Origin of the sequence: Rhodococcus sp. T7, from assembly GCF_009872365.1 — a bacterium.
Lineage (GTDB): Bacteria > Actinomycetota > Actinomycetes > Mycobacteriales > Mycobacteriaceae > Rhodococcus_F.
In genome coordinates, this window is sequence record NZ_WXYH01000344.1 from 1 (window position 1) to 115343 (window position 115343).

101 protein-coding genes and 6 pseudogenes (1 of these 107 running past the window's edge) are annotated in these 115343 nt (G+C 65.2%); 50 read left to right on the plus strand and 57 right to left on the minus strand.

Annotated features, from left to right (window positions below):
• Window positions 1-120 precede the first annotated feature (120 nt).
• From MLGJGCBP_RS32530 to MLGJGCBP_RS32580, 11 genes are all read right to left on the minus strand, one after another.
• Window positions 121-1311 carry a CaiB/BaiF CoA transferase family protein gene (locus MLGJGCBP_RS32530; protein ID WP_160100805.1) on the minus strand — a complete coding sequence of 397 codons (1191 nt, stop codon included), beginning with the start codon at window positions 1309-1311 and terminating at the stop codon, window positions 121-123.
• Window positions 1312-2283 (minus strand): EamA family transporter, encoded by a 972-nt coding sequence (locus MLGJGCBP_RS32535; protein WP_160100807.1) that lies wholly within the window; start codon window positions 2281-2283, stop codon window positions 1312-1314. It lies immediately after the preceding gene.
• A gap of 5 nt (window positions 2284-2288) precedes the next feature.
• Entirely contained in the window at window positions 2289-3074 is a 786-nt protein-coding gene (locus MLGJGCBP_RS32540) for an enoyl-CoA hydratase-related protein (protein ID WP_072937270.1), read from the minus strand.
• Between the two features lie 116 nt (window positions 3075-3190).
• A complete protein-coding gene (gene menB / locus MLGJGCBP_RS32545; RefSeq protein WP_160100809.1) occupies window positions 3191-4048 on the minus strand; it encodes a 1,4-dihydroxy-2-naphthoyl-CoA synthase in 858 nt (285 codons plus the stop codon).
• A gap of 103 nt (window positions 4049-4151) precedes the next feature.
• Window positions 4152-4910, minus strand: a complete 759-nt coding sequence (locus MLGJGCBP_RS32550; RefSeq protein ID WP_087560821.1) for an SDR family NAD(P)-dependent oxidoreductase — start codon at window positions 4908-4910, stop codon at window positions 4152-4154.
• A 38-nt stretch (window positions 4911-4948) separates the two neighbouring features.
• Window positions 4949-5872 carry a hydroxymethylglutaryl-CoA lyase gene (locus tag MLGJGCBP_RS32555; RefSeq protein ID WP_160100811.1) on the minus strand — a complete coding sequence of 308 codons (924 nt, stop codon included), beginning with the start codon at window positions 5870-5872 and terminating at the stop codon, window positions 4949-4951.
• Between the two features lie 19 nt (window positions 5873-5891).
• Complete coding sequence (locus MLGJGCBP_RS32560; RefSeq protein WP_160100813.1) at window positions 5892-7130, minus strand: acetyl-CoA hydrolase/transferase family protein; 1239 nt, start codon at window positions 7128-7130, stop codon at window positions 5892-5894.
• Window positions 7130-8323: a thiolase family protein gene (locus MLGJGCBP_RS32565; RefSeq protein ID WP_160100815.1), complete on the minus strand. Its 1194-nt coding sequence runs from the start codon at window positions 8321-8323 to the stop codon at window positions 7130-7132. Before MLGJGCBP_RS32565 ends, MLGJGCBP_RS32560 begins: the two co-directional genes overlap by 1 nt.
• On the minus strand, window positions 8323-9072 hold the full coding sequence (locus MLGJGCBP_RS32570; RefSeq protein ID WP_160100817.1) for an SDR family NAD(P)-dependent oxidoreductase: 750 nt from the start codon (window positions 9070-9072) through the stop codon (window positions 8323-8325). The genes MLGJGCBP_RS32565 and MLGJGCBP_RS32570 overlap by 1 nt, the downstream gene beginning before the upstream one ends.
• Complete coding sequence (locus MLGJGCBP_RS32575) at window positions 9072-10238, minus strand: acyl-CoA dehydrogenase family protein (RefSeq protein ID WP_160100819.1); 1167 nt, start codon at window positions 10236-10238, stop codon at window positions 9072-9074. Before MLGJGCBP_RS32575 ends, MLGJGCBP_RS32570 begins: the two co-directional genes overlap by 1 nt.
• Before the next feature lie 72 nt (window positions 10239-10310).
• The gene (locus tag MLGJGCBP_RS32580; protein WP_160100821.1) at window positions 10311-11390 is read right to left on the minus strand and encodes an acyl-CoA dehydrogenase family protein; all 1080 of its coding nucleotides are present in this window, start codon (window positions 11388-11390) and stop codon (window positions 10311-10313) included.
• 117 nt (window positions 11391-11507) lie between these two features.
• On the opposite strand from MLGJGCBP_RS32580, the gene MLGJGCBP_RS32585 reads away from it, so the two are divergent.
• On the plus strand, window positions 11508-12269 hold the full coding sequence (locus MLGJGCBP_RS32585; RefSeq protein WP_201453253.1) for a FadR/GntR family transcriptional regulator: 762 nt from the start codon (window positions 11508-11510) through the stop codon (window positions 12267-12269).
• Window positions 12270-12333: 64 nt separating this feature from the next.
• On the opposite strand, the gene MLGJGCBP_RS32590 is transcribed toward MLGJGCBP_RS32585, so the two are convergent.
• Both MLGJGCBP_RS32590 and MLGJGCBP_RS32595 read right to left on the minus strand, forming a co-directional pair.
• Window positions 12334-14289: an AMP-binding protein gene (locus tag MLGJGCBP_RS32590; protein ID WP_160100825.1), complete on the minus strand. Its 1956-nt coding sequence runs from the start codon at window positions 14287-14289 to the stop codon at window positions 12334-12336.
• A 2-nt stretch (window positions 14290-14291) separates the two neighbouring features.
• The gene (locus MLGJGCBP_RS32595) at window positions 14292-15467 is read right to left on the minus strand and encodes an acyl-CoA dehydrogenase family protein (protein WP_160100827.1); all 1176 of its coding nucleotides are present in this window, start codon (window positions 15465-15467) and stop codon (window positions 14292-14294) included.
• 62 nt (window positions 15468-15529) lie between these two features.
• Between MLGJGCBP_RS32595 and MLGJGCBP_RS32600 the strand changes: the two genes are divergently transcribed.
• The gene (locus MLGJGCBP_RS32600; RefSeq protein ID WP_160100829.1) at window positions 15530-15982 is read left to right on the plus strand and encodes an FAS1-like dehydratase domain-containing protein; all 453 of its coding nucleotides are present in this window, start codon (window positions 15530-15532) and stop codon (window positions 15980-15982) included.
• Entirely contained in the window at window positions 15979-16395 is a 417-nt protein-coding gene (locus MLGJGCBP_RS32605; protein ID WP_160100831.1) for a MaoC family dehydratase, read from the plus strand. The genes MLGJGCBP_RS32600 and MLGJGCBP_RS32605 overlap by 4 nt, the downstream gene beginning before the upstream one ends.
• Window positions 16396-16459: 64 nt before the next feature.
• On the opposite strand, the gene MLGJGCBP_RS32610 is transcribed toward MLGJGCBP_RS32605, so the two are convergent.
• Together MLGJGCBP_RS32610 and MLGJGCBP_RS32615 are read right to left on the minus strand one after the other, a co-directional pair.
• Entirely contained in the window at window positions 16460-18142 is a 1683-nt protein-coding gene (locus MLGJGCBP_RS32610) for an AMP-binding protein (RefSeq protein ID WP_160100833.1), read from the minus strand.
• A gap of 108 nt (window positions 18143-18250) precedes the next feature.
• Window positions 18251-19030, minus strand: a complete 780-nt coding sequence (locus tag MLGJGCBP_RS32615) for an enoyl-CoA hydratase/isomerase family protein (protein ID WP_087560736.1) — start codon at window positions 19028-19030, stop codon at window positions 18251-18253.
• Between the two features lie 252 nt (window positions 19031-19282).
• Here MLGJGCBP_RS32615 and MLGJGCBP_RS32620 point away from each other — a divergent pair, with 252 nt between their 5' ends.
• The gene (locus MLGJGCBP_RS32620) at window positions 19283-20407 is read left to right on the plus strand and encodes a helix-turn-helix transcriptional regulator (RefSeq protein WP_160100835.1); all 1125 of its coding nucleotides are present in this window, start codon (window positions 19283-19285) and stop codon (window positions 20405-20407) included.
• Complete coding sequence (locus tag MLGJGCBP_RS32625) at window positions 20400-21371, plus strand: helix-turn-helix transcriptional regulator (RefSeq protein ID WP_236581494.1); 972 nt, start codon at window positions 20400-20402, stop codon at window positions 21369-21371. Before MLGJGCBP_RS32620 ends, MLGJGCBP_RS32625 begins: the two co-directional genes overlap by 8 nt.
• A 19-nt stretch (window positions 21372-21390) precedes the next feature.
• Here MLGJGCBP_RS32625 and MLGJGCBP_RS32630 read toward each other — a convergent pair whose 3' ends face one another.
• On the minus strand, window positions 21391-21711 hold the full coding sequence (locus MLGJGCBP_RS32630; RefSeq protein WP_160100839.1) for a 2Fe-2S iron-sulfur cluster-binding protein: 321 nt from the start codon (window positions 21709-21711) through the stop codon (window positions 21391-21393).
• A 338-nt stretch (window positions 21712-22049) separates the two neighbouring features.
• Between MLGJGCBP_RS32630 and MLGJGCBP_RS32635 the strand changes: the two genes are divergently transcribed.
• From MLGJGCBP_RS32635 to MLGJGCBP_RS32655, 5 genes are all read left to right on the plus strand, one after another.
• Window positions 22050-23372, plus strand: a complete 1323-nt coding sequence (locus MLGJGCBP_RS32635) for a cytochrome P450 (protein WP_087560732.1) — start codon at window positions 22050-22052, stop codon at window positions 23370-23372.
• A gap of 4 nt (window positions 23373-23376) precedes the next feature.
• The gene (locus tag MLGJGCBP_RS32640) at window positions 23377-24606 is read left to right on the plus strand and encodes an NAD(P)/FAD-dependent oxidoreductase (RefSeq protein WP_160100841.1); all 1230 of its coding nucleotides are present in this window, start codon (window positions 23377-23379) and stop codon (window positions 24604-24606) included.
• 59 nt (window positions 24607-24665) lie between these two features.
• Entirely contained in the window at window positions 24666-25772 is a 1107-nt protein-coding gene (locus tag MLGJGCBP_RS32645) for an NAD(P)-dependent alcohol dehydrogenase (protein WP_160100843.1), read from the plus strand.
• Between the two features lie 40 nt (window positions 25773-25812).
• Window positions 25813-27249, plus strand: a complete 1437-nt coding sequence (locus MLGJGCBP_RS32650; protein WP_160100845.1) for an aldehyde dehydrogenase — start codon at window positions 25813-25815, stop codon at window positions 27247-27249.
• 71 nt (window positions 27250-27320) lie between these two features.
• A complete protein-coding gene (locus MLGJGCBP_RS32655) occupies window positions 27321-27575 on the plus strand; it encodes a hypothetical protein (protein WP_087560820.1) in 255 nt (84 codons plus the stop codon).
• Window positions 27576-27641: 66 nt separating this feature from the next.
• Here the strand turns inward: MLGJGCBP_RS32655 and MLGJGCBP_RS32660 are convergent.
• Window positions 27642-27863, minus strand: a pseudogene (locus MLGJGCBP_RS32660) (AMP-binding enzyme); the annotation flags it as partial.
• A 21-nt stretch (window positions 27864-27884) separates the two neighbouring features.
• Here MLGJGCBP_RS32660 and MLGJGCBP_RS32665 point away from each other — a divergent pair.
• The 3 genes and pseudogenes from MLGJGCBP_RS32665 to MLGJGCBP_RS32675 all read left to right on the plus strand — a co-directional run.
• Window positions 27885-28108: pseudogene (locus MLGJGCBP_RS32665) on the plus strand (2Fe-2S iron-sulfur cluster-binding protein); the annotation flags it as partial.
• A gap of 879 nt (window positions 28109-28987) precedes the next feature.
• Window positions 28988-29218 carry a hypothetical protein gene (locus tag MLGJGCBP_RS32670; RefSeq protein WP_160100847.1) on the plus strand — a complete coding sequence of 77 codons (231 nt, stop codon included), beginning with the start codon at window positions 28988-28990 and terminating at the stop codon, window positions 29216-29218.
• Between the two features lie 128 nt (window positions 29219-29346).
• Window positions 29347-29939, plus strand: a pseudogene (locus tag MLGJGCBP_RS32675) (PAS and ANTAR domain-containing protein).
• A gap of 282 nt (window positions 29940-30221) precedes the next feature.
• On the opposite strand, the gene MLGJGCBP_RS32680 reads toward MLGJGCBP_RS32675, so the two are convergent.
• The 4 genes from MLGJGCBP_RS32680 to MLGJGCBP_RS32695 form a co-directional block, all read right to left on the minus strand.
• Window positions 30222-31355, minus strand: coding sequence for an alpha/beta hydrolase family protein (locus tag MLGJGCBP_RS32680; RefSeq protein ID WP_160100849.1), 1134 nt, complete (start codon window positions 31353-31355; stop codon window positions 30222-30224).
• Window positions 31352-32941 (minus strand): bifunctional 3-(3-hydroxy-phenyl)propionate/3-hydroxycinnamic acid hydroxylase MhpA, encoded by a 1590-nt coding sequence (gene mhpA / locus MLGJGCBP_RS32685; protein WP_160100851.1) that lies wholly within the window; start codon window positions 32939-32941, stop codon window positions 31352-31354. Before mhpA ends, MLGJGCBP_RS32680 begins: the two co-directional genes overlap by 4 nt.
• A gap of 94 nt (window positions 32942-33035) precedes the next feature.
• The gene (locus tag MLGJGCBP_RS32690; RefSeq protein WP_160100853.1) at window positions 33036-33962 is read right to left on the minus strand and encodes a VOC family protein; all 927 of its coding nucleotides are present in this window, start codon (window positions 33960-33962) and stop codon (window positions 33036-33038) included.
• A gap of 12 nt (window positions 33963-33974) precedes the next feature.
• Window positions 33975-34856, minus strand: a complete 882-nt coding sequence (locus tag MLGJGCBP_RS32695) for a fumarylacetoacetate hydrolase family protein (RefSeq protein ID WP_160100855.1) — start codon at window positions 34854-34856, stop codon at window positions 33975-33977.
• Between the two features lie 263 nt (window positions 34857-35119).
• Between MLGJGCBP_RS32695 and MLGJGCBP_RS32700 the strand changes: the two genes are divergently transcribed.
• The 5 genes from MLGJGCBP_RS32700 to MLGJGCBP_RS32720 all read left to right on the plus strand — a co-directional run bounded on the left by MLGJGCBP_RS32700 (window position 35120) and on the right by MLGJGCBP_RS32720 (window position 39486).
• Window positions 35120-36031: a LysR family transcriptional regulator gene (locus tag MLGJGCBP_RS32700; protein WP_160100857.1), complete on the plus strand. Its 912-nt coding sequence runs from the start codon at window positions 35120-35122 to the stop codon at window positions 36029-36031.
• 470 nt (window positions 36032-36501) lie between these two features.
• Window positions 36502-37455, plus strand: coding sequence for a VOC family protein (locus tag MLGJGCBP_RS32705; RefSeq protein ID WP_160100859.1), 954 nt, complete (start codon window positions 36502-36504; stop codon window positions 37453-37455).
• Between the two features lie 263 nt (window positions 37456-37718).
• Window positions 37719-38963: an acyl-CoA dehydrogenase family protein gene (locus tag MLGJGCBP_RS32710; protein ID WP_160100861.1), complete on the plus strand. Its 1245-nt coding sequence runs from the start codon at window positions 37719-37721 to the stop codon at window positions 38961-38963.
• A gap of 53 nt (window positions 38964-39016) precedes the next feature.
• Window positions 39017-39307, plus strand: coding sequence for an IclR family transcriptional regulator domain-containing protein (locus MLGJGCBP_RS54400; protein ID WP_160100863.1), 291 nt, complete (start codon window positions 39017-39019; stop codon window positions 39305-39307).
• A complete protein-coding gene (locus tag MLGJGCBP_RS32720; protein WP_160100865.1) occupies window positions 39304-39486 on the plus strand; it encodes a hypothetical protein in 183 nt (60 codons plus the stop codon). The genes MLGJGCBP_RS54400 and MLGJGCBP_RS32720 overlap by 4 nt, the downstream gene beginning before the upstream one ends.
• Window positions 39487-39548: 62 nt before the next feature.
• Here the strand turns inward: MLGJGCBP_RS32720 and MLGJGCBP_RS32725 are convergent, their stop codons facing one another.
• The 11 genes from MLGJGCBP_RS32725 to MLGJGCBP_RS32775 all read right to left on the minus strand — a co-directional run bounded on the left by MLGJGCBP_RS32725 (window position 39549) and on the right by MLGJGCBP_RS32775 (window position 51426).
• Window positions 39549-40766, minus strand: coding sequence for an acetyl-CoA C-acetyltransferase (locus tag MLGJGCBP_RS32725; RefSeq protein WP_160100867.1), 1218 nt, complete (start codon window positions 40764-40766; stop codon window positions 39549-39551).
• Entirely contained in the window at window positions 40766-41602 is an 837-nt protein-coding gene (locus tag MLGJGCBP_RS32730; RefSeq protein WP_160100869.1) for an enoyl-CoA hydratase-related protein, read from the minus strand. The genes MLGJGCBP_RS32725 and MLGJGCBP_RS32730 overlap by 1 nt, the downstream gene beginning before the upstream one ends.
• A 23-nt stretch (window positions 41603-41625) precedes the next feature.
• Window positions 41626-42489 carry a cyclase family protein gene (locus MLGJGCBP_RS32735; RefSeq protein ID WP_087560947.1) on the minus strand — a complete coding sequence of 288 codons (864 nt, stop codon included), beginning with the start codon at window positions 42487-42489 and terminating at the stop codon, window positions 41626-41628.
• A complete protein-coding gene (locus tag MLGJGCBP_RS32740; RefSeq protein WP_160100871.1) occupies window positions 42486-44486 on the minus strand; it encodes a 3-hydroxyacyl-CoA dehydrogenase NAD-binding domain-containing protein in 2001 nt (666 codons plus the stop codon). Before MLGJGCBP_RS32740 ends, MLGJGCBP_RS32735 begins: the two co-directional genes overlap by 4 nt.
• Window positions 44483-45127 carry a 3-oxoacid CoA-transferase subunit B gene (locus MLGJGCBP_RS32745; RefSeq protein ID WP_087560945.1) on the minus strand — a complete coding sequence of 215 codons (645 nt, stop codon included), beginning with the start codon at window positions 45125-45127 and terminating at the stop codon, window positions 44483-44485. Before MLGJGCBP_RS32745 ends, MLGJGCBP_RS32740 begins: the two co-directional genes overlap by 4 nt.
• 1 nt (window position 45128) lies before the next feature.
• A complete protein-coding gene (locus MLGJGCBP_RS32750) occupies window positions 45129-45803 on the minus strand; it encodes a 3-oxoacid CoA-transferase subunit A (RefSeq protein WP_160100873.1) in 675 nt (224 codons plus the stop codon).
• 70 nt (window positions 45804-45873) lie between these two features.
• Window positions 45874-46656, minus strand: coding sequence for an SDR family oxidoreductase (locus tag MLGJGCBP_RS32755; RefSeq protein ID WP_236581495.1), 783 nt, complete (start codon window positions 46654-46656; stop codon window positions 45874-45876).
• Window positions 46657-46703: 47 nt separating this feature from the next.
• The gene (gene ribA, locus MLGJGCBP_RS32760) at window positions 46704-47969 is read right to left on the minus strand and encodes a GTP cyclohydrolase II (protein WP_160100875.1); all 1266 of its coding nucleotides are present in this window, start codon (window positions 47967-47969) and stop codon (window positions 46704-46706) included.
• 109 nt (window positions 47970-48078) lie between these two features.
• The gene (locus MLGJGCBP_RS32765; protein WP_160100877.1) at window positions 48079-49365 is read right to left on the minus strand and encodes an MFS transporter; all 1287 of its coding nucleotides are present in this window, start codon (window positions 49363-49365) and stop codon (window positions 48079-48081) included.
• A 40-nt stretch (window positions 49366-49405) separates the two neighbouring features.
• Entirely contained in the window at window positions 49406-50302 is an 897-nt protein-coding gene (locus MLGJGCBP_RS32770) for an acyl-CoA dehydrogenase family protein (protein WP_087560940.1), read from the minus strand.
• Complete coding sequence (locus MLGJGCBP_RS32775) at window positions 50299-51426, minus strand: acyl-CoA dehydrogenase family protein (protein ID WP_087560939.1); 1128 nt, start codon at window positions 51424-51426, stop codon at window positions 50299-50301. The genes MLGJGCBP_RS32770 and MLGJGCBP_RS32775 overlap by 4 nt, the downstream gene beginning before the upstream one ends.
• 141 nt (window positions 51427-51567) lie before the next feature.
• Between MLGJGCBP_RS32775 and MLGJGCBP_RS32780 the strand changes: the two genes are divergently transcribed.
• Both MLGJGCBP_RS32780 and MLGJGCBP_RS32785 read left to right on the plus strand, forming a co-directional pair.
• Window positions 51568-52191, plus strand: a complete 624-nt coding sequence (locus tag MLGJGCBP_RS32780) for a TetR/AcrR family transcriptional regulator (protein WP_160100879.1) — start codon at window positions 51568-51570, stop codon at window positions 52189-52191.
• A 28-nt stretch (window positions 52192-52219) separates the two neighbouring features.
• Window positions 52220-53782, plus strand: a complete 1563-nt coding sequence (locus tag MLGJGCBP_RS32785; RefSeq protein WP_160100881.1) for a class I adenylate-forming enzyme family protein — start codon at window positions 52220-52222, stop codon at window positions 53780-53782.
• Window positions 53783-53866: 84 nt separating this feature from the next.
• On the opposite strand, the gene MLGJGCBP_RS32790 is transcribed toward MLGJGCBP_RS32785, so the two are convergent.
• The 12 genes from MLGJGCBP_RS32790 to MLGJGCBP_RS32845 all read right to left on the minus strand — a co-directional run bounded on the left by MLGJGCBP_RS32790 (window position 53867) and on the right by MLGJGCBP_RS32845 (window position 67351).
• A complete protein-coding gene (locus MLGJGCBP_RS32790) occupies window positions 53867-55333 on the minus strand; it encodes a carboxyltransferase (RefSeq protein WP_160100883.1) in 1467 nt (488 codons plus the stop codon).
• Complete coding sequence (locus MLGJGCBP_RS32795; RefSeq protein ID WP_087560935.1) at window positions 55330-56694, minus strand: acetyl-CoA carboxylase biotin carboxylase subunit; 1365 nt, start codon at window positions 56692-56694, stop codon at window positions 55330-55332. The genes MLGJGCBP_RS32790 and MLGJGCBP_RS32795 overlap by 4 nt, the downstream gene beginning before the upstream one ends.
• A gap of 3 nt (window positions 56695-56697) precedes the next feature.
• Window positions 56698-57234, minus strand: a complete 537-nt coding sequence (gene accB, locus MLGJGCBP_RS32800) for an acetyl-CoA carboxylase biotin carboxyl carrier protein (RefSeq protein ID WP_160100885.1) — start codon at window positions 57232-57234, stop codon at window positions 56698-56700.
• A 73-nt stretch (window positions 57235-57307) separates the two neighbouring features.
• The gene (locus MLGJGCBP_RS32805; protein ID WP_087560933.1) at window positions 57308-57799 is read right to left on the minus strand and encodes a flavin reductase family protein; all 492 of its coding nucleotides are present in this window, start codon (window positions 57797-57799) and stop codon (window positions 57308-57310) included.
• Window positions 57800-57895: 96 nt separating this feature from the next.
• Entirely contained in the window at window positions 57896-58831 is a 936-nt protein-coding gene (locus MLGJGCBP_RS32810) for a cyclase family protein (RefSeq protein ID WP_087560999.1), read from the minus strand.
• Between the two features lie 108 nt (window positions 58832-58939).
• Window positions 58940-59905 (minus strand): SDR family NAD(P)-dependent oxidoreductase, encoded by a 966-nt coding sequence (locus tag MLGJGCBP_RS32815; RefSeq protein WP_160100887.1) that lies wholly within the window; start codon window positions 59903-59905, stop codon window positions 58940-58942.
• A complete protein-coding gene (locus tag MLGJGCBP_RS32820) occupies window positions 59898-60299 on the minus strand; it encodes a nuclear transport factor 2 family protein (protein ID WP_087560931.1) in 402 nt (133 codons plus the stop codon). The genes MLGJGCBP_RS32815 and MLGJGCBP_RS32820 overlap by 8 nt, the downstream gene beginning before the upstream one ends.
• A 43-nt stretch (window positions 60300-60342) precedes the next feature.
• The gene (locus tag MLGJGCBP_RS32825; RefSeq protein ID WP_160100889.1) at window positions 60343-61398 is read right to left on the minus strand and encodes an LLM class flavin-dependent oxidoreductase; all 1056 of its coding nucleotides are present in this window, start codon (window positions 61396-61398) and stop codon (window positions 60343-60345) included.
• Window positions 61399-61610: 212 nt separating this feature from the next.
• On the minus strand, window positions 61611-64286 hold the full coding sequence (locus tag MLGJGCBP_RS32830; RefSeq protein WP_160100891.1) for a helix-turn-helix transcriptional regulator: 2676 nt from the start codon (window positions 64284-64286) through the stop codon (window positions 61611-61613).
• A 43-nt stretch (window positions 64287-64329) separates the two neighbouring features.
• Window positions 64330-64791, minus strand: coding sequence for a flavodoxin domain-containing protein (locus MLGJGCBP_RS32835; protein ID WP_160100893.1), 462 nt, complete (start codon window positions 64789-64791; stop codon window positions 64330-64332).
• A complete protein-coding gene (locus MLGJGCBP_RS32840; protein WP_160100895.1) occupies window positions 64788-66143 on the minus strand; it encodes an FAD-dependent oxidoreductase in 1356 nt (451 codons plus the stop codon). Before MLGJGCBP_RS32840 ends, MLGJGCBP_RS32835 begins: the two co-directional genes overlap by 4 nt.
• On the minus strand, window positions 66140-67351 hold the full coding sequence (locus MLGJGCBP_RS32845; protein ID WP_087560926.1) for a cytochrome P450: 1212 nt from the start codon (window positions 67349-67351) through the stop codon (window positions 66140-66142). Before MLGJGCBP_RS32845 ends, MLGJGCBP_RS32840 begins: the two co-directional genes overlap by 4 nt.
• 291 nt (window positions 67352-67642) lie before the next feature.
• Here MLGJGCBP_RS32845 and MLGJGCBP_RS32850 point away from each other — a divergent pair, with 291 nt between their 5' ends.
• Complete coding sequence (locus tag MLGJGCBP_RS32850; protein ID WP_087560925.1) at window positions 67643-68389, plus strand: SDR family oxidoreductase; 747 nt, start codon at window positions 67643-67645, stop codon at window positions 68387-68389.
• Between the two features lie 141 nt (window positions 68390-68530).
• On the opposite strand, the gene MLGJGCBP_RS32855 is transcribed toward MLGJGCBP_RS32850, so the two are convergent.
• The 4 genes from MLGJGCBP_RS32855 to MLGJGCBP_RS32870 form a co-directional block, all read right to left on the minus strand.
• Entirely contained in the window at window positions 68531-69451 is a 921-nt protein-coding gene (locus MLGJGCBP_RS32855) for an acyl-CoA dehydrogenase family protein (protein ID WP_160100897.1), read from the minus strand.
• A complete protein-coding gene (locus MLGJGCBP_RS32860; RefSeq protein ID WP_160100899.1) occupies window positions 69448-70587 on the minus strand; it encodes an acyl-CoA dehydrogenase family protein in 1140 nt (379 codons plus the stop codon). Before MLGJGCBP_RS32860 ends, MLGJGCBP_RS32855 begins: the two co-directional genes overlap by 4 nt.
• Window positions 70588-70655: 68 nt before the next feature.
• Window positions 70656-72122, minus strand: a complete 1467-nt coding sequence (locus tag MLGJGCBP_RS32865) for a carboxyltransferase (RefSeq protein WP_087560922.1) — start codon at window positions 72120-72122, stop codon at window positions 70656-70658.
• 43 nt (window positions 72123-72165) lie between these two features.
• Window positions 72166-72651 (minus strand): acetyl-CoA carboxylase biotin carboxyl carrier protein, encoded by a 486-nt coding sequence (locus MLGJGCBP_RS32870; RefSeq protein WP_160100901.1) that lies wholly within the window; start codon window positions 72649-72651, stop codon window positions 72166-72168.
• Window positions 72652-72938: 287 nt separating this feature from the next.
• On the opposite strand from MLGJGCBP_RS32870, the pseudogene MLGJGCBP_RS52160 reads away from it, so the two are divergent.
• The 4 genes and pseudogenes from MLGJGCBP_RS52160 to MLGJGCBP_RS32890 all read left to right on the plus strand — a co-directional run bounded on the left by MLGJGCBP_RS52160 (window position 72939) and on the right by MLGJGCBP_RS32890 (window position 80575).
• A pseudogene (locus MLGJGCBP_RS52160) lies at window positions 72939-76269 on the plus strand (protein kinase domain-containing protein).
• Window positions 76270-76680: 411 nt separating this feature from the next.
• Window positions 76681-77850, plus strand: coding sequence for a sugar ABC transporter substrate-binding protein (locus MLGJGCBP_RS32880; protein ID WP_160100903.1), 1170 nt, complete (start codon window positions 76681-76683; stop codon window positions 77848-77850).
• A gap of 74 nt (window positions 77851-77924) precedes the next feature.
• On the plus strand, window positions 77925-79532 hold the full coding sequence (locus MLGJGCBP_RS32885) for a sugar ABC transporter ATP-binding protein (protein WP_160100905.1): 1608 nt from the start codon (window positions 77925-77927) through the stop codon (window positions 79530-79532).
• Window positions 79533-79654: 122 nt separating this feature from the next.
• Entirely contained in the window at window positions 79655-80575 is a 921-nt protein-coding gene (locus tag MLGJGCBP_RS32890; RefSeq protein ID WP_160100907.1) for an ABC transporter permease, read from the plus strand.
• A gap of 146 nt (window positions 80576-80721) precedes the next feature.
• On the opposite strand, the gene MLGJGCBP_RS32895 is transcribed toward MLGJGCBP_RS32890, so the two are convergent.
• Window positions 80722-83388, minus strand: a complete 2667-nt coding sequence (locus MLGJGCBP_RS32895) for a helix-turn-helix transcriptional regulator (RefSeq protein ID WP_160100909.1) — start codon at window positions 83386-83388, stop codon at window positions 80722-80724.
• 630 nt (window positions 83389-84018) lie between these two features.
• On the opposite strand from MLGJGCBP_RS32895, the gene MLGJGCBP_RS32900 reads away from it, so the two are divergent.
• The 6 genes and pseudogenes from MLGJGCBP_RS32900 to MLGJGCBP_RS32920 form a co-directional block, all read left to right on the plus strand.
• The gene (locus MLGJGCBP_RS32900; RefSeq protein ID WP_268960788.1) at window positions 84019-84942 is read left to right on the plus strand and encodes an SDR family NAD(P)-dependent oxidoreductase; all 924 of its coding nucleotides are present in this window, start codon (window positions 84019-84021) and stop codon (window positions 84940-84942) included.
• A gap of 142 nt (window positions 84943-85084) precedes the next feature.
• A pseudogene (locus MLGJGCBP_RS32905) lies at window positions 85085-85632 on the plus strand (flavin reductase family protein).
• A complete protein-coding gene (locus tag MLGJGCBP_RS32910) occupies window positions 85629-86141 on the plus strand; it encodes a hypothetical protein (protein ID WP_160100913.1) in 513 nt (170 codons plus the stop codon). The pseudogene MLGJGCBP_RS32905 and the gene MLGJGCBP_RS32910 overlap by 4 nt, the downstream one beginning before the upstream one ends.
• A gap of 89 nt (window positions 86142-86230) precedes the next feature.
• Entirely contained in the window at window positions 86231-87010 is a 780-nt protein-coding gene (locus MLGJGCBP_RS52165; RefSeq protein WP_236581504.1) for a hypothetical protein, read from the plus strand.
• The gene (locus tag MLGJGCBP_RS52170) at window positions 86896-87321 is read left to right on the plus strand and encodes a tyrosine-type recombinase/integrase (protein ID WP_236581496.1); all 426 of its coding nucleotides are present in this window, start codon (window positions 86896-86898) and stop codon (window positions 87319-87321) included. The genes MLGJGCBP_RS52165 and MLGJGCBP_RS52170 overlap by 115 nt, the downstream gene beginning before the upstream one ends.
• A gap of 60 nt (window positions 87322-87381) precedes the next feature.
• Window positions 87382-88014: pseudogene (locus tag MLGJGCBP_RS32920) on the plus strand (IS630 family transposase); the annotation flags it as partial.
• 70 nt (window positions 88015-88084) lie between these two features.
• Here MLGJGCBP_RS32920 and MLGJGCBP_RS32925 read toward each other — a convergent pair.
• From MLGJGCBP_RS32925 to MLGJGCBP_RS32940, 4 genes are all read right to left on the minus strand, one after another.
• Window positions 88085-88420 (minus strand): hypothetical protein, encoded by a 336-nt coding sequence (locus tag MLGJGCBP_RS32925; protein ID WP_160100915.1) that lies wholly within the window; start codon window positions 88418-88420, stop codon window positions 88085-88087.
• Complete coding sequence (locus MLGJGCBP_RS32930) at window positions 88417-88677, minus strand: hypothetical protein (protein ID WP_160100916.1); 261 nt, start codon at window positions 88675-88677, stop codon at window positions 88417-88419. Before MLGJGCBP_RS32930 ends, MLGJGCBP_RS32925 begins: the two co-directional genes overlap by 4 nt.
• A 61-nt stretch (window positions 88678-88738) precedes the next feature.
• On the minus strand, window positions 88739-88948 hold the full coding sequence (locus MLGJGCBP_RS32935) for a hypothetical protein (RefSeq protein ID WP_160100917.1): 210 nt from the start codon (window positions 88946-88948) through the stop codon (window positions 88739-88741).
• A gap of 361 nt (window positions 88949-89309) precedes the next feature.
• Window positions 89310-90233: a LysR family transcriptional regulator gene (locus tag MLGJGCBP_RS32940; protein ID WP_160100918.1), complete on the minus strand. Its 924-nt coding sequence runs from the start codon at window positions 90231-90233 to the stop codon at window positions 89310-89312.
• A gap of 110 nt (window positions 90234-90343) precedes the next feature.
• On the opposite strand from MLGJGCBP_RS32940, the gene MLGJGCBP_RS32945 reads away from it, so the two are divergent.
• Window positions 90344-92122, plus strand: coding sequence for an acyclic terpene utilization AtuA family protein (locus MLGJGCBP_RS32945; RefSeq protein WP_160100919.1), 1779 nt, complete (start codon window positions 90344-90346; stop codon window positions 92120-92122).
• 1 nt (window position 92123) lies between these two features.
• Here MLGJGCBP_RS32945 and MLGJGCBP_RS32950 read toward each other — a convergent pair whose 3' ends face one another.
• Window positions 92124-93119 (minus strand): IclR family transcriptional regulator, encoded by a 996-nt coding sequence (locus MLGJGCBP_RS32950; protein ID WP_201453259.1) that lies wholly within the window; start codon window positions 93117-93119, stop codon window positions 92124-92126.
• 35 nt (window positions 93120-93154) lie between these two features.
• Here MLGJGCBP_RS32950 and MLGJGCBP_RS32955 point away from each other — a divergent pair, with 35 nt between their 5' ends.
• The 7 genes from MLGJGCBP_RS32955 (at window position 93155) to MLGJGCBP_RS32985 (ending at window position 100008) form a co-directional block, all read left to right on the plus strand.
• On the plus strand, window positions 93155-94864 hold the full coding sequence (locus MLGJGCBP_RS32955; protein ID WP_160100921.1) for a thiamine pyrophosphate-binding protein: 1710 nt from the start codon (window positions 93155-93157) through the stop codon (window positions 94862-94864).
• Between the two features lie 272 nt (window positions 94865-95136).
• A complete protein-coding gene (locus MLGJGCBP_RS32960; RefSeq protein WP_201453260.1) occupies window positions 95137-95931 on the plus strand; it encodes an ABC transporter ATP-binding protein in 795 nt (264 codons plus the stop codon).
• The gene (locus tag MLGJGCBP_RS32965; RefSeq protein WP_160100923.1) at window positions 95928-96764 is read left to right on the plus strand and encodes an ABC transporter ATP-binding protein; all 837 of its coding nucleotides are present in this window, start codon (window positions 95928-95930) and stop codon (window positions 96762-96764) included. The genes MLGJGCBP_RS32960 and MLGJGCBP_RS32965 overlap by 4 nt, the downstream gene beginning before the upstream one ends.
• Window positions 96751-97638, plus strand: a complete 888-nt coding sequence (locus tag MLGJGCBP_RS32970) for a branched-chain amino acid ABC transporter permease (protein ID WP_160100924.1) — start codon at window positions 96751-96753, stop codon at window positions 97636-97638. The genes MLGJGCBP_RS32965 and MLGJGCBP_RS32970 overlap by 14 nt, the downstream gene beginning before the upstream one ends.
• Window positions 97631-98341 carry a branched-chain amino acid ABC transporter permease gene (locus tag MLGJGCBP_RS53285; protein WP_160100925.1) on the plus strand — a complete coding sequence of 237 codons (711 nt, stop codon included), beginning with the start codon at window positions 97631-97633 and terminating at the stop codon, window positions 98339-98341. The genes MLGJGCBP_RS32970 and MLGJGCBP_RS53285 overlap by 8 nt, the downstream gene beginning before the upstream one ends.
• Complete coding sequence (locus MLGJGCBP_RS53290) at window positions 98280-98762, plus strand: branched-chain amino acid ABC transporter permease (RefSeq protein ID WP_160100926.1); 483 nt, start codon at window positions 98280-98282, stop codon at window positions 98760-98762. The genes MLGJGCBP_RS53285 and MLGJGCBP_RS53290 overlap by 62 nt, the downstream gene beginning before the upstream one ends.
• Before the next feature lie 13 nt (window positions 98763-98775).
• Window positions 98776-100008: an ABC transporter substrate-binding protein gene (locus tag MLGJGCBP_RS32985; protein ID WP_160100927.1), complete on the plus strand. Its 1233-nt coding sequence runs from the start codon at window positions 98776-98778 to the stop codon at window positions 100006-100008.
• Between the two features lie 408 nt (window positions 100009-100416).
• Here MLGJGCBP_RS32985 and MLGJGCBP_RS32990 read toward each other — a convergent pair whose 3' ends face one another.
• From MLGJGCBP_RS32990 to MLGJGCBP_RS33000, 3 genes are all read right to left on the minus strand, one after another.
• Window positions 100417-101190 carry an SDR family NAD(P)-dependent oxidoreductase gene (locus MLGJGCBP_RS32990; protein WP_160100928.1) on the minus strand — a complete coding sequence of 258 codons (774 nt, stop codon included), beginning with the start codon at window positions 101188-101190 and terminating at the stop codon, window positions 100417-100419.
• Entirely contained in the window at window positions 101190-102140 is a 951-nt protein-coding gene (locus tag MLGJGCBP_RS32995) for a zinc-dependent alcohol dehydrogenase (RefSeq protein ID WP_160100929.1), read from the minus strand. Before MLGJGCBP_RS32995 ends, MLGJGCBP_RS32990 begins: the two co-directional genes overlap by 1 nt.
• Before the next feature lie 510 nt (window positions 102141-102650).
• Window positions 102651-103226, minus strand: a complete 576-nt coding sequence (locus MLGJGCBP_RS33000) for a TetR/AcrR family transcriptional regulator (RefSeq protein WP_160100930.1) — start codon at window positions 103224-103226, stop codon at window positions 102651-102653.
• Window positions 103227-103361: 135 nt separating this feature from the next.
• Between MLGJGCBP_RS33000 and MLGJGCBP_RS33005 the strand changes: the two genes are divergently transcribed.
• From MLGJGCBP_RS33005 to MLGJGCBP_RS33055, 11 genes are all read left to right on the plus strand, one after another.
• Window positions 103362-104261, plus strand: coding sequence for an oxygenase MpaB family protein (locus MLGJGCBP_RS33005; protein ID WP_160100931.1), 900 nt, complete (start codon window positions 103362-103364; stop codon window positions 104259-104261).
• A 37-nt stretch (window positions 104262-104298) separates the two neighbouring features.
• Window positions 104299-105738 (plus strand): aldehyde dehydrogenase, encoded by a 1440-nt coding sequence (locus MLGJGCBP_RS33010; RefSeq protein ID WP_160100932.1) that lies wholly within the window; start codon window positions 104299-104301, stop codon window positions 105736-105738.
• A gap of 230 nt (window positions 105739-105968) precedes the next feature.
• Window positions 105969-107144: a CaiB/BaiF CoA transferase family protein gene (locus MLGJGCBP_RS33015; RefSeq protein WP_236581498.1), complete on the plus strand. Its 1176-nt coding sequence runs from the start codon at window positions 105969-105971 to the stop codon at window positions 107142-107144.
• 147 nt (window positions 107145-107291) lie between these two features.
• Window positions 107292-108467 carry an acyl-CoA dehydrogenase family protein gene (locus MLGJGCBP_RS33020; protein WP_160100934.1) on the plus strand — a complete coding sequence of 392 codons (1176 nt, stop codon included), beginning with the start codon at window positions 107292-107294 and terminating at the stop codon, window positions 108465-108467.
• A complete protein-coding gene (locus tag MLGJGCBP_RS33025) occupies window positions 108467-109627 on the plus strand; it encodes a thiolase family protein (RefSeq protein ID WP_160100935.1) in 1161 nt (386 codons plus the stop codon). Before MLGJGCBP_RS33020 ends, MLGJGCBP_RS33025 begins: the two co-directional genes overlap by 1 nt.
• Window positions 109624-110040, plus strand: a complete 417-nt coding sequence (locus MLGJGCBP_RS33030) for a Zn-ribbon domain-containing OB-fold protein (protein WP_160100936.1) — start codon at window positions 109624-109626, stop codon at window positions 110038-110040. The genes MLGJGCBP_RS33025 and MLGJGCBP_RS33030 overlap by 4 nt, the downstream gene beginning before the upstream one ends.
• Window positions 110041-110193: 153 nt before the next feature.
• On the plus strand, window positions 110194-111717 hold the full coding sequence (locus MLGJGCBP_RS33035; RefSeq protein WP_160100937.1) for a long-chain-fatty-acid--CoA ligase: 1524 nt from the start codon (window positions 110194-110196) through the stop codon (window positions 111715-111717).
• A 97-nt stretch (window positions 111718-111814) separates the two neighbouring features.
• Complete coding sequence (locus tag MLGJGCBP_RS33040) at window positions 111815-113371, plus strand: acyl-CoA synthetase (protein ID WP_160100982.1); 1557 nt, start codon at window positions 111815-111817, stop codon at window positions 113369-113371.
• A 91-nt stretch (window positions 113372-113462) separates the two neighbouring features.
• Complete coding sequence (locus MLGJGCBP_RS33045; protein ID WP_160100938.1) at window positions 113463-114554, plus strand: NAD(P)-dependent alcohol dehydrogenase; 1092 nt, start codon at window positions 113463-113465, stop codon at window positions 114552-114554.
• Window positions 114555-114696: 142 nt separating this feature from the next.
• The gene (locus MLGJGCBP_RS33050) at window positions 114697-115224 is read left to right on the plus strand and encodes a winged helix-turn-helix domain-containing protein (RefSeq protein ID WP_201453261.1); all 528 of its coding nucleotides are present in this window, start codon (window positions 114697-114699) and stop codon (window positions 115222-115224) included.
• Between the two features lie 16 nt (window positions 115225-115240).
• Window positions 115241-115343, plus strand: partial view of a transposase gene (locus MLGJGCBP_RS33055; RefSeq protein ID WP_201453262.1) — the beginning only. The gene runs 431 nt beyond the window's last position; 103 of the gene's 534 nt are visible here — the first part of the coding sequence; the start codon lies at window positions 115241-115243; its stop codon lies off the right edge, out of view.

Sequence of the window (115343 nt, forward strand, 5' to 3'; positions counted from 1 at the left end):
GGCGATGCCGGGTTCCGGCCGGTCGAGCGTGAACGTTTCCCATGTCGTGGGCTCGGTCACGAGGTCACTCCTTCTCATTTCGGCGATCCCAGGTGGTCGCCGCAAGTTTTTTCGTGGTGGTCAGGTCTCCGCGACGGCCTCGCGTATGGCCCCCGAGGCCAGCCAGTCGGCGGCGTGGCCGGGGTCGATCTCCCAGTCGGTCAGGATCTCGGTGGTGTGTTCGCCCGGCAGCGGCGGACGGCGATCTACTGCGGCCGCGGTGCGGCTGAATCGCGGCGCCGGCGCGGGTTGGACGAGACCGTCGACGTCGACGAATGCCTTTCGTGCGACGTGGTGCAGGTGGGACGGCGCCTCGTCGACGTCGAGGACGGGCGATATGCAGGGTGTGAGTCCCTCTCCTGCCGCGAGCCAGTCTGCGAGCGTGCGGCCGCGCACGGCGTCCGCGAAGATCTTTTTCATCCGCGGCCACTGCGAGCGGTCGTTCTGCTCCGGGAGGTCGTCCGGGAGATCGAGCAGCGCAACGAGGTCGGCGTAGAAGTGCGGTTCCATCGCTCCGACGGCCAGCCACTTTCCGTCCGCGGTCTCGTAGGCGTCGTAGTACGGCGCGCCGCTGTCGACGATGTTGGTGCCGCGCTCGGGGTTCCACGTCCCGGTCTGTGCGAACCCGAAGAAGGGTGTCGCCAGGAGTGCGGCCCCCTCGACCATCGAGGCGTCGACCACCTGCCCGAGTCCCGACCGCTGCCGTTCGAACAGCGCCGACAGCAACCCGAACGCGAGGAGCATTCCCCCGCCACCGAAGTCGCCGATCAGACTGAGCGGCGGCGTGGGCGGCTGGCCCTGCCGTCCGATGAGCGACAGGGCACCACTGAGCGCGACGTAGTTGATGTCGTGGCCGACGTGCTGAGCGAGCGGTCCGTCCTGACCGAAACCGGTCATGCGTCCGTAGATCAGCCCGGGATTACGTGCGGCGCAGTCGTCCGGCCCGATGCCGAGTCGCTCGGCTACTCCGGGCCGGAATCCCTCGATCAAGATGTCGGCGTCCGCCACGAGCGAGAGCACCACCGTGGCGCCGTCCGGATGTTTGAGGTCGACTGCGAGTGAGCGGCGACCGCGATGCAGCAATTCGGTGCGGAAGTCGGCGTTCGGACCGACCAGCCCCGGATCTGCGGCGCGGTCCAGGCGAATCACGTCGGCGCCGAGGTCGGCGAGGAGCATGGCACAGAACGGGCCGGGCCCGATCGAGCCGATCTCGACCACCTTCAGGCCCGACAACGGCCCGGTGAACGAGCGTGTCTCGGTGTCCTGCACCATCTACTCGCCTCCCGTCCGTTTTTGGTCTGATAATAATACCTTGAAATCGTTCGGGGTGGAATCCCTCCGCCGGCGCGGCCCGGCTTGCGCACTGACGACCAGTACGACAGAGAGCAGCACGACCACTCCCCCGATGACGAGAACCGGTGTGACGGGCTCGGACAGAACGACCGATCCGAGAGCCACGGCCACCACCGGATTCACATACGTATGGGTGGCCACCAGCGGCAACGGTGCGTGATGCAGCAGCCACGCGTATGCGGTGAATCCGACGATCGAGCCGACGATCACGAGGTACCCGAACGCGCCCCACGCGCGGAGTCCGATCTCGCCGCGTAACCGCTCCCCTGTCGCAACCGACGCGAGCGTCATGGCGGCACCGGCCGCCAGAAGCTGATACGTCGCACTGACATACACGTCGCGGGGCAGCCAGATTCGGGGCTTGATCCACGACCCGAACGACCAGGACACACTGGACAACACGACGACCGCCACGCCGAGGAGCGGGAGTCCCGCGTGCTCACCACCGTGGGGCAGCACCAGGACCGCGAGGCCGATCAGCCCCACACCGACGCCGGCCAATTCGAGAACCCGTGGACGGTCGCCGGACAGCGTGCGGTAGATGCAGATCCACAGCGGCACCATGGCCACGAGGAGCGCCGTCACCCCGGAGGGCACGCCGTGCAGCTGGCCGACCGAGGTCAGGCCGTTTCCGCAGGCGAGCAGCAGCACACCCAGGAACGAAGCGCCTGCCATTTCCCGCCAGGTGAGGTGCAGCCGCCGCCAGCCACCGCGAAAGGCCAGGAAGGCGGCCATCAACAGGGCGGCAAGGAGGAAACGTGCACCCATCGAGCCGAGAGGAGGGGCCTCGTCGATCACCAGACGGATCGCGAGATAGATCGATCCCCAGATCACATAGACGAGGAAGAGGGCCAGCGTGATCGCACCCCTCCCGGCACGCCCCGACGTCATGGCGCTCAGGAGAATCGCGGAGCGCGCTTCTCGAGGAAGGCGGTGATGCCCTCCTTCGCCTCTCCGTTCTCGAACAGGTCCTGCTCCTGGGCGACCTCGAACCGGAAGCCCTCCTCGAGCGGGGTGTCGAACGACGCGTCGACCGTGCGGATGACGGCGCGCTGCGCGGGCAGCGACATCGTGCACAGCTCGGCCGCGAGCGCCTGCGCTGCGTCCGTGGCGGTGCCCGCGTCGACGAGCCGGTCGATCAGGCCGATCGCATGCGCCTCGGCGGCGAGGACCTGGCGGGCACTCAGCATGATGTCCAGGGCGCGGCCACGGCCCACGAGACGCGGAAGGCGCTGCGTGCCACCGGCTCCGGGGATGAGGCCGAGCTTGACCTCGGGCAGCCCGAACTTCGCGTCCGCCCCGCCGACCCGCAGGGTGCAGGCCATTGCCAGTTCGAGGCCGCCGCCGAGCGCGAGGCCGTCCACCGCGGCGATCGAGATGCGGTCCGCGGACGCGAGTCGGTCGAGCGCCCCACGGAGTCGATCCCCGTACGCGGTGAACGACTCCGCGTCCACGGACGACATGTGCTTGATGTCCGCGCCGGCCGCGAAGAAGCCCGGAATGTCGGAGCGGACGACGATCACCTTCACCGATCCGTCGGCGTCGGCTGCGTCGAGTGCCGCGTTCAGGCCGTCGATGATCGGCAGCCCGAGCGCGTTCGCCGGCCTGCGTTGCAGCGTGATCGTCATGACGCCGGCGTCGACGTCGCTCCACGCGACTGCGGGCGTTGCGGTTTCCGACATGCACACCATCCTTCTCGGTCCAGTCCCACGTGAGTGGCAATGTGCACGCGGGCACACCGTGCCACTCACCTGAGGTATTGCGCCAATCATACTAATTGTTGGACCGAAAGGGAAGATCAGGGCCGACGCGGGAACTTCTCGAACTCGGGGCGCCGCTTTGCCTTGTACGCCTCGCGCCCCTCCTTCGCCTCCTCGGTGGAGTAGAACAGCAGGTTCGCGTCGTGGGCGAGCTGCTGGATGCCGGCCATCCCGTCCTCGGCGGCGTTGAAGCTCGCCTTCATGAGCCGCAGCGCGAACGGCGACAGCTGGAGCATCTCGCGGCACCACTGCACGGTTTCCCGTTCCAGGTCGGCGAGCGGGACGACGGTGTTGACCAGCCCCATCTCCCGCGCCTGCTCTGCGTCGTACTGACGGCACAGGAACCAGATCTCCTTGGCCTTCTTCACCCCGACGAGTTCGGCGAGCAATCCCGCGCCGTAGCCACCGTCGAACGACCCGACCTTCGGGCCGACCTGACCGAACCGGGCGTTGTCCGCGGCGATGGACAGGTCGCAGACCAGGTGCAGAATGTGGCCGCCCCCGATCGCGTAGCCGGCGACCATGGCCACGACCGGCTTCGGCAGCCGCCGGATCTGGACCTGCAGGTCGGTGACATGGAAACGGCCGACACTGCCCGACTTCCCCGGTTCGGTGAGGTAGCCGGTATCCCCGCGCACCCGCTGATCGCCACCCGAACAGAACGCGTCGGGACCCTCACCCGTCAGCACGATGACGCCGACCGAGGAGTCCTCGCGGGCATCGACCAGGGCCTCGGAGATTTCCATCAGCGTCTGCGGACGGAACGCGTTGCGCACCTCCGGCCGGCAGATCGTGATCTTCGCGATCCCGTCGCCGCTGTGCTCGTATCGGATGTCCTCGAACTCACCTACTGTCGTCCAGGACACGAAATCCGTTGTATCACCGTTGTTCGTCATGAAGCGATCATAGGCACACCTGCAAACGATCGTTATCGGCCGAGCCCGCAAACGACGAAGGTGCGGCCCGGAGAACGGGCCGCACCTTCGCAATCGCCGTGGATCAGGACATCGTCAGGCCACCGCTGACGGACAGGGTCTGTCCGGTGACGAATTCTGCTGCATCGGAGGCGAAGTACGCCACCGCAGCACCGATGTCGGTTGCCTGGCCGAGCCGCTTCATCGGCACGGCGCGGGTCATGCCGCCGATCACCTTGTCGGCGTCCTGGCCGGAGCTGTCCGCGAACTTGCGCAGCGCCGGGGTGTCGGTCGGGCCGGGGCACACGGTGTTCGCGGTGACACCCTTGGTCGCGATTTCACGGGCGAGGGTCTTGGTGAAGGCGATGATGCCGCCCTTGGCACCCGAGTAGACGGCCTCGAGCGACGATCCGACGCGGCCGGCGTCCGAACCGATGTTGATGACCCGGCCGAAGCCGCGCTCGACCATGCCCGGGACGGTCGCCTGGATGACCCGCAGCTGGCCCTTGAAGTTGATGTCGAGGATCCGGTCCCAGAACGCCTCGTCGGTCTTCAGGAACGGCATGAAGTCGTCCCAGCCGGCGTTGTTGACGACGATCTCGACCGGGCCGAACTGCTCGGCGACCTGCTTCACCGCGGCCTGCACGGACGCGGTGTCGGTGACGTCGACGGGCACGGCGATCGCCTGGCCGCCGGCGTCGCGGATACCGGCGGCGGTCTCCTCGGCGACCTCCAGGTTGAGGTCGGCCACCGCGACGCGGAAGCCCGCTGCCCCGAGGGCGTCGGAGATGCCCTTGCCGATGCCCTGTGCACCGCCGGTTACGAATGCGACTCGATTACTCATGTTCTTCTCCGTGTTGTGGTGTTCGTGGTGGAAAGCGGTCAGCGCGGGCTCGCGGCCCATTCGATGGGGCCCGCGACGATCGAGTGACTGGTGAGCTTGCGGCCGAGCACCGTCTGGGCTTCGCGCGCGGCCTCGATGACCCGCGGAAGATCGAGACCGGTCTCGACGCCCATCTCGTGGAACATACTCACCAGATCCTCGGTGGCGATATTGCCCGTCGAGCCCGCCGGAACGGGGCAGCCGCCCAGCTCCCCGAAGCTCGATTCGAAGCTCGCGCAACCTGCTTCGAGTGCAGCGTACGCGTTGGCCAGGCCCTGACCACGCGTGTTGTGGAAGTGTGCGGTCACTTCGACGCCGGGCAGCCGGTCGAGCGCTGCGGCGAAGAATTCCGACGCGTACGCCGGGTTGCACATGCCCGTGGTGTCGCCGAATCCGATTTCGGTGGCGCCGGCCTCGGCGAACCGTTCGGCCAGGTCGAGCACGCGTCCCAGGTCGACCTTGCCCTCGAACGGGCAGCCGAACGACGTCGCGATCACCGCCGCGCAGTCGAGACCCTCGGCGACGATCCGCTTGGCCATGACGTCGTTGTCGGCCATCGTCTCGTCGACCGTGCGGTTGACGTTCTTCTTGTTATGGGTCTCCGACGCGCTGACGAAGATCGCGACCTCGTGGAACTTGTCGCGCACCTTCAGTGCGTTGTCCAGCCCCCTGCTGTTGGGGACGAGCACCATCAGCTTGGTGTCGTCGGGCACCTCGATGCGCGACAGAACCTCGACGCCGTCAGCCAACTGCGGGATCACATCGGGGCGTACGAAACTGGCGACCTCGATCCGGGTGAACCCCGCCCGTCCCAGAGCGTTGATCAACCGGACCTTGTCGTCGGTCGGGATGTGCTCCGGTTCGTTCTGGAAGCCGTCACGCGGTCCGACCTCCCGGATCTGGACCCGCTGCGGACGTGCCATGGCGTTGACTCCTTTCCCCTCACTCCGTTGCGGACGCAAGGTCGTACTCCTCGAGATCGAATTCCAGCCTTTCGCGGTGCTCGGGTGCCGCCACGGCGATCATGCGGCGCGCACGCTCCCCGAGGGAACATCCGCGCAATGCCGCGGCACCGTGTTCGGTGACCACGAAATCCACGTCGGCGCGGGCGGTGGTGACCGCGCCGTATTCCAAAGCAGTCTTGATCGTCGACTCCCCACGCGAATCCGCGCGCATCGCAATGATCGAGCGGCCCCCGGTCATCGCCGCGGCCCGGGAGAAATCCACCTGGCCCCCGACGGCACCGGCGTACGTCGTGTTGCGCAGTTCCGCGCCGACCTGCCCGGTCAGGTCCACCTCGATCGCCGAGTTGATCGACACGAACGATCGCAGCTGCGAGAGAACCTGCGGCGCATGGGTGTAGCTCGCCGGGCGGAAGGCCACCGGAAGGCCCGGCAGCCGGTCGTACAGTGCCGCCGTTCCGAGCGCGGCGCCCGTCACGTGCAACCCCGGGTCGATCTCCTTCCGCGCGCCGGTCAGCACGCCCCGGTCGATCAGGCGGAGCGCCGCGTCGGAGATCATGCCGGAATGCATCCCGAGGTCCTTGTGACCCTCGAGGGCGGTGAGGACGGCGGACGGCAGCGTCCCGACGCCGATCTGGATCGTGTCTCCGTCCGCCACGAGATCCGCGACGTTCCGCGCGATCGCCAGTTCCACCGCGGCGGGCTCACGGTCCGGCGCCTCGAGCAACGGGCGGTCGGTTTCCATCACCGCGGCGAACCGCGACAACGGAATTCGTGGTGCACCCAGTGTGACGGGCATGCGCCGGTTGATCTCCGCGATGAGAACCGGTGTGTGGTCGAGGGCGTCCGCGATGTAGTCGACACCGACCCCGAGCGAGCAGTTCCCGGCCGAGTCGGGCGGTGACACCTGCACGAACCCGACGTCACACGGCAGCCGCCGTTCGGCGAACAGCCGCGGCAGCGCCCCGTAGTGGCAGGGCACGACCTCGAGGCGCGCGAGGCGGCGGAGTTCGCCGAGGCCACCGTAGGAGACGATGGAGAGTTCGTCGGGCAACTCGCTCGTCAACCGCCGATTCCAGGTCAGCCCCACGAACGCCCGGAGCGGGCCGATCGACGACACCTGGTCGAGCAGGGCGTGGACGAGCGGGGTGGGTTCCGCGCTCGTCTGGCTCCACCAGATTCCGTCGCCGGGCCGGATGTGGGGCGTCAGGTCGATCATCAGCCGATCCGCTGGATCAGGGTCGCTGTTCCCAGGCCGCCGCCGCAGCACATGGTCACCAGACCGATTTCGGCGTCACGCCGCTCGAGTTCCGCGACGATGGTGGCGATGAGACGGGCACCGGTCGCGCCGACGGGGTGACCGAGCGCGATCGCACCGCCGTTGACGTTGACCCGGTCCATGTCGGGCTTCAGTTCCCGCTCCCAGGCCAGGACGACCGAGCTGAATGCCTCGTTGACCTCGAAGAGATCGATGTCGTTCATGCTCATTCCGTTGCGGTCGAGCAACTTCCGGGTGGCCGGGATCGGACCGGTCAGCATGATGATCGGGTCCACCCCGACGGTGGTCTGATCGAGGATCCGCGCCCGGGCCCGCAGTCCGTGCGCGTCGACGGCCTCGCGGGAGGCGAGCAGCACACCGGCCGCCCCGTCCGAGATCGGCGACGAACTGCCCGCCGTGATCCGGCCGTTCTCCCGGAATGCCGTCTTCAGCCCGGCCAGGCTGTCGAGGCTCGTTCCGGGGCGGATGGTCTGGTCGGTGGACCGGGTCTCACCGGCGAGGTCGAGGGGGATCATCTCGGCGTCGAAACGACCCGCCTCGATGGCCTCGGTCGCCAGACGATGGGAGCGGACGGCGAACTCGTCCATCTCCTGCCGGGTGATCTCCCACCGGTCCGCGATGAGTTCGGCGCTCTCGCCCTGGTTCACGAAGTCGTACCGGTCGCGCAGCGCTTCCGGCCACGGGTCGCCGTACAGTTCGGAGATCTTGGCCGGTGAGTTCATCGGCACGTGGCCCATGTGTTCGACACCGCCGGCCACGACGACGTCGTGGGTGCCGGAGCCGACCAGGGCGGCGCCCATCTCGACAGCCGTCTGGGCGGATCCGCAGCGGCGGTCCAGGACGACGGCCGGGACCTCCGGCGGGTAGCCGGCCTGCAACCAGGCGTTGCGGCCGATGTTGCGGGACTGCTCGCCGAACGGTGCGGTGCACCCGATCACGAGGTCCTCGACCGTCGCCGGAGCGAGCCCGCTGCGGCGGATCAGGTCCGTGTACACGGCGCCGAGCATGTCGTTGGGATGGGTGTCGCGGAACCAGCCGCGGTCGGGGTGCGACTTGCCCATCGGGGTGCGCGCTGCTTCCGCGATGATCACCTCGCGGGAGGAACGCTGGAAGGGGTTGCGCTTCTCGGCCATCAGATCACCGTCCCGCCGTCGACGGGCAGCACCTGGCCCGTGATGTACGCCGCGCCGTCGGAGGCGAAGAACACGAAGCTGGACGAAATCTCGTCCGGTTCCGCCCAGCGGCCCAACGGGATCCGCGCGAGCGTCTTGGCGGCGAGCTTCTCGTTGCTCCGGATGTTCTCCGTCATCTTGGTGGCGGCGAGCGGCGCGAGCGCGTTGACCGTCACCTGCTTCTTGGCGAGTTCACGTGCCAGCGACTTCGTGAGACCGATGATGCCCGCCTTCGCGGCACCGTAGTTGGCCTGCCCGATGGTGCCCACCAGGCCGGCCGCGGACGTCACGTTGATGATCCGCCCGCTGCCGTCGGTGGGCAGGTACGGGAGGACGGCCTTGCTGCAGACGAAACTGCCGACGAGGTGAATGTCGACGATGCGACGGAAATCGTCTTCTTCGAGGTTCGGGAACATGGCGGGCGCGATGGCGCCGGCGTTGTTGACCAGGATGTTGAGCGTGCCGCCGTTCAGTGCGGCAGCCTGCTCCGCGGCCGCGGCGGCCGCCTCGCCGTCGCGGACGTCGAGGGCCGCGGATTTCGCCGAACCGCCGGCCGCGGTGATCTCCGCGGCCACGGCCGCAGCGGCGTCACCGTCGACGTCGGTGACGAGCACGGCAGCACCTGCTCGCGCGTAGGCCTGCGCGACCGAGGCACCGATGCCGCTGCCGGCACCGGTCACGAGGGCGGATTTTCCGGTGAGTTCGAACATCAGTAGCTCCTGGGAAGGCCGAGGACGTGCTCGCCGAGGTAGTTGAGAACCATCTCCTGGCTGAGCGGGGCGATCTTGGTGAGGCGGGCTTCGCGGAAGTACCGGGCCACGTGGTACTCCTCCGAGTAGCCCATGCCGCCGTGGGTCTGCAGGGCGCGGTCCGCGGCCTGGAAGCCGGCGTCGGCGCAGAGATATTTGGCCATGTTGGCCTCGCGGGCGCAGGGCTTCCCGTTGTCGTAGAGCCACGTCGCCTTGCGGAGGACGAGTTCTGCGGCGTCGAGCCGGGCGAGTGAATCCGCGAGCGGGAACTGCAGACCCTGGTTCATGCCGATGGGACGGCCGAACACCTCACGTTCGTTGGCGTACTGGACGCCGCGGCGCAGGGCGGCCCGGCCGATGCCGAGGGCCTCCGAGGCGACGAGCATGCGCTCCGGGTTGAGGCCGTCGAGGATGTACCGGAAGCCCTTGCCCTCCTCGCCGACGCGATCCTCGACAGGGATCTCGAGGTTGTCGATGAACAACTCGTTCGACGTGACCGCGTTGCGCCCCATCTTCTTGATCGGGCGGATGTCGACCTTCGAGCGGTCCAGATCGGTGAGGAAGAGCGTCAGACCGTCCGTCTTCTTCTTCGCATCTTCGAACTTCGTGGTGCGAGTGAGAAGGAGAATCTTCTCCGACTCCATCGCCTTCGAGATCCAGACCTTGCGGCCGTTGACGATGTACTTGTCGCCCTCGCGTCGCGCGAACGTGGTGATCTTGGTGGTGTCGAGGCCGGCACCGGGCTCGGTGACACCGAAGCAGACGTGCAGGTCGCCGTTGACGATCCGCGGGAGCGTGCGCTGCTTGAGTTCCTCGGAGCCGTGCACGATCACCGGGTGCATCCCGAAGATCGACAGGTGCATCGAACTCGCGCCGTTCATGCCGGCGCCGGACGCGGCGACCTCCTCCAGCAGGATCGAGGCCTCGGTGATGCCCATACCGTGCCCGCCGTAGGCCTCCGGCGTGGTGATGCCCAGCCAGCCGCCCTTGGCGAACGCGTCGTAGAACTCGGTGGGGAATTCGTGCGCACCGTCCTTCTCCACCCAGTACTGCTCGTCGAACTTGCCCGCGAGCTCTCGCACCGCATCTCGGATCGTCGCCTGATCCTCGGTCAGATCAAAGTCCACAGCACGTCCCGTCGTCGTTGGTTCCGTTTGGACTTAAATTACTAAAGGACAGACCAAAAAGTCAACGGTCGATCATCCGGCGGCAGGCAGCAGGGGGAGATCGCGCGCCAGGCGCTCGTTCCACACGCTCGGTCCGCCGAACAGCTTCTCGTCGAGCTTGGCGCGCTTGTAGTACAGATGCAGGTCATGTTCCCAGGTGTAGCCGATCGCGCCGTGCATCACGAGAGCACTGTCGGCCGCCTGCACCGCATTGCGCGGCACCTGCGCCTTGGCGACCGCGGCATGGATCGCACGGTCGTCGAGGCCGAGATCCACCGACGCCGCGGCGTAGTAGGCGATCGAGCGTCCCGCCTCGACGGAGACGAGAATGCCTGCCGCAGCGTGCTTCACGGCTTGGAACGACCCGATCGGGACGCCGAACTGCTGACGCTGCTTGCTGTAATCCACCGCGAGTCGCAGCATGCGGTCCATCGCGCCGAGCGCGTCGGCAGCCACGAGCACGGCCGCCCGCAGCCCCGCCTCCTCGAGCGCGGTCGCCGCGTCGACGTCGAGGCGCTGTCCGGCAGCGTTGTCGAACCGGACGTCCGCCGCCGCGCGGGAGGGGTCGAGGAGACGCCGCGGTTCGACCGCAACGCCGGGGTCGTCGACGCGCACGAGATACAGAGCGGCCGTGCCGTCGGGGTCCGTGGCCGGGACGACCAGCAGTTTCGCCCGTTCGGCGCCGAGCACCGTCGCGACACGACCGGTCAGCGCGCCGGCCTCGCCGACGCGCACCGAGTCGGTGAGACCGAACGGACGGGTCGCATCGACGGCGACCGCGGCGAACCCGCCCCCGGCGAGCACGTCGGTGGCGACGTCGACGGGCAGCACGGGTGCCGCGAGAACCGACGCGGTCCAGGCGCTCGACGGAGCGGCGTACCGGGCCAGCGCCTCGGCGGTCAACGCCAGTTCGAGCAGACCACCGCCCTGACCACCGATCTTCTCGTCGAGACCGGCGGAGAACCAGCCCTCCTCGACGAACTTCTGCTCGAATTCGGCAGGATCTCCCGATTCACCCCACTTGCGGACATTCGCCGGAGCGGCGAACCGTCCGAGCCAGCCGTCGAGGGCTTCGGTGAACATTTCCTGCTCTTCTGACAGTTCCCAGCGCATACAACTGGTCCTCTCGATGAGACGAAGAATAGGCTGCAAGACGAGTGCAGCGAGAACCCAATGGTATATTAGGTCTGACCGTTAGACCAGAGAGGGCGGGGAGTCATGCCACCAGCCGTGCCGAACACCACCCGGAACGGACGTTCCTCCATTCAGTTGGCACCGATGGAGGTACCGAAGGCGTCGGACGTCCTTGCCAACGAACTGCGCGAACGCATTCTCAGCGGGGACTACGTCGAGGGCACACCGCTGCCCCCGGAGCGTGAACTCGTCGTCCAGACGAAGATGAGCCGCACCACGGTGCGCGAGGCCCTCCGCATCCTCGAGGTGCAGGGCCTCGTCCGCATCAAGGCGGGCCGGGCCGGTGGCGCCTTCGTTCAACGTCCGGGTGAGCAGTCCATGGCAGACACGGTGGCACTGCTCATCCGTGGCCGTCAGATCCGCCTCGCCGCACTGCTCGAGACCCGCGAGGCGATCGAACCGTTCTGCGCACAACTCGCCGCCCGCCATCGCACCGACGAGGATCTCGCCCGCCTGGACGCCGCCAACGAGGACATCGCCGGAGCAGGCGACAATCTCGACGACTTCCTTCAGGCGAACATCGACTGGCACGTCGCCGTCGCGAGCGCCAGCCACAACGAACTGTTGTCGGGTCTCATGATCTCGCTCTCGCGGGCCATCTACGCCGCAACCGAGAACGAGGGCTTCATCGACGACAAGGTCCGTGAGATCACCGTCAAGGCGCACCGCTCGGTGACCAGGGCAATTCGCGAGAAGGACTCCGAAGCCGCGGTACGACGCATGAGCAGGCACGTCCACTCGTACGCCGAGTCGATCAAGGACTTCGAGAAGCGCACCGACATTCCCCTCGACGAATAGCGTCTCAGTCTCCCGCTTCGACGGCGAAGGCCCCACACCGTGCGGTGTGGGGCCTTCGCCGTCCTCACGACGCTGCGTCGCTCGCCCCCGCGACCACTGCGCGGATCTCGTCGACGGCCTCCGGGTTCTCGGCTCCCGACAGGTCCCCGGGATCGATGTCGAGCGCGGCGGCCCGCACCGCTCGGCGCAGGATCTTCGCCGACCGGGTCTTCGGCAGGCGCGACACCCGGTGAACAGCGCTCGGCGCGAACGGTTTTCCGAGTTCCGCGGCAACGCTGGCGACGAGTTCGGCCGAGATGTCCGTCGTGTCGGCGTCTGCGCGGGGAACCCAGAACGCCCAGACCGCCTCGCCCTTCTTCGGGTCGGGGACACCGACCGCCGCCGCCTCGGACACTGCCGGGTGCGCGGTCAGTACGGCCTCGACCTCCGCCGGCGCGAGACGCTTTCCTGCCACGTTCATGACGTCGTCCGACCGGCCGCGGATGTACCACTGGCCGTCGTCGTCGACGAGGGCGTAGTCGCCGTGCCGCCACATGCCGGGGAACGTGGACCAATACGCCTCCAGGTAGCGTTCCTCGTCCTTCCACACCCCGCGCGTCATCGACGGCCACGGCTGCCTGCAGACGAGTTCGCCCTGTTCGCCGCGCAGGGAGCGTCCCGCGTCGTCGACGACGTCGACGTCCATACCCAGGGACGGACCGCCCAGCGAGCAGCTGCGGATCGGCTCAACCGGATACGGGGCGAGGAACGAGCCGCCGACCTCGGTGCCGCCGGAGAAGTTGATGATCGGCACCCGGTCGCCGAACACGTCCCGCGCGAGCCACTCGTACGAGTCCGGGTCCCACGGCTCGCCGGTGGACCCGATCGTGTGCACCGACGACAGGTCGTACCGTGCCGCGACGTCCGTGTCCCGTCCGCGCAGGGTACGGATCAGCGTCGGTGAGACACCGAGCATCGTCACCCGGTGACGCTGCGCGAGCTGCCACAACCTGTCGGTGTCCGGCACGTCGGGCGAACCTTCGTACAGCACGAGGGTTCCGCCGTTGGCGTGGGTACCGATGATCGACAGCGGGCCCATGATCCAGCCCATGTCGGTGATCCAGCAGAACACGCCGCCGGGCTTCAGGTCGAACGAGTACGCGACCTCGCTGGCCGTCTTCACGAGGAACCCGGCGTGCGTGTGGACCGCGCCCTTCGGCTTGCCGGTCGTACCGGACGTGTATGCCAGCGCGAACGGCTCACCCGCATCCATCGCCTCCACCGGGCCCGGATCACCGGCGTTGCCGAGGAGCTTGCCCCAGGAGATGTCGCGGTCGGTGGAATCGACCGGGACTCCGATGTTCTCGACCACGACGACCGACTGCACCGTCGGGCACGAGGCCAGCGCGTCGTCGAGGGCCGGTTTCATCGTGACGGACTTGCGTCGGCGGACCGTTCCGTCCGCGACGATCACCACCTTGGCGTCCGCGTCCTGGATGCGGGACGCGATCGCGCTCGGAGCGAACCCGGAGAACAACGGAACCAGCACCGCACCGAGCCGGGCGACGGCATATACCGACACGACCGCCTCGGGGATCATCGGCAGGTACAGGGCGACGGCGTCGCCCTTGCCGACGCCGAGTTCCCGCAGTCCGGCCGCAGCCCGCTCGACGTCCGCCGCAAGTTCGCGATACGAGAGGCTGCGGACCGTGCCGTCCTCGGCCTCGTGCGCGACGGCCGTCCGGTCCGCGACCGCGGGATCGGCGAGCCACCGCTCCAGACACGCGTCGACGACGTTGGACGTGCCCCCGACGAACCACTCCGGGTACTCGATTCCGCGTGAGGTGTCGAGCACCTCGCGGTACGGCGACCGGAACGGCAGCTCGAGGTCGCGGACCACGGCATCCCAGTACCACCGCACGTCGGCGACGGAGCGGGTGCGGAGTTCACCCAGGCCCGAGAGACCGTGGGCGCGGGCGAGCCGGGTGACGTTGGCGTTCTCGACATACTCGTCGGTGGGGCGCCAGGTGTAGTCGGACACGGTCAGCTCCTCGGCATTTCGAGCATGCGCTCGGCGACGATGTTGCGCTGGATGAAGGTGGAACCGCCGGCGATGGCGGTGCCGCGGGCCTGATATGCGAGCCGTTGCCACCGCGCAGTCTTCTGCTGCTCGTCGTCGAGGGCGAATTGCCCGCCCACCGGTTCGAGGGACAGCCGGAAGTCCGCGAGTTCCTCGACGAGGGGGCAGAAGAACAGCTTGCCGATGGACGTGACCGGCCCCGGTGGGCCGTCGTTGGCCGCGAGGGTGATGACGCGCTGACCGATGAGGTAGTGCACGAGGGCCCGGCCGTAGAGATCGGCCACCTTCTGCCGGATCACCGGGTCCTCGCCGAGCGGGCGACCCGCGTCGTCGGTCATCCCGGCGATGTCGGAGACGATGTCGTCGACGGCACGTTTGGTGTTGACGCGGCCCGTCGCGATCGCCACCCGCTCGTAGGCGAGCGTGCCCATCGCGACCTTCCAGCCGCCGTCGACCTCGCCGACGACGAGCTCGTCGGGGATGAACACGTCGTCGAGGAACACCTCGTTGAACTCCGCCTCGCCGAGCATGTGCGCGAGCGGCCGCACGGTGATTCCCTCGCTGTCCATCGGGACGAGGAAGTAGGTGATGCCCTTGTGCCGCGGACCGCCACCGGTGCGGGCGAGCAGGATGGCGTGGGCGGCGATGTGCGCGCGGCTGGTCCAGATCTTCTGCCCGTTGACCTTCCAGCCCCCGTCCACCTTGGTGGCCTTGGTGCGGAGGGAGGCGAGGTCGGACCCGGCATCCGGCTCCGAGAACAGCTGGCACCAGATCTCTTCACCGGTCAGGATCGGGCGAAGGAACCGTTCCTTCTGCGCGGGCGTCCCGAAGTCGATGATGGTGGGGCCGGCGAAATCCTCACCGATGGTATTGAGGCGCTCGGGTGCGCCCACCCGGTCCATCTCCTCGGTGAAGATGGCCTTGCGGATCGGGTCGGCCGCCTGGCCGCCGTACTCCTTCGGCCACGACATCCCGCCGTAGCCGGCGTCGAAGAGCAGCCGCTGCCACTGCTGCCAGAACGGCACCTTGTCGACCAGATCGACCGGTTCCGGCCACGGCAGCGTCGGGACCGCTTTTTCGGCCCACTCCCGGACTTCTGCGCGGAATGTGGCCTCGTCTGGGGAATCAGCGAGCTCCATTGCACCCTCCTCACGAATTTAGGCTCAATGATACTATAGGTCAGTCCAAAAAGGAGGCCTGGATGTCCGACCCACTTCCCGCCGGCGTCGTCGATCGCGTCGAATACGACGTCGAACGCGGCAAGATCCGCGAATTCACGCGCGCCACATTCACCACCGATCCCGTCCACACGGATCCGGCCGCCGCGCGCGACGCCGGCTTCCCCGATGCGCCGGCCACTCTCACGCACACGGTCGTCGCCGGACACCAGCGCGACCAGCGCGCATTCGTCGACTCGTTGGGCCTGGCCCTCGCGCGGGTAGTGGTCGGTTCGGTCACGTGGACGTATCTGCGACCGCTCACCGCCGGCGACCACGTGGTGGGCACCCGCCGCGTCGTGGCCGACGAGCAGCGAGAAGGCAAGCGCGGCGGGACGATGCGTGTCGTGACCCTCGAGACCGAGTACGTCGATGCCGACGGTGAAGCCGTGGTCCGGCTCGAGGAAGTCCTGATCGAACGAGGAGAGCAGCGATGAGAACACCGGCCAAGGTACGCGTCGGCGATTCCCCGGACCCCCGGGTGGTCGGCCCGGTCACCCAGACCGACATCGTGCGGTTCGCCGGGGCGGGAGGCGATTTCAACCCGCTGCACCACGACCCCGCATTCGTGGCCACGTCTGGTTTTCCGGGCGTCATCGCGATGGGCCAGATGCAGGCCGGAATCTTGGCCGGCTGGCTGTCCGACACGTTCGGTGTCGAGCATGTGCGCTCCTTCGGCGTCCGGTTCGTCGCTCCGGTCTTCCTCGGCGACACGCTGACCCTGGGCGGCACGGTGGTGTCGATCGACGAGACCGATGACGAGTCGCTCGCAACGCTCGATCTCGTCGCCTCCGGAGACAAGGGCCCGGTGGTCACCGGATCGGCGACGGTCGTGGTGGCCTCGACCTGATCACCCTTCTCGAACAATACGAAAGGGGGCGAAGCCGAACGGCTTCGCCCCCTTTCCCGTTCGATCAGCTCACGGCCTGCGCCCGTTCCCGGTCGGCCGCGATCTTCGCCGCGATCTGCTCACGCAGTACGTTCTTCTGGATTTTGCCCGTGGCTGTCGTCGGCAGCGCTTCGACGATCTCCAACCGCTCCGGAACCTTCTGGATCGCCACCCCCTGCTCGAGCAGGTAGGTCTTGATCTTCTCCAGGGTGATGTCGCCGTACCCGGGGGCGGCAACGAGGTACAGGCACACCGCCTCCCCGAGTCGCTCGTCCGGCATCGCGACCGCCGCGACAGCGCGGACCGCGGGATGCGCGGCGAGGAGGTCTTCGACCTGACGCACACTGATGTTCATGCCGCCGCGGATCACGATGTCCTTGGTCCGGCCGGTGACGCGCACGTAGCCGTCCTCATCCATCCGGCCGAGATCCCCGGAGAGGGAATAGCCGTCGGGAGTGAACAGCTTCGCCGTCTCCTCGGGGTTGTGGAGATATCCGAGCATGTGCATGGCGCCCTTGTACGCGATGTCGCCCTCTTCGCCGCGCGGAACCTCGTCGCCGAGTTCGTCGACGATCTTCACCGACTGCATCGGCAGTGGGCGGCCGTCCGAGGTGAGCGACCGTTCGGGCTCGTCGTCGACCGTGCACATGGTGGTCGTGACATTCTCCGAGCGGCCGTACAGGCTGAGTACCTGCAGGCCGGGGAACAGGTCGGCCGCCTTTGTGACGATGCTGGCGGGGATCGGGGCGCCGGCCGCCACCCACAACCGCATGCTGCCGATGTTGTGCACGGCGGGGTCGTAGGCGTCCATCAGCATCTGCAGGAACGTCGTGGCGCTCACCGCGATCGTGCAGCCGCGTTCCTTGATCTGTTCCATGCCGCGGGCCGGTTCCCACACCTCGATCAGATGCGACCCGGCCCCGTGCATGAGCGGCAGGATGATGCTGGTGACCAGGCCGGTGGTGTGGGTGATCGGCGAGGGTCCGAATTGCACGTCGTCGGGGGTGTAGGCGAACCCCTTGGCCAGCAGGCGAGATCCGCAGGCCATCGTGTTGAACGTGTGAATGCAGCCCTTGGGACGGGACGTGGTGCCGCTGCTGTAGACAATGACGAACGGCTCGTCCGGACCGACGCCGGGCCCGAGTTCGGCGATCGCCTCGTCGGGGCCGATGTCCGCGAACAGCGACTCGAACGACACCGCACGACCAGGCAACTCGCCGCTCCCGCGGACGACCACGACATCCTCGAGCGACTCGACGGCACCGAGGATGCTGGTGTACATCCCGGCGTAATCGAACTTCTTGAAGCTCTGCGGCGTAATCGCCAGCCGCACACCGGCGTTACCGAGGATGTACTCGACGTCGTCGCGGCGGTAGATCGGCATGATCGGCACCAGGACGGCACCCAGTCGCGACAACGCGACGGAAATGACCGCGAATTCGATCCAGTTCGGAACCTGCACCGACACGCGGTCGCCGGCGGCGATGCCGTGACGCCGAAGGCCCACCGCAAGACTCAGCGCCTTGTCACGCAACTGCCGGAAGGTGATGTCACCACTGGTGTCGTCGGTCAGGAAGACACGGTCGCCCCGCTCGGCGACCTGAACCTCGAGCAAGTCGAAGAAGGTGTCGCGGTGCCACTGCCCGGTGGCATAGAACTCTCGGATCTGTTCGTCCGAATAGCGATCGGTGACCGATGCGAACGCCATGGGAAGCCTTCCTCTGTGCGCAGATGTGGAGAGGGAAATAGAAACTCCGTGTTGGCCCTCACAATATAATGGTTAGACCGAAACTGCAACGAGTTCCCCGAACGGGGATCATCGCATGCTCCATACGGGAGAACGCTTTTCGCGAAACGCGGTGACACCCTCGACGATGTCCTCGGTGGTGAACGCGAGAGCGAGCTGGGACTGCAGTGCCGTGAGTGCATCCGGCAGCGACATGTCCCGGGTGTTGTTGATCGCCTCCTTGCCCAGACGCATGAGCAGCGGCGATTTGCCGGCGAGCCGCCGCGCCCACGCCCGGACCTCCGCCTCGAAGTCGTCGTCCGGGATCACCCGGTTCACGAGTCCCAGTTCGAGCGCCTCCGCGGCCGTGATGAGCTCGCCGTACATCATCAGCTCGTTGGCCTTCAGTCGCCCGACGTTCCGATAGATGAGGGCAGAGATCATGAACGGAAAGACACCGACGTTGATCTCCGGGCACCCGAACCGGACCGACTCCTTGGCGAGCACGAAATCGCACGCCAGCGCGAGACCGAACGCACCGGCCAGCACGTCGCCTCCTGCCGCACAGATCACCGGCTTCCCGAGACCGCCGATGAGCTGATACAGCCGCGGGAAGCGATCCAGACCGGCATATTTGACGATCGTGGGCGTCTCGCTCGCGAACGCCTTGAGGTCGCCGCCCGCCGAGAAGATCTTCTCGTGCGAGGACGCGAGCACGACCACCCGCACGTCGTCGTCCCCACGCGCACGTTCGAGTGCGGCGAGCAGCTCGTCGAGCACGTCGTCGGACAGCGCGTTGCGGGTTTCGGGGCGATCGAGAGTGAGGACGGCGATGTGCTCGTCGACGTCGTATCGCACGGGGTGCGCCATAATGCCGATCCTTTCGATTTTGGTCTTACCATTCGACCCTAGTACGACGACAGCATTCAGGACAAGAACCCGTTCGCATCTCTTTTCGCGGACTGCGTGACGTAATTGGACTGACCATATACATTAGAGTGAGGCCGCTGACGGTGCGCGAAAACGTCCCGAGCGACACCTCCTATACTGTGCGTTACGTCACAGGAATAGGCGACGGTGTCGTTGTCATCCGTGCGGCGGCCGCGGCGCGAGGAGTGGTGAGTGGTCATTTCGACGAGTTCGTTCGAGCTTGCCGAGCAGGCAGTCGCAGAGTTGCAGGAGCTTCTCGGAAGCGAACCGAACCTGATCCGGCTGGCAGACGGCGAGCCCGACCTGACGGTGATCCGTGCGTTCGCGGCCCGGAAACTGCGTGAAGGTGTCGCCTCCCCCGAGCACACCCTGCGTCTCGCCGAACTCGTGACGCGACTCGACGCCGCGAGCCGCGACGACATCGCCCGCCGACTGCGCGTGCACAGTGCCCAGTTCGAGGCATTGCAGCGGGTCGTACGTGCGCTCGACACCGGCTCGGACCGCATCGCCGAACTCGTGACACAGGAACTGTGCACGAGCCTGGGATACGGCAAGGCGATGTTCTCCGTGGTCCGCGGTTCCACCTGGTCTCCCGTCGCGCTGGCGGTCAACCCTGAACTGACGGGGGACTTCCACGAACTCGCCACGGCCATCGACGGACGCGAGATCTCGCTGCGCGACGCCCCCCGCGAAGCCGAACTCGTCCGGCGCCGCCGGCCCTACGCTGTGGACGCCGCCGACACCTACCGGCACACATACCGCCCACTCATCGATCTGTCGCGACCCGCCGGATACATCGCGGTTCCCATCGTCGTCGACGCCCGCGCGGTGGCGATGATCCACGTCGACCGTCAGAGCGACAGCCTGTCCGACACCGACGTCCACATCGTCGGAGTGCTGGCGGGCGCGTGCGCCTCGTCGAAAGAACGCGCCGACCTGCGTCGGCAGATCCATACCCGCAACGAGCACGTCGACGCCGAGATCCAGCGGCTCACGCAGGCACTGCGACACCTCGAGCAGCCCCTGACGATGCCGGAACTCGCCACGTTCGACCTCCCCCACGCCGGCGCGCAGAGTGGGGAGGACACGTCGCAGGCACCCGTCGTGCCGCGCGCGCACACCTTGACCGCTCGCGAGCGCGAGGTGCTCACGCTGATGGCAACGGGGGCGACCAACGCGGCCATCTCCCGTCGCCTGTGCATTTCCGACGGCACCGTCAAGTCCCATGTCCAGCGGATCTTCAAGAAACTCGGCGTCTCGACGCGGGCCGAGGTGGCGGCGCTGTGCGCCAACGCCAAGACGGTGTCCGGTGGCTGACGCGCCACACCCCGACGAGATCACCACGGACACCGAACTCGATCGCGCCATCGCGGACGTCCTGACCGAGATGAGGGTGGCCGACCCGTCACGATCGACCGAACTCGGGAGACGCCTCGTCGACCTCCTCGACCGCAGAAACGCCGCCGACGCGAATCGGACTGCCGACATCGGCACGGTCGCGGCGGGCATCGATCGCGCGGTCCGCGCATTGGACGACGCCTCCTCGAGCGCGGAACTGATGCGCCGCGCGTGCGAACGCGTCGCGGAATTGTGCTCTGCGAAAAGGGTTGTCCTGTCCCGCCTCGACGGAGACCGGATCATTCCCGTGACCTGGTTCAGCGCAGACCCCGGCACGATGCCGTCACCGCCGGCCGAATTCGACATCGTGGACGGTTCACCGGAGGCCGAGGCGCTCGCGACGAATACGGTCAGCGTCGGCCCCGACGTCCCCGTCGCACTGCAGGAACTGCTGGGCGTAAACGGTTTCACCACCGCTCCGGTCGTGGTCGGCGGCGCCGCCGCCGCGCTCGTGCACGTCAGCTCCCCCTTGGACGACACTCGCCGTCGCGCACTGGGGGTATTCGTCGAAGTTCTCGGCGGGTGCTTCGAGCGAGTCGGCCTGGAATCGCGACGTGAACGTCAGAACGCGCTTCTGCACGACAGCGCTCGGCGATGGGCCGGCGACACCGACGTCGACACGGCGCCTCCCCGCGGCGCGTCCGAACTCGCCCCGGCGCAGACCGACCCCGACGCCGCCGAGCAGCCCCTGCTCGACCCCCTGACCGACCGTGAAGCCGACGTCGTTCGATTGGTTCTCACCGGGGCATCGAACTCGGCTATCGCCGAGGAACTGGTCATCACGGTCGACACGGTGAAATCCCACGTGAAACGCATCCTCCGGAAAACCGGCGCCACCAACCGCGCCGAACTGATCGCGAGGTATCAGTCCGGCACCCGGTGACGCGCGGGTGGAAACCCCCTCAGGCGTCCGTGGACGGCACGGTCACGGTGACGGTGCCCACGTCAGGCGTGAGCACGAGCTGGCAGGCGAGACGCGAGCACGGCTGGACACCGTCGATGAACTCGAGGAGGTCCTGTTCCTCCAGCGTCGGCTCCCCGAACGCACCACCGGAATCGTCGTCCAGGTACACGTGGCAGGTGGCGCAGGAGCAGCTACCGCCGCACTCGGCGACGATGCCGGGGAGGTTGTTGCGAACCGACCCGTCCATCACGCTCTGGCCGGCGGGAACATCGACGGACGACGTCGAGCCGTCCGGGAGCTGGTACACGACGGTGGGCATGGCGATCTCCTTCAGGTTGACCGGTGAACATCTGCGCGGCCGTCATGCCGAAGCGAAAGGGTCCGGCCGCGTTCTCGGTACCGAAAATTGTGTCGCCGGTCACTGGCCGGGCACATCACCACTTCGGGTGATTACCCCCCTCCCGTGGGGTGAATCTTGCCCCGCCGACCGCGACATGCGCCGGGGTGACCCGCCACACATCCCCCGTTAGGTGGACAACTTTCGATCAATGGTGTGATGCCCCTCACTCCTGTGGCTGACAGGCTGGAGTCACTCCAGTCGGCGAGGGCGCCGCGACGTTCGGCGCCGCACCTCACTGAACCACGAAGGGGAATTTGATGAGCACCACAGAGCAGGTCACGGAACTTATTCCGGACGCCGTCGCCCGACAGATCGTTCTGCCCGAGGGACACCGGGACAACGACGCACTGTTCGACGCCTACCGTTGGCTGCGCGAGAACAATCCCCTCGGCCGTGCCGTGGTGGAGGGGTACGACCCCATCTGGCTGGTGAGCAAGCACGCCGACATCATGGAGATCGAGCGTCAGCCCGACATCTTCACCAGTGCCGGCGCCGAGGACAAGGGCTCCGTCAACCCGATCCTGGCGAACCAGGCCGGCGACGCGTTCACCAAGAGCATCAACAACGGCAGCCTCCGCATTCTCGAGACTCTCACCTACCTCGACCCGCCGGAGCACACCGCGATCAAGGACATCGCGCTGGACTGGTTCCGGCCCACCAACCTCGCCCAGTGGGAGGCGACCATCCGCGACCTCGCGAAGGCCTCCGTCGCCCGGCTACTGAAGACGGACGGCCGGATCGACTTCGTGAAGGACTTCGCCCTCAACTACCCCCTGCACGTCATCATGAGCTTGTTCGGGGTGCCGGAATCGGACGAGCCCCGCATGATGTCTCTGACTCAGGAGTTCTTCGGCACGGCCGACCCCGATGCCGCGCGCGACGACGTCGAACCCCTCACCCCGGACGCCGCCGCGAAGCAGTGGGTGGCCACGATTCAGGACTTCTACGCCTACTTCGAACGGCTGCTGCAGGACCGGCGGGCCAACCCCCGCGACGATCTCGCGACGATCATCTCGGTGGCACGCGACGAGAGCGGCGAGTACTACCCGAACGAGGTGGCCTACGGCTACTTCATCGCCATCGCGACCGCCGGTCACGACACCACCTCCAGCACCCTCGCCGGCGGCATGCTCGAACTCGGCCGCAACCCGGAACTCCTCGCGAAGGCCAAGGCCGATCTGGCGCTCGCCCCGCACATCGTCAACGAATCGCTGCGATGGGCCTCCCCGGTGAAGCACTTCATGCGTCAGGCGACGCAGGACTACACGCTGCGCGGCCGCGACATCAAGAAGGGCGACCGCTTCATGCTGCTGTACCAGTCGGGCAACCGCGACGCGGACGTCATCCCGGACCCCGACACCTTCGACATCACCCGCAGGCCCAACAAGCACATCGCCTTCGGCTATGGCCCGCACATGTGCATCGGCCAGCACCTGGCGAAGCTCGAACTGCGGATCATGTTCGAGGAACTGCTCCCCCACATCGAATCGCTCGAACTCGTCGACGACACGAAGATGATCCAGACCAATTTCGTCGGCGGGCTCAAGAACATGCCCGTCCAGATCGAGTTCACCCGGTAACACCATGGTCACGTCACATGCGTCACCCACCGTGGTGATCGTCGGGGCCGGGCATGCCGGCGGCACTCTCGCCGGCATGCTGCGGCAGCAGAAGTTCGACGGTCGCATCGTCCTGTGCGGGGACGAAACCCATCCGCCCTATCACCGCCCGCCGTTGTCGAAGAAGTACGCCGACGACGAGTTCGTACAGTGGCTCAAGCCGGAATCGTTCTACGCCGACAACCAGATCGACACGCTGCTCGGTGATCCGGTCACCCGCATCGACCGGGACGCGCGTACCGCGACGACGGCGTCCGGAACGGTGCTGGAGTACACGACACTCGTGCTCGCGACGGGTGCCGCTCCACGGACGCTCTCCCTCCCGGGAAGCGAGCTCGAGGGTGTGCTCAGCCTGCGCACCCTCGCCGACGCCACGACGCTCCGTGAGGCCGTGCACACAGGATCGGCGCTGGCGATCATCGGCGGTGGGTACGTGGGACTCGAGGTCGCGGCCTCGGCCCGCGCCCGCGGATGCGACGTCACGGTGATCGAACGGGAGGACCGGGTGCTGGCCCGGGTGGCGAGCCGGGAACTCTCGGCGGCGCTCACCGAATTCCACCGGAACCGCGGAACTCGCATCCTCACCGGGGCCGAGGTCCGCGGAATCACCGGCGCCGACGGCCGCGTGGCCGGGGTAGAACTCGGTGACGGAACCGAGATCGCCTGCGACCTCGTCCTGGTCGGGGTCGGTGCCATCCCCAACGACGCGCTGGCGCGCGAGTCCGGCCTCGAGTGCCTCGCCGGAATCGTGGTCGACGGGTCTGCCCACACGAGCGATCCGCATGTTCTCGCGATCGGGGACGTGACCTATCGACTGCACGACACGCTCGGGAAGATGGTGCGGCTGGAAAGCATTCCGAGTGCGGTCGAGCAGGCGAAGCAGGCGGCGGCAGTCATCATGGGAGCCCCCCTCCCACCGCACGAGGTGCCGTGGTTCTGGTCGGATCAGTTCGACCTGAAGATGAAGATGGCGGGGATGATCGGGCCGGACACGCAGGCGATCCTGCGCGGCGACGCCTCCGACACCTCGTTCGCACTGTTCCACCTCGACAGCGACGGGATACCGGTGGCCGTCGAGACCGTGAATGCCGCAGGCGAATTCATGGCCGGCAAGAAGTTCATCGGGAATCGCACCAAAGTCGACCGCACTGCCCTCGCCGATCCCGCGACGCCGTTGCGGGAAGCCGCTCTCTGAGCATTCGATCCACGCCGGTCCTTCCCGGACCGGCCCCCACAGACATGGAGTCATTGACGATGGAAGCACTCGCAGCAGTCGCGAGAGAACCCCACACCGAGTTCTCGCTCGAAACGATCACCATCGACGGACCGAAGGCCGGCGAGGTACTCGTCGAAATCGAAGCGGTCGGCATCTGCCACACCGACCTCGCCGCACGCGACGGCGCCCTCCCGACCGCGCTGCCCGCCGTCCTCGGCCACGAAGGCTGCGGCTTCGTCCGCGCAGTCGGCGACGGCGTCACGAAGGTCGCCGCCGGCGACCGCGTCGCCATCACGTTCAACAGTTGCGGAACCTGCCCCTCCTGCACCACCGGGGCACCGTCCTACTGTCACCAGTTCATGCACCTCGCCTACGACGGAGTCCGCGAAGACGGCACCGGTCCGCTGTCGACCACGGACGGCGAATCCCTGACCGGCCTGTTCTTCGGACAGTCCTCGTTCGCCACCTACAGCCTCGCGTTCGAACGCAACGTCGTGAAGGTTCCCGCCGACGTTCCCGCAGAACTCCTCGCACCGCTCGGCTGCGGCATCCAGACCGGCGCAGGCGCCGTCATGCGCTCCCTCGACTGCCGACCCGGATCCGCGATCCTCGTCGCCGGTGCCGGATCCGTCGGGCTGGCCGCCGTCATGGGCGCCGTCGTCCAGGGCTGCACCACGATCATCGCCGTCGAACCGCACCAGTCGCGGCGCGACCTCGCCCTCGAACTCGGCGCCACCCATGTCATCGACCCCGGGGCCGGGCCGCTCGCCGAGCAGGTCCGCGCGATCATCCCCGCCGGCGTCGACTACGCGATCGACACCTCCGGCATCCCGGCCGTCATCGAATCGCTCGTCGGCTCCATGACCTTCCACGGCAAGATCGGCCTCATCGGCGTGCCCGCCGACCCCGCAGCCTCGGTGCCGCTCAACATCATCAACTCCCTCGCCATGGGGCTGACGATCACCGGAATCATCGAGGGCGACAGCGTCCCCGACGAGTTCATCCCCGAACTCGTCGAGCTGTACAAGGCCGGGAAGTTCCCGCTCGACAAGCTCGTCACCACCTTCCCCTTCGCGAAGATCAACGACGCGATCGACGCCCAGCACCGCGGCGAAGTCCTCAAACCCGTGCTCCTGCAGGACTGACCACCCCCACTTTCCGAACCTTTCCGAGAAGGACACCCCGATGACGATCGACTACCCCGATCTCTACATCCGCGGCGGATGGACCCGGCCCGCCGGCACCGCGACGATCCCGGTCATCTCCCCCACCACCGAGCAGCGCATCGGCTCCGTGCCGGAGGGCACCGAAACCGACATCGACGACGCCGTCGACGCCGCCCGCGCCGCACTCACCCAGTGGGGGTCGTGGACTGCGGCCCAGCGCGCCGAGGTCCTGAACCGGTTCGCCGACGAACTCGAGTCCCGCGCCGAGGACACCTCCACCCGGGTCAGCAGCCAGAACGGCATGCCCATCACCCTCGCCCGGCAGTTCGAGGGCGGGTTCCCACCGGTCCTGCTGCGCTACTACGCCGACATGGCGGCGAACCAGGAAGACGAGATCCGGCCCGGCATGCTCGGCGGATCCACACTCGTCACCCGCTCCCCGATCGGCGTCGTCGGCGCCATCGTCCCGTGGAATGTGCCGCAGGCCATCACATTCCTCAAACTCGCCCCCGCCCTCGCCGCCGGTTGCACCGTCGTCCTCAAACCGTCCCCCGAAACCGTTCTCGACGCGTTCCTGATGGCCGAAGCCGCCATCGCCGCCGGACTCCCCGCCGGCGTGGTCAACATCGTCCCCGGTGGACGCGACCTCGGCGCGTATCTCGTGGCCCACCCCGGGATCGACAAGGTCTCCTTCACCGGCTCCACCGGTGCCGGACGCGCCATCGGCCGCACCTGCGGCGAACTGCTGCGCCCCGTCACCCTCGAACTCGGCGGCAAGTCCGCCGCCGTCGTCCTCGACGACGCCGACCTCGTCGCGAACATCGAGTCGTTCTACGCCGCCACCCTGCTCAACAACGGGCAGATCTGCTGGCTCGGCACCCGCGTCCTCGCGCCCCGCTCACGCTACGACGAGATCGTCGACACCATCACCGACCTCGCCAAGGGCCTGTCGGTCGGTGACCCGCTGTCCGACACCACCCAGATGGGACCGCTCGTGTCGTCCCGGCAGCGCGACCGCGTGGAGGGATACATCGAGAAGGGCCGCTCGGACGGCGGACGCGTCACCACGGGTGGTCGCAGGCCCGCCGACGCCGAACACGGATGGTTCGTCGAGCCCACCGTCTTCGCCGACGTCGAGACCGGCCACACGATCGCCCAGGAAGAAATCTTCGGACCCGTCCTGTCGGTCATCCCCTACACCGACGAGGCCGAAGCCATCACGATCGCCAACCACTCCGACTACGGACTCGGCGGCTCCGTCTGGACCGCGGACCCCGAACGCGGCGCACAATTCGCCCGCAACGTCGCCAGCGGAACGGTCGGGATCAACGGCTACTCGAACGACCCCACCGCCCCCTTCGGCGGCATCAAGAACAGCGGCCTCGGCCGCGAACTCGGACCCGAGGGCCTCGCGAGCTACCAGCAGCTCAAGAGCATCTACCTCGACGTTCGATGACCCCCTGGGTGCGGCCGTGCAACACCACGCACGGCCGCACCCACACCCAAACGAAAGAACGGAAGACGCCGGTGACCAACGAAGAACTCGCCATGCTCGAATTCGCGGTCAAATGGGCACCCTTCGGCGGCGGCGACGAACACATCCTGCCCGAATTCGGCGTGTTTCCGAACGTGTTCTACCGCCGCCTGCAACGTCTCCTCCGCCACCACCCCACCGTCAACGACAGCGTCCGGCTACGGCTCGACGAACTGTGCACGACGAAACTCACGCCCGCACGCCCCGGCAGGCGCAAGTCGCACGCGCGTGCGCGTGCGGTGCACTAGCCACACCACCCTCGACCGTCACCGCTCTGTGGGTTGAGCCGGCGCACTGGACGTCGACCACCACGGTCACAGACCGAGGAGTGTGATGCTCTCCTCGCGCATGTCGACCTTGCGGATCTTGCCGGTGACGGTCATCGGGAACTCGCCGTGATGTGGACGTAACGGGGAATCTTGTAGTGCGAGCTTGCCGGTCGCGAACCCGCGGACGGTGTCGGCGTCGAGCGGGGTGCGCCCGGGTTTCATCCGGATCCACGCACAGAGCTCTTCGCCGTAGCGGTCATCGGGCATCACCCACCGTGCCAAGACGGCGCATGGCCGGCGGATGCGACCCTGATCGACGTCATGGTCGACGCTGGGATCGACGCCCCCACTCCTGCCGCGAAGGCGAATGCGGATCCTGCGCCTGCACCCTCCTGGAGGGGACGGTCGATCCCGGGGTCATCGACGCCCTCGATCCCGACGACGTCGCCGACGGCTACATCCTCGGCTGCCAGGCGAAGCCGACCAGCCCGACACTGAGGGTCGAATTCTGACCCTCCGATCGCCGCGGAACAAACCTCTACCAAAACAATTCGATATCACGGCGTGCCCCGATGTGCTCGCGTTCGGTACGCGCCCGAGTGCTGCGCCGACTGCCCGTAGGAGGCAACTATGCCCACGCTCATGCTCCACGCCGTCATCGCATTGCTCCGCCTCCTTCACGGAGGCAGGTTGACGATCAGCTTCCGCGAGATGGTCCAGGAGATCGCGTACGTCCGGGCCCAGATGCGTTGGCTCCAGATGTGCACCTTCGAGTCGGCGCAACCGGGCCACACTGTGCCCTCGTCGCATCCGCCAACGGTGCCTGACCGAAGTGACGAGGAAGAGCGTGCGGGAGCAGCCTTTTAGAGCCGGGACTGTTCGTGGTGAGAGGCGTGGTCGGTGCCGTCGTAAGCGATCTCGACGTTGTTCGCCTCCGCCCAGTCGGCGACTCGACAAACTTACGCGCGGTCAGGTGCGGCGAGTAGTTGTCGCACACGATCGCCGGCTGAACGTCCGTCGGGTACAGGCTCCTGGCGCACCATGCGCGGAAGCGGCGCCCAATCGGAGGCGAAGGCGCGGCGGGTGCCCGCCGAGTGTGACGCCTCGAGCGCCCCGGCGAGGTGGGCCACCGTCTGTTCCGACAACTCGGGGCCGCGCCCCACCCACGGTCGGGACTCACTCCTGCCGGTACGCCGGCGGTCGGTCACCGACATCACCGGTGCCGCGCCGGTGTCAGTGGCGAGAGCGGGACTGTTCGTCGGTGTGCATCGCCAGGACGGCAGCGAACGCGGTGATCAGCAAACCCAGCAGGAGCAGCACATTCATCGTGTTCCCTCTCGTGACGTCAGCGTGCACCCGTCCGGCTGACTGGTCGTCGGTCGTCGGCGAACATGGCCTCGATCCTCGCTTTGATCTCCGCGGTGCTCATCGCGCCGCTGCGCCGCACCGGCGGCCGCGAGGTGATCGAAGACGCCGGAATCATCGAGGCTGTGCTCATGCGCGCCCTACCTTTCATCGTGTCCGCGGACCCGGCACACCAGGTTGGTGTGCACCACCGTCACAGTGATGTGATCCGCTTCACATTTTCTGCCTCCAATGTTGTACATCACTCACAGCGTTGACGCCAACTCTTCCCTGCCGCAGCACGGTTGACGCTCTCCGCGACTCCGGGCCGCGGCGTGGTCGCGGGCGGCACGGCCGCACAACCATGGCAACTTGTCGGTTATCGCGATGCGCTAGTAAATAGGGCGTGACTACTGATCAGGTGTTCGGTGGGGAACCGCAGCGGGTGGGCAGCTTCCGGTTCCTCCTCGACGGGCAGCGGTGGGAATGGTCCGATGCCGTCGCCCGGATGCACGGCTACCAACCCGGCGAAATCGTCCCCACCACCGCTTTGCTGCTCTCCCACAAGCATCCCGAGGACCACCCGCACGTCGCGCGGGTTCTGGACCGGATGATCAACGCGGCCGAGCCGTTCAGCAGCAAACACCGCATCGTCGACACCGCCGGCCAGGTCCACCAGGTCGTCGTCGTGGGTGACCGACTGTGCGACGACACCGGGGCCGTGATCGGGACGACCGGGTTCTACATCGACCTCACCGACTCCAACTGCGACGAGGTGAAGGAGTCCGTCGACGAGGCGGTCGCCGAACTCGAGCAGTCCCGGGCGATCATCGAGCAGGCCAAGGGTGCGCTGATGCTGATCTACGGCATCCCGCCGACCGGGCATTCGACATCCTCATCGGGCGCTCCCAAGAGACCAACACCCGGCTCCGCATCCTCGCGGAACTGCTCGTCGCCGGATTCGGCCAGTGCGACACCGGCGCGAGTCTGCGCACCTAGTTCGATCACCTGCTGCTCACCGCCCACGAGGGCGCCCGGCATCCGGCGTAGGTCCTAGTCCAGGGGCGGTCAGTCCCGAGGACCGAAACGCCGGGTCGAGCACACGTGCATCAGGCACCCTGTCGTGTCAGCCGCCATCAACGATGGGCGTCTGTGTAAGAGGCCGCACCGAGTTCAGCACACTTCGCGAACGGCCGCCGTGCTGTGACCGGGCAATAGGTGAACACACCCGACCCATCCACGACTCCATGGCCATCCGTCCAGAGCCACGCCCCTGCGATCTCAACGGTGCGTCGGCGTGTGTTGCCTCAGTTTGACGGTGAACCAGTCGCCGATAATTGCGTGCTTTTCGGCGGTGTGGTTGTAGATGCAGTGGTCCCCGTCAGGCCATTCGCGCCAGGTCTTGTCCACGCTGGCCGCAGCGTCGTACAGGGCTCGAGCGTTCTCGACCAAGAAGACCTGATCGGGTGTTCCGTGGAGTACGAGCAGCGGACAACGAAGCCGCTCGAGTTCGGTGGGGCCGATCGTCGCATCGTCCATGGCTCGCATCGCCTCATCCGGATCATCGATCCCATAGAGGGCTTGAAGTTTGGTTACGAAGCGTGGGTACCGCTCGGGAAGCTCCACCGGCCTGACGGTGCCGCCGTTGACGCAGCACGCCCCGATTCGCGGATCCGCCGCAGCGGTGGCCGCAGCAAGATAGCCACCCATGCTGTTGCCCCACATCCCGATTTGATCGGACACGCGAGGATCAGCCAGCAGATAGTCCACGACAAACGAGAACGCCGCGGCCGGATTCACGCCCATGTGCAGTTTTCCGAAAATCCGGGTTTCGCCCTGTCCGGGACCGTCGACGAGCAGGCAGGCAAGTCCACGGACGAGCAGTTGTTCGGCGCCTTTGGCATATTCCTCACGCCAGCCGTCGAAGCCACCGGTCACGATGACCACCGGCGGAGGTTCGATGACGTTGGGCGGCACGAGTAACCAGCCGGCCAGCGCGGAACCTTCGAAGGGGATCTGGACGTGCTCCCACCTCGGAGTTGCGAGGCGGCCCGCGGCGCCGAAGGTGTCGATCAGTTTCCGATACATTCGCCGCTTCTGCGTGTCCGTGTCGGCGAGCGGGACCTGCCCGGCTCGATAACACGCCGATGCAAACAGGTACCACTGATGCGCGGTGTGGGTATGCCCGTCGGTCAGTGCCCGCTTCGCGCGGTCGCGGTTGCGGTCACCGAGCTGCTCGGCGGCATCGGCCCACGGAACGCCCTGTTCGGCAAGTGAATGCAGCTCGACGGCATCGGGATAGTCCATGCCGTTGCCGAGCAGTCGTGGCAGTGGCATCGCCCGTTGGTGGGCGCGGGCTTCGGCCATCCATGGCTTCACCTCGTCCGCAGTATCGTCGGCGCGGGTGGAGGTCATGCCAGCGCTGCCTGAACGCGGGGCGGGACGAGCGAGCCGAGCTCGTCGATGAGGGTACCGACGGCAGCGAGATCGTCGGCGGCGCCGAAGATGTAGAAGTCCGGCCGGTAGAGCACTGCGGTCACGGCGTTGGCTGCGAAGTACTTTGTGTAGTAGCCGTCGATGTCGGTGGCCGCGGAGTTGATTGCGCTGTCGGCAACGGCGACGACACGCACGTTGAGCCTGTCGAGGGTCGCCTGCTGCTCTCCGCTGAATTCGGGAACGATGTGCCCGGAGATCAGTAGCGTCCAACCGGTACCGAGCAGGTCGTCGAAGCGCCCCTCCCGGCCGTCGAGTGCGATGCGCCCCTGGGGGGCAAGTTGCCCACGCAGACGAGTGTTTACGTCGGTTGTCGCGAGGATGCCGGATTCGAGGTGGGGGAAGGGCGGCGGCGGGGGGACCTGTCCGGTGCGGAAGGCTTCGTCGCGGGCTGCAGCGACACTCGGGTCGGTGGTGCACGAGATCTTGCCGGCTTCGATGGACATATTGATGATCGATGACACGTGTGGTGCCCGTTCGTCCCGGTAGCTTTCCAGGATCGCCGGATCGGAAAGTCCGCGCAACACGGTGTCGAGCTTCCATGCCAGGTTGTTGGCGTCCCGCACTCCGGAGCACATTCCCTGTCCCATGAACGGGGGCATGACGTGGGCTGCGTCGCCGATCAGTAGCAGGCGGGAATCCATCCAGGTATCGGCGAGTTTGGACTTGAAGGTGTAGACGGCGTGACGGACGAGTTCGGCGTTGTCGGGTGTGACGCCGTACTGCTTGACCAATGCCCAGGCGGTGGCGGGGTCGCTCATCTGCTCCGGTGTCTCGCCTGGCAGGAGGCAGAATTCGAACCTCCGATGCCTCTTGCCGAGCTGAAAGAGGCAGTGCGGGCGGGTGGGATCGCAGATCTGACCGTTGTCGAAGTCGAAGTGCAGTGGCATCGTCGGCCTCAGATCCAGGACGAGCCACGTTTCTTGGAACCCGAAATCGTGCTGGTCGGTGCCGATGATGTCCCTGACGAAACTGTTGGCGCCGTCCGCGCCGATGACGTACCGGGCGGACACGGTCCGTTCTTCGTCGGTCACGACCTTCTTGCCTACTGCGCTCCTGCCGACCCGGCGAAGGGTGATGTCGACATGATCGTTCTGCGGCTCGATGGCCACAGCCTCCCAGCCTTGGTGGATCTCCACCGTCGGCAGCTGGGAGACAGCGTCGTGAAGTGCGGTTTCGATGGTCGGTTGATAGACGATGTAGTCCGAGGGCCACCCCGAGATTCCGTCGAAGTCCCAGTCGAAGGACAGCAACAACTCGCCCGCGGCGTTGCGGAATTCGTACTTCGTCGCGCGGGCCGCATCCTCTTCGACGGCATCTGCTGCGCCGACAGACTGGAAGATCCGCATGATCTCGTGGTCGACGTGTCCTGCTCGTGCCTTGCCGAACAACTCGGGCCACCGTTCGAAGACAGCGACGCGGTGACCGGCCTTTCCGAGCAGTGCTGCCATGGTCTGACCGACCGGGCCGTACCCGATCTGTACGACGTCATACATGTCGTTGGACATCTGGTTCTCCAATAAGGAAGGGGTGCGAGGGATATGCACCATCCGCTGACTTCGCGGATGGGAAGGCGAAACGTAGTTCGTCCCACTCGGTTCGTCAGCGCGTGGACGAGTGAGCTCCGGTCATGAGGGCGGCGAGGTCGTCGGGTTCGAGGAACGACGGGGGCGGCGGCGGTCCCCAGGCGTAGAGGCCCTGCAGTCCGTGGAGCACCTCCGGGGACCAGAGTTCGTCCTCGGGGACAGTGTCCATGTCGGAGTAGTACTCGGAGAAGTTCCCGGCCGGGTCCTTGAGGTACCAGAAGAAGTTCGCACCCGCATAGTGACGGCCGAGTCCCCAGATGTGGCGTTCGGGGTTGTTTTCGAGCATGGTGTGGGCGCCGCGGCCGACGTCGTCGATGTCGTCGACCTGCCAGCTGGTGTGGTGCATGAAGTTCACCGGTGCGGCCATGACGAGGACGTTGTGGTGTTCGACGGAGCAGCGCAGGAACGCGGCCTTGTCCCCCATGTAGTCGCTGACCTTGAATCCGAGTCCGTCGGTGAAGAACGTCATGGTGGTCTCGAGGTCGGTGGACCCGATCACCGCGTGGCCGAGTTTGCGGGGGCGTACCGGGTCGGTGCGGGTGAGGAACGGGGCCCGCCCCCACCGGTCGATCCGGCCCGGACCGTTGTACGGGGTCGGCGACACCGCGGGCTCGATCACGATCCGGGGCCGCACCGCCACCCGCACCCGGGTGCCGGTGACTGGTTCGACGGCGCTGACGGAGGTGCCGTCGTGGCGGGTCGCCAGACCGAGCCTGGTCAGCCGCGCGGTGATGGCGGTGATGTCGTCGGGGTCGTCGGCGGCGACGGTCAGCTCGACCAGCCGCCGGGTGGGGGTGTGCACGATCTCGAGTTGTTCGCCGCCGTTACGGGTGGCGAACACCCCGCCCCCACGGTGTTCGAGGCCGAAGTCGGCGTAGTAGGCGATGGTGTCGTCGACGTTGGGGACGCCGATGGTGACCTTGCCGAGTCCGTGTAGTGCCATGGCGTGGTGTCCTTACCGCGCGTCGGGGTCGGCGACGAACTTCTGGTGCAGCTCGCCGATGCCGTCGATCCAGCTGTCGAGTGTCTCGCCGGCCTGCAGGAACCGTTGCGGTTCGCGGCCGACACCGACGCCGGCGGGGGTGCCGGTGAAGATCACATCCCCGGGGTAGAGGGTGACGGTGCGCGAGAGGGTGGCGACGAGCTTCGAGACGGGGAAGATCAGGTCGCGGGTGCGGCCCTTCTGCATTTGTTCGCCGTCGATGGTGCAGCCGAGTTCGAGGTCGTCGGGGTCGGCGAACTCGTCGGGGGTGACCAGCCACGGTCCTTGCGGGGAGAACCCGGCGAAGGATTTTCCGAGACCGAATTGCGGTGCAGGACCGCGTGTCTGGGTGATTCGTTCGGAGATGTCCTGTCCGGCGGTGAGCCCGGCGACGTGGGACCAGGCGTCGGCGGCGTCGATCTTGGCGGTTTCGCGGCCGATGACGGCGACGAGTTCGACCTCCCAGTCGACATTGCCGCCGGTGGGGATGATCACGTCTGTGTCGGGGCCGGTGAAGCTGGAGGCGTATTTGGTGAAGACCGGCGGCAGGTGGGTGGGGGATTCGAAGCCGGATTCGGCGGCGTGGGCGTGGTAGTTCAGGCCGACGGCGAACACCTGCCGGGGAGCCGGTGAGGGTGCGTGCAGGAGGGACCGGTCGACCGGGAAGCTGTCGTCGGCCAGATCCGAGAGGTCCTGGTCTGCGGCCCAGGCGGTGACGTCGTCCCAGGCTTCGTAGAGGGCCGCCAGGCTCGGGCCGAACCGGCCGCGGGAGGCGTGGGCGATGTCGACGGCCCGCTCGGCACCCTTCTCTCCGAGGACGAGGGCGGCACGGTGGTCGATATTGGCGATACGCATGAAACTGGTTCTCCTAGGACAGGTCTTGTAATTGCGAAGGCACCCGCTCGCGAGTTGGCCGCACGCGTGCACGTGTCAGCGCCCCTTGCTGCTTCTGGGCGTCAGTCGAGGTTTGGGGACCTCATCACCAGCCGGCTGGCGCCGGGTGTTGTGGATTCGAGCGCTGAACCAAACATAGAGCCATTGGAGGCGAAAATTAAGAAACGATTCCGTGGGCGATTGATAATGTGGGGTTAACAAAACGCGCGCGCGAAGGATCGGTTATGGATGTATCGACGGCAGCTCTGCGAGCGTTCTTGACGCTCGCCGAACAGAAGCATTTCGGCCGGGCAGCAGAGCAACTTCACGTGACCAGCCCAGCGCTCAGCCAGATGATTCGCAGGCTCGAGACGGAGTTGGGATTTCCGCTCTTCACCCGCACTACGCGTTCAGTGACCCTGACCGAGGCTGGGGAAGGCTTGATCCCCTACGCCAGCCAAGTGGTGGAGGCGGTCCTCAACCTGGAAAGGTGGCGGCGCACTCGGGTCCATCACGAGCGATTCACCCTGCAATTCGGCTTCACCGTCAACGGGGCCGGGGCACTCATGAGCGCCATCCTCACCCGCGCTCGCTCGGACCTACCGGAGGTCAAATTGACAACCCGCCAGGTGCATTGGCCCGATCTGCATCGGGTAATCCAGGACGGGACAGTTGATATCGCGATATTCCGTGGCCCCCGCGATTTTCCCGGATTGTCGGTGACCCCCGTCTTCGAGGAGGATTGGGTGGTTGCCGTGCCGACCGGCCACCCGCTCGCCGAGCTCTCGCAGGTCGATCTACGGCAAGTCCGCGGCGAACGCATCATCCGCCCAGACATCGGTCCGCTCGCAGGACCACGTCCAATGTGGTTGGGAGGCGAACAGCCCGACGGCTACATGCCACCCGCAGGGCCCTACGCGCAAAGCCTCGAAGAGGCACTCGATCATGTCGAAATGGGCGAGGGATTCCTCATCACCGGAGAGTCAGTTCCGGCCCTGTATCCACGGACCGGCGTCGTATACGTCCCTGCCACCGGACTTCCTCCGGGGTACATCGGGCTCGTATCGCGCCGGGACAGGCACAACCCACTCGTAACTGCCTTCGAACGCCTCGTGATCGAGGTTGCCAACGAAGTCCGCTCACATCGAGGTATATAACTCAGGAAGTCACTTCCGGTCGGATTGAGAATCCCGCAACATTGGCACACCGCGGACGTGTACGCATGCGGTCCAGCCTCGATGCTCGATCACCTCGAGGCGATGGCCGCCAACCAAACAATCGTGGAAGCACTCGACGAAGCCGGCGTTGCGACTGCGACATCTTGCCTCGAAGGCATGTGGAACATGCGAAACCCGAGTACTCGAAGGGTGCCCCTATCACCGCGACGCGGTGCTATCAGCCATCGAGCGCCAGGAGACCGCTCATCAACTTCGCATTTGTGCTATTCGACTTCACGCTCAGTCGATGACAGTGACCTGACGCACTGAATAGTGTCGTCAGTGACGCCAAACGCCCGGTATTCGCGTTCGGCTGCTCCCCGCCAATCAACGCGATACACCAGCCCGGGACAACTGCCCCCTGATCGAAACCAGCCCACATCCGGGTACCCCACCCCGAGGAGAACGCCATGGCCTACGTCGAAGGTTCCCACCACGTCACCCTCTCCGTCGGATCGGCGCAAGAAGACGTCGACTTCCACATCAAGACACTCGGCATGCGGTTCATCAAACGAACCGTCCTGTTCGACGGATCACTACCCGTCTACCACCTCTACTACTCCAACGCCAACGGCGGCCCCTCCAGCGTCGTGACCACCTTCCCCTGGGCAAAGCAGGGCCGCACCGGCAAGCCCGGCACCAACCAAGCCCGCGAAGTACTGCTCTCCGTCCCCTCCACCTCACTCGACTACTGGCACAAACGACTCACCGAACACAACATCGACGTCGAAAACACCCACGCCTTCGACCAACGCCGCCTCGCCTTCCACCACCCCTCCGGACTCGAATACGTCTTCGTCGGCAACGACAACGACGACCGCGAAGGACACCCCGGCAACGGAGTCCCCCCAGAACACGCCATCCACGGCATCCACGGCGTCGGCATCCACGCCACCACCCCCGAACGCATGATCGACTTCGCCACCGACACCTTCTACGCCCAGAACACCATCGTCGAAGACGGAGACCGCGCCACCTTCCAGGTCGGCAACCAAAAAATCGGCAACCACATCGAACTGATCGGCAACCGCACCGACGACCATGGCACCTGGAACTACGGCGCCGGCACCTACCACCACTTCGCCTGGAACCTCGACACCCTCAAAAACCAAGACGAAATCAAATTCGAAATCGAAGGCGCCGGATACACCGACATCTCCGAACTCAAAGACCGCAAATACTTCAAATCGGTCTACGTCCGCACCCCCGCCGGCGCACTGTTCGAACTCGCCGTCACCCACGACGACGGCGGCTGGGACTGCGACGAAAACCCCCAGGAACTCGGCACCCACTTCCAACTACCCAACCAATTCGAAGACCGCCGCGACGAAATCTTCAGCAACCTCGAACCCCTCGAGGACTAGCCTCGCGGATAAGCGAATTCCATGCGGGCCAGACGTTGAGGCCCGGACCGACCCGCGTAGCAGCTCTGCAGGATCAGGTTTCGACGGACACACTCCGACCCCATGAGGATGTGTCCGTCGATACCTGGACACGGATCCCGAACCGAGGAACCGAGCACCCGATTTCGACTCGCATCAGTGTTGACAATTCCTCAGCGGGTCAGAACCGTTCGGCAATCGACCCTGGCATCAACTCCGATCGACGCCCAACTAGGAAGATGACGATGACTACCACTACGACCGCGATGGCTGATCGCTCACTTGCTGCAGGCGACCCCAACGCCAACGACTTGATCGCCGCTGCAGTCGCTTTGCGTCCACGACTTGTCGATCGGCAAGCGGAGGTCGAGGAGCGAACCTACTTCGACGAGGAGATGCACGAAGAGTTCCGCCAGGCACGGTTATACGATATGTACGTGCCACGGCAGTATGGTGGACTCGAGGTCGATGTACCGACGTTCACCAAGGTCGTGATCGAGTTGGCTCGCGGCTGCATCAGTACATCCTGGTGCTTTGCGCTCTCGGCGAACCACGCCTTGCAGGTCGCCTCATGGTTCCCAAAGTCAGTGCAGGATGAAGTCTTTGGCAGCGGCGAGTTCAGATGCGCGTCGGTTGCGGCTCCCACTGTCACGGCCGAACGCGTGAGCGACGGGTGGCGTCTCAACGGAACTGTGGGGTATTGCTCGGGCATTCCCTACTCCACCTACTTTCTCGGCCAGGCCATGGTCCATGGATCCGACGGTGCTCCTCAGATGGCTATGTTCATTGCCCCCCGCAGCGCCTTCGAGATCTTGAACGATTGGGGTCGTACCCTCGGCCTCAAGGGCACCGGATCGCACAGCATCCGGTTCACCGACGCCGTAATTCCCCTGGACTATCTCCAGGAGAATAGCGACATGACCAATATGCCAGTCGAGGGCGGCACAGTAGGCGGCGCACTGCATCAGAACGGCATGTACTCCGGTCGTGGACTCGGTGTCTTTACCATGTCGCTCGCGGCATCAGTGGTTGGTGGCGCGTACAACGCTCTCGACGAGTACGAGCATCAAATGCGAATTCGCAAGACTGCGCTTCCCCCTATGGTCCCCCGCATCGAAGATGCGGACTACCAGCGGTGGTACGGTGCCGCGGCTACGAAGATCCTCACCGCCGAGGCCGCGCTCCTGCAGGCCGCGAAGATGCATATGGATTACAGCGAGGCTAATCACACCGGCGTTCGCCCGTACACGTTCGCCGACGACTTTTGTGTAACCGGTGTAGCGCGTGAAGCCATTCTTCAGGCCTGGGAGACCGTCGAGACTGACCTGTTCAGAACTGTCGGCTCGAGCGCCGCCGCGAACGGTGAACGCTTCGAACGAGTTTTTCGGGATCTGTCTCAGGCCGCTGGACACCGCAACCCCGCTCTGCGCGACTCCGGATATCGAGCAGTCGCACAGATGTTGCTGGGCATCGCCCCCTCCCAGCCCTAGGAGGTACGAAATCGCACCGGGCACAGATGCTAGCCGCCGCACGTGCACTGACCATGGAAAATCCGTACCTCGTGGAGACGGCGCGGCGGGTACCGCTCGCCCCTGAACATCCCTGCGCCGCTCCACGAAGTAACGCGACCAACGTCTCCGAGACCGAAACGGGAATCTACACGATTGCCGTGGCGGTGCGAGATGCCGAAAAGCACATAATGTGCGCACTCTCGGTCTCGGCCCCGCTCTCACGAGTTCGGCGCACCCCGGAGCAAGACCATGGAGCACCCGAAGCCCACTTCTTCAGCGCACTCAGACTCTGCGCCCACCAACTTTCAGAAGAGGTCTCGTGACGACTGTCGTTGCGCCGCTACTGGTCGACGATCTCCATCATGTGTGCGTGGAACGCGATTTCCCGGGTATGCGCATGAATTTGCGCGGCTCTGGTCAAGCCGGCCTGCACCTGACCGTCTGGCAAGTGGAAGGACTGCAGCAGAAGCTGGGTGCACGCGGTGACGGCGTGCAGGAATAACGTGACCATGTTGCCTCGTCTCGGGGTTATGTACTTGTTCGCAGCACCGCCGTGATCGGTGCTCAGGAGAGTCGTTCCACCACCATCGCCATTCCTTGCCCTCCCCCGACGCACATGGTCTCGAGGCCGAAAGTCTTGTCGCGGGCGGTCAGGTTGTTCAGCAGTGTCGCAGTGATCCGCACGCCGGTCATTCCGAACGGATGACCCAGTGCGATGGCACCGCCCGCGACGTTGAGCCTGTCCTCGTCGATCTTCAGGTCGCGTGCCGATGCGATCATCTGGACGGCGAATGCCTCGTTGATCTCGACGAGGTCGATGTCGTCGATGGTCAGGCCGGCTGTTGCCAGGGCGCGCCGTGAGGCTTCGACCGGTCCGAGGCCCATGATCTCCGGGGACAGGCCGGACACTCCGGTGGAGACGATCCGGGCCAACGGTGTCAGTCCGAGTTGCTTGGCTTTCGTGTCGGACATGATGACGGCCGCGGCGGCACCGTCGTTCAGTGGGCACGCGTTGCCGGCGGTGACGGTTCCATCGGGCCGGAAGACCGGCTTCAGCCCGCTGATCTTGTCGTAGGTCGTCCCGGGCCGAGGGCTGTCGTCGGCGTCGACGGTCGTCCCGTCAGGCAACGTCACCGGGGTGATCTCGCGCGCGAAATGACCTGTGGCGATGTGCTGCTCGGCGAGGTTCTGGCTCCGGACCGCCCAGCGGTCCTGTTCCTCGCGCGAGATTCCCGCGAGCTGGGCGACGTTCTCCGCAGTCTGCCCCATCGACATGTAGACGTCGGGCTGCAGGCCTTGGGCTCGCGGATCACTCCACGTTCGTCCACCTGCTGCGAGTTCGGTGGTGCGGCGTTCGGCATCTGCAAAGAAGGGGTTGTGCGTGTCCGGGAACGTATCCGGGCTCCCCTGCGCTGTGCGGGTAACCTGTTCGACTCCGGCAGAAATGAATACGTCGCCCTCGCCCGCTTTGATCGCGTGCAGGGCCATGCGGGTGGACTGTACCGACGAGGCGCAGTAGCGGTTGACCGTCGTTCCGGGGATGCTGTCGTATCCCAACTGGACGGCAACGCTGCGAGCAATGTTGAAGCCCTGCTCACCGCCGGGCAGTCCGCACCCCAGCACGAGGTCGTCGACGTCACGGGGGTCGAGTTCGGGGATCTGCGCCAACGCCGCGCCCACCATTTGAGCGGCGAGGTCGTCGCCGCGGATGCCGACGAGTGACCCCTTTCCGGCACGTCCGATCGGCGAGCGGGCGATGGCGACGATGACTGCCTCGGGCACTACTTCTTCACCATTTCCGTCGTATCGAAGTCGGCGTTGAATCGCTTGATCGCACCCTTCAGGCCGTCTTCCTTGATCCAGGACTGGAACTCGTGCACTTCGGGAGTCATGTGAAGCAGGGCGTCGGTCTCGGCTCCCATCCGCATGTAACTGAGCAGACCGGACGTCTCGGCGGCACGGTTCACCGCTTCCTTCTTGAGCTTGAGGAGTTCGAGCGGCGTGCGTGCAATGGAATGCGCTGTGCGACGCACGTGCTCGTCGAAATCCTCGGCCGGAACGGACTCCGCGGCCCATCCCCACTCGGCGGCTGTCTTGCCGCTGATGATGTGGCCGGCGTCGAAGCTCATCAGCTTGGCGCGCTTGGGTCCGACCAGATGCTCCCACAGCGGCGAGATGTAGCCGCCGCCGAGCGGCAGGGCGGGCGACGCCATGATCTTCGTGTCATCGGCGACGATCGTGATGTCGCAGAGGGACGCAAGCTGGGTTCCCCCCGCCGCGCAGACGCCGTGGACGGCCGCGATGACGGGCTGGGGCTGGCGCCAGATCTGGGTGAATCGTTCGACGTTCGACAGGAGACGGTCGCGGTCCTGGATGGCGGTGCGCTCGGCGGCGTAGCCGACCTCGGAGGAATCGGGCGCGATGTCGTAGCCCGAGCAGAAGGCGCGTCCGGCGCCGCGAAGCACGATTACCCGGGCATCGCTCTGCGCGAGTTCCTTCAACGTGGATTCGAGCATCTCGAGCAGCAGGTCGTCCATGGCGTTGAGGCGCTTGGGACGGTTGAGCGTCAGCCAGACGACGTGGCCGTCGTGTTCGACGAGAAGAGGAGCGTCGTTCATTTGAGTGATCCTTCGGAAGACGACTAAGCGACGAAAGCGAGTGGACGTATGGGCGAACCCGTGCCGCCTTTGATGCGGAGCGCCGACGCGACGAAGAAGAAATCGTCGATGCGGTCGGCGGCCAGCGCCTCGAGCGACAGGGACTCCATGATCGGAATGCCGGAATCGACGAGCATGTGCACGTGGACGTCCAGCGCGGGAGTGGTGAAGCTCGGCTTGTGCTCGAAGTTGACGGTGTCGCTGCCCACGGCCCGCACTCCGCGCTCGGACAGCCAACGTGCGCCCGAGATCGAGACGCCCGGCAACCCGGTGCCGATCCCCAGGTACTTGTCGCTGTCCGCCCAGTACTTCATCCATCCGGTGCGGAAGACGACGATCGAACCCTGTTCCGGCTGTCGGCGGTCGGCGAACCAGGCATCGAGTTCTTCTGCGCCGAATCCGTCCGCCGGTGTCAACTCGCGGCCGAAGAGACGTTCCCCGTCCACCAGATGGCCCTGGCCGATCAATGGCGGAAGCTCTTCCACCGATCCGATGGAAACACCGTCATAGGATCGCTGTTCGCCGTCGACTTCCCGACCGCCGAAGATGCATCCGTCCAACGAGATATGGCCGGGCGCGTCGACATGGGTGCCGACGTGCGCACCCATCGTGAGCATCTCCATCGCGGACGAGATGCCACCCGGGTAGGGATGCTCGCCGTGCTTCTTCACCAGCGCGTACGAAAACGGCGGATGCGCGGCGTGGTGGGTCATGCCGGTTTCGAGCAGAACGGCGAGGTCGTACGCACGGGTGCTGCCCTGGGGCCAATCGACCGTACCGTCCCACGTGCTGCCTCCCCAGTTCTGGGTGAGCGGTGTCGCCAGTGCGACATTGTCCTTCTGCGTCATCGGACGGCCTCCAGGATTTTCTCGATTGCTTCAGGTATTTCGCCGGCGGTTGCCGACTCGGCGATTGCGAACGACACCGGGCAGGAGCGGTACACCGATTCCAGGGCGGAAACCACCTCGGCCCGGTCTCTTTGTGCAAGAGCACGTATCGGTCCGCCGAGCCTGGCGGGGAAGGCAAAGCCTTCGGTGAGCGCCACGTCGATGTCGGAGGCGCGCTCGGCGATACCGGTCCCGACGAGGCCGGCTGCCGCGCACACCATCGACGCCAACACGCGGTCGCGGATCTCGTCGCCGGAAATGGTGCGCGTGGTGACACCCGCCTCGGCGCGCGCCTTCTCGATGATCGTGTCCACCCGGGGATCGACGACACCGCGCTTGGCGCCGTCGGGGTAGTCGTACCAACCGGCCCCGGTCTTCTTGCCCAACCTGCCTGCTTCGCAGAGTCTGTCTGCGATGTCGACGTATCGCTGTCGCGGGTCGCGAGTGCCGGCCAGGCGTTTGCGTCGCGCCCACGCGATATCGAGGCCCGACATGTCGGCCACCGCGAAGGGACCGATCGCGAAGCCCAATTCGACCAGTGCGGCGTCCACCTCGGCGGGTGATGCGCCGTCCTCGACGAGGAATTCGGCCTGCGTGCGGTAGTCGGCATACACGCGATTGGCGACGAAGCCGTCGCCGATTCCAGCGGGTATCGGGGTCTTACCCAACCGCGTGACGAGCGCCGACAACACTGCGAGCGTCCGCTCGTCGGTTGTCGCCGTCCGAATGATTTCCACCAGGGGGTTACGGTCCGGCGGGTTGAAGAAGTGCAGGCCGGCGAAACGCTGCGGCACGGTGAGAACCGATGCCATCTCGTTCAGGTCGAGGTAGGACGTGTTACTGACGATCACAGCGGTGTCAGGCAGGTGTGGTTCGATCTCGCGCAACAGCGACTTCTTGACGTCCATGTCCTCGAACACGGCATCGACCACCACGTCGGCACTGCCGAGGTCCGAGATGGAATCGGTGGCCGAGATCCCGGTGCGATCCGCCACACGATCGAGCGCGGCGCGATTGCTGTCGAATACGATCACCTCGTACCCGCGAGCGGCGAATGCGCCGGCGAGTGCGGCGCCCATGGTTCCGGCACCCGCGACGCCGATCGTCGTGATCTGCGGTGCCGGAGTGCGGGACCGCACCGCTTTGGCGGCCCGGCCCTTCGCGAAGAACAGGTACCGCAGGTTCGCGGCCTCATCCGTGACTCGGAATTCGTCGAACAGTGCACGTTCTCGTCGCAGGGCCTCCCTGCCGTCGAGAGACGTTCCGGCGCAGACCATGTCGACGGCGGCGAGCACGTTCGGTCGCGCACGACGGCTCACCGACGCACGCGCGTCCGCCACCGCGGTCTCGCTGGATTCCGGTGCCGGCCGGTCGACGAGGCGGTTCTTCACTCCGAGGGTGGCCGCACGCTCCACAGCCCGCGCGAGCAGTAGGTCGGCAGGAACGACCTCGTCGAGCAGTCCCAGTGAGAGGGCCTCATCGGCTTTGACGCGTCGCGCCGACGCGACCAGGTCGATGGCGGAGGGTACGCCCAGGAGCCGTGCCGTGCGGACCGTGCCACCCGCACCGGGCAGGATGCCGAGCGTGACCTCGGGAAAACCCACGACCGCCGTCGAATCGCCGATCCGGGCGTCGCAGCCCAGCGCGAGTTCCAGACCGCCGCCGAGCGCCAGACCGGTGAGCGCCGCGACCACGGGAATGTCGAGTTTCTCGATCCGGGCGATGACGTCCGGCAGTTGCGGAACCTGCATCGGACGATCGAACTCCGAGATGTCGGAGCCCGCGTAGAAGTGTGTGCCCGCCGAGGCGAGGACGACACCGGTCAGTCCGCGCTGTGTTGCCACGCTGTCGAGCGCATCGGCGAGCGCACTGCGCAACGCGGCGTTACCCATGTTGACGGGCGGGTTGTCGATGGTGAGCACGGCGACGCCGTTGGTCACCTCGGTTTCGACGATCACGATGCGCGCCCGTCGATCAGTTCGAGACCGGTGCGTTCGCGCAGCGACTCGAGGTCGCTTCCGTCGAATATCTCCAGCACACGCGCTCCGTCCGGGCCTGTCTCGAACAGTGCGATATCGGTGTAGACGCGCTCGACGCAGCCCGGCCCCGTGAGGGGGTAGGTGCAGTCACGCACGAGTTTGCACTCACCTGCGCGGGAGAACAGGTCCATGATGACGAACACCCGTCGCGCGCCGGCGGCGAGGTCCATCGCGCCGCCGACCCCGGGGATGACGGACGGATTGTCGGTGCGCCAGTTCGCGAGGTCACCCCGTGTCGACACCTGGTACGCACCCATCACGCAGACATCGAGATGTCCGCCGCGCATCATTCCGAAGGAGTCGGCGTGGTGGAAATACGAGGCACCGGCAGTTTCGGTGACATAGATCTTGCCGGCATTGATGAGATCCTGGTCCTCACTGCCCTCTTCGGCCGCGGGACCCATTCCCAGCATCCCGTTTTCGGTATGCAGGATGACCTCGCGGCCGTCGGGTATGAAGTCGGCTACGAGAGTGGGGATTCCGATGCCGAGGTTGACGTACGAACCGTCGGGGATGTCCTGCGCGACGCGGCACGCGATGTCCTTGCGAGACAGAACCATGTCAGTGTCCCTTCAGGGAGGAGTCGCAGATGATGCGGTCGACGAAAATTCCCGGGGTCACGATCGCTTCCGGGTCGAGGTCACCCACCGGAACCATTTCATCGACCTCGGCGACGGTCAGTGTCGCCGCAGTGGCCATGACCGGGCCGAAGTTGCGGCCCGTCTTGCGGTACACGAGATTGCCGAACCGGTCGGCGGCTCGCGCCTTCACCAGGGCGACGTCGGCGAACAGGGGTGTCTCGAATACGTAGCCTTTGCCGTCGATTTCGCGAACCTCTTTGCCCTCGGCCAGTTCGGTGCCGTATCCGGTGCGGGTGAAGAATCCGCCGATGCCCGCACCTGCTGCCCGGATACGTTCTGCGATCGTGCCCTGGGGCACCAGTTCGAGCTCGATCTCACCCGCGTTGTACAGCTCGTCGAAGATGGTCGAGCCGATCGCTTTGGGGAACGAACAGACCACCTTACGCACCCGCTTGGCGGCAAAGAGCTGGCCGATGGCCTCGCCCCCGGCGCCTGCGTTGTTGTTGATCACCGTCAGATCCGTGAGGCCGGCGTCGAGTAGCGCCTCGATCAACGTCACCGGCTGCCCGGGCGGCCCGAAGCCGCTGATCATGACCGTGGATCCGTCCTCGATGCCGGCTATCGCCTCTTCGGGAGTTCCGACCTGCTTGTTCATCTCACAACTTTCACTCGGTGGCCGCGAATGCTGCGGCGTCGTCGTTCCTCTGACAGTCGATCCGTTCCCGTCAGGCCGCGTTGACGCCGCCGTCGACGAAGAACGCGGATCCCACACAGAAGGACGCCGCATCGGAGAGCAGCCAGAGCGCCATCTCCGCGATCTCCTCCGGGCGGCCGAGACGGCCGATAGGCTGCGCGGCTTCGGCTTTCGCCTTCACTTCCGGATCGGCGAACGCTGCCTCCGCGAGCGGGGTCAGAGTCGATCCCGGCAGCACCGCGTTGACCCGGATGTTGTCGCCTGCGTAGTCGAGCGCGACCTGGCGGGTGAGACCGAGGACGCCGTGCTTGCTCGCTACGTAAGCGGGAAGATTGGGATACGCGATGGCCGCGGCAGTGGAGGCGGTGTTGACGATAGCGCCTCCGCCGGCCGCGAGCATCGCTGGGATCTCGTACTTCATGCAGTGGAACACGCCGCTCAGGTTGATGTCGACCACTGACGCCCACTTGTCGTAGTCGAAGTCGGCGAGCTTCCCGATCGGACCGATGATCCCTGCGTTGTTGAACGCGCCGTCGAGCTTTCCGTAGGCGTCGACAGCGCTCTGGACCATTGCCTGCACCTCGTTCTCAGAGGTGATGTCGGCTCGCACGAACTGCGCCTGCCCACCAGCGTCGAGGATCGCCGCGACTGTCGCCGCACCCCCGTCGCCATCGATGTCCACCGCCGTGACGGAGGCTCCTCGACCGGCGGCCAGCAACGCGGCCTCACGCCCCATTCCGCTGCCCGCGCCCGTTACGAGCAGGCTCCTGCCCGAGAGGTCCATGCGGGCGTATGCGGGTGGAACAGCGTTCATGGCGATTGCCTTTCATCTGATGTCGGAATTACTTGTGCGGTAGGTCTTCAGACCGATTTGCACTGCAGAAACTCGTGCGGTGTCTCCGGGAGGATGTGACCCATGCGCTCGCGCTTGGTCTGCAGATAGTGAACGTTGTGGGACCCCCAGTGCACTGGTGAGTCGTCCGGGCGCCGGACGGCGATTCCGAAGCGCTCGAGGGCTTCCACTTTCTGCGGGTTGTTGGTGATCAGGTCTGCGGACTCGATGCGGAAGTAGCGCAGGATCCGGGCTGCGAAGTCGTAGTCGCGAGCATCCACCGGAAGCCCGAGTTCGATGTTCGCGTCGACGGTGTCGACGCCTTTCTCCTGCAGCGCGTACGCGGCGAGCTTGTTGGCAATACCTATTCCGCGTCCTTCGTGGCCACGCAGGTACACGAGCACTCCTTCGCCGGACGCCGCGATCGCCCGGAGTCCGTCCTGGAGCTGTGGGCCGCAGTCGCATCGGCGCGAGCCGAACGCGTCGCCCGTGAGACATTCGCTGTGCACGCGAACCGTCACCGCGGCGGTGGGCGGCGTCTCGAGTCCGATGGCGAGCGCGACGTGCTCGACACCCGCCGCGCGATCGCGAAACACGTGCGCCGTGAAGGTGCCGTAATCGGTGTCGATGCGCGCACTGGACACGGGCGCGACCGCCGCTTCGGGCGAGGGCTCGATCGGCGAGTCGCGGCGGCTGCGATATGCGACCAGGTCCGCCACGGTGATGAACGGCAGATTCCATCGTGCCGCGAATTCGGTCAGTGCCGTTCCGGACATCGGGACGCCGTCGTCGCCGACGAGTTCCGTGATCACGGCGGTCGGCTCGGACTCGCCGGCGAGCGTCATGAGGTCGACACTCGCTTCGGTGTGCCCGCGGCGAACCAGAACGCCGCCGTCCTGCGCGATGAGCGGGAACATGTGGCCGGGCCGGGTCAGGCCGGACGGCGCGGTGCCGGGGTCTGCGATCGCACGGACCGTGGTGGCCCGGTCGGCCGCGGAGATGCCCGTTCCCGCGTCGACGGCGTCGACGGTGACCGTGAAGGGGGTCCCCATCCGGTCCTTGTTCGCCGCGACCATGAGCGGGAGTTCGAGTTGGCGGGCACGGCGTGCGGTCATCGGTGTGCACACGATGCCGCTGCCGTGGCGAAGGAAGAACGCCATCGCGTCGTCGGTCATCGCGGCGGCGCCCATCACCAGATCGCCTTCGTTCTCGCGGTCATGGTCATCCGCGACCACCACCATCCCGCCTCTCGCGAGTGTCGCAACAGCCGATTCGACCGAGTGTTCCGAATCCATGTCCTCCGCCTTTCTGCGAGGGTCGGCAGTCGCGCGTCGAGAACTAAACCACCAACCGGTCGTTTGAATTGTAGCCTGCATCACACCGCGAGACAACAGCTCGATCGGATCAGGCAGGCACTCGTTGCGATCGACGCACGGAGAGCACCGCGAGCGCACCCACGGCGCACACGCCCATGACGAACAGCGCAGGCGAGAGGGCGTTGCCGGTCCGTTCGACCAGCCACACGCACACCACGGGTGCGGTGCCCCCGGCGACCACCACGCCGATGTTCCAGCCCAGCGCGGTGCCCGTGTACCGGACCTCCGGGTCGAACAACTCCGGAATCATCGAATAGCCGGCCACCTGCAGAAACGACGAGTTGACCATGATCGCCATGAATGCGATGCCGGCGACGAGAAGGCTGCCCATGCCCATCAGTGCCATGGCACCGGCGGTGACCGCGAAGAACCCGGCCAGACCGATGAGCGCGAGACCCGACAATCCGATGCGGTCGCCGAGTCGTCCCGTCAGCAACATCAGGAACGCCGAGATCGCCACCACCACCGTGGTGATCCAGTAGACGCCGGTCTTGGGATAACCCAGCTCGGTGATCAGGTGGATGCTCAGGTACGTCAGACCGAAGTAGGCGGAACCGTTCACCGCGAGGCTGACCCCGGAGGATTGCAGCAGCGGCTTCCGCCAGCGCTTCAGCACGGCCGCCACCGGCGACGGTGCCGGACGGACGTTCTCGCCTGCGGGCTGATGGACAAGCGATCGGCGCAACGCGAGGCAGATTCCTGCCAGCGGCAGCGCCACGAGGAACGGGATCCGCCAACCCCAGGACGCCATCTGTTCGTCGGTGGTCAGGAACGACACCAGGCCCGCCACCGCGGATGCCAGTGCGAAGCCGAGTGTGGCACCGAACGGGTTCATGGCGCCGTAGCGGCCGCGACGACCTTCGGGTGCGGCTTCGGACACCAGCGTTGCGGCGCCGGCGACTTCGCCCCCTACCGAGAAGCCTTGCAGCAGGCGCAGACACACGAGGGCTACCGATGCGGCGGGTCCGATGGCGAGTGCCGTCGGCAGCGTTCCGATCGCCGCGCTGGAGAGGCCCATGCAGAGCAGTGTCGTCATCAGGGCGGCACGTCTGCTGACGCGATCACCCACGTATCCGAACACGATTCCGCCCAGTGGGCGCGCGGCATATGCCGCCGCGAACACCGACAGTGTCAACAGAAGCGAGCTGACCTCGTTGTCTGACGGGAAGAACAATGGGGCGACGATGACGGCCATGTAGCCGTACATGCTGAAGTCGTACCCCTCGATCATCGTGCCGACGCCACCCGCGAAGGCGGCGCGCCGGCCGTTGACCGCGGCGGCCGGTGCGGACGTCGCCGAAACTGTCTGATCCATGTCGGAGTCCTCGTGTGAAGGGAGCGTCCAGTGCCGGACGTCAGGAACGGTGGGATTCGGCGAGCCCGGCAACGAGGTCACGGAGTGTGAGCAGATGGCGCAGATAGAAGTGCAGCCCCATTTCCCAGGTGAACCCCATGCCGCCGTGTACCTGGATGGCACGCTCGGCCACGTCGACGGCCTGTTCGATCGCGTGCGCCGAGACCTCGAACGCTCGCGCCTGATCGGCAGCCGCCCACAGCGCAGAGGTGTCGGATTGTTCGGCGGCAATGTGTGCGTCGGCGAGAATGTGTTTGACCGCCTGGAACGACCCGATGGGCTTGCCGAACTGCTGGCGATCGCGGGTGTACTCGACGCTGATGGTGACGAGGGTGCGCGCGATGCCCGCGGCCTCCGCCGCCCAGAGCACAGCCAGCTCCCGTGCGGGAGCGTCGGTCGTCGTCGTGGTCCACGGGATCTCGGCGGCCCCGAGCGTCGGCGCGAAATTCACCACGGAAGACTCAGGGACCGGCACTACGGTTCCACCGTCGAACGAATCGAGAACACCGATGTCGGTACGCTGCCCGAACGGCACCGCACCCCAGCCGGCGGTCGTCTGCGGTGTCGGCACCGACAGCGTGACGGGTCCGTCGAACTCCCGGGCAGCGGCGCTGTGCCTGCGCGTCACGAGCGTAGGTACCAGCGGCAACGGCACACAGAATGCACCCCAGACCCGCACGACCTCGACGAGGTCGCGGAGCGAGAGTCCGTCCTCACCCGAGTCGTCGGCGATCTCCACCCAGCCGGCTCGGACCAGTGCGTCCCACGAGACAGGCGATTCCGTTTCGGCGAACGTGGCGATGTTGCGGCTTCCGACGTTCTTCTCCAGGATCTCGCGAAGCCCCTCGGCGGCAGCGGTTCCCATGTCGGTCGCTTCGGTCATGGATACGGTGGTCATCGCGGCAGCCCCAGAACTCGTTCACTGATGATGTTTCGTTGGATCTCGGACGTGCCCGAGAAGATCGATGCCGACCGGCTCTCGAGATACTGGTATCGCCAGTGCTCTCGGTGGGCAGCTGTGGCGTACCGCAGGCCGACGGCCGTGATCTCCTGCCACAGTTCGCTCCACAGGACCTTCAGAATCGACGTGGCACGCACGAACTCGGCCTCGTTGTCCTCGAGGTGCACGGCCTTGGAGATCTGCCAGCGCACCAGTTCGGTGCGCCGGTCGAGGTCGGCGAGAACGTCGGCACGACGCGGATCGTCGCCGCACATCGTGAGGAGCAGGTCCATGTCGGCCCGCATCTCCACGTAGCGACTGGCCGCCTCGACGCCGCCGCGCTCGTTCATCAAGGTCGTCATCGCGACCCGCCATCCGGAGCCTTCCTCGGCAATCAGCTCGTCGTCGGAGACGAAGACACGGTCGAAGTGCACCTCCGCGAAGTGCGTGCCGCCGGAGATCTGCTTGATGACGCCGATGTCGACACCGGGCTGATTCATGTCGAGCAGGAACATCGACAGGTTCTTGTGCCGGGGTGCGTCCGGGCTCGTCCGGGCGAGCATCAGGCACCGATCGGAGTAGGCGGCGAAACTGGTCCAGATCTTGCGGCCCGTGATCTCGTAGCCACCGTCGACCTTGTCCGCGCGGCAGCTGACGCCGGCGAGATCGGATCCGGCACCGGGTTCGGAGAACCCCTGGCACCACGTCTCCAGTCCCTGCAGGATCGGCGGCAGGAATCGTTCCCGCTGCTGTTCGGTGCCGTGGGCGATCAACGTGGGGGCGGTGAGGATCCTGCCGATGCGCGCCAGACCGTCAGGGGCCTGGGCCTGCGCGGCGAGCTCGCTGAACGCCACCTCCTCGGCGAGGCCGAGTCCTTGACCGCCGAACTCCTTGGGCAGCGACAGGCCCGAGTACCCCGCTTCGTACAGCTGGCGATCCCACTGGCGTCGGATGTCGATCGCTTCGTGCTCGTCCAGCGTCCCGCGATGCTCACGCCATCTGCGTGGCACGTTCTCCTGCAGCCAGGTCCCTGCCTCCTGCGCGAATGCGGAGCCAGAAGTGGTTGAAACCTTGTGCGTCACGTGTTGACACTCCGTTCTAGTCGGGGACTTAATCTCCCAAACGATTGTTAGATAAGCTAGAATCGATTCGACACTGTGTCAAGAGCCACATAAGATATCCACCAAACGTACGGTTGCATCAGCGCAGCTGAGGGGATTCCAGTGCCAAGAAGTTCGAGTTCGACCACCACGCCTCGCCCAGCAAAGGGCGAGCGCCGAAATCGCGATGCCGAAGTGATGGAGGCCGCGGTCCGCATCTTCTACGAGAAGGGTTACTCAGGCGCATCCCTTCAGGATGTGGCGAACGAGGTGGGTGTCCTCAAGGGCAGCCTGTACTACTACTTCGACTCCAAGGAAGATCTGCTTCTCCGCATCATGAAGGAGTCGCACATTCAGTCCGAGTTGATTTTCGACAGGGTGTCGGCCAAGGGCCTCGATCCGCTCGACGAACTGGACGAACTCCTCCAAGAGCTCATGCAGTGGTACTTGGACAACGTCGAGCGCGTCGCGATCTACTTCAACGAAGGACGGCGCCTGACAGGTGAGCGTCTGGAAGAGGTCGAGGCCGCCGGACGTCGCTTCGAACAGCATTTGTACAACCTGCTCAAGCGCGCCCAGAAGGGCGGCGCAATCCAAGATGTCGACCTCCGTCTGTCCATCCGTTTCATCCTCGGCGCCCTGAACAGTGTGCCGACCTGGCACAAGCCGAGCTCGCAACGGCGGCTCTCCGACAAGGCCATCACCCGGCAGTTCGCCCAGATGACCATCAAATCCATGAGCCCCTGACCGGGGCTCTCTCCCCCGAGAGACTCCCATGACCTGTATCACCATCGCCGAGTGCGTCGACGAACACGCCTCCCACCAGCCTGATCACGTCGCCCTCGTGGCACCCGACGGGCGCACTCGGAGCTATGCCGAATTGTCACAGACCGTACGCGCGCTCGCCCGATCGCTGTCGCGCCTCGGCGCCACCCACGGTGACCGGATCGCCGCGATCGTCGACGACGGTATCGAGTACGTCGAGCTGTACCTCGCGGCCGCTCGGCTCGGTGCCATCATGGTCCCGATCAACACGCGTCTCACGGTGGCCGAGGCGTCCGTCCTCGTCGACGACTGCACTCCGCGCATCGTGGTGTGGAGCGCAGATCACTCGCACATCGCCGGCTCACTGTCCGTCCAGAACGCGGCGTCGGTGGCGATCGGCCCGATTCCGGACGATGCTCCCACCGGCACCGTCGCATTCGATTCCCTCGTCCGCGACGGAAGCGCGCTGCCCGAGGTCACGACTCCGGTCGACGGCGACGATCCGTTCATCATCGGATACACCAGCGGCACCACCGGCAGACCGAAGGGTGCTGTCATGACGCACCGCAGTGTCGCCGCCATCGCCGAATCCAACAACCGCGCGTACCGGCTGCCCCAACGGAGCGTCTGCGCGCTCACCGGGTCGATGTCGTTCGTCGCGACGGTGCCTGCCCACGTTCTCACCCACCTCCGCTTCGGTGGAACCGTCGTCATCCTCGGGAAGTGGTCGGTCGCTCAACTCATCGACACCATCGAGCGCCACGGGGTCACGTTCACCTACATACCGTCGCCCCTGATCGAGGAGTTCGCCCGGGCCGCGGCGGCGTCGCGCCCCCGCATCGCCGGCCTCCGCTGCGTGCTGCACTCGGCGTCGAAAGCAGGCCCGGACAAGTTGCGCCTGCTGTACGACGTTCTGGGCGACACCTTGATCGAAGGCTTGGGCATGACCGAGAACTCCGGGGGCTTGATCACCGCCACGCGACCCGGGGACTTCGAACCCGTCGGCCCTGCGGCAGATCCGTTCGCATCCGTCGGCCGGGCCGTGGAGGGAACCGACGTGAAGGTCGTCGACAAGGCGGGCAGCGAACTACCCCGCGACGGTTCGTCCGTCGGCGAGATCGTCGTCCGGTCACCGTCAGTGATGCGCGACTACTGGAACATGCCCGATGCGTCCGCCGCTACCCTCGTCGACGGCTGGTATCACACCGGCGATCTCGGCAGCATGGACGCGGCTGGATTCGTGTACGTCAGCGACAGGCGCACCGATCTGATCGTGAGCGGCGGAATGAATGTCTACCCGTCGGAAGTGGAGACCGCCATTTCCGGCCACCCGGCGGTGGCCGAGTGCGCCGTCGTCGGCGCGCCACATCCGCGCTGGGGACAATCGGTAGTTGCCGTCGTCGCCCTCCGTGAGGGTGCAGCACTCACCCTCGAAGAACTGCAGGATTACTCGCGGCGCACCCTCGCGTCGTACAAGAAGCCCACCAGGCTCGTGATCGTCGGCGCCCTTCCCCGGACGACGAGTCTGAAGATCCGACGGAACGTGGTCCGCGATCTGGTGCTGTCCGGATAGTCCCACAACGGCCGCGCACTGGCTGACGACGAAGCCCCCGAGCGATTGCTCGGGGGCTTCGTCGTCGGTCCGATGTGTTGCTTCTCAGTGATTCTTGCAGGCGTCGACCGACCAACCGGGCTGAGCGATCGACAACGACGTGACATCGCTTGCACCGCGGGCGATGTCCTGGATGGTGCGGACGATCTCGTTCTCGCTCCGCCGCGGGTCGGTCCGGATCGGACCTGCGGCGAGCATCGCGTCGACTTCCTCGTCGGACGTCATGAAACGCATCAGCAACTCTTCGTCGCTGATACCCGGCGTGAACTTCGACCGGATCTCGCCGAGGCTGGGCTGCGGACGGACCCAGCCCTGGAACTCTTTGGCTCTCGACGAGTCGAGAATCTTGTCCATCACTGCCGGATCGACGTTGCGGATCAGTGGTCCGTAGTGACCCATCGCGTATCGGATGACCTCGTCCGGGATCAGCTTGTAGCGCTCCCCCGTCACCACGTTCAGGACTGCTTGGATGCCGACGAACTGGCTGAACGGGGTGGCCATGATCGGAGATGCGAGTTCCTGACGCACCCGGGGAATCTCCTCGAGCACGGCGGGGAACCTGTCGGCCATACCGTGCTGTTGCAGCTGACTGATCAGCGTTCCGGTCATACCACCAGGCAATTGGTGGTCGTAGATCCTCGGGTCGTATTCGGCCGGCACCGACGGCTCGAAGCCGGCATCACGCGCGGCCCACTCGAAGTTGGTCGCCACGGGTCCGAACGTCGACTTGTCGAGGCCGTGCGTGTGTCCCATCGACTCGACGATCGTGGTCATCGCCTCCGTCGATGGCAGCGACGGTCCGTTGGCCATCGGCCGGGATGCCGTGTGGAGGATCGTGAACCCTGCCTTGATGCCCTCGATGTAGTTCAGCGGTGCGAGACCGGTGGTGTTGTGGCAGTGCAACTCCAGGGGAATCGTGCCGGTGGCGGCGCGGATCGCCGGCAGCAGCGTCGCAGCCCGTTCGGGCTCGAGCACGCCGGCGGCGTCCTCGATGTAGATGCTCTGCACGCCTTCCCACGACGCCATTTCCTTGGCTCGCTGGGCGAAGAACTCGTCGTCGTGCGCGCCGGTCAGCCCGTACATGACGGCCGGAACGGCGACACCTCCGTTGTCGTGGATCACCTTCGCGAGCCGATACATGGTCGGCATGTCGTAGAGGCAGTCGTAGATCCAGAAGCTCGTCACGCCGTGCTTGATCAGCGTCTGGATCCACAGATCGATGATCGAATCGGGCGTGTGGTTGAATCCGATGACGCTGATGGTGCGCATGCCGCAGCGGACCACATTGTTCTTCAGTCCCTGGGTGAGAAAATCCGTTGCAGCCCAGGGGTCGTCCTTGAAGGTGCGCAGCAGCACCGTGAACATGCCGGGTCCGGTCAGATCCACCACGCGGTAGCCTGCGCGGTCGAGGTGTTCCAGGGCGTCCGCTGCGTGATGCGGGCGCATCTTCAAGCCCCACAGGCTCTGCTGTCCGTCTCGCAGTGTCTGGTCGACGAACTCGATCGTTGTCATGAGATCTGCTCCTCCCAGGTCGGCAGGAACTCGTTCTCCAGCCATTTGGTGGTGACGGGACTGTGTTGGAATGCCTTGTCCGCCATGAGGGCGGAGTGCAGCGCCACGGTGGTGGGTACTCCCTCGACGCGGAGCTTCCCGAGGGCGCGCCCCATCAAGTCGATCGCGTCCTCTCGGCTGTCCGCGTGGACGATCAGCTTTGCAATCATGGAGTCGTAGAACGGTGGAATCGTGGCACCGGAGAATGCATAGGTGTCGACGCGGATACCCTTGCCCTGCGGCGCGACCCAATGGTCGATACGCCCGGGACAGGGCAGGAAGTTGTTCCGTGCGTCCTCGGCGTTGATCCGGCACTCGATGGCGTGTCCGACGAGTGTCACATCGTCCTGACCGAAGGACAGCGGAAGGCCTCGAGCGACGCGGAGCTGCTCGCGAACGATGTCGACGCCGGTCACCATCTCGGTGACCGGGTGCTCGACCTGCACACGCGCGTTGACCTCGAGGAACACGAAGTCGTTGCGTTCGGTGTCGACGAGGAACTCCACGGTCCCTGCCCCGACGTATCCGAGGCCTTTTGCGAGATCCACGGCGGCATTGCGTACGCGCTCGAGCAGGTCCTGCGGAAGCCCGACGGCGGGGGCCTCCTCGACGAGCTTCTGGTAGCGACGCTGCGTGGAACAGTCTCGTTCGCCGAGGTGACAGACGTTGCCGTGAGTGTCGGCCATGATCTGCACCTCGACGTGGCGGGCGAACTCCACGTACCGTTCCAGGTAGATGGTGCCGTCGCCGAAAGCGCGCTCGGCCTCGTTGCTCGACCGCGAGAAGTGCTTTTGCACGTCGTCCCGGCTCCGGATCACCGTCATGCCGCGGCCACCGCCGCCGGCGGACGCCTTGAGCAGAAGTGGATAGTCGTTCAGTTCGTCGGCTGCAGCGAGGGCATCCTCGACGGTCAGCAGACCGGCGGTTCCCGATCCGGTGGGAATACCCAGTTCGTTCGCGGTATGTCGCGCGGTGAGCTTGTCACCCGATCTGCGCATGACCTCGGCCGGCGGGCCGATGAACGTCACGCCGCTCTCGGCGCACGCCTCGACGAGATCGGTTCGCTCCGAGAGGAAGCCGTACCCGGGGTGGATGGCATCGCAGTCCGCGGCGAGTGCCGCCGCGACGATGCGATCGACGGAAAGGTAGCTGTCGGACGCCGAACTCGGGCCGATGACCACGATCCGGTCGGCGAGCTGTGCGGCCAGAGAGTCCCGGTCGCAATCGGAGACCGCGAGAACGCTCTCGATCCCCTCGTCGAAGCATGCACGGACAATGCGTACCGCGATTTCGCCGCGGTTGGCGATCAGTACTCGGCGCACGACTCATGCACCCCGGGGAGCGATAGTGAACAGCGGGGTTCCGAACTCGACCTGAGTGGCGTTGTCCTGGTGAATCGCGACGATGGTGCCGGCAACCTCGGCGGTCACGTTGTTCATCAGTTTCATGACCTCGACGATGCACAGGGTATCGCCGGCGTTCACCTCGGAACCGATCTCGACGAACGGCGGCTGTCCTGGTTGCGGGGCCTTCCAGAAGACGCCGACGCTCGGGGCCGTCACCACGTGGCCGTCGACGTCCGGCGCGTTCGGCGTCGGTGCGGCCGCGGGTTGAGCAGGCACCGCGACCGGTGCGGGTGCCGGTTCGGGCGCAGGAGCAGAAGCCGGTACGGCGACCGGCACCGATACGGGTGCGGCTGCCCTGGCACCGTTGGCCGGTGCTGCTGCCGCTGCCGGCAACAGATCGGTGCCGTTGCGTCCGAGGGCGATGCGAACGTCCCCGACCGTCACCACTGCCTGATCCCACTCGGATCCTTGCAGTGCGAGGACGATCTCTCTGATCTCCTGATGAGTCAGGCTCATGTGTTTCTCCTGGTAACTATCCCGACCGACGGGAATGGGTGTTCGAAGTCGTGTACTTGTTTCGGCGATCGCGTCAGTTGAGGGCTGTCGCAAAGGCCCCGTAGGCGCCCTTGCAGAACACCAGGGGCGACACGTCCGGCGCAGCCTCGATGGCCTCGACCTTGCCGAGCACGATCATGTGATCGCCCGCCTCGTACTCGCGCCACAAGGTGCAGTCGATCCAGGCGACAGCCCCTCCGAGCCCTGGACCGCTCGCGCGCATCTCCCAATCGATTCCCTCGAAACGGTCGATCCCCTTGCGCGAGAAGTTGCGCGTGAGGTCTGCGTGATCTTCTGCAAGAACGTTGATGCAGAACTTGCCTACCGTCCGGATCGGCGGCCACGTGCTCGACGTGTGCGCGACGCTGAAGCCGACGAGTGCGGGGTCGAGCGAGATCGAAGTGAAGGAGTTGCAGGCCATACCGACGGGCGCTCCGTCAACGGTCGACGTCACCACCACGACACCGGTCGGAAGGTGACCGAGCACGCGCCGGAACTCGGCTGCGTCGATGATCGGCTGGTTCATGTGTTGGCCCCTTCGTGACGTGCAGTAGAGCTGCTATTCAAACGATTGGTTGGTAGATTCACTGTATGTGATTCCGACCTCACCCGTCAATGGGGGTCACGCGATCGCGACCGCGTTCGCCGGAGAGCTCACCGCTCCCTCCAAAGGCAGAGGTGCCGCGGTGAACAAGAAGTCCCAGCGTCCGCGTTCTGCGCAGTGGGATGCCAGGTCGTCGAAGTCCAGCAGTTCGGCCAGGACGAAACCGAGCGCGGGGATCAGTCGGCGATGCAGAGACCCGTCCTCACGATTGCCGGGCGCGCTTTCCACGGCCGGATTGTCGGTGCACACCGCCGCGAATCCGGAATCCCACAAGAATCGCGCCATCGGTTCGGCTGCGGACAGCCCGGAGAATCGGTCGCCGGCGGTCGACATGTCTCGCCCCGCCGCCTTGCGTGCGCGGTACTCCGCGGCCCAGCCGGTGCGCACACACAAGATGTCGCCCGCCTCGAACGTCACTCCCTGCGCCTGCGCAACCGCTTCGAGATCCGTCACCTGCAGGGTCGAGCCGGCGAACGAATCCCACTCGGTACCGGTCCGCTCGAAATGACCGGCAACGTCGAGCAGAACACCCCGGCCCACGATCCCGCGGCGCGACCAATGGTGCACGCTGAGCGCGCTCCATGCCTCACCGTCGTCGGTGATCCCGCTGAAGTATCCGTGCTCACGGGCACGGACATGCCCCAGGCCGTCCCACTGCGACGCCGACTGCGGATTGAACGAATCGATATTGTCCTCGAAGGTGTTCCGCCCGGCCTCGAAGACCTGGTGCTTCACGCTCGGGCGGTCGAACAATGGCGGCTCGAACGTCGACAACGGGAGGGACAGGCCGAACGTCCGCCCTGTCGACACCGACCGCGCACCGCGGGTCACGGACTCCTCGTCGAGCCGGTCGAGCGTTCCGAACTCCGCCGGCAACACCCCCCAGCTGTGCCGGACGCCGAGCGTTCCCAGTTCGGGAAGTTCGTCATAACGTGGTTCTTGCCGATCAGTCATTTCTGCGTTCATTTCTCTCGTGTCGAACCGTGACCGCGGAAACCAGAATCGGCCCGCCCGGACCGCAGAGCGGGCAGGACGGGCCGACGTGGGTGCAGTCGAGGATTTTCAGTGAACCTGTGCTGCGAACAGGGGTGGGATGACCGCCAGTTCGTCGCCGGTCGACTTCGGGTCGATGTAGTCGCCGAGCTCGCGGATCGTGTCGACGTTGTCGCGAAGATCTTCGGGCGTGTGGTTCGGATCGAACCAGCCCTCCCCCACGACGAACGCGACCCGCGCGACCTTTCCCGACGAGGTACTGAAGATCTCACCGTTCACCGTCGTCGACTCGTGTGCGAGCCACAGCACGGTGGGCGAGACCACCTCGGACGGCCCCATCGGGATCTTTCCGCTGCGGAGTTCTTCCTGCCAGTCCGCGGACTCCTGCTCCGCACCACTGAAGAACGCATCCCGGTTCATCCGCGTGATGGCCATCGGCGCAATGGCATTGACGCGGATTCCGAGCTCTTCACCCTCGAGCGCGAGGCTCTTGGTCAGGCCTGCGACCGCCAGCTTCGCGGTACCGTAGTGGCTCAGCTGCGGACACCCCGCGAATCCTGCATTCGACGTGGTGTTGACGATGACGCCCTTGCCCTGAGCACGGAACACGGGCCATGCGGCTCGGGACACGAAGTAGGCGCCGTCGACCGTGACCGACTGCATCCGATGCCACTGGTCGTCGGTGAGATCTCCGAACAATCCGTAGGAGATGATGCCGGCGTTGTTGACCAGGATGTCCACCCGTCCGAACGCCTCGGTCGCCGTGGCGATTACGGCGGCGGCACCTTCGGCGTCCGCGACACTGTGCGTGTCGGCGACCGCCGTTCCTCCGGCAGCGACGATCTCGTCGACGACCGTCTGCGCAACGCTGACATCGGTGCCGTCTCCGCCCGATTCGACACCGAGGTCGTTGATCACGACGCTAGCTCCGCGAGCAGCGAATTGCAGCGCGTGGTCGCGACCGAGGCCGCGACCGGCCCCGGTGACGACGACGACCTGACCGTCGAAGCGCATCTCCGTACGGCTGTCAGCCATAGTCGTGGTACTCCGTGATGACTCCGTTGTCGACCGTGAACCGGGTGCACAGATCGAGGCGCACCGTTTCACCGGTCTGGGCCCAGCCCGGCACGTCCGCGATCGCGGTTGCCACCCACGACTGCTCGACGAGGACGGTGTTGTCGTCCACGACGTGCAGTGCGCGACGGTTCTCGAAGTGCTTGTTCGGGAACGCTCCGGCGAAGGATGCGAGTAGATCGGCGAACGCCTGGGCGCTGTCGAGCTTGACGCCGCGGTTGTGGTGCTCGACCTCGAGGTCAGGGGCGCTGACTTCGAGGATGGCGGCGACGTCGCCGCTGTTGTAGGCCTCGATGAACTTCTCGACGACGGCAACCGCCGGCGACGTTCGGGCACTCGATGTCTGTGTGGTCATCGTGGACCTCCTCTCGTTTCGGATCTTCGATGTGGTCGTGCCGTCAGCCCAGCTTGGGAGCGACTTCTTCGGTGAGCAGCTGGAGCGAGTAGTTCCACGGCTTGACATCGTCGAGGTAGTCGTGGCCGTAGACGAGCGTGGTGCCCCAGCCGCCGGTCGCCTCGCAGACGGAGTTGAGCTTCTCGGCGACCGTGTCGGGCGAACCGACGATCCAGACCTTTTCGACGATGTCGTCGATGGTGACGTCGGCCATGTCCATGTCGGGGAGCATCGCCTGGAGCAGGCCGAACTGCTTGTACACGGGGACGAGGTATTCCATCCACGCCTTGCCGATGCCACCTTCGACGGCCAGCTTGCGGGCCTCGGCGTCGGTGTCGGCGACGATGATGTCACGCACGACGCGGAAGTTGTCGCGGTCGACCGTGATACCGGCCTCGTTGGCCGCCTTCTCGTAGGTGTTCCAGTGATTGGCGATGGCTGCTTCGCCGGCGTACACCGAGAGCGCGTTGTACCCGTTGCGGCCCGCGAACGACAGGGACGGCGAATTGGGGGACAATCCGGCGAGTCCGATCTCGACCTTGCCGCCGTACGGAGCGGTGCTCCGGTATTCGTGGTGCTCGTCGTTCTCCGGGTAGCCGGCGCTGTAGAACTCGCCGTCGAACTGGAACGGCTTGCTCTCCCAGACCTTGTTCATGATCTCGAGCGCCTCGGTGGTGCGCTTGTGGTTGGTCGACATGTCCTTGTAGCCGCGAAGCTTCGCGTCACTGGGGTAACCGCCCGAACCGATGCCGAGGATGTAGCGACCCTCGGTCACGTGCGTCATCCAGGCGACCTGAGTCGCCAGGGTGGCCGGGTTGTGGTACGGCAGCAGGTGCGCTCCGGGACACAGCTTGATGTCCTGCGTCTGGCGGGCCGACGCCGCGATGACGAGTTCGGGGCTGGTGATCGACTCCCACGACATGGTGGCGTGTTCACCGATCCAGTACTCGGTGAATCCGAGGCGGTCGCACTCGATGGCCTGGTCGACCGCAAAGTCGAAGACCTGTCGAGGGGTGCGCTCCGGGCGCATGAACGGGGTCTGGAACATCGCAAACTTCACGGGGTTTACCTTTCAGCGAATGGTCACGCTCTGTGTGTGATGGCCACCATACCACCAACCGGTCGTTAGACAAGGGGTCGGCGAAAATTTCTCGAATCGGTTGGTCGTCGGCAGCCGCGGTGTGAAAACGATTGGAGAGCAACGCGATAGAGGTCCACCGCGCAATGAAGCCACGACCCCGCACGGGAGCCGCAAAAATCCCCGGGCAGGAGTCAGTCGGTCTCTGTGTACTCCGAGACCACTCCCGGGAGTTCGTGCCGACCGTGAATGCCCAGCTTCACGTAGACGCCCTGGAGCCGGTTCTCGACGGTGCGGACCGATATGGACAGTTGGGTGGCGATGGCCTTGTTGGATCGACCGGACGCCGCGAGTAGTGCGGTTTCCTTCTCCGCCACAGTGAGTTTCGAGCTCCAGTCGGCACTGCTCAGCGACAGCGTGACCGGATTCTCACACTTTCCGGCCAGGACGTTGGCGCGCAGACGGCACGCGGTGGCGCGTCGTCGATCGCCGCGATTCTGCCAGATGGGCGCAGCATCCGCCGCCGCTTCCGCGGCGAGCAGTGTTGCACCCATCCGTTCGAAGCGCTCGCTCACCTCGCCCAGTTCTTCCGGGTCGACGGCGTCGAGAGCGTGGATGTGTGCCACCCGCGCCGACACGAGGTCGCCCTCGATGGCCCGTGACAGCGAAGTGCACAACTCCCGGGCACGACGCGGGGCGCCGGTGCGAGCGAGGCTGTGAGCCGCCGCGATCGCGCCGACCAGATCACCGATCCTGCACCCCTCGGCGACCGCCCGCTCGAAGTCGGCGTGCGCTCGACGAAGGTCACCGGACAAGGCGTTCACCCAGCCGGACGAGTGAATGGGATCGACCCCCATGAACCAGGTCGAGGGCAGACCGGAACTGTCCAGATCCGTCAGGTATTTCCTTCCCTCCTCCGGAGCCCCCGCCATGGCCTGCGCCATGGCCAGGTAGTAATCGCAGAACTGGGCGAACTGGGGACGTCCCAGTTGCCGGTAGATCGAGATCGCGGTCAACAGCAACCGGATTGCACGATGCGGGTTACCGCAGTCGGCCACCGTTTTTGCGCGTTGCCAGCAGAACAGCGCCTGCGCTTCGATGGCCTGTTGGTCCACGGCCGCCCGGTATTCGATTCGCCCGATCTCCTCGGCTCTGTCGAACCGCCCGGAGTGGGCATGTGCTTCCGCCTCGTAGAAGCGATGCATGCACGGGTACCAGTCCATCGGCTCGTCCAGCTCGAGCTGGACACGATGGCCGAGGGCAGCGGCGTCGAGTGCGTCGGCGATGCGTCCGGTGCGTGCGAGGCTGTACGCCCCGGGCATACATGCCCACACCAGGGCGGACCCGGTCGCTTCCGGTAACAGGCTCTCGGTGAGAGCAACTGCGCCGGCGGGGCCTTCCTTGCCGAGGATCAGCGCCGCACGGCGTGCGGCGATGTCGTTGACGTACGGGGTACCGGCCAGAGAACGCTCGGCCTCGTACGCAACGTCGAGCCCCTCCTCTACGGTGCCTGCGTAGATCGCACGGTGGTCCAACCTGGCGACCGCGACGCGGAACACCTCGTCCACAGTGCCCGCGGCGTCGGCGAGCGCCGACAGCAGGCGCGCCGATTCCCGCGTGTTGCCGCGGAGTCCCGCGAGTTGGGCACGGAGTATCCGGGCGTCGAAGTTCGCTTCCACGCTCAACACCGCCGACACCATGCGTTCGGCGAGCCCGAAGTCGTAGTGCCACCGCGCGATCTGCGCCGCCGCCAGCATCGTCCGCGGGTCCCCGCCACCACCGAGCAGACGCCATTCCGCGATTCGCATGAGTCGCTGGTCGGTCTGCGGGCCGCCGTGCTCGAGGGTGTCCGCCAGCCGACGCACCAGCTCCCGCGACCGCAGTAGCGGCAGGCTGCCGCGGAGCACCTCGCTATAGAGCGGGTGCGCCGTGCGCAACTGGAGGTCGGTGCCGCCCACCTCTGTGACCACCAGACCCTTCTGCTCGAGCTGATGTGCGCACTCCATGGTGCTCAGCCGTTCGATCTCGGGCAGGGCGAGCGGTTCCCCGAACGCCAGATATGCCAGCAAAGTGTGCTCGTCCGGGGTGAGGACACCGATGCGGCTGGTCACCAGCTCCACCAGCCGATCCGTTGCCTCGAACTCCCCCTGCAGCCGCCAGATGCCGTTGTCCTCGCGCAAGGTGCCGCGTTCGTACAGGCTGATCACCAGCTCGCGCAAGAACAGCATGTTGCCCTGCACCTTGCCCGTGAGGTACGCCATGGTGGCGTCGTCCACCGGGCCGCCGAGTGCGCGTCTGATCATCTCCTGGATGTGGCCGGTTTCCAGTCCCTCGACGTCGAGGCGGTCCACGAGTTCGTTCTTCCAGAGGCCCACCACGTGTTCGGGGGAGGTTTCCTTGGTGCGGTAGGTGGCCAGGATGGTCACCCGGTCGGTATCTGCCAGCTGGTAGAGCAACGTCGCGGACATGTCGTCCACCAAGTGGATGTCGTCGACGAGCAACACGAGCCGCGCCGGCAGGTACTGCTCGACCAGCGTGTTGGCACACCGGCTGAGCAGGTCGGCCCGGTCGTTGACCGCGCCACTCTTTCCCGCCCACGCCGAGGTGGGCAGGATCGGCGCGAACACCCCCAAGGGGATGCCCGAACTCGCAGTCGTGGCGCTGATGCGCACCGTCTGCACACCCTCCCGGACCAGCACGTCGAGTACCTCACCGGCAAGACGGCTCTTGCCCACGCCGGCCGGACCCGCAAGCAGCACACTGCGCTTCGCTCGAATACGAGCGCACACGTCCTCGACCTCCGCCGTCCGACCGATCAACGGCCACGGGTCGGTGATGGAACGGGGTGCACTCTTCGACGTCGTTGTCATTAAACCCACCCTTCGGGTGGACACAGCCTACTGTCGGTTCCGGTTACGACGCCACGGGTGCCGGCAACGCCGCGAGGACCTCTCGTACCCACTCCTCCGCAATCTCCTCCGGGTCGTCACCACTGGACGCATCGTGCCGGGCGGTCTCACCGACCTGCTCCGCACCCAGCGTGGTCAGGAGCGTGGCTGCGGTCTCACCCGCCTGGTTGAAGGTGGTGTAGTAACTGTCGCCGAGACCGAATACGGCGAAGCGAACACCGGTAAGGTCCGGCTTCGATTCGGTCAGCGCCTCGAAGAAGTCCGCCCCACCGCCGGCGAAGTCACCTTCACCGTGGGTCGCGGTCACGAGGACGACGAGGTCCGCTCCTCCAGTCAGTGCATCCGGCGTCGTGTCCGCGAGGTCGTGAACCTCGGAGTCGACGGTTCCCTCGAGTACCTGGGAGATCGCCGTCGCGCATGCCTCGGCGTTTCCCGTCTCGGTCCCGTACAGGATCAGTGCGTTCATTTCTCCTCCTTGTGTCCGACGGCGTCGGCTGTCGGGTTTTCAGCGTGTGTCGGCGTCATACGTTCGTCCGCGAAAGTTCTGGCGAGGTCGAGCATCGTGACGAAGTCGGACACTTTCGTGCGGCATCGGCCGTGTTCTGTGCGCGACGCTTCGACCGCGTCGATCCGCCGCCACCCGTCGAAATCGACGGTATCGGGGTGCAGGTCGGCCCCGAGCGCAGAAAGACCTTTCTTGGCCGGGATGATCGTGCCCCTCTCCACGTCCTCGACGATCCGGGCACACACCATCTTCGCGTCCAGGCGATTGGCCGGGATACCGCCGGTCGGTCCGCGGCGGAACCATCCGGAGCAGTACAAGCCGGAGTCCAGCAGGCCGCTGTCGAGGTCGGACACATCGGACTCGAGACGAGTTCTGTCGACCTCGTGGCGCAGTCCGTGCCCGAACCCGACGGCGGTCACGATGCTGTCGGTCTCGATTACTCTTTCCGTCTGCTGCGACTCGGTGTCCACGAGCCGCAGCAGGCGGCCGGCCGGGGTGGACTCGATGGATTCCGGCGTCCACCCGAAGTGGAAGCTCACGTGGACTCGTGGCGACGGTGGCGCAGTCCGCCCGGTCAAATCGAGTAGTGCCTCGATCTTTGCCCGAACCTTCTTGTCTTCGTGCCCGAACTCGTCGACCGCGTCGACATCGAAGACGGCGTCGTCGATGTCCGCGAGCTCACGGATCATCACGCTGTCGAACTTGGCGGCGGACGCCGCCGACCGTCCGACCACGTGGATGCGGGAGGGCTGTTTCTCGACCCGCCGCGGATCCAGATCGCTGCCGGCGAACGAATCACGGTGTTTGGCCAGGAGCCGGAGAACATCCACCGCCACGTTGCCGTTGCCGACGATCGTCGTCGTCTCTCCGAAATGTGGTGCGAAGAAGAGCTCGTCCGGGTGCGAGTTGAACCATCTCATGATCTGCCCGGCCCCGTAGACGCCGTCGCCGTCGACGCCGGGAAGGGGACGATCCGCACCGAGCCCAGCCGCGACGACCACGACGTCGAACGCATCCTGGAGCTGCTCGATCGAAAGATGCTTCCCCACTTCGACGTTGCCGACGAATTGCACGCCGCCGTCGGTGAACAGTCGGTCGAATTGCCGAGCGACCGCCTTGGTTCCCTGGTGGTCCGGAGAGACGCCGTACCGCAACAGTCCGTAGGGGACCGGGAGTCGTTCGAAGACGACGATCTGCGCCGCCGCCCATCGCTTGCGCAGCATCTGCGCGGTGTAACAGCCGGCCGGGCCGCTGCCCACAATGGCGATGGACGGTTCGAGCTCGCCGATCGCCCGGGATCGGAGTTCACTCATGCCAGTCGCTTACCTTCGGGAAAGACGATCGGCACGTGCAGCATGCCGGCGACCTGGCCCATCAGCCACTCGCATTCCTTGTTCGGGTCGAGCGAGAACTCCGGGATACGCTTCAGGAATTCTCCGATCGCCACCCGCGCCTCGACGCGGATCAGGTGCGCGCCCAGGCAACGGTGGATTCCATGCCCCAGCGACAGGTGCCGATTCGGCTCACGCTCGATCACGATGTTGTCGGGGGAGTCGAACATCGAACGATCTCGGTTGGCGACGGCGAACCAGAGCATGGCCGTCTGGCCCGGCTTCATCGTGACGTCGCCGACGGTGACCTCTTCGGTGACGAGGCGGCCGACCATCGCGGGAGCGTAGAAGCGCAGAAGCTCGTCGACTGCGCCCGGGATCTGTTCGGGATGGGCAATGAGACGGCGACGCAGCTCGATGTCCCACGCCAGGCGCCAGAAGACCGAGCTCAGGAAGCGTGCGGTGTTGTCGATGCCGCCGAGGAGCAGGATTGTGAAGAAGCCGATCAGGTCGTCTTCGGAGAGGCTTTCACCGTCAACCTTGGACATGATGACACGCGACATGATGTCGTTACCCGGGTTCTCGCGGCGCTCGGCGATCAGATCGCGGGCATGCTGCACCAGCTCGCCGAAGATCGCGGCGCCTTCCTCCGGGTTTTCCACGTGCGTGATGGCCCAGACCCACCGGCGGTAGGTGTCGCCGTCCTCGGGCGGAAGGCCGAGGAGAATGGCCGTCAACCGCGCAGGGATCTCGTCGGCAAGCCAGGTGGCTGCGTCGCCTTCACCGCTTTCGATGCGCTCATCGATCAGGTCGTTGGTGGTCTGACGCAACTGCTCGGTGAAGAGGTCGGTCGCCTCCGGGGAGAACGGCTTCGCCACGAGCTTGCGGTACTTCTTGTGGACGGGGTCGTCCTGTCCCGCCAGCATCAGCTCGAATTCACCGGTTTCGTAGCGCGGAAACGTGACGCCCTTGTTGGAGAAGGCCTTGGTGTTCTGAATGACGGCCTGGGCTTCCTTGTATCCGGCAACCACCCAGTGCCCGCCGTAGGCCTCGCTCCAGGCGATGGGGGTGCTCTCGGCTTCATCGCGCAACGCCTCGAAGAAGGCGTGCGGGGTGCCGTCCGGACCCAACGGCGTGTGGTAGTGGTCGGCGTTCGTGAACAGACTCGTCGAAGCGACTGTCGCAGTCATCGGTGCAATGTCTCCTGCCTATTGGACGGGTCACGATGTCGCCGAGCCGGCGGACGTCGCGGCGCTGTTGTCAGCAGGCGTGGCGGGTGTCCCCCACCGCTGCCTTCACTCCACTGTGATGGGCATCACCGCACAAATGCAGAGTAGTGACTACCCGACTTTCCCCACCGGCTCTACCCTTGCGGTCTTTGCCGTAGTGACCGAAGTTGTGTGGTGCATGCCACACGTCTCCCGGAAGGCCGGGCGTGGCAGCCGTCATCGCATTTCCTCGAACCAAGGAGCAAGATTTCTATGACCGGCAGACTCGAAGGCAAAGTCGCTCTTGTCAGCGGCGCAGCTCAGGGCATGGGAGCCGCCCACGCTCGTGCAGTGGTCCGCGAAGGCGGACAGGTCGTCATCGGCGACATCCTGGACGACCTCGGCAAGCTGCTCGCGGACGAACTCGGCGAGAACGCAGCCTTCGTCCACCTCGACGTCACCAGCGAGGACGACTGGGCGAATGCCGTCGCGACCGCGGTCAGCACGTTCGGGAAACTCAATGTGCTGGTCAACAACGCCGGCATCGTCAACTTCGGGTTCCTCGAGAACTACTCGGTGGAACAGTGGAACACCATCCTCAACGTCAACCTCACCGGGTCGTTCATCGGTATCAAGGCGGCCCGCGACGAACTCGTCCGGTCGGCCCCGGCCTCGATCATCAACATCTCGTCCACAGCAGGTCTCACCGGTAGCGCGGGCCAGCACGGTTACGCGGCGTCCAAGTTCGCGTTGCGTGGTCTGACCAAGTCTGTTGCCGCCGAACTCGGTGGAAAGAACGTGCGTGCCAACTCGGTGCACCCGGGCACGGTCAAGACGCCCTTGACCGAGGGAATGGATCTGTCCTCGCTCGCCGCCCCGATCCGGCGGATCGGCGAGGCCGACGAGGTCGCGAACCTGATCGTCTACTTGGCCTCGGACGAGTCGTCGTACTCGACCGGCGCGGAGTTCGTCGTCGACGGCGGACTCGTGAACTGCGCGGGCGCAGTCGTCGACGAGTAGGCGGGGCAGCACACGGCACAGCCACACAGCACGACGTCCGGACGGTCGACCGTCCGGACGTCGTGCTGTCCGTCGTTGCCGGACTGCGTGCATGCCGAAGTCGCCGCCGGGCAATTCCCGGCGGCGACGCGTGGTGCAGTCTCAGGAGTGGTTGCGCTCCAGACGGTCGATGATCCGGCGGACACTCAGCATCTTACGGAGCGGAAAGTGCAGTCCGACTTCCCATGTGAATCCGAGACCGCCGTGGACGTGTACCGCGATCTCCGCCGCATCGATGCACCGGTCTACCGCGAAGAGCGCCCCACGGAACGCGTTGGCCTCCTGCTGCGATCCCCAGATCAGCGCGGTGTCGGCAGCTTCCACGTCGACAGTCGCGGTGGCCAGGTTGTGCTTGACCGCCTGGAAGGACCCCACAGGTCGGCCGAACTGCTCGCGTTCGTTCACGAACGAGAGTGAGTCGGCGAGCAGGCGTTCCGCTCCCCCGAGCACTTCGGCCGCGAGAACGAGGGCCACCTCACGGGCCGCCTCCGCGGTGAACCTCGTGGCGGTGGGTGCGTGAATACCACGCCCGACCAGGTCCAGGCCGTCGACCTCACCGGCGGGTGCCCCGGTCACTTCACCCTCGATGTCACCCAGTGCCGTGGCCACGACGATGCCGTCGACTGCGCCGAACGGGACGAGCGCCCCGTCCCCCAGCGGCAGCGCGAAGGTGACCGGCCCATCGACCTCCCGCGCGGCGGCGGACAATCGCTTGGCCAGCAGGCTGGGCAGCAGGGGCTGCGGGATGCTTCCATACCCCCAGGCCTTCGCAATGGCGACCAGATCCCGTGTGCTCGCACAGGTGTCGTCCTCGACAATTCCCGCAAGGTCCCATCCCGCATCGGCGATCGCCGACCACGAGATGGGCGGCTCGGGTTCCTCCACATACGTGGCGATGGGGGCGTGAGAGGTGGCTCGTTTGACGAGGTCTCCGATTCCCTCGGCACCCATCAGTCCGTACTCGTTCGGAAGGGTCGTCATCGCGTACCCGGACGAGGGGTTCTTCTGTTCGACGGTGGTCACTTCGGAAGTCCTAACACTCGTTCCGCGAGGATGTTTCGTTGGATCTCACTGGATCCGCCGTAGATGGTCACGGCGCGCGATTCCAGGTACTGGTAGGACCAATGCTTCTGCTGAACCACCGGCGCATGCGCGACACCGAGCCGGGTCACGTCCTGCCACAGCTCGCTCCACATCAGCTTGAGCACGGCGCCCGCCCGTGCCAGAGCACGCTCGTCGCCGGCAGATTCCAGATCGGCGACCTTCATCAACTGCCAGTGGACCAATTCCGTGCGGATGTCCAGATCCCTGAGCCTGGAGGCGTATTCGGGATCGTCGCCCAACACGTCGAGGAGCGCGTTGACGTCGGATCGGATTTCGACGTAGCGCGCGGCGGTCTCGATGCCGCCACGCTCGTCACCGAGCACGCGCATCGCGACCTTCCAGCCCTCCCCGTCGTCGCCGACCCGGTCGGAATCGGGAACGAAGACGTTCTCGAACCGGGTCTCGGCGAAGTGCACCGCCCCGGAAATCTGCCTGATGTCGCTGATCGAGACGCCGGGCTGTTCCATGTCGACGAGGAACATGGACAGGTTGCGGTAGCGACCGGCGTCAGGCTGCGTCTGAGCGAGAACGAAGCAGCGGCGTGCATGCTGGGCGAACGAGGTCCACGTCTTGCTGCCGTTGAGGAGGTAACCGCCGTCGACCCGACGGGCCCTGGCCTGGATGTTCGCGAGATCCGAACCGGCCTGCGGCTCGGAGAAGCCCTGGCACCACACCTCCTGCCCGTTCATGATCGACGGTATGTACCGAGCCCGCTGCTGTTCGGTGCCGAGCGCAATGAGCATCGGCGTGACCAGGGACTTTCCGACACGTGCGAGCCCGTCCGGCGCCTGCGCCTTGCCCGCGAGAACGTGGAAGACGATCTCCTCGGCCAGCCCGAGGCCCCGGCCGCCGTACTCCGACGGGATGGACAGTCCGGAGTAACCGCCCTCCCACAGGGTGAAGTCCCACTGCCGGCGGAATTCGTCCATCTCGTGACTCGTCAGCGTGCCCCGGCTCTCCTTCCACCGGGCGGGCACCGCGGTACTCAGAAATTCCTCGGCCGCCGACGCGAACCGGTCGATGTCACGGACGGGGTCGAGTGTACTTGTCGTCATGTTTCCAACCATCTGATCTGCACGTTCGGACGTGGGTGTCGTGTGAATCGAATCCCTTGCAGCCGAAGTCATGTCGTCTTCCCGGCGGCACGCACGCTGAAATTCGGAGTCGAGACGGCGAACGAAGTGCTCGCAGCCGGAGTCTCGATGAGATCGACCAGGGACTCGACGATGTTGTTGCTGCTACGCCGACGATCGACCCGCAGCGGGCCCTTCGCGAGCATGGCGTCCACTTCTTCGTCGGACATCATGAATCGGATCAGCAGTTCCTCATCGGAGATGTCCGGCGCGAAACGGGCGCGGATCTCCTTCAACGACGGGTCGGGGCGCTCCCACGACTGCAACTGCTTGGTCCGCGGGTTGGACATGATCTTGTCCAGCACCTCGGGATCGATCGGGGAGGGCACCGGACCGTAGTGCCCCAGGACGTAATGAATGACCTCGTCGGACACCATGGAATAGGGCTTGCCGGTGACGATGTTGAGCACCGCCTGGACACCGACGAACTGGGAGAAGGGCGTGGCCATGATGGGGGAACCCAGTTGGACCCGCACCTGGGGAATCGCCTCCAGAACCTCCGGGAAGCGGTGGCCCATGCCGTGTCGCTCGAGCTGGTTGATCAGCGTGCCGGTCATGCCCCCGGGCAGTTGGTGCTCGTACATCCTGGGGTCGTACTCGGCGGGCACACCGGTGGCGCGGCCGGCCTCTCGTGCGACCTGCTCGAAGTGCTCGGCGACCGGCCCGAATGTCGAGGTGTCGAGGGAGTGCTTGCGGCCGAGATGCTCGACGATCGTGGCCATCGCTTCGGTGGACGGCAGCGACGGCCCGTTGGCCATCGGGCGCGAAGCAGTGTGCATCCGCGTGAAACCGCTCTCGATGCCGACGATGTAGTTGTGCTGGGCCATGTTCGTGGTGTTGTGGCAGTGCAACTCGAGGGGCATGTCACCGGTCGCCTGCCGAATGGCCGGGAGGAGCGTACGCGCACGTTCGGGCTTCAGGATTCCGGCAGCGTCCTCGACGTAGATGGACTCGACACCCTCCCACGACGCCATCTGGCGCGCGCGCTCGGCGAAGTAGGCGTCGTCGTGTACGTCGGTCAGCCCGTACATGATCGCCGGGACGGGTTGCCCGCCGGCGTCACGCACAACGTCGACCATGTGCTTCATCAGGTCCATGTCGTACAGGCAGTCGTAGAGCCAGAAGCTGGTGGATCCGTGCTTGATCAGCGTCTGGATCCACAGGTCCATGATTGCCTGCGGCGTCGGCGCGAAGCCGACGCAGCTCAGGGTACGGAGTCCCGAGCGGATTTCGTTGCCTTTCAGCCCTGCCACGAGGAAGTCCAGGGTCGCCCAGGGGTCGTCGCCGTATTCACGGAGCAGGACGGTGAACATGCCCGCGCCCGTGAGGTCGATGGTGCGGTAGCCGGCATCCTTCAGGTACGGCAGTGCGCCGGCGGCCTCGTAGGCACGCAACCGCATCCCCCAGAGGCTCTGCTGCCCATCTCGAAGGCTCTGCTCGACGAATTCGATGTTCACGTGGTTTCCTTGCCCTTCTTCGTTGGCGGTGGTGCGCTGCCTGCTACGACGCGATCGTGATCAGCGGGGTTCCGTACTCGACCGTGTCGCCGTCATCGGCGACAGCGGCCACCACGCCGTCGGCCTGCGCTTCGACGGGCATCGTCAGCGTCAGCACCGCGACGCTGCCGAGCACGTCGCCGGCCACCACCCGCCGGCCGACCTCGATCGAAGGGGAATCCGACTGGGACGCGTGCCGGAACACTCCGACGCTCGGGGAGGTGACGACATGTTCCGAACCGTCCACCGGGGGGACCACACCGGTAGGCGCAGCATCGGGAACCGGCACCGGGCGCTCCGGCGCGACTGCCGCGGGCACGGCGGGTGCCGGCTCGGCGTCCGATACGGGCGCTGCGGTCGGCGCCGCGAGTGCAGCACCACGTCGTGCCACAGCGATGTGGACATCGCCCACCACGACCTCCGCCTGATCGAACCCGGCATTCTGCAGGGCCGTCAAGATCAGCTTGATATCGGCCGAAGAGATATCCACAACACTCCCTCGTTTCTAACAACCGGTTGGTAAAAACAGATTAAGCGTGTTCCGCATCACGTGCAAGTGCCAACTTGACATGGAGACGTCACACACCCCGGTCCCGAGCGCCCGGACCGTCTCGCACAGAGCCGAATTGCTTCGGAGGGTGTGCCGACTCACCGCACCTCGAGAACGGCGTCAACACGTACGATGATCGAATCCTGCGGCGGGATGAACACGGTGAGCTACGCTGGGTGAGATCGAAGAAGAAGGCCCACCCACGCGGCCGATGTCTGCAAGGACCCATGACTGAGAATGACCCGCTCCAGACACAGCGTGATGTACCTGGCGGCGCGGATCTCGACCTCATCACAGAATTGCGCACGGCCGGATTCGACGACGCCACCGAGATCGGTCGCGGTGGCTTCGGCGTGGTCTACCGCTGCAGGGAAGCTGCCCTCGACCGTACGGTGGCGGTGAAGGTCCTCACCGCCGATCTGGACGAGGAGAACAAGGAACGTTTCTTCCGGGAACAACAGGCTATGGGACGCCTGACCGGTCACCCCAACATCGTCAATGTGCTGCAAGTCGGAGCTACCACGACTGGGCGTCCCTACCTTGTGATGCAGTATCACCCACGGGATTCTCTCGATGCGTGGATTCGACTCCACGGACCCCTCTCGACCGAGCAGGTACTCCGTCTCGGGGTGAGGCTGGCCGGCGCCATCGAGAGTGCATATCGTTTCGGCATCATTCACCGTGACGTCAAGCCCGCGAATATCTTGCTCAGCGACTACGGCGAACCGGCCCTCACCGATTTCGGCATCGCGCACGTCGCCGGAGGTTTCGAGACCGCAACCGGCACGGTAACCGGCTCCCCCGCTTTCACCGCGCCCGAGGTCCTCGGCGGAGACCCTCCTGGGCCCGCGTCGGACGTCTACGGGCTCGGCGCCACCCTGTTCTGCGCATTGACCGGTCACGCGGCGTTCGAAAGGCGCAAAGGCGAACAGGTGGTCGCCCAGTTTCTGCGGATCACCACACAACCCGTGCCGGATCTGCGTGAAACCGGCATCGACGAGGATGTGTGCGCGCTCATCGAAATGGCGATGTCACGCAATCCCGATGACCGCCCGACGGCTGCCGCACTCGGGGAGAAAATTCGGGGGCTGCAGCTCGACCACGGCTTCGGAGTCGACGAGATGGCACTGCACGCCGGCACGGAGGACGACCACCTCCAGGGACGATTCTCCGTGCCTCTCGGTTTGCCTTCGACAGAGCCTCCTGCCGGAGATCACCGCACACCCCGGCACGGGTCGTCCGACGTCCCGGTCGGAAACCTCGCGCTCGAACTCACCAGTTTCGTCGGCCGCCGCGCGGAGCTGACGGAGACGCAGCATTTGCTGGAACTTTCCCGGCTGGTCACGTTGACAGGGATGGGGGGGCGTCGGGAAGACGCGACTCGCGCTGAGGGTCGCTGCCGATCTACGAGACAACTTTCAGGACGGCGTGTGGCTCGTCGAGCTGGATGAGATCAACGATGACTCCTTGCTCGTACAGCTGGTGTCCAGCACGCTGGGCGTGCGCGAGCAGCCGGCTCGGCCCCTGCGCGAGGTCCTCACGGACTTCGTCGCCTCCCGGAGCCTACTGTTGGTATTGGACAACTGCGAGCACCTGGTATCCGCGGTGGCAGAGTTGGCAGAGTCGCTGCTCCGTAGAAGCCCGAGGTTGCGGATTCTCACGACAAGCCGCGAGGCCCTGTCCATCGGCGGGGAGGCGACCTTGCGAGTGGCACCGCTGGCCGTACCTGTCCCAGGTCGACAGGTCGCCGGGCCGGGCGGCAACGATGCTGTTGCCTTGTTCGCCGAACGCGCAGGCTCTGCCCAGCCAGGCTTCCAGCTCACCGCGCAGAACGAGTCTGCGGTCGCACAGATCTGCTCTCGCTTGGACGGGCTGCCTCTGGCCATCGAACTCGCGGCTGCCCGAATTCGCGTGATGTCGCCTGAGCAAATCCTCGAGCGACTGACCAACCGCTTCACACTGCTGACCCGCGGCAGCCGGGCTGCGCCGAGCCGTCAGCAGACGCTTCGATGGAGTATCGACTGGAGTTACGAACTGTGCAGCGCGGTCGAACAGCGCCTCTGGGAAAGATTGTCGGTGTTCGCCGGCGGGTTCGAACTCGACGCGGTCGAAGGAATCTGCGACGGAGATCTGCAACCAGATGAATTACTCGACTCGTTGTCCTCCCTTGTGGACAAGTCGATTCTTCTCCGCGAAGAGACCGACACCGTCGTCCGCTTCCGGCTGCTCGAGACCGTCCGCGAGTACGGGCGGCAAAAGTTGGACCAGTCCGAAAGCTACACAGAGCTACGCCGCAAGCACCGAGACTGGTATCAGCAGTTGGCGCTCGCTGCGGAGGCAGGTTGGATCAGCGACCGTCAACTGGACTGGATCAGCCGCCTCGAACGTGAACAACCCAACCTTCGTGAGGCTCTGAGCTCCACCGAGAACGAATCGGCGCTGGAACCCCCGGACGATGCCGCGCTGCGTGCCACCACCGCACTGTTCCCGTTCTGGCTCTCCCGAGGTCTACTTAGTGAGGGCCGGTACTGGCTCGACCGCATGCTCGCACGAGATTCGAGGCAGGAAACCATCGCGCGAATCACAGCGCTCTGCGCTGACAGCGTGCTCGCCGAACTGCAGGGCGACCTCGCCACCGGTCGATCACTGATCGAGCAGGCGCGGGTGACTGCCGGACCGAGGCCAGATCCTGCGATCCACGCCGAGATCGCTCACGCCGAGGGTATCTCGGCACTCTTCGGTGGCGACTTCGATACCGCACGTTCGCGCCTGGAAGTCGCGCTCGAACTCTTCGAATCGATCGGTGCACTCCGCCCGAAAGTCGAAGGACTGCTCCAGCTCGGCTGGGCGCATGCTTTTCGTGGAGATACCGAGCAGGCACTCATATCCCACGAAAAGGCTCTCGCGATTACCGAATCACGGGGGGAATCCGTGTATCGGTCCTACGCACTCTGGGGCACGGGGGTTGCCCACTGGCAGCAGGGCAATGAAGAAACCGCGGTCCGGAATCTCCGGCAATGCCTTCGGCTGGCGCGGCTACGCGACGACCCCCTGATGGCTGCGCCCAGCATGGAGGCACTCGCCTGGATCGTATGCGAGAGCGACAGTTCACGGGCGTCCGTGATGATGGGCGCCGCAGAGGCACTGGGACGAACTGTAGGCAGCTCCACCGTCCTCTTCCCCAATCTGCTCGTCCACCACGAAGCGTGCGAGCGACACACACGTGCCGCGCTCGGCCGTCACGCATTCGAGACCGCCCACGACAAGGGCGCCAAGCTCGGGTTCCATGCGTCGATCGCTTACGCACTCGGCGAAACCGACGTCGACCCCACGACCACGATGACCAGGCGCGAGCGTCAAGTCGCGGAACTGGTCGCCACCGGTCGGACCGACAAAGAGATCGGCGAGCTGCTGACGATCAGTCCTCACACCGTTCACGGACACGTCAAACACATCATCGCCAAGCTCGGGCTCACCTCGCGAACACAGATCGCATCGGCGATGTCCCCTGTGAACGAAATGCGCACATCAGCCCGTCCGCTGTCCCACGACGCCTGATCGACCAAACGCGTTGCCGATTGGTTCTTGCCGCCGGAATGGTGGTTGCTTCGGGCGAAAGACAGTAGTGACTACTCCTGCTCGACCAATGGTGTCCGTGGTCACATTGTGCCGCGCAAATCCAGCGCTCTGCGTCGTCAGTCTTCGAGGCGCGGAAGCACCGGCCAGTTGAAAACGAAGCTGTCGCACAGTGATTCTCTCTCCGGCCGGCAACCGGAGCTGGGACACGACAGCGACTCGAATTTCGTTTTCCACTAGACGGTTTCAGGATCACACCTGACCACGAGCTCGACTGCTGTCACGCAAATCTTTTCAAGATCCTCAGTTCAATCTCTACACCACGTGCCGACGAGGCTCAGGTCCGTTCCGGCGCGCTTAGAAGTCGACACAAACGTGTCGCGAAGGAGAGAGATGTTGAAGCAAGAGAAACTCCGTGCTGCCGCAGTAGCAGTCGTTGCACTGTCACTGTTGGCTGCCGGATGTTCGTCGGAGAGCGAGAACGCCAACGCCGCAGCAGCGGTCGAGGGAAACGCGGCGGGTTCCGGCTACTCCGCTGAAGCCTCCAAGGCTGTTCAGCAAGCGTACGAGGGGCTGTACACCGAGCCCACAGCCGACGGCCCGGCCGCGCAGAAGGGCAAGAACATCTGGGTGGTGTCCTGTTCACAGGCATTACCCGGCTGCTCCGAACCGGCCGCGGGGATCGAGGAGGCCGCGAAGGCGTTGGATTGGAACGTCACGGTCGTCGACGGGCAGGCCACCCCGGCCGGCTACAACTCCGCGATTCGTCAGGCCGTCGCAGCCAAGGCCGACGGGATCATCGGAGTCGCCATCGACTGCGCGTACGCTACCGCCGCGCTCCAAGACGCCAAGAACGCGAAGATTCCCACCGTCGGCGTCTATGCCTACGACTGCGACGATCCCAAGGTCAATGGCGGCGAGGCGCTGTACAGTGCCCTGATCAACAACAATGGGACTCCGGGCGAGTTCGGTGCGCTGTGGGGCAAATTGAAGGCTCAATACGCTGCCGCCGCCACGAGCGGCGAGGCGAAGATCATTCAGCTGACGCATCCCGAATTCCTGGTCACGCAGTACGAAGTCGAGGGTTACAACGCCGAGATCGCGAAGTGCAGCACGTGTGAGGTCGTCGCCACGGTCGAAATCACCGCGCAAGATCTCGGTAGCCCTGCGACCACCGCGCAGAAGGTCGCTACCGTCCTGCAGCAGCATCCCGAAGCGAATGTCCTCGAGGTACCGGACGACACCACACTCGCACTTTCAGCGCAGGCCATCACCGCCGCCAACCGTTCCAACCTGACCGTGGTGGGGGGCGAGGGCTACCCGTCGACGTTCGACCTGATTCGCGAAGGCGTCGTCACGTCCGCAGTCGCCATCCCGGCGAACTGGCTCGGATGGAGCGGAGCGGATGCCATGAACCGTGTGCTCGCCGGACAGCCCGAGATTCCGAATCAAGGAGTGAGTTTCCAGATCATCGACGCCGAGCACGGCCTTCCCCCCGCCGGCAAGGGCTGGACTCCATCGGTGGACTACAAGGCGAGCTTCACTCGGTCCTGGAACGGCTGAACGCACGTGGGTGGACTTCCGTTGGGGGAAGTCCACCCACTGCGACGGACATTTGACTTTGCGGAAGGTACGAAATGGCACAGCACGGCAGTCTGCATCCGCAGCCAGGCGAAGAGCCCGGTCCGGTCGCACCTGAAGTGGGGATTCGGGTACGTTCTCTGACCAAGACATTCGGCGGTACCCATGCACTGAGAGACGTCAGCTTCGACATTACGCGCGGGTCCATACATGCATTGTGCGGAGGCAATGGTTCCGGAAAATCCACGCTGATCAAGATTCTGGCCGGCGTCCATCACGCCGACTCGGGCATGATCGAGATCGACGGACGCTCGCACGATGCGGCCAAAACATCACCGTCGTGGGCACATCGACACGGTCTGCATTTCGTTCACCAGGCCTCGGCCACGTTCGCCGAGTTGACCGTCGCTGAAAACTTCGCCATCGGTTCCTCGTTCGGCGGCCGGGCACTGAGTCCGATTCGGTGGCGCGCACTGCGCCTACACGTTCAGCGTGTGCTGGATCGGTTCGAACTGAACGTCGCCGCAACGACACGGATGGGTGATCTCTCACCGGCCACCCAGACAATGGTTTCGGTTGCCCGGGCATTGCAGAACGAGGCAGAAGCGGATCGTGGTGCGTTGATCCTCGACGAACCGACCGCATCGCTGCCCGCGCACGAAGCTACAGCCGTGCTCGATGCCATGCGGCGGTACACCGAGCGTGGACACACGGTGGTCTTCGTGTCACACCGACTGGGAGAACTTCTCGAGGTCGCCGACGAGATGACCTTCCTACGCGATGGGCGACACCTCGAGACGAGGACTGCCCGAGGTTTGAACACACGGTCGTTGATCGAGAAGATCAGCGGTCACGCGCCTTCCGCGACGCCGGCACGACGAGTCGAGTCCGTGCAGGGGCAGGAGAGACTCAGGCTCGAGAACTACGCCGTCGGTCCTCTTCGAGACGTCACGATGTCGGTGCGTGCAGGAGAGATCGTCGGTATTTCCGGCCTCCTCGGATCTGGTAGGTCGACGCTTCTGAAAAGCCTTTTCGGTGTCCACCCCGCGACCGGCGGGACCGCATCTCTCGACGGTAAACCGCTCACCGCCGACCACCCCGTGCAGGCAATTCGGCGAGGCGTCGCGTACCTTCCGGAAGACCGTGCGGGCCAAGCAGGTTTCAACGATCTGACCGTCCGGGAGAACCTGAGCGCTCCGGCTATCGAGAACTATTGGCGCGGGCTACGGATTCGGCGATCCGCTGAGCGGGACGACGCGCAGATGGCCATCGAGCTGTACGACGTCGTGACGTCGTCGGCCGAGGCCGTCTTTTCCAGCATGTCGGGAGGCAACCAGCAGAAAGTGGTTCTCGCGCGTTGGCTCGCGCTTCACCCCTTGTTGTTGCTCCTCGACGAACCGACACAGGGAGTGGACATCGGTGCGCGCAACGCCATCCACGACCGAATTCGAGAGGCCGCCCGCAATGGCACTTCAGTGTTGGTGGTGAGTTCGGATCCCCAGGAGTTGTCGGAGTTGTGCGATCGGGTGATCGGTCTCTGGAACGGAACCGTGCAGGGCGAGGCACGGGCCGAGGAGTTGTCGACACAGAGATGCACCGAACTCGCGTACGGGCTGTCCACCGACACTTCACTCACGTACGGCACAGATAAGGAACGAGCTTGATGAGTACATCGACATCATCACCTGAGCAGGAAACAACTCCCGCGGGCATCGATCGACCTGTTTCTCCAATCCCTCGATCGCCGAACAGCTCACGACTCCTCGATCTCGGTGAGCGCTTCGGTTTGATCGCGCTACTTGTCGCGATCGTCATCGGATTCTCCCTCGCTCAGCCGGAAACGTTTGCCACCGCGGCGAACTGGCGCACAATCATATCTTCGCAGTCGGTCATCATCGTACTGGCTCTCGCATTGATGGTGCCGCTTCTGTCCGGAAACTTCGATCTGTCCGTCGAATCCGTGGCGGGTCTGGCATCGATGGTGGCCGCAGGTCTGATGGCACGGGACGGCTTACCCCTGGCCGTAGCGTGTGTTTTCGTCTTCGGGCTCGGTATCGTCATCGGTCTCGCCAACGGTCTGCTGGTCACCAAGTTCGGGCTCAATGGCCTCATCGCCACCTTGGGCTCGGCAACGATCATCGATGGTCTGGTCAGCTGGTACAGCGACAACACGAGTATCTCGTCCGGCATTTCGCGCGGTCTCGTCCGTTTCGGCACCGGTACCGTGCTCGGGGTGCCGTCGCTCGCCATTGTCGCAGCGCTGATCGCGGTCGTCGTCGGTTATGTCGTGACACAGACGCCTTTCGGACGCAGGCTCGTCTCGATCGGATCCTCGGGACCCGCGGCGGAGTTGGTCGGCATCCGAGTCGATCGGATGGTTGTCACCAGTTACGTAGTGTCCGGCGGCATGTCAGGACTCGCCGGCGTCCTCCTGCTGGCGCAGCAGGGAAGTGCAAGTCCGGGTTCGAACGGTATCGCCATTCTGCTGCCGGCCTTGGCGGCGGTATACCTGGGCGCTTCGACGTGGACACCGGGTCAGTTCAACGTCGTGGGCACTGTACTCGGATTAATCCTGGTCGCCGTCACCGTCAGTGGATTGACGCTGACCGGTGCAGCCTCATGGGTGAACTCGGTGTGCTACGGATGCGCCCTCATTCTGGCGGTGGGTGCGTCCGCGTGGTTCCGAAAGAAGCGTAGCGGCGCGTGAGTTGAGTGGTCGGCGACGACTACAGGGTCCGCCGACCCGGTGACGGGCAGACGAGTTCGGCTTCTTCTGGATGGTCAGAAGGAGCCGAATTCGTCTGTCGACAACGACTATCAGCCGGCTACGGGCGCCCGTCTCAGGCACTCGACCTAGATTTCCGTCAGCGCTCCAGCCAGTTCGTGACGGCGGTAGATCCCGAGCTTGCCATAGACGTGTTGCAGCCGACTCTCGACAGTTCTGACCGAGATCACCAACTCTTCGGCGATTTCCCTGTTCGTTCGCCCGGCCGCCGCCAGATGGGCGGCCTGGCGTTCGGAGGCAGTGAGCGAGGCGCGCCCTTTGCTGCTCGCCAGAGCAGGCGTTCGGGGATTACCACAGGACACCGCCAATAGCACGGAGCGCCGCTCTGCTGCTGCGGCCGAGCGACTTTCGTTGGCGCGCGTCCATGCCGCCGCCGCATCGGCTGCAGCTTCCGCGGCCAACAGACCAGCTCCCATCTGCTCGAAGTCAACACTGATCGCATCCAGTCCTGTGGCGTCTGCTCGGACCAAGGCTTCGACGTGCCTCAACCGGGCGGGGGCGAGGTGACCTTCCACGTGGGGTGCAATGTGCCGCATGGACGCCACCGCGCTGGACGGGTCCCCGGTTCGGGCCAAACTGTGCAGGGCAGCGAGGGCGCCGACGTGGTCACCGATCTCGACGCCCTTCCTCGCGGCCTGTTCGAAGATTCGATGGGCCCGGCCGAGACGAGTTTCGGCGACTTCGGTCCATCCCCGAGCCAGGTCCTGGTCGACTCCCATGAAGTAACTCGTCGGGACATCGAGTGATTCGAGGTCGGAAAGGGTCTCCCGCGCTTCGGAGGCACGACCGCTGACGGCCAGTGCGAGGGCGAGGTAACCCAGACAGAACTGAACGAATTGCGGTCTGCCGAGCTGCCGATACAGTGAGGTCGCCGTCTGGGCTCGGCGGACAGCGAGTTCGACATGCCCCCGGTCGGCTACCGTCTTCGACAGCTGCCACGCGAACAACGCTTGCGCTTCGAGGACTCGGGACGCTACCGCCTCGTTGTATTGAGACGTCGAGATCCCCTCCGCGTCATGGAACCTGCCACCGTACGACAGTGCCTCCACCTCGTAGAAGAGATGCATCCACGGGTACCAGTTCATCGGCTGACTCAGTTTCAGTTGCGCCGCGCGACCGCGACGCGCGACATCGATTGCTTCATCGATTCGGCCGGTGCGAGCCAGACTGTAGGAACCGGGCATACACGCCCACGCGAACGCCGTTCCCTGTCCTTCGGCGATGATGTCGGCGGTTGCTTCGACGGCGTTCCGGAATCCTTCCTTGGCGACGATCAACGCTGCCATGCGTGCGGTGACCTCGTCGCGAGCGGTCCCTCCGAGCGTGGACCGGGCGTGTCGGGCGATGTCGAGTCCTTCATCGAGGGCGCCGGCGTAGATCACCCGATGATCGAGGCGAGCAAGGGTCACCTGCAGCATTTCTTCGATGGTGGATGCGTTCTCCGCCAATTGGGTGAAGGCGTCTTCGGACTCTGCGGGACGGCCCTGCAATCCAACCAGTTCTGCGAGCAGGATTTCGGCCTCGAAGCCCGCGCCGGCCTCGATCGCGGCGCGAGCAAGTTGTTCGGCGAGGGGGAAGTCGTAGCGCCATCGTGCAAGCATCGCTGCTTCGTGCATCAGCCGGCGATCACCTCCGCCGGCGAGCATGCGCCAGGTGGCTATCCTCAGGACCTGTTGCCCGGAGTCCACCTCTACGGTTTCCACGGCGTCGGCCAGGGACCGAACGATCGACCGCGCCCGCAGCTTCGGCACGCGGGCTCTGAGCACTTCGCCGTAAAGCGGGTGGCTGAGCGTGACGACGATCCGATCGCCTTCGACGCGGGTAGCGATCAGGCCTTTTCGCTCGAGGGATTCTGCAATGTCCAGGCGGCCGAAGGCAGCCAATTCCGCTGCGCCGAGCGGTTCACCGAAGGCAATGACCTCGAGGAGAGCACGTTCGTCGTCACTGAGATCGCCGAGTCGATTGTCCACCAGTTCCACCAGGCGATCGGTGGGCTGGAGGTCGCCGACGAGACGCCATACCCCGCCGTCGTTTCGGAGAACATCCTTCTCGAAGGCGCCTCGCACCAATTCACGGAGAAAGAGGATGTTCCCTCGAGAACGCTCGGCCAGTTCCGCGACCGCGGCGTCGTCGACCGGGCCGCCCAACGCGAGCGCGATCACCTCGGCGACGGCGTCGTCGGGCAGACCGGCCAACTCGATCCGGTCAGCCAAGCCGTTCTTCCACAGGCCGATGGTGGGATCCGGTGCAGGGGTCCTCGCGCGCACGGTTCCGAGTATCAGCGCGGCATTCGATTCGACCAGCTGGTAGATCAGCGTGGCCGACATGTTGTCGATGTCGTGCATGTCGTCGACGGACAAGATCAGCGTTCGCCCTCGGGCGGCCGCGACGAGGGCGTCGGCGCATCGGCGCAACAGACTCGCGCGACTGCCCAGTCCACTGGGTTGGGCCTCCCAGATCCCCGCCGGCAGCAGTGGAGCGAAAGCCCCGAGCGGAATTCGAGAGCTCGCCCGCGTGGCGCGTACCCGGACGACCCCGAGACCCTCGTCCGCCACGACTTCCAGGATGTCCGCGGCCAACCGGCTCTTTCCCACACCGGCTGCGCCGGCCAGGACGACACCCCGCCCCGCGGTGAGATTGGTGACGGTCCGTTGCCACTCCTCGGCACGTCCGACGAGTGGCCAGTCATTCGTTACGCATGCTGCGGTCGCACCGGGATTGTCTGCCGCTGACACGTTCACCTCTGACCGGTTAACCTATCGCTGATGTGATCAGCAGCACACTCTACCAAACGACTGCTTGAAGTTGCCCCGTAATCGGCCACCGCATTGCCGACGAGGAGACGACCTCCGTACCTGTCGCCGTTGACAATTGCCGACTCCACAGCACATCCAGGAGGCGACACTCCTGTCGATTTGCACTCCTTCTTTTCAAACAACCGGTTGGCTAAAACAGGGTAGGCCCGTTGGGCATCGCGGGCAAGTACCGACCTCGGCTTCGACACCACCGGGCGCGTTCGTCCAGCATGAAGGACTCGAGACAGCTTCGCGACGAGTGCTTGTCCCACCTGTCAGCCCCGCCACCCTCGGGCGGGTGTACTCTCGGCGCGACCGACCGCGCGTCCCCGCAGCATCGTGCACGTTGCGGAGACGCGGGAAGCTCGTTGGTGTCTCGGAAGTCGCGTTGGCGACGCCCTTCGCTTCGTCAGATCCTCCGCAGACGGCGGGCCGGCCGATCTTCCGATCCCCCAGCCGATTGCGCGAAGGCACCGAGATCGAACCGAGCGTTGAATGCATACCGGGGTCAGGCGCGGACAGTCCTGATCCCATCGAAGAATTCATTGAATGATGAGGAGTTGACCCCAAATGTTGGATCTTCAGGGACGAGTCGCCATAGTCACCGGAGCCGGAGCCGGCATGGGACGCTCACACGCGCTCACCCTCGCCGCCCGAGGCGCCCGAGTCGTCGTCAACGACGTCTCCCGAGACCACGCCGAACACACCGTCGCCGACATCACCGACGCCGGAGGCACCGCAGTCGTCGACCTCCACGACGTCGCCACAGACGCCCCCGCCGTCGCACAAACCGCACTCGACACCTACGGCCAACTCGACATCGTGGTCTGCAACGCCGGAATCATCCGCGTCGGACTCTTCGACGAACAACCCTCCGACGAATTCTGGAAAGTCTTCGACGTCTCCTTCCGCGGAACCGCCGAACTCGCCCGCGCCGCCTGGCCCCACCTGGTTGAGTCCGGCACCGGCCGCCTCGTCCTGGTCTCCTCCAGCGGAATCCTCGCAAACCCCGGCGCATCCGCATACGGCGCAGCCAAAGGCGCGATCTGGGCCCTCGGCAACACCCTCGCCATGGAAGGCGACCGCGTCGGCGTCCAGGTCACCACGATCATGCCGACAGCCTGGACCCCCATGACCGAAGGCGCATACTCCGACCCCACGATCCTCTCCACCCTCCGCGACGGCATGGGCCCCGAACACGTCGCCGCATTCATCACCTACCTCGCACACCAAGACACCGACGTCCACGGCGACTTCTTCCAGGTCAGCGGCGGACGCGCAGGCCGACTCGTCCTCGCCGGACTCCCCCGAGTCGAAGCAGCGGAGAGCACCCCCGAAGGATGGGCCGCCCGCGCCGACCAACTCCGAGCCGACTCCGACACACTGACGCAGTACCGAGTCACCGGCGAACAATTCGCAGACGAGATGATCGCTGCGAATCCCGCCGTGGAGGAATCGTTCCGGCGAATGAATCCCGCCGACCTGGGAGCCTGAGCGACCACAGAACCTCACCCTGGAGCAGCCCCCGCCCGCCACCGCTTGTCAACCGTACGTTTGGTGGTATGGTGTGTGTCACACGAAACGGAGAACGGCCGAGGTCCCCACAGCAGCAATTGTCGAACCGGAGCAAAACCCTATGAGTCTCACTCGCGTTCACTCGCCTGCACCGTCACTCGAACCCGTCACCGTCGGCCACGCCGAGCTTCGCTCGACTCTGGGGTCTTTCCCGTCGGGGATCGCGGCGCTGTGCGCCGCGGTCGACGACGAATCCGTAGGATTGGTCGCTACATCGTTCTCGGTCGGTGTCTCCTACGATCCGCCGCTGGTCCTGTTCTCGATCCAGAACAGTTCGCAGACGTGGCCACGCCTTCGGACCGCCCAGCGCCTGGGCATTTCGATACTCGGCGAGGGTCAGGACACGTCTGCGCACAACTCCCGTCTCGGACTCGGGACAGGTTCGCCGGTCTTGAAACCACACGTACAGAATACGATTCGCTCCTTCTGCACGGTTCCGCACTCTGGCTCGATTGCGAGATTCGCCAGGGGATACCAACTGGAGATCACAGCATCGTCGTGATGGAGATAATGGAAATGCAGGCAGCAGACGACGTCGCACCACTCGTCTACCACCGTTCGAAGATCAACAGGATTGCCGCACTGTCACACCGCGAGAACCGGTCATGATTTCCTCCGCGTCTCGCACGCCCCTGGTCGCCCTGGAACTGCGCGGATCCGCCGGCGACTCGACAGCGGGAATCTGTATACCCTGCAGTACGCTTCCCGGCCGGACCGACCCGACCGCCGACACCGGCGAACTCCCTGGTGCACCAGCGACAGTCCGCATCCAGGCAGCCGACCTACGACAGGCTCGAGCCGCCACGGAACGTCTGCGTCTACGCGAGGCGCAAGCCGGCCGCGAGCCGGACGGCCTCGTCGTCCTGCTCGATCTCGAGTTCCTGATCGCCGCCGACGCTCGCACTGCGCGCGCCGAATTCTCTCTGCAGAACTCGTGTACGCACCCGGACCACTCGGCGACCGTGCGCTATGTCGGCACACCTCGCGGACTCGCGGGCCTGATCTCGGATATTCGTGCGGCCTCAGTGGCCGACGGTGTGACGCTGATCCCGCTCGCGGAACGCGGCAACGTGGAGATGGTCACCGAACAGGTGCTGCCGCTCCTCGACCTCGTGTGAACCGACCCGCTGCGAACGTTCGTGGCGGTGTCGCAGCGTGGCGAGAACTGCAGCGCCGCACACGAGCAGGATCAACGCCCACCGTTCGGGTGTGGCAAACCAAGAGCTACGCCGGAGCGGTGGCGCTCTACTTGACGTGGTGCGGACTGGCACACCTGGACTGGCGGACAGCCGCCGACCGACTGGGAATATTCATCTTGTGGCTGCGGCACACTCCCTCTGAATGCGGCAGGCCGGGCGCGTCGGTGGTGTTGGCCGGTCCGGGGGCCGATGCGGCGCGTGGACCGCGTCGGATCAACGCCGTGCTGGCCGCGGTGCGGGGGTTCTTGACTTTCGCGGTCGACCAGGGCGAGGCCCCGCAGGATGTGCTGCGGCAGCTCTACGAACTGGCCGACAGCCGGAGCTTGCCTGCGGAGGCTCGCGGTGAGGACGGCGCGTGGCGGCTGCGGATGCGCGCCCGGCACCGGCTGCAGGTCGCCAAGAGCCGGCCGGACCGGGCCAGCGATCAGGAGGCGGTGGCGCTGCTGCGCGCCTGCCGTTCGGCACGCGACCGACTGCTGGTGCTGGTGCTGTGTCGGGCGGGGCTGCGGCGCAGCGAGGCGGTTGGGTTGCGGCGGGAGGACATCCACTTCCTGCCCGATTCGTCGGGGCTGGGCTGCGACTTTCCGGTTCGCACCTGCACGTGGTCCGGCGTGACAATGTCAATGGGGCCTGGGCGAAGTCGCGGCATTCGCGGACGGTTCCTGTCGACCGGATGGTTGTGCAGGCTCACGACCAGTATGTGCCCGAGCGCGCGGGCGTCCCGGACGCCGCCGGGAGCGACTTTGTGTTCGTCAACCTGTTCCGGCCGCCGGTCGGCGCTCCGATGAAACCGGGGGCGGTGAACGATCTGTTCGTCGCGCTGCGCGGCCGGGCGGGGGTCGACCGGCGGGTGCCGCCACATGCGCTCCGCCACGCGTTCGCCAGTAACGTGCTCGACGCGGGCGGGGCGCTGGACGAGGTGCAGGACCTCCTCGGTCACACCTCTATCGGTTCGACGCAAGTCTATGCCCATCCCGCGCCCGAGCGGCTACGGCAAGCGGTCGAGAGGGTGCCCTCGCCGCGTCTGCGGGCTGACGGTAAGGATGAGCAGGACCGCCTCGGAAGCCGCACCGCACAGTCATGGGTTCACCGGCGATGACGATTCTCGCCTGAAAGCGTTGCTGAACAAGGAGTTCCGTGTCGGCGCAGGACGGCGATCTCTCGGATATGGCGCGCGTTCGGCCTGAAGCCGCACCTGGTGGACACGTGGAAGCCGTCGACCGATCCGCTGTTCATCGACAAGGTTCGGGACGTGGTGAGGCTGTACCTCGATCCGCCCGACAAGGCGATGGTGCTGGCGGTGGACGAGAAGTCGCAGATGCAGGCACTCGACCGCACCGCACCCATGCTGCCGATGATGCCGGGAACGCCCGAACGCAGAACCCACGACTACGTCCGCTACGGAACCACGAGTCTGTTTGCGGCACTGGATGTTGCCACCGGCAAGGTCATCGGCCAGCACCAGCGGCGTCATCGGCACCTGGAGTTCCTGCGGTTCCTCAAGACCCTCGACGCCAACACCCCCGAAGAGTTGGACCTGCACCTGATCTGTGACAACTACGCCACGCACAAGACCCCGGCGATCAAGAAATGGCTCGCCAGCCACCCGCGGTTCCACCTACATTTCACTCCCACCTCGGGTAGCTGGCTGAACCTGGTCGAGCGCTGGTTCGCCGAGTTGACCAACCGCAAACTCCGCCGCTCGTCGCACCGGAGCGTCCAGGCCCTTGAGGACGACGTCAACGCTTGGATCGCTGCGTGGCACGACGACCCGAAACCCTTCGTATGGACCACCCACACCCACCACGAGACAATCCCGCGACAGCAGGCTGCATCTTCTTATGCAGAGATACTGTCCGAGGTCAGACAGTGATCGTCGAACGTTGACTCTTCGGGTCGCCGGCCTCAGTCCACGACGCATCTATCTGGACCGAGCCGCTAGATAAGGGAATCGCCACCCAGCTGCGCGAGGAATCCGCCTCGATACTGACCGGATCCGACGGTGGATCGAGGTGTAGATGGGTACCTTCAAGACCTGTCACCTCGAAGGTAAGGTTCTCCGCGGCAACGTCGCCCGAGTTCGTGACCACCAGACGGTTACTGATAGTCCGGTACTTCATTTTCCCATTTTTGTCGAGTCCCTGCTGCTCTTTCTGGTGATCGTGGTGCCATTTCAACTTTGCGCCCGAGGTCTTCACAGGTCGGGTGGGTGCGTCTCAGACCAGCCCGCCTCGTCGAGGTCGTGTTCGAGCGCTCGGATGACCTGGCCTGCGAGGTCCGCTGGGTCGTCGTAGTCGCCGAGCAAGCCCTCCGCCTCAAGTTCGTCACGGAACGCGCGAAGCGCTGCTTGCTGGTCCAAGTCGGCGTTTCGCGGAATCGGCTCGTTCGAAAAATAGACATGCACCGGTTTTCCGAGCTTGTGCGCACGTCGGATCTCCTCGGCGGTCCCCGACACATCCACGCCAGTCTCAGTGCCGAGACGACTGTCGAAGAACGCGACGACGACATCCGAACGATCAACGGCCTGCGCGTTGATAATGGATTGCGGGCGGCCACCGAGGGACGGCAGCGTTGCGCTCGTACAGCCAGGGCAGAAGCGCGATATTTGCGCGCCGGCCGTTGTTGATGTTCCAGTCGTTGATTTGGTCGCGAACAGCTGCGCGTTCTTCGGAAGTGTCGCCTGGCGATGCGATCACTACCACGACTCCGGTCATCAGCTGTGTCATCTGGACAGTTTGCCTGATAGATCAGGCATCATGCTCTCCTCGGTCCGCGTGTCGCCCATATCGTTAGGCCGGTCCGCAACGACCTGTCGTCGCCGCACGCATCACTCCAATGCCTCTCGGCGCTGCCGCGGCCTGGCGATGCTGCCACCTGCACACGAGCCCCGAAACTCACCCGACTGGATACCACTTCCGATGTTTCGACACCGTCCGCGGCGCGGCCGAGACCCCCACGCTCGCCGCCCACACCGAACTGACCATCTGTGTTCCAGAGCCAACGCGGCAGCCGCCGTATCCCAGTCACGTTGCCCCTGTAGTTGGCGGAACCGCTGAGATAGTCGCCACCGACGTGCGACCACACGCGCTAGGGGACGGTGTGGGATGCTCGCAGACTTTCAAGGATCGAAGTTATCGTCTCGGTCTCGACCCTGGGTTCCGTGCGGTTCTCCAGTACCGCCGCAACAGTGGTCATCGTCAGCTTCGGCCGGGTGACAGGCAAGGAGATCACCGGATCGCCAGCGAAAGCCTTGGTTGTCATTCCTCCATTGAGAGCGGCAAGGGTGAAAGCTCGACCGCTGGACACGAGATGTGCCAGTCCGGCAAAATCGTGGCCTTCCAGGGTCAGTCGCTTGTGAACGCCGCAGTGAGTGAGGATTTCGTCCACGCGGCGATAGAGAAACGGTGCTGCATCGAAGGCGATCGAGGCGTACGGCAGTGCCGCGAGCTCGCGGAGTCCGATCTCCGTCTTGTCATCGAATCCCAGACCTCGGGCGACGATGACCGCGATGGAATGAATCTCGAGCGTGACGGTGTGCAGGTCGGGTGAGGCGATCGGACCGTGAACGAGGGCTATGTCGAGTTCGCCGGCGTCCAGGGCCGCGATCAGCGGTTCTGTACTGCCTGGGCGGAGCTGAACTTCGAGGGCCGGGTCTACGTCCTCGATGATGTCGAGGACTCGGGTCCGCAGCGTGGTTGATACGTCTGGTGCGATTCCGATCCGTACGATGTGACGACCGTGCTCGGTCTTGGTCTGACGAGCTGTTCTGGTGAACGAGTCGAATCGCCGAACCACGTCGCGCGCCTCCGGAAGCAGTTGCTCGCCGTATCTGGTCAACTCGACGGTTCGGCGGTCACGGACGAACAGTGGCGCGCCCAACTCGCGCTCAAGATCGCGTATCCGCTGGCTGAGCGGCGAGACAGCCATGTGCAGGCTCTCCGCGGCACGGGTGAAGTTCAGCTTGTCTGCCACCGCCACGAAGTAGCGCAGGTGTGAGATCTCCACGTCCACGAGAGTAGATCCGGTGTGACCGATCTGGTCACACCGGTGTGTGCACATTGGTCGTGGACCTGAACTCTCACCGCCGATAGCTTTGCAGCACTGAGTGATTGCGAGGATTGATGACTGCGAGACCGATTCGAATTGCCAACTTCTCGGGCTACCTGGGTGATCGGCTGAGCGGCTTGACCGAAGCCCTCACCGGTGATCCGATCGATGTGGCGGTAGGTGACTATCTGGCCGAGATAACTCTGGCCGCGCTCGCCGCGAGGAGCAGGTCAGGACACCCGGGGTACGTGGACTATTTCCTCGACCAGATCCGCCCGCACCTGAGTTTGATTGCGCGCACCGGCGTCAAGGTCGTCACGAACGCAGGCGGCTTCGATCCCGCCGCCCTCGCCACAGCGCTTCGGCTCGAAGCAGATGCAGCAGGCGTCGTCCTGTCCGTGGCGTATGTCGAAGGCGACAACATCACCGACGAGCTGGACGCACTGCAGCAGCAGGGACACCGCTTCGAGCACCTCGACACGGGCAGCGACCTGCGCTCATGGGATGCCGACATTCTCACGGCTAACGCCTACGTCGGAGGGTGGGGAATCGCTGCCGCACTTCGTGAGGGCGCCGACCTCGTCGTGTGTGGGCGGGTGACGGACGCATCATTGGTGACCGGACCTGCGGCCTGGTGGCATGGCTGGGAGGCAACGCAGTGGGGTGAGCTTGCCGGTGCTGTGGTCGCCGGGCACATCATCGAGTGCGGTCCCCAGGCCGTTGGTGGCAACTTCTCCGGGTTCACCGAGGTTCCGGGGACCTTGCGACCTGGTTTCCCGATTGCCGAGATCGCTGCGGACGGATCGTCGGCCATCACCAAACATGCTGGTCACGATGGTTATGTGACCACCGACACGGTCACCGCGCAGTTGCTGTACGAGATCCAGGGCCCGCGGTATCTCAACCCTGATGTCACCGTCCACCTCGAGGGTGTCTCGGTGCAGCAGTCGGAGCCCGACAGGGTTCTCGTTGCCGGCGCAGCGGGATCACCGCCTCCGCCGACGACCAAAGTTGCCGTGTTCGGACGCATCGGGTACCAGGTCGTCCACAGTGTCTTCGTCACTGCTCCGCAGGTAGACGAGAAGGTCCGACATCTCGAATCGCAGCTTCGCGCGGACCTACCGAGTGACGTCGATCTTGATGTCACTCGACTCGGCACTGCTGCGGTGGACCCTCGGACGCAATGGGACGCGACAGTGTGCGTGCGGGTCATGGCCACCGCCACAGCACGCGAGGCGCTTCTCGACTTCAATCTCGGGCGCCAGTTGCGAAGCCTGTATCTGCAGAGCGTTCCTGGGTTCTTCCATGACGGTGCGTCGACCTTGGTGTCCGAGCCGCGTCCACGTATCGACTACTGGCCGGCGTTGTTGTCGGCACCGATGGTGCCTCATGCCGTGGTTCTGCCGGACGGCCGTCGCGAAGCGATCGCAACGAGCGCTGTCACGACCGTGCCGAGTCAACTTCCGGAACAGAATCCGCCTGCTGTCCCCGACAGTGGTCCCACTCGCGTGGTCGAGCTCGGTGCCCTGGTGCACGCACGAAGCGGCGACAAGGGCGGCAACAGCAACGTCGGTCTGTGGGTGAAGGACCGCGCGCATTGGCCGTGGTTGCAAGGGACACTGACCGTCGACGAACTGCGCAGCCTCATGCCCGAGGCGAAGGATCTCGACATAGTCAGGCACGAGTTTGCGCATCTCGGGGCGATCCACTTCGTTTTGCGCGGACTGCTCGGCACCGGCGGATCGTCCAACCTGCGGGTGGACCAGGTCGGCAAGGCTGTGGGCGAGTACCTGCGTGCGAAGTACGTCGTGGTTCCCGAAGCGCTATTCGACCACACTGGACCGTCGCTGTGAGTCAATTGTCGACGCCGGCAGCGCGGTCGGAGATCGCTGCTGCTACGTCGACGACTCGGCGCGCGATTAGGTCTACCTCGGCACCTGACGCCTTACCCGTGTCGAGGGCGCACACAGCCGATTGGGCATGGAGGTTGCCGTCGAACACAGCGGCGTTGATCGAGACGGGGTAATACGTTGCTTCGGGAGCGATGTCGGATACGAGCGACTCTGCGGACAAGTTCGAACCGCGCACGAGCAGCTCCATCCGGCGAGATCCGAAGGTCGCGCTGGTCCGGTCCTCGACGAGTTCGGTCATGGACTGGGGGGTGGGCTCGAATTGTTCCACGCTATAACGCCGGTCGCGTATGCGAGCCAGGGTTTCACGGTAGTACTGCCGTTCCTCCGGTGTCGCTGTCGGTGCTCGGTCGATCCATCGCTCGATCGCGTAGCGGTTCTCCCACGCCATGAGAATGCCACTCAATGGGGGACGGAAGGCGATCCTGTCACCGGGGCGCAAGCCCAGTGTGCTACAACGTTCCCCTTTCGGTTGGGCAATGGTGGCCACGGCCAACTCGTTGGACGAGCGAATGATTAATGCGCATGCGCAGCGCAGCTCGTCGGCGAGATCGGTGAGCAGGGGGCCGGCCAGGCTGACCACGTCGAGTGCCTCGGTAGCGGCGTGACCGAGGGCGACCAGTCTGGGGCCGAGACGGTAGGACTTGTTGTCCGGGTTCTTCACCAGCCAGCCGACTCGGGTGAGTTCGGCGAGCATGGGTAAACAGGTCGCTTTGTCGACATCGAGCTGGCGGGCGATGTCTGTGAGGTTCACGGCTCGCTGAGGGGTAGTTGCGAGAAAGTCGACTACTTCCACGAGGCGCTCGGTTTGGGGCGATCTGCGCGTCATATGTTTGCACAATGCCACTGATTGACGAGATATAGGACACATCCTAGCGTGCAGTGCGTCACATTCCCGGTCGTGTGTGTGACCTACGACTGGACCGATGAGCGGTCTCATCGGAGTTCTTCTCTTTGTTGTGAACGGAGTACAAAATGACGATGACCGGTGGAGAACTACTCGCCCGCGCCATGCGCAATGCCGGCGTCGAGAAGGTGTTCACTCTGCATGGAGGCCACCTCGACGCTTTCCTCATCGCCTGTGAACCCAATGGGATTCGCTTGATCGACACCCGCCATGAGGCGACGGCGGGACATGCCGCCGATGCCTACGCGCGCATGACCGGCAAGCCCGGAGTGTGTGTGGTGACCTCGGGGCCGGGTTTCACCAATGTCTACAGCGCGATGGCCAACGCCTACCTCGACTCGATTCCGGTGCTATTCGTGGTCGGCGCGCCTCCGATTCGAGAGAGCGAGACCAATCCGCTGCAGGGTGGAATCGATCAGATCGCCGCTTCGGCTCCGGTGACGAAGTGGGCACACCGGGCCACCAACACCGAACGGATCCCCGAGTTGGTGGATCTGGCCTTGCGGCATGCAGTTTCGGGCCGCCCGGGTCCGGTCCTGCTCGAGGTGCCGATCGACATCATGTTCCGGCCCGTCGACGAATCGGCGACCCGCAAGCAGAGGTCGTCGTTCGAGGTTGCGGCGCCTGCGCCGGCAGCATCCCAGGTCGAGGCCGCGATCAAGCTGCTCGAGTCGGCGCAGCGTCCCATCCTGGTCACCGGCGGTGGTGCGGTGTTCTCCGGCTGCGGTCCCGAACTCCTCGCGTTCGCCGAGGCCATTGGCGCGCCCGTCTTCACGCCGAACAAGGGTGACGGCATCATTCCTGCCAGCCACCCCCTGGCTGCGGGTGGCGCGACGCCTCTCGCACTGACCAAGCAGATGGTGGGCTCGCCGGACGTGGTCGTTCTCCTCGGATGCCGAGCGGGAATGTTCACCGGCGGTCGGGTAAGTGCGTTCCCGGACGCCGAGATCATCCAGATCGACCTCGACCTGGTGGAGATCGGGAGGCTACAGAACGTCGCCGTGCCCATCGTCGCCGACTGCAAGCAGACGTTGGCGGCTCTGTTGGAGACGGCACGAACCCGGACCTTCGCCGACACAACCCAGTGGGCCAAGGAAGTCGCCTCGGTCAAGGACTTCCATCGCGCGATCTACACCGACCCCACCACGGCATCAGGGCGCATCCACCCGTACTTCGCCGCGAAGGCTATTGTCGCCGGTGCACCCGAAAACACGGTCTACGTGCTCGACGGCGGTGAAGCTCCTGCGTGGGCCGGGTTCCACATTCAGGCCGAGCAGCCCGCCAGCGTCCTACGTCTGGGATACCTCGGGTGCCTCGGAGTGGGACAGGGCTTCGCGATCGGTGGCAAGTCCGCTGCACCGGATCGTCCGGTTCTGCTCATCGCCGGCGACGGGGCCGTCGCGTTCCACATCCAAGAGTTCGACACCATGGTCCGTCACGGGCTGCCCGTGGTCACCGTCGTGTTCAATAACCTGACCTGGGGCATGTCGATCCACGGCCAGAAGGCCGTCTACGGAGACTCCGGAGTGGTCGTCTCCGAACTCGCGGACAGCGCATACGAGCAGGTGGCCGTTGCCTTCGGTGGATACGGAGAGCGGGTGGATCGGCTCGAGGACCTCGAGGAAGCGGTCCGTCGTGCCTTCGAATCCGGGAGGCCCGCCTGCATCAACGTCGCCGTGGACCCCGACGTCGTTCACCCGCTGACCACTTCGATGCTCGGCGACGTCACCTCGACGACCGAGATCGTCATCCCGTACTACGAGAACATCCCGCGCTGAACGCGTTCGCGCAGATCACCGCCCCGCACACACCGTCTCCCGGTGGCGTCACCGCCCACCGGGGGACGGCGCCAGAAGGACAACTACACAACAGTTTTGATTCTCCTCAGGCCGGACGGAGCGGGTCGACCGAGTCCTGGCCGCTGGCCGGTCGAACATCGACTCGCGGCGCTTCTCGCGCATACCATCACCGCCCCGGTGAACTTCCTCGGACCTCACTGGGCACCCTCCTGCGGCACGTTTCCTCGTGCCGCCTCCCCCATCTTTGGAGCATGATGCTGACCATCTCCAATCTCTCGGTTGCCTACGGAAACGCAGCGCCAGTCCTCGAATCACTCGACTTTTCCGTTCCCACCGAGGGCACCACCGCCCTGCTCGGTAGCAATGGCGCGGGAAAGACAACACTGATGCGCGCACTGTCGTCGACGCTCCGCTTCCATGGCGGCCGGATCCTATCCGGCACAATAACTTTCGAAGGAAGCCCGCTGCAGAGCAAACCTGCCGCGGCCATCGTCCGATCTGGTCTCGTCCAATCCCCTGAGGGCCGACACGTCTTCGCGACACTCACCGTCGATGAGAACCTCACGGCCGGCGCGACGACCGCCAGCTCACGACGCGTCCGAGACGAGGCCCGCGAGCATGCGTACTCCATCTTCCCCCGGCTGGCAGAGCGACGTGCGCAGCACGCGGCAACACTGTCCGGTGGCGAACAGCAGATGCTCGCCATTGCTCGGGCACTGATGAGCGGACCACGCATGCTGCTTCTGGACGAGCCCTCCCTGGGGCTGGCCCCCAAACTCGTTCATCAGGTCGGTGAAATCGTTCGCACCGTGGCCGAGCGTGGCATCGGCGTGCTACTCGTCGAACAGAACGCTGCGATGGCTCTGTCCGTGGCCGATCGCGCCGCGGTTCTCGACGGCGGACGAATCGTCGCCGACGGATCCGCGGCAGAACTCGAGGACAGCTCCCGCGTACGGGACCTCTACCTCGGCGGTGCTCATCAGTACGAGCTGACCATCGACTCTGCTGCCAACCAAAAGCATCTGACGAAATGGGCCCATCGATGACTAGGACAACACCGTCGCTTGCCGACGGACTGCTGGTACAGCGTCTGCACGTCGTCATGGGAGGAATCACCGCACTCGACGGCGTCGACCTGACCGTCGAGCGCGGCACCATCCACGCCGTCATCGGGCCCAACGGCGCGGGCAAATCCTCGCTCCTCAACGCCATCTGCGGCATCTACCCCTTCGACCAGGGCACCATCTCGTGGGCCGGGCAGTCGATCGGTGCGCGCACCCAACGACAGATCGCACGCGCAGGTGTCGCCCGCACCTTCCAGAACATCGTGATCTCGCCGCACGAGTCCGTCCTCGACAATCTTCTCGTCGGACGCCACCGCCTGACCACCGCAGGGGCACTGTCCTCGATCTTCGGCCTCGACCGCAAGGCCGAACGCATCCACACTGCCCGAGCTGTCGAGATCGCACACATCACCGGCCTCGGAGCAGTTCTCGACTCACCCGCAGGATCCTTGGACTACGGTGCGCTCAAGCGTCTCGAACTCGCTCGCGCCCTGAACCTGGAACCCGACCTGCTGCTCCTCGACGAGCCGGTAGCCGGCATGAACGCCGACGACAGCGCCGAGTTCGCCGCACTCGTTGCGGCCCTGCGCGGCGATCTGGACCTGACCGTCGTCCTCATCGAGCACGACATCCCCCTCGTATTTGCGCTTGCCGACGGCGTCACAGTCCTCGACCACGGAAAGAGAATCGCGACCGGCTCACCCGAGGCGATCAAGTCGGACAACGCAGTCCTCGAGGCATACCTCGGTATGCCGCAGTCCGCCGGACACCACGGCGACCAGTCCGGAAGGAACGCCGACCATGCGCCTGCTTGAGATCCTCGTGAACGGGACTTCCCTGGGTATGCTCTACGCCCTCGTTGCACTCGGCTTCGTCCTCATCTTCAAGGCGACCCGAACGGTCAACTTCGCTCAGGCCAGCTTCTTGTTGATGGGCGCTTACCTGGTCGCCGTACTCACCCCCCGCCTCGGATTCTGGCTGGCGACGCTGCTCTCACTGCTCGTCACCGGTGCCGTTGCCGTCCTCATCGAACGCGTCCTGATCAGCAGAGTCGACATCCGCGACCACACATCGGCAGCGATCCTCACGCTCGGTGTGAACATCGTTCTGGCCGCCGAGTTGGTGCGCCGGATCGAGGAACGCTCGCTGCCCATCGATGCACCCTGGGGAAACAGCGTCGTCAACATCGCCGGCACCACGCTGCCGGTGTCGCGGATCGTGGCGATCGTCGCCGCGTTGCTGCTGATCGCGGGACTGACCGCCGCGCTGCGGTTGACTCCCTGGGGTTTGGCGATGCGCGCAACGATCGACGATCCCGAAGCTGCGGCGCTGGTCGGCTTCAACCTGCGCACCGTCACCGCCTCCGCCTGGTTCGTCGCCGGTGCGCTGGCGGTCATCGCCGGCATCGGACTGACCGCTTACCCCTCACCGGGGGTGAGTGTGGCCACCCAGGCGGTCGCCCTGCTCGCCTTCCCCGCCGCCATCCTCGGCGGCATGGACTCACAGATCGGCGCGGTCGTCGGAGGGCTGATCATCGGGATCGCTCAGGTCGCCGTGTCCTCGTACGCCGGTGCCCTGTCCTTCCTCGGCCAAGGACTCGGGGAAGTGACCGCCTACATCATCATGTTCGCAGTCCTGCTCTGGCGTCCGTCCGGCCTCTTCGGCACCAAGGAGCTCACCCGTGTCTGACCTTGCACTCGATCCTCAGCCCCCCGCCCTCAACACCGCCCAGCGATTGCCCGACGCGGCGTCCCCGCGGGGCTCCATGCGGTGGTCGGCCGGCAATATCGCCTGGACTGCACTCGCCGTGTGGGCGCTGTTCGCTCCGTTCTTCATCAAGGCCTCGGTGCTGTCCATCGGACTGTTCGTCATGGCCGCCGCAGTTGGCGCGATCGGGCTGTCCCTCCTGACCGGAAGTACCGGATTGCTCTCGCTCGGCCACGCTTTCTTCATCGCCGTCGGTGCGTACGGCTATGCCGTTCTGGCCGGCCCGCCCGGTGCCAAGGTCATAGGACTGGGATGGCCGCCGCTCGTGGCCGCGATCGCCGCGATCGGTCTCGCCGCGATCGCTGGTCTGCTCGTCTCTCCGATTGCGGCGCGGCTGAAAGGCATCTACCTCGGCATCGCCACGTTTGGACTGGTCTTCATCGGCCAGCACCTGCTGCTCAACCTGACCCCGTTGACCGGCGGATTCGACGGACGCTCGGTGACACCGTTCTCGTTGTTCGGATTCGAGTTCAGTTCGGCGTCGAGCATCCATGTTCTCGGCGTGAGATTCGGCTCCGAAGAAACTTCGGTGGTACCTGTTCCTGGCAGTCCTGGCCGGCGCGGTGCTCATCGCAACCCGCCTACTGCGCGGCCGCACCGGTCGCGCATGGCACATGGCGCGTGACAGTGAGGTCGCGGCGGCGTCGATGTCCATAGACGTCCAGTCGGCCAAACGAACCGCCTTCGTGACCGCGTCGAGCTTCGTAGGCGCAGCCGGTGTGCTGACGGTCCTCGCTTTCGATCGAGCGGTACCGGCCTACTACGACCTCAATCTGTCCATCAACTTCCTTGTGATGATTACCATCGGCGGTCTGGTTTCCGTCCGCGGTGCAGTGCTCGGTGCTGCCTTCGTCGTCGCGCTGCCGTTGCTGTTGGTCAGGTACTCCGACGCGTTGCCGTTGGTGGCGGAGCCGGGCACTCCCGGGCTGTCCGCCACAGTGCTGTCGCAGTTCATCTACGGCATCGCCGTGGTCGTCATCGTCCTGATCAATCGTGATCGCCTCCGTGCATTCGTCACCAGACTGACACGCACACGTGCCCGCTGAACTGGAGAAACCAATGTTCCCACGCACTTGGACCGTCCTCGTGGTTGCGGCCTGCGTCGCGGCGCTGGCCACCTCATGTGGAAAGGACCCGGTCAGCGACTCTCCGGGCATCTCTGACACCACCATCAAGATCGGGGCCCTTGTCGACCTCGGTGGGCCCTTCGCCGCGAGCGGCAAGGCGGCGGTGGTCGGCACCAACCAGGCCATCGCCGACATCAACGCCCGCGGAGGCGTGTGCGGCCGACAAATGGAACTCGTGGTCAAGGATTTCGGATACGACACCCAACGCGGCGTCGTCGCCTATGACGAAATCCACAACGATGTCCTCGCCCTGGCGAACATCATGAGCTCACCGCTGACCGCTGCACTGCGGGACAAGATCAACCGCGATCAGATGCTGGCATTCCCGACCGGGGCCAACTCGAACCTGCTCGGCGACCCGCACCTGGTCGTGCTCGGATCGACAATCGACGTCAGCGCACTCAACGCGCTCGACAACCTGATCTCGACCGGGGTGGTGAAACCAGGCGACACCGTCGGCACGGTCTTCCTCGAAGGCGACTGGGAAAACAGCGCGATGCAGGGCGCCACGTGGTACGCGGACAAGGTCGGGATTACACTCGCCGATCACCACATCAAGGCCACCGACCAGGATCTGAGCAGTCAGGTCACTGATCTGCGCAATCGCGGTGTCAAGGCCGTTCTGGTCGGCGCCTCCGGGCAGCAGGTCGCTACGATCGCGGCGCTGTTCGAGTCGACAGGAACCAACATTCCATTGGTCGGTGTCGGCCCGGCGTGGAACACCACGATGCTCGACACCGCTGCTGCACCGGCACTCGAACAGAACTTCACCCGCGTGTGGAACTCCCTGACCATCAGTGACGACGCGCCCATCGCCCACAAACTGCTCGACACCTGGAACAGTCAGTACCCCGGCACCCGGCCACAATCCGGAACCGGTATCACCGCCGGCTACGCCATCCCCATCGTGCTCGAACAGATCCTCGAACACACGTGCGGTGACCTGTCGCGGGCGGGCGTCCTCGCGGCACGCTCCAGGGTCGAAACCGCTGACACCGAGGGCATCTACCCACCGCTGGACTTCAGCGTTCCCGCGCACCCGAGCTCGGTCCAAGCAAACATCCAGTCCGTCGATCCGGCAGCACCCGACGGACTGTCCTCGGGACCGTTCTTTCAGAGTGACCTGGTTCTCGACTACATCAGCGACATGACTGCCAACAACTGACCGCTCGCCACTGTCACGCTGTCGGGGAGTTCGCGCGATCCTCGCGAGAACTCCCCGACAGCGTCTTCACAGCAGGTGAGTTCGCGCGCAATCCACCGCGACATCGGTCGCAGGCCGCCCAGGAGTACTGCCGATGTGCGACTTCTTCGCCGCAGGGGACCCGTGCAGGGAAGACCGAGATCGAGAAGCGGGGTTTGCTTGTCCGGGTGTTCGCATCGCCTGTTCGGCAGTAGTCACGGCCCGCACGGGATCGACTGCCGAAAGCCAGTGTCGGAAGGCGCGCCTGCGACTGCAGTCGAGACATGGACAGCGCAGACGGCGACAGTGTGAAGGCCGTGCTGCCACAGCGGTGGCGGCACGGCCTTCGGCTTGGATCGCGCCTCTTGTTGTACTGCGCGGGTCGGTCGGTCAGCTCGACAGATGAGCCATCACATCGGGGTACCTACGAAGATGTGCCCCACCGTTGATGTCGAGGACCTCGCCGGTCGTCCAGGAGGACGCGTCCGAGCCCAGATAGAGCACCGCTCGCGCAATGTCCTCGGGTGTTCCGTTGCGGCGGAGAGGTGTGTTGTCGGTGAAGTCGCTCTGGATGGCGGGAACCGATGTGAGCGGTGTGACGAGAGGCGTCTCCACCAGGCCGGGTGAGATGGCGTTGACTCGGATGCCGGACTCGCCGAACTCGAGTGCGGCGACCTCTGTGAGCATGGCGAGACCAGCTTTCGCCGCACAGTAGCCCGCGAATCCTGCGGCGGGTTGACGGGCGTTGAGAGAGGCGATACTGATCACCGACGATCCGCGTCCCATGACGCGGCCTGCATGCTTGATCGCGAAGAACGACCCGGTCAGGCAGAGATCGAGTGTCTGTTTCCAATCGGAGGCGCCGAGTTCGGTGATGTAGCCGGGGCGATTGATCCCGGCACAGTTGAGCATGATCTCGACGCTGCCGAACTCCGAGACCGCGGCCTCGAACAGTGACTGCACCGATCCCTCGTCGGTGACATCGACGCGACGTGCAGTAGCAGGAGTAGCGAGCTCGTCCACCCGCAGTTGCGCACCTGCGGCATCGATGTCGGCGATGACGACACGGGCCCCCTCCTGCGCGAGAAGGCGCGCGGATGCCCAGCCAATTCCTGAGGCACCGCCGATAACGACCGCCGTTTTTCCCTCGACCTGTCCACCCATCAGAGCTGTGCCTCCATCGTGAAATGCGCTTTGATTGAACCTGATTGGCCCGCTGCCAGCTTCTCGAAGACGCGTTCGCTCTCATCGAGGGAATAAGTGTCGACCCAGTCGAAACTGTGTCGGGCCGCGAGCTGGACTGCGGCGACGAACTCCTCGTCTGTGTAGGCGAAAGATCCTGCGACTGTGCGTTCGCCTACCACGATGTCCATCGAGGCGTTGAGAGAGGCCTCGGGTGCGTTGACACCGATCCAGACCGCGGTCCCACCTCTGCGTAGTGCAGCAAGCGATGCCGTGCGTGTGCCCGGCGTGCCCACCGCATCGACGACCAGATCGAAGGCTTCCTCGTCGAGCGTTGTGTCGACGGTGTCCGCACCCAGACGAGCGGCCACCGCGAGGCGCGCCTCGGACAGGTCTGTGATCGAGACCGTTTCGGCGCCGTCGTGGCGCGCGCACATCAGTGTTGCCAGGCCGATCGGACCCGCTCCGATGACACCGATTCTCTTTCCGGCAGCGCCACCGCCCCGGGCGAGGGCGTGGATACCGTTGGCCACCACTTCCGCCATGGCCCCAGCGGTCCAGGACGCCCCGTCGGGAAGCTCGACGATCCGGTCCGCGGGCACCACGACCGTCTCGGCCACGGCGCCACTGCGAGTGATCCCCATGATGTTGTTCGCAGTGCACAGGTTGGAGGCACCTGCAAGGCAGGACCCACATCCACGACACGGCACCTGCGGGTTCACCGCAACCCGACGCCCATCCTCGGTGACGCCTGCGAACTCGTGGCCGAGAACCGCGGGATACGGATACATACCGTCACTCACACCATGCAGGTCCGAGCCGCAAATTCCAGCGGCCTTGACCGCGACGAGCACCTCTCCCTCCCCCGGCGTCGGGTCAGCCAGATCCGACAGCACCACCTTCCCCGGCTCTCGAAAGAGCAACCCCTTCATCAGTACGCACCCTTCTCGGAGCACGCTGCCGCGGTCTCACGGCGCCAGGCGCCAACAACGACGAACAGAACAGCGACAGGCATGTGGGCTCCATCCGAACATCGACGAGCAGATTCCGGCACCAAGCCGGGGTGCAGCGCACCACGGCGCAGGCTATTTTGTGGCTCAGGTCTCGTCAATCGTTGACACATAGCCAATCATTGACCGCCTATGTCCGACGGTGGGAGAACTGACGTGACCGAGATCGGTCGCACCCGTAATCAACGGAAACCTTCGCGGTCGGTCGATTTACCTGCCACGAAAAGTTAGGTGCACTGACGCTCGTCGACGCCTCGGCGGGCCGAGAAGGAAGCGTTCATCATGCCTTACCCCGCTGCCGCGCAGCTGTTCTGGCGCTCTCACGCCCCTGGCGTGTACTGGGGGGCTCAGCCGGGGTCCGGGGAGTGGAGCTTCGTCGGCCCACCGACACGCGACTCAGGGGTGGTGGCCGCCTGTCGTGGGAGGGCCAGATCAGTCGAGCGTCGCGGCACGGCCGGGATTCTCGGACAAGCCTTTGTCGACGAAGACGTGAAAGGCCCACGCAAGCGCCTCAGGCGATTGATGTGTGCCACTCTCGTATCCGACGAGCAGGAACATCGCCACAGTTGCGTACTGCTCGGCGAGCGCGCGGTCGTTGGTGGCCTCGAAGTAGGCCTCGGCGATGAACGCCCTGCGCTCCTCGTCGGCTTCGATCTGGATCGCCTGAACACTCGGGTCGAGGGCAGCCCATACGCGGATCGCGGCCTCGGATGCGTGCGGGAGCCGCAGGGCGATCTCGACCAGGAAGGCCAGACGCTCGATCGGGTCGGCGATCTCTCGGGCGCTGCCGATGAAGCGATCGCTTTTTTCGGTGCGCCAATGGCGAATCAGGGCGGAGGTGTACTCGGCCCAGTTCGGGAACGCATGGTAGAACGACCCGGTTGTCGCCCCGACGGCCTCGCATACCGTCGCCAGCTTCAGTCCGGCATACCCCTTGCTGCCGAGCACCTCCAGGCCGGCCTCGAGGTAGCGCAGCTGCGCGCCTCGCGTGGGCGCCTTCTTTTTCATCCCATCCGAGCTCACACCCTGTTCTACCAGGCCAGGCTGAAACGACTCACATCACCAGTCTCACCAATATGTGACGTCTTGCACAAAACCGTAAGTAGACTTACGCTCTTCTCCAGATTGCCGAAGGAGAGTGACGTGACCAAACCCAATCGCAATGCCGGCCTGGATCCCGAGTCCGATTTCATGGAGATCTATCGGAACCTGGCCACCTATGAGTTCCCCTGGGACCTCAATCAGGCGCTGAGCTTCGCCCTGTTCCGTACATACGCAGTGCCGAGCGTCGGCAGACTGCTCTACGAGACCGGCGCGTTCACCGGGGGCACCCAGAAGCGTTACGACGACACCTCGATCCTTCTCGAGGTTCCCTTGCTCGAAGGCTTCGACAGCTCCAATGGCAAGGCGGCGATGCGGCGCATCAACCAGATGCATCACATGTACGACATCCCCAACGAGGACTTCCTCTACGTCCTGTCGACCTTCGTCGTCGTTCCGCAGCGTTGGATCCAGGATTACGGCTGGCGGCATTTGACCGACGATGAACTCCTCGCCTCCGTGCGTTACTACCAGACCCTCGGTCGCCACATGGGAATCAAGAACATCCCTGCCACGTACGCGGAGTTCGAAACACTCATGGACACCTACGAGGCCGAGCGCTTCGCCTACGACGAAGGAGCACGCCGGGTCGCGGACGCCACCAAGGACCTGCTTGCATCGTTCTACCCGCGGTTCGCGAAGCCGGTGATCGACATCTTCAGTCGTTCGTTGATGGACGAGCCGCTCCTCGCAGCGTTCAGATATCGGGAGCCCGGCAAACTCGCGCGACGCGTGTCGGTCGGCGGACTGCGGCTGCGTGCCCGCCTCGTTGCACTGCTGCCGCCGCGTAACACACCGCAGTACGTGTTCACAATGCCCCGAATTCGCTCGTATCCGAACGGTTTCGACATCAAGTCGATGGGGACCTTCGCGCCCGGCTGCCCGGTTCCACACTCGCGAAATCCCCAGCCCGCCCAACCCGAAACCACCCACTCGAACTGACGCGGGCCACGCGTCAACCACTTCCTCAGGAGAATTTATGGGACTCGACCGCCCGCATTTGTTCATCAACGGCAAGTTCGTTGCCGGCAAAGCCAGCGGAGTGGACGTCATCAATCCGAGCACCGGCAAGGTCCTCGGCACAGCCACCACCGCCAGCCCCACTGACATCGACGACGCCGTCGGCGCAGCGAACGCCGCGCTGCCCCTCTGGGCCGCCACCCCTGTGCAGGAGCGAGCCGACATACTCGAGCGCTTCGCCGCTGCCCTGGCCACCCGCGGTCAAGACACCGCTGCCCTGTGCAGCCAGGAGAACGGAATGCCGATCACGTTGTCGGCATCCGCGAACGGACTCGCACCCGCCGGGCTGCTCGGCATCTATGCAGGGATCGCACGCGAACTCACCTGGTCCGAGACCCGCCCCAGCCTGACCGGAGAAACCGAGATCCGCAGGGTTCCCGTCGGTGTCGTCGCGGCCATTTCCCCGTGGAACTACCCTCAGACGCTGGCGATGATGAAGATCGCGCCGGCCTTGGCGGCCGGCTGCACGGTCGTGTTCAAAGCGGCTCTCGAAACCGCGCTCGATGCGTTCGTTTTCGCTGACGCGGCGGTGGAAGCAGGACTGCCCGCCGGTGTACTCAACATCGTCCCCGCCGGTCTCGAAGCAAGCCAGCATCTAGTTGCCCACCCCAGCGTCGACAAAGTTGCCTTTACAGGGTCGACCCCGGCCGGCCGCGCCATCGGTGAGGTTTGTGGACGACTCCTGCGACCGGTCACGCTCGAACTCGGCGGAAAGTCTGCAGGTATCGTGCTCGACGATGTCGACCTCGACGTCCTCGCGCAGGGACTGTACGGCGCTTCCTTCCCGAACAACGGCATGACCTGCTATGCGAGCACCCGACTGCTCGTGCCGGCAAGCCGATACACCGAGGTCGTCGACACCGTGACCTCGGTGGTCAACGCGTTCAAGGTCGGCGACCCACTTGATCAGGACACCCAGATCGGGCCCATGGTCACGTCCACCCATCAGAAGCGTGTCCTGGGGTACATCGACGCCGGCAAGTCCAGCGCCGCACGTCTCACGACAGGTGGCGGGACTGTCGGCGATCTCGACGGCTACTTCGTCGAACCGACCGTCTTCGCAGATGTCGAGAACAGCGACACTATCGCGCAGGAGGAGATCTTCGGGCCAGTCCTGTCGATCATCAAGTACGACAACGAAGCCCAGGCCATTCAGATCGCCAATGACAGCGAGTTCGGCCTCGGCGGTACCGTATGGTCCACCGACACCGACCGAGCCGACAGCGTCGCCCATCAGATCAGGACCGGGACGGTGGGGATCAACTCCTACACTCTGGACCTGGGGTCGCCGTTCGGTGGTGTCAAGGCCAGCGGATACGGTCGCGAGCTCGGTCCCGAGGGCATCGAGCCGTACCTGACCTACCAGTCCGTCTACAAGACAGCACCGGCCACGGCATAGTTTCGCCGTCCCAGTACGCGTAACGAGCGGTGCTGCTGCGCCACGGCAGGTACCAGACCTAATCGTGACCGGCCGAGGTCTCCCCACTACCGAACGGTGCCGGCGGTTCAGTTGCGGACGCGACGACTGGGCGCAACATCACCACCTCAGGCACCACCCCACGAACCCCGGGTCGATACCCATGGTTCCGCAAGATGAGCGATCGATCACTAGAAGTTAGAGGACAGAACGTGTCTAGCCAGCAGACCAGCCGCCCACTCGACGGCATCCGAGTACTCGATCTCACCGCGAACGTCGCCGGTCCTCTGGCTTGTCAGGTACTGGCCGATCTGGGCGCCCACGTCATCAAGATCGAGCCGCCGTCGGGCGAAGCCGCCCGACGGATCACCAGCACAATCCCGGGCATCGAACACCTCACCCCCTACTTCGCCCCGAACAACCGCGGCAAGCAGTCCATCCGACTCGAACTCGGCACCGCCGAAGGCGCGGCTGCATTCCGCCGACTCGCGGCCGAAGCCGACGTGGTGGTGCAGGGCATGCGGCCCGGGACGATGGAACGCCACGGCCTCGGTCCCGACGACATTGCTGCCGTGAACCCCCGGTGCATCTACGCGTCCCTGTCCGCGTACGGCGGTGGAAGTCCTCTCGAGGACAGGCCCGGAATCGACATGACCGTCCAGGCCGAAGCTGGTTGCCTCAGTGCCCAACCGTCCGGCCAGGCGCCGCGTCTGATCCCCTTCCAGCTCGTCGACAGCGCGACCGGTCACGTTCTCGCTCAGGCCGTTCTCGGCGCGCTCCTTCACCGAGAACGTTTCGGCGTGGTCAATCGGGTCGAGGTCTCCCTCTACGACGTGGCATGCAGCCTCGCCGCCAACTATCTCACGCTGCAGCTGAACCTTCCCGCAGACACCTCCACCCACGCGCCGACCGGACGCCGGGCGGTCGCGGTCGAACCCTCGGGGGTCTTCCCCGCCTCGGACGGGCACCTGGTGCTCGCGGCGTATGTGCAACCCCACTGGCTCACGTTCGTTGCCCTCATCGGTCGCCCTGAACTCGCCGACGATCCCCGCTTCGCCGACCAGGCCGCGCGCTCGATCAACTCGAAGGCGCTGCGCGCCACCCTAGAGGCGGTGCTGAGCACGAGGACCGCCGATGAGTGGGTGGAGCTGTTCACCGCGGCCGGTGTGATGGCAGCGCGGATCAACACCTGGGGCGAAGTCGTCCACTCGGATCTGTTCGCACAGAGAGAACTGCGCGCCAAGGCCGTCCAGGACGGCAAGGACATCGACGTTCTCGCCACTCCCGCCCGCTACTCGACCTTCACCGCGTCCGCGGTCACTGCGTTGCCGGCACTCGGCGAACACGAAGCGGAACTGCTCACCGCCACCGGCGGCGCGCGGGTATAGCCGACACTGCACCCACAGCACGCCCCCCATCACCTCGATACCCGCCGTCATCATCAAACCTCGACACGCATATCCGCAATAGCTCACTGCCCCAAACGATTCGACATACCTCGCAGCGAATGCAGCACCATCGAAAGGTTCCACGACATGTCCGAGCTCTACTCCCGGCGCGCACTCTTCGACGACGAACACGAAGACTTCCGCGCGAGCTTCCGGGAGTTCCTCACCCGAGAAGTCACAGACCACATCGAGGAATGGGATGACGCTGGCGACATCCCACGGAAGATCTGGACCAAAGCTGGCGAACCGGGATTTCTGGGTCTGCCCGTGCCTGAGGATCTCGGTGGGGCGGGCGTCGACGACTTCCGCTTCCGTGTCGCGATGATCGAGGAGAGTGCCCGCGTCGGTGCGACGTCGCTGGCAGCGGGTTTCGCCACCCACACCGACATCACGCTGCCGTACATCATCGATCTGGCGACCCCCGAACAGGCGAAGCGGTGGCTGCCGAAGATGGCAACCGGCGAGTTCATCGGCGCTATCGCCATGACCGAGCCCGGTGCCGGGTCCGACCTCCAAGGTATCCGCACCACCGCACGCCGCGACGGCGACGACTGGATCCTCAACGGTTCCAAGACATTCATCAGCAACGGCATCAACGCCGACGTCGTTGTCGTCGTCGCGCGTACCAACAGCGCGCCCGACGCAGGCAGCACGGCATTCAGCCTGTTCGCGGTCGAAACCGGAACGCCGGGCTTCAGCCGTGGCCGGCGCCTGAAGAAGGTCGGTCTGCGCGCGCAGGACACCGCCGAGTTGAACTTCGACGACGTTCGGCTGGGTCCGGATGCACTGTTGGGTCAGGAAGGGCGCGGCCTGTACGCGCTGATGTCGCATCTGCCGCTCGAACGAATGAGTATCGCCGTCACAGCGTGCGCCGGCGCACGCGCTGCCCTCGCGTGGACCATCGACTACGTCCAGCAGCGCAAGGCGTTCGGCAAAACCATCGCCGATTTCCAGAACACCCAGTTCGCCGTCGCCGAGATGGTCACCGAGCTCGAGGTCACCCAGGCCTACGTCGACGACGCCATCACCCGGCTCAACCGCCACGACCTGTCCGCCGTCGATGCGGCGAAGGCCAAGTGGTGGGCCAGCGAGATGCACAAGCGCATCGTCGACCGTTGCGTGCAGCTGTTCGGCGGCTACGGCTACATGCTCGAGTACCCGATCGCGCGGGCCTTCGCCGACACCCGCATCACAACGATCTTCGGGGGCACCACCGAGATCATGAAGACGATCATCGCCCGCGACGTCCTGCAGGTGCGCTGATGACCGGGAGTGCAATCGTCGGTCTGGGAATGAGCGACCTGGGCAAGGTATACGGGCACAGAACCGAAGACCTTGCTGCGGTCGCCATCCGGAACGCCGTCGCCGACGCCGGCCTGACCATGAACAACATTGATGGCCTCCTCGTCAGTTCCGGTCTGAAGCAGGAACTGGACCCACAGTTCGCCGGCCATCTCGGTCTCCACGAACTCGGGTTGCTCGCAGCGGTCAATGCCTACGGCGCGACCGCGGGGGTGATGGTCGCCGAGGCGAGCAAGGCGATCGCAGACGGGACCGCCAACACGATCGTCTGTGTGTTCGCCGACACACCCCTTCGGGAGAACAAGCGCACCGGTGCTGCGTGGAGCTCGGCGGCCACGAATCTGTCCGGCTACCGCGGCTGGCAGACCGCGAGCGGCGCGGTGACGCCGAACATCCTCTACGCACTGGCCGCGCGCCGACACATGGAGACCTTCGGCACCACCGATGACCAGCTCGCCGCAATCGCGGTGGGCCAGCGTCAGTGGGCCACGGGCAATCCCCTCGCCCAGATGCGTGAGCCGATCACGATCGAGGACCATCACAACTCACCGTGGGTGGCGGACCCGCTTCGACGGCTCGACTGCTGCCTGGTCAGCAACGGAGCGATCGCGATCGTGGTGACCGGCGCCGACCGAGCTGTCGACCTGCCACAGCCCCCGGTGCACGTGTGGGGTTACGGCCAGGCGCACCGCCCTCGCTTGCTCGCCAAGGACTCCGCGTGGGGACTCGAAACCGGCGCCGTCGCGTCCGGAGCACAAGCGATGGCCCGAGCCGGCGTCACCCACGCGGACATCGACTTCCTCGAACTCTACGACTGCTACACCTACACCGCGCTCGTCACCCTCGAGGATTACGGCTTCTGCAACAAGGGCGACGGCGGCCCGTTCGTCGCCGAAGGACACCTCGCACCGGGCGGATCGCTGCCCTGCAACACCGGCGGCGGCCAGCTGTCGGGCTACTACATGTGGGGATTCACGCCACTGAGCGAAGCGGTAATCCAAATCCGCGGGCAGGGCGGCGAACGTCAGGTACCCAAGAACGACCTCGCGATGGTCAGTGGCAACGGCGGAATCCTCGAATACCACTCCACACTCATCCTCGGCAGGCTGGCTCACGCATGACCGACTTCCCCACCCCCGTCCGATCCACCCACGACAGCGCCGAGTTCTTCGACGCGGCCCGTCAAGGACGACTCCTGCTGCGCAGGTGCAGCGCCTGCGGCACGGTGCGCGCACCCCACGCCCCTGTCTGCCCCGCGTGCCACGAATCCGTCCACAGCACGCTCGACGCGGACGGGACCGGCACGCTGGTCTCCTGGAGCGTCGTGCACCGCTCACCGCTCCCGGATGTCACCGGTCCCTACGTCGTCGGAGTCGTGGAAACACGAGAAGGCCCCTGGTTGCCCCTGCGGCTGCTCTGCGCCGAAGACACCACGCTGCACGCTGGACAACGGGTTTCCTACACCAGCGCGCCCACAGGCGAGGACGGTGAACCCATCATCGCCGGAGTGCCCATCGCCGCGAACCAACACTGACCCGCGACCACCGGAGCCCGCGCAGTGCTGCGCGGGAAAGGGCCGAATTCCTTCCACCAACCCGCAGGCTACGTCGCCCGAAAGGTGAAGCACGTGCACTCGACAACCGAACACCGCCCCGAACAGCCCCACCTGGCGCGACGATCACACTGGATGAACCACGTTGAACGACACGCCGCCGTGCTCGGTCACCGCCCGGCGATCCGGTTCACCGGCTCGACCACAACCTGGACCGAGCTACGGGATCGAGTTCACCGCCTGGCGCAGTCCTTCGCGGCCCGCGGCATCACGTTCGGTGACCGCGTCGCCCTCATCACCGGGAACCGGCCGGAGTTCATCGAAACGGTGTTGGCTGCCAACCTTCTCGGCGCGATAGTGGTACCGATCAACTTCCGACTGACCGGACCCGAAACCACGTACATCCTCGCCGACTCCGGCGCAGAAATGGTGATCAGTGACGAACTAGGCACTCCGATCGTGGCTGCTGCCCTCGATGAACTCGACGACGCCCCCCAGGTGATCACTATCAGCAACGACGCCGCGGGGTTCGAGCAGTACACCTTGCTCGTCGACGAGGCGCAGACCGCACCGGTCGCGCTGCCGGACGTGCCGGAAGATGCCGCCGCACTGATCATGTACACTTCCGGCACCACCGGCAAGCCCAAGGGCGCAGTGCTGACTCATCTGAACCTGCAGGCGCAGGGAGTCACCGTCATGCGCGCCTTCCAGTACGTCGACGAGGCCGAAGTCAATCTCATTGCCTCGCCGTTGTTCCACATCGGCGCGATCGGTTCCGTTGTCCCGACACTCTTCGTCGGCGGCACCCTCGTCATCCACCCGACGCGGGCGTTCGCTGCGACCGAAATTCTCGACGTGCTCGAAAGCGAGGGCGTCACCAGCGTCTTCCTTGTACCGACTCAGTGGCAGGCAGTGTGCGCCGATCCCACGGCTGCAGCCCGAAACCTGACCCAGTTGAGGATCATGGGTTGGGGCGCGGCACCGGCCACCGACACTCTCCTTCGTCAGATGTCACAGACCTTTCCCAACGCATTGAGCGTCGCGCTCTTCGGGCAGACCGAGATGTCACCGGTGACCTGTGTACTTCACGGTAAGGACGCGATCCGCAAGCTGGGCTCCGTCGGTCGGCCGATCGCCGCCGTCACTGCTCGCGTCGTCAATCCGGACATGGAGGACGTCGCACCGGGGCAGGTCGGCGAGATTGTCTACCGCGGGCCGGGTCTGATGCTCGAGTACTGGAACAAGCCCGACGCCACTGCGGACGCATTCGAGGGTGGCTGGTTCCACTCGGGCGATCTCGTCCGCGTCGACGACGACGGATTCGTCTACGTCGTCGACCGAGCCAAGGACATGATCATCTCCGGAGGAGAGAACATCTACTGCTCGGAGGTCGAGAACGCACTCGCCGCCCACCCCGATATCGTCGAAGTCACTCTGATCGGACGACCGCATCCGGTGTGGGGCGAAACGCCGGTGGCCTACGTCGTACTCCGCGACGGTGCTGCCGCCCTCGACATCGAATCCCTTCGGAGCTGGGCATCCGCCTCGGTTGCGAAGTACAAGCTGCCCACCGAACTCCATCTCCTCGACGCGCTGCCGCGCAACGCATCAGGGAAGATCCTCAAGAATACGCTGCGGGACCACGTCCAACCGGCCTGACTACCGATCCTCCCGCCGCACTGCAGGACCCTCGCTTCGCACGCCGACCTGCGGTGTCGGTTTGAGCGACAACCGCACTACCCTCGACTGGAGCACGATGTATCCCGGAGCATACGTTCACGAGACTCCCGACAAGCCTGCCGTCATCATGGCCGCAACAGGCGAGACGGTGTCTTTCGCCGACCTCGAAACGAACTCGATACGCCTGGCCCACCATTTCCGAAGCCGCGGGCTGGGCCGCGGGGACCACATCGCGGTCCTTGCCACCAACAAGGCCCAGGTGTTCGACATCTACTGGGCGGCCATCCGTTCAGGTCTGTACATCACCATGATCAACTGGCACCTGACACTTCCCGAGATGGCATACCTGATCGACGACTGCCAGGCTCGCGCCGTCATCATCGACGCAGACCTCCACGCCATCGCGAGCGACCTGATCCCGAAATGTCCTCAGGCGAAGGACTGGATGTCCTTCGGAGGCGCCATCGCCGGCATCGACACACTGGACTCCGCCGCCCTTGATCACCCGACCCACGCACCGAACGACGAGCCGCGCGGCGCAGACATGCTGTATTCGTCGGGCACCACTGGACGTCCCAAGGGCATCAAACCTACGCTGCCCGACCGTCAGATCGGTGATCCCGGCGACTCCCTTATCGAGCTCAATCGGACCGTCTGGGGCGTCGGACCAGATGACATCTACCTCTCTCCGGCACCGCTTTACCACGCCGCGCCGTTGAGAACCTGCGCCACCGTCCAAGCACTCGGTGGCACCGTTGTCGTGATGGACCGATTCGACGCCGAGAAGGCGCTGTCCTACATCGAGCAGTTCCGCGTCACCTACAGCCAGTGGGTGCCAACGATGTTCGTTCGCATGTTGAAGTTGCCGGAGTCCACACGGAATCGATATGACCTGTCGAGCATGCGAGTGGCAGTCCATGCAGCCGCACCCTGCCCCGTCGAGATAAAAAGACAGATGATCGACTGGTGGGGGCCCATCGTCGACGAGTACTACTCCTCGACCGAACTCAACGGCATGACCCTGGTCAAGGCGCCGGACTGGCTGCGTAAACCCGGCACCGTGGGCCGCGCCGCGATCGGCACCCTTCGCATCTGCGGCAACGACGGAACCGTCCTACCGACAAACGAAGTGGGCACCGTGTACTTCGAGCGCGACACCCTGCCGTTCGAATATCACAACGACCCCGACAAGACGAGGCAAGCGCAACACCCGAAGCACCCCACCTGGACGACCACCGGAGATGTCGGCTACGTCGACGACGCCGGCTACCTGTTCCTCGTAGATCGCAAGTCGTTCATGATCATCTCCGGAGGAGTCAACATCTACCCCCAGGAGATCGAGAACATCCTCGTCGAACATCCGAAGGTGCTCGATGCAGCAGTCATCGGCATTCCCGACAACGAGATGGGCGAGTCCGTGCTCGCCATCGTCGAACCCTCCGCCACAGCCACGGGTAACGACGCACTGGCTGCAGAACTCCTCGACTACCTCCAGCCCAGGCTGGCTCGATTCAAACACCCCCGGCGCATCGTGTTCAGCAATGGCCTACCACGAACCCCCACCGGCAAACTCGCCAAAGTCGGACTGCGTGAACGCTATTCCGACTCGTCCTCCAGCCTCACGGCGTTGTGATTCTCGCCGATACCAGCAGTCGCCGCCGCTCGCGTAGCCCGATACTGCCCCTCACCGCACCTGACCCCAATGCCTCGCCAGGAGAGTTGACGTGAAGATTGAAGGAGCCGTTCTACGGTCCTCCGACGGAACATACGAGCTCGAAGATCTGAACATCCGGCAGCCACAAGCCGGCGAACTCCTCATCCGCATCGTTGGGGTAGGCATGTGTCATACCGACCTGCTGCCCCGGAGATCCGACTACACCGCCGCGTTGCCGATCGTCACCGGCCACGAAGGCTCCGGCGTGGTCGAAGAAGTTGGCCCTGGGACGGAAGGCTACGAGATTGGCGACCACGTCGTCCTATCCTTTGACGCCTGCCGCACCTGCACCAACTGCATATCCGCACACCCCGCCTACTGTGACACGTTCTTCGCACGCAACCTCACCGGCACCGGGATGGGACACGACGTCGTCGTCACGGATGGCAACGGCGCACCGGTATCTGCCCGTTGGTTCGGCCAGTCATCGTTCGCCTCACACACCATTGTGCGCGCCGCCAACGCCGTCAAGATCGCACGCGATCTGCCGTTGGAACTGCTCGGACCCTTCGGTTGCGGTATCCAGACTGGCGCTGGATCCATTCTCGTTGCACTGAATGTGCGCGCTGGATCAAGCCTTATCGTCTACGGAGTAGGCGGCGTCGGATTGAGCGCGATCATGGCCGCTCGAATCGCTGGAGCTACCACAATCATTGCTGTCGATCTCAACCCACCTCGTCGCGACCTTGCTCTCGAACTCGGGGCAACGCACGCAGTGGACGGTGCCAGACACGATCTCCTCGACCGCCTCCTCGACCTCACCCGAGGAGGCGCTCAATTCGCCCTGGACACCACGGGTGTTCCGGCCGTGATCGACACCGCGGTCAACGCAATCCGGCCTACCGGAATCTGTGGCCTTGTCGGCGTGCAGCGAGGCGATCTCGTCCTCGCTCCCAGGACATTGGCAGTCGGTCGCACCGTAACAGGAATCCTCGAAGGCGACGCCGTACCTCATGTACTCATTCCTCAGCTACTCGAGCTTTGGCGCCAGGGCAGGTTCCCCTTCGACAAGATGATCAAGACGTATCCACTCACACACATCAACGAAGCCGAGCAGGACACAATCGCAGGCAAAACTGTGAAGCCCGTGCTCCTTCCCTGAAGATACAGGCGCGAACGACACGAGGTAGGAGCGTAGAACCATATCGCCGCAATGCGCGTAGGTATTTGCGGCATTAAAGATGTTTCGGTAATAGGGTGTGTCATAGCACGGGATTCCCACTGTGCTGCTGGATCATTGACGAATGGCAGGGAAGAAGACCGGTTCCGGCGAGGAGCCCGACGCCCGGAAAATCAAGCAGCGCGGTACTCGCCGTGATCTCGGAGCGTTGCGTGACCGGCGGATGCGGGCGGCGGAGATGTCCGCCGTAGGGCGGCGGCAGATCGATGTCGCGGTCGAGTTGGAAGTCTCCCAGCAGACCGCCTCACGCTGGCATCGACAGTGGACCGCAGGAGGCAGTGAGTCGTTGGAAGGTGCCGGTCGCGCGGGACGCCGGCCCCGGCTCGATGACGCCCAGATCGCCGTGATCCGAGAGGAACTGCTCAAAGGACCGCAAGCGCATGGCTTCGCGACCGGGGTGTGGACCCTGGGCCGGGTCGCGATCGTCATCGAGCGGCTGACCGGCGTGACCTACGGACCCACCCAGACCTGGACGATCCTGCGGACCAGGCTCGGGTGGAGCCGCCAGCGTCCCGCACGGCGGGCAGTCGAACGCGACGAGGACGCCATCGTCGCCTGGCGCGAGAACGAGTGGCCGCGGATAAAAAAATAGCGCGTCGCCAAGGTGCATGGATCTGCTTCCAGGACGAAAGCGGTGTGTCGCTACTCCCGGTGGTCCGTGCAACCTGGGCGCCCAAAGGTATGACACCGGTTCTGCATCACCGATTCTCC

Coding starts and splice junctions, on each gene's coding strand:
- MLGJGCBP_RS32955 (WP_160100921.1), top strand. CDS start 93,155: ATGACGATGACCGGTGGAGAACTACTCGCCCGCGCCATGCGCAATGCC.
- MLGJGCBP_RS32535 (WP_160100807.1), bottom strand. CDS start 2,283: ATGACGTCGGGGCGTGCCGGGAGGGGTGCGATCACGCTGGCCCTCTTC.
- MLGJGCBP_RS32700 (WP_160100857.1), top strand. CDS start 35,120: ATGGATGTATCGACGGCAGCTCTGCGAGCGTTCTTGACGCTCGCCGAA.
- MLGJGCBP_RS32605 (WP_160100831.1), top strand. CDS start 15,979: ATGAGAACACCGGCCAAGGTACGCGTCGGCGATTCCCCGGACCCCCGG.
- MLGJGCBP_RS32845 (WP_087560926.1), bottom strand. CDS start 67,351: ATGACTGCGACAGTCGCTTCGACGAGTCTGTTCACGAACGCCGACCAC.
- accB (WP_160100885.1), bottom strand. CDS start 57,234: ATGAGCCTGACTCATCAGGAGATCAGAGAGATCGTCCTCGCACTGCAA.
- MLGJGCBP_RS32990 (WP_160100928.1), bottom strand. CDS start 101,190: ATGGGTGGACAGGTCGAGGGAAAAACGGCGGTCGTTATCGGCGGTGCC.
- MLGJGCBP_RS33030 (WP_160100936.1), top strand. CDS start 109,624: ATGACCGACTTCCCCACCCCCGTCCGATCCACCCACGACAGCGCCGAG.
- MLGJGCBP_RS32560 (WP_160100813.1), bottom strand. CDS start 7,130: ATGATCGACCTGACGCCCCACATCCGGCCCGGCGACGGAATCTGGTGG.
- MLGJGCBP_RS32690 (WP_160100853.1), bottom strand. CDS start 33,962: ATGGCACTACACGGACTCGGCAAGGTCACCATCGGCGTCCCCAACGTC.
- MLGJGCBP_RS32550 (WP_087560821.1), bottom strand. CDS start 4,910: ATGAGTAATCGAGTCGCATTCGTAACCGGCGGTGCACAGGGCATCGGC.
- MLGJGCBP_RS32600 (WP_160100829.1), top strand. CDS start 15,530: ATGTCCGACCCACTTCCCGCCGGCGTCGTCGATCGCGTCGAATACGAC.
- MLGJGCBP_RS32680 (WP_160100849.1), bottom strand. CDS start 31,355: ATGACCTCCACCCGCGCCGACGATACTGCGGACGAGGTGAAGCCATGG.
- MLGJGCBP_RS32830 (WP_160100891.1), bottom strand. CDS start 64,286: ATGACAACGACGTCGAAGAGTGCACCCCGTTCCATCACCGACCCGTGG.
- MLGJGCBP_RS32645 (WP_160100843.1), top strand. CDS start 24,666: ATGGAAGCACTCGCAGCAGTCGCGAGAGAACCCCACACCGAGTTCTCG.
- MLGJGCBP_RS32765 (WP_160100877.1), bottom strand. CDS start 49,365: ATGGATCAGACAGTTTCGGCGACGTCCGCACCGGCCGCCGCGGTCAAC.
- MLGJGCBP_RS32615 (WP_087560736.1), bottom strand. CDS start 19,030: ATGGCGCACCCCGTGCGATACGACGTCGACGAGCACATCGCCGTCCTC.
- MLGJGCBP_RS32985 (WP_160100927.1), top strand. CDS start 98,776: ATGTTCCCACGCACTTGGACCGTCCTCGTGGTTGCGGCCTGCGTCGCG.
- MLGJGCBP_RS32805 (WP_087560933.1), bottom strand. CDS start 57,799: ATGAACCAGCCGATCATCGACGCAGCCGAGTTCCGGCGCGTGCTCGGT.
- MLGJGCBP_RS32695 (WP_160100855.1), bottom strand. CDS start 34,856: ATGCGTATCGCCAATATCGACCACCGTGCCGCCCTCGTCCTCGGAGAG.
- MLGJGCBP_RS32735 (WP_087560947.1), bottom strand. CDS start 42,489: ATGACGCAGAAGGACAATGTCGCACTGGCGACACCGCTCACCCAGAAC.
- MLGJGCBP_RS32885 (WP_160100905.1), top strand. CDS start 77,925: ATGGCACAGCACGGCAGTCTGCATCCGCAGCCAGGCGAAGAGCCCGGT.
- MLGJGCBP_RS54400 (WP_160100863.1), top strand. CDS start 39,017: ATGGAAAATCCGTACCTCGTGGAGACGGCGCGGCGGGTACCGCTCGCC.
- MLGJGCBP_RS32640 (WP_160100841.1), top strand. CDS start 23,377: ATGGTCACGTCACATGCGTCACCCACCGTGGTGATCGTCGGGGCCGGG.
- MLGJGCBP_RS32530 (WP_160100805.1), bottom strand. CDS start 1,311: ATGGTGCAGGACACCGAGACACGCTCGTTCACCGGGCCGTTGTCGGGC.
- menB (WP_160100809.1), bottom strand. CDS start 4,048: ATGACGAACAACGGTGATACAACGGATTTCGTGTCCTGGACGACAGTA.
- MLGJGCBP_RS32610 (WP_160100833.1), bottom strand. CDS start 18,142: ATGGCGTTCGCATCGGTCACCGATCGCTATTCGGACGAACAGATCCGA.
- MLGJGCBP_RS32710 (WP_160100861.1), top strand. CDS start 37,719: ATGACTACCACTACGACCGCGATGGCTGATCGCTCACTTGCTGCAGGC.
- MLGJGCBP_RS32790 (WP_160100883.1), bottom strand. CDS start 55,333: ATGACAACGATCGAGTTCGTCGACCAGACACTGCGAGACGGACAGCAG.
- MLGJGCBP_RS32900 (WP_268960788.1), top strand. CDS start 84,019: ATGTTGGATCTTCAGGGACGAGTCGCCATAGTCACCGGAGCCGGAGCC.
- MLGJGCBP_RS32960 (WP_201453260.1), top strand. CDS start 95,137: ATGATGCTGACCATCTCCAATCTCTCGGTTGCCTACGGAAACGCAGCG.
- MLGJGCBP_RS32820 (WP_087560931.1), bottom strand. CDS start 60,299: ATGACCACACAGACATCGAGTGCCCGAACGTCGCCGGCGGTTGCCGTC.
- MLGJGCBP_RS32670 (WP_160100847.1), top strand. CDS start 28,988: ATGGCCTCGATCCTCGCTTTGATCTCCGCGGTGCTCATCGCGCCGCTG.
- MLGJGCBP_RS32965 (WP_160100923.1), top strand. CDS start 95,928: ATGACTAGGACAACACCGTCGCTTGCCGACGGACTGCTGGTACAGCGT.
- MLGJGCBP_RS32970 (WP_160100924.1), top strand. CDS start 96,751: ATGCGCCTGCTTGAGATCCTCGTGAACGGGACTTCCCTGGGTATGCTC.
- MLGJGCBP_RS32935 (WP_160100917.1), bottom strand. CDS start 88,948: ATGACACAGCTGATGACCGGAGTCGTGGTAGTGATCGCATCGCCAGGC.
- MLGJGCBP_RS32595 (WP_160100827.1), bottom strand. CDS start 15,467: ATGGAGCTCGCTGATTCCCCAGACGAGGCCACATTCCGCGCAGAAGTC.
- MLGJGCBP_RS32750 (WP_160100873.1), bottom strand. CDS start 45,803: ATGAACAAGCAGGTCGGAACTCCCGAAGAGGCGATAGCCGGCATCGAG.
- MLGJGCBP_RS33000 (WP_160100930.1), bottom strand. CDS start 103,226: ATGAAAAAGAAGGCGCCCACGCGAGGCGCGCAGCTGCGCTACCTCGAG.
- MLGJGCBP_RS33010 (WP_160100932.1), top strand. CDS start 104,299: ATGGGACTCGACCGCCCGCATTTGTTCATCAACGGCAAGTTCGTTGCC.
- MLGJGCBP_RS32570 (WP_160100817.1), bottom strand. CDS start 9,072: ATGTTCGAACTCACCGGAAAATCCGCCCTCGTGACCGGTGCCGGCAGC.
- MLGJGCBP_RS32650 (WP_160100845.1), top strand. CDS start 25,813: ATGACGATCGACTACCCCGATCTCTACATCCGCGGCGGATGGACCCGG.
- MLGJGCBP_RS32880 (WP_160100903.1), top strand. CDS start 76,681: ATGTTGAAGCAAGAGAAACTCCGTGCTGCCGCAGTAGCAGTCGTTGCA.
- MLGJGCBP_RS32635 (WP_087560732.1), top strand. CDS start 22,050: ATGAGCACCACAGAGCAGGTCACGGAACTTATTCCGGACGCCGTCGCC.
- MLGJGCBP_RS32910 (WP_160100913.1), top strand. CDS start 85,629: ATGATTTCCTCCGCGTCTCGCACGCCCCTGGTCGCCCTGGAACTGCGC.
- MLGJGCBP_RS33050 (WP_201453261.1), top strand. CDS start 114,697: ATGGCAGGGAAGAAGACCGGTTCCGGCGAGGAGCCCGACGCCCGGAAA.
- MLGJGCBP_RS32950 (WP_201453259.1), bottom strand. CDS start 93,119: ATGAGACCGCTCATCGGTCCAGTCGTAGGTCACACACACGACCGGGAA.
- MLGJGCBP_RS32630 (WP_160100839.1), bottom strand. CDS start 21,711: ATGCCCACCGTCGTGTACCAGCTCCCGGACGGCTCGACGTCGTCCGTC.
- MLGJGCBP_RS32555 (WP_160100811.1), bottom strand. CDS start 5,872: ATGGCACGTCCGCAGCGGGTCCAGATCCGGGAGGTCGGACCGCGTGAC.
- MLGJGCBP_RS32540 (WP_072937270.1), bottom strand. CDS start 3,074: ATGTCGGAAACCGCAACGCCCGCAGTCGCGTGGAGCGACGTCGACGCC.
- MLGJGCBP_RS33020 (WP_160100934.1), top strand. CDS start 107,292: ATGTCCGAGCTCTACTCCCGGCGCGCACTCTTCGACGACGAACACGAA.
- MLGJGCBP_RS32785 (WP_160100881.1), top strand. CDS start 52,220: ATGACCTGTATCACCATCGCCGAGTGCGTCGACGAACACGCCTCCCAC.
- MLGJGCBP_RS32580 (WP_160100821.1), bottom strand. CDS start 11,390: ATGCGCTGGGAACTGTCAGAAGAGCAGGAAATGTTCACCGAAGCCCTC.
- ribA (WP_160100875.1), bottom strand. CDS start 47,969: ATGGATTCGGAACACTCGGTCGAATCGGCTGTTGCGACACTCGCGAGA.
- mhpA (WP_160100851.1), bottom strand. CDS start 32,941: ATGTCCAACGACATGTATGACGTCGTACAGATCGGGTACGGCCCGGTC.
- MLGJGCBP_RS32850 (WP_087560925.1), top strand. CDS start 67,643: ATGACCGGCAGACTCGAAGGCAAAGTCGCTCTTGTCAGCGGCGCAGCT.
- MLGJGCBP_RS32995 (WP_160100929.1), bottom strand. CDS start 102,140: ATGAAGGGGTTGCTCTTTCGAGAGCCGGGGAAGGTGGTGCTGTCGGAT.
- MLGJGCBP_RS32840 (WP_160100895.1), bottom strand. CDS start 66,143: ATGAGTGAACTCCGATCCCGGGCGATCGGCGAGCTCGAACCGTCCATC.
- MLGJGCBP_RS32565 (WP_160100815.1), bottom strand. CDS start 8,323: ATGGCCGAGAAGCGCAACCCCTTCCAGCGTTCCTCCCGCGAGGTGATC.
- MLGJGCBP_RS32770 (WP_087560940.1), bottom strand. CDS start 50,302: ATGACCACCGTATCCATGACCGAAGCGACCGACATGGGAACCGCTGCC.
- MLGJGCBP_RS32815 (WP_160100887.1), bottom strand. CDS start 59,905: ATGGCTGACAGCCGTACGGAGATGCGCTTCGACGGTCAGGTCGTCGTC.
- MLGJGCBP_RS32745 (WP_087560945.1), bottom strand. CDS start 45,127: ATGGTTCTGTCTCGCAAGGACATCGCGTGCCGCGTCGCGCAGGACATC.
- MLGJGCBP_RS32860 (WP_160100899.1), bottom strand. CDS start 70,587: ATGACGACAAGTACACTCGACCCCGTCCGTGACATCGACCGGTTCGCG.
- MLGJGCBP_RS32810 (WP_087560999.1), bottom strand. CDS start 58,831: ATGACTGATCGGCAAGAACCACGTTATGACGAACTTCCCGAACTGGGA.
- MLGJGCBP_RS32945 (WP_160100919.1), top strand. CDS start 90,344: ATGACTGCGAGACCGATTCGAATTGCCAACTTCTCGGGCTACCTGGGT.
- MLGJGCBP_RS33040 (WP_160100982.1), top strand. CDS start 111,815: ATGTATCCCGGAGCATACGTTCACGAGACTCCCGACAAGCCTGCCGTC.
- MLGJGCBP_RS32730 (WP_160100869.1), bottom strand. CDS start 41,602: ATGAACGACGCTCCTCTTCTCGTCGAACACGACGGCCACGTCGTCTGG.
- MLGJGCBP_RS32835 (WP_160100893.1), bottom strand. CDS start 64,791: ATGAACGCACTGATCCTGTACGGGACCGAGACGGGAAACGCCGAGGCA.
- MLGJGCBP_RS32705 (WP_160100859.1), top strand. CDS start 36,502: ATGGCCTACGTCGAAGGTTCCCACCACGTCACCCTCTCCGTCGGATCG.
- MLGJGCBP_RS32755 (WP_236581495.1), bottom strand. CDS start 46,656: ATGAACGCTGTTCCACCCGCATACGCCCGCATGGACCTCTCGGGCAGG.
- MLGJGCBP_RS52170 (WP_236581496.1), top strand. CDS start 86,896: ATGGTTGTGCAGGCTCACGACCAGTATGTGCCCGAGCGCGCGGGCGTC.
- MLGJGCBP_RS33025 (WP_160100935.1), top strand. CDS start 108,467: ATGACCGGGAGTGCAATCGTCGGTCTGGGAATGAGCGACCTGGGCAAG.
- MLGJGCBP_RS33035 (WP_160100937.1), top strand. CDS start 110,194: ATGAACCACGTTGAACGACACGCCGCCGTGCTCGGTCACCGCCCGGCG.